This is a genomic window from Burkholderia sp. MS389 (assembly GCF_016899425.1).
Taxonomy (GTDB): domain Bacteria; phylum Pseudomonadota; class Gammaproteobacteria; order Burkholderiales; family Burkholderiaceae; genus Burkholderia; species Burkholderia sola.
Genome location: NZ_CP045995.1, coordinates 2,002,435 through 2,117,777, shown reverse-complemented (window position 1 = coordinate 2,117,777; position 115,343 = coordinate 2,002,435). Strand labels below are relative to the sequence as shown.

Sequence of the window (115,343 nt, the reverse complement as noted above, 5' to 3'; positions counted from 1 at the left end):
CTGCTGAACCAGTAGCCGACGAACAGGTGGTTGCCCGCCGCGTCGATCGATTTCGCGCCGCTGTGCGGCAGCGTGATCACCGGGTCCGGCTTCGTCGTGTTGCCCGCGCGCCAGCCGTGATACACCTCGATGCGCGTGCCGATCGACGTCCAGTCGTTGGTCCCGACCGCGCCCTGCGCGAGCACCATCGTGTCGCTGTCCGCGAGATAGACGATGCGCGTGAGCGGCAGGATGCTGGCCGGAATGCGGGTCGCGACGCCCGGCCCCCACGACGGCTTGCCGTTCGCGTCGAAGCCGGTCAGCGGGTAATGCGTGATCGCGCCGGTCTTGTCGAGCCCGGCCCATACGCCGCCCTGGCTGTCGACGCTGAAGCCGCCCGTCACGCGCTGCGTGGTATTGAACGCGGGGCCCGGAATCGAGCCGTCCGGAATCGCGACGTAACCGTTCGCCGCGTTGAAGTGATAGAAGTAGAAGACCGGCGGGTTCTGGCCGGCCGCGACGAGAATCCGGTTCGCACCGACCGACGTGAGCAGCCCGAAGTGTTCGTCACGCTGCGTGTCGCTCATGTTGATGCGCGGGTCCGACGGATACGTGAACGGATCGACGGTGTTCGCGACGAACTTGCCGCCCGCGCTGCCGCTGTAGATGTGCGTGCCGCCGTAGAACAGCGCGCCGTCCGTGACCGGGTCCGGCGCGGCGATGCCTTCGAAGTTCAGCGACTGCAGCGTCCAGCGCAAGTTGCCGCTGCTGCCGTACGCATGAATGTCGGTCGCGCCGTTGCGGCCGAGATCCCAGCTGCCGCCCCACGGGTTGTTGAGCACGTAGAGGTTGCCGCCGGTGTCCTTGCCGATCCCGGCGATGCGCGTGAAGCGTTGCGCGCCGACCTGGCCCTTGATGCCCGTCGTCGTGTCGAGATAGCCGCCGCGCACACCGAACGTGCCGGCGAGCGCCGGCCGGCCCGAGATCGAATAACGCTTGATGTTCTGGTCGGGGCCTTCGTCGCCCACCAGCAATTGTCCGGCCGCCGCATCGACATACAGCGCCGACGGATGCGAGCCGGCCGGCATCCGGATCGTATTGAGCAGCGCGCCGGTCGGGCTGAAGCCGACGATCGAGCCGGCGCTTTTCTGCGCGACCCACACGTTGCCCGCGCCGTCCACCGCGAGCGCGCCCGGCGCCGACACGGCGATATCCCGCTGCCACACGCCATCGGTCGTGAACACGCGCACGCGATTGCCGTAGAAGTCGCTCGCATAGAGCAGCGAGCCGGCCGTCGCGAGCCCGGTGACGACGTCGATGCGCGGCTGGTTGGTCGCCGCGCTGATCTGGATCACGAGGTCGCGATACTTGGTCGCGCGGTTGTAGCGCCCCACCGCGCCGCTGCCATACGCCTTGCCCGGCTGCAGCGCGACGAACAGCGACGTTGCATTGCCGGTGATCGCGCTGCCCTGGAATTCCGAATGCGCGCCGATCGAACCGAGGCTCTTGCCGTTCTGGTAGATCGCGACGCCGCCTTCATCCTCGTCCCACATCGATGCGGTGTAGATCACGCCTTCGGGCGCGACCCACATCGCGCGCGCGACGTTGCCGACGTGCGCCGCGAGCGTGCCGTACGTGTTCGCGATCCAGTCGGTGGTGTTGGCTGCGTGCGTAGGGGGCGCAAATGCGGCGATTGCCGCGGCGACGAGCGCGGCCCGGATTCGTTGTCTGGCGACCATGACGGATGCTCTCCTGAACGGGGCAAACATTCACATAAGGGATCGGCCGGCCAGATGGCTTGCAGCCCGCGAGATGTAAATTCTTCCCCGAATCATCCGGCGCGGTCGGTATGACGTACGGCATGCATTCGACAATGCGCAGGGCGAGAATAGCGTTATATAAATCGAAAAAAATTGCGAATCGCCCGCGCTTGCGACGAGCGCGACTATGCGTCAGTGAATGGTCACTTACGCGGCGGATCGGGAATCGGGAAAATCAGGCACTTGCCTGACGGAATATCGCCGCCAATTCGACGTCGATCAATTGAAACGGCGAATGCCATTTCGGAAGTATCGAAAAAGCTACTGTGCCCAACGCAAATCGCCAGCCTGAATCCGTATCGAATCCAGGCCGGCGCATATCATGTGTCGCGGGTCGGGCAACGCGGCGTTGCACCGCCGCGTTGCAGTGCATCATGCCGACGTTTCACGCACCTTCACTTCGGCTACGCGCGCGCCGTCCGATTCGTCGTCGTCGCGCGGCGCGTCGAGCTGCCCCTCCCATTTCGCGACCACGGCCGCCGCGATCGAGTTGCCGACCGCGTTGGTGGCCGAGCGCCCCATGTCGAGGAACATGTCGACGCCCATGATCAGCAGCAACCCGGCTTCGGGCAGGTTGAACTGGTTGAGCGTCGCCGCGATCACGACCAGCGACGCGCGCGGCACGCCGGCCATCCCCTTCGACGTCACCATCAGCATCAGCAGCATCGTGATCTGCGTGCCGAGCGGCAGATGGATGCCGTACACCTGTGCGATGAACAGCACCGCGAACGTGCAGTACATCATCGAGCCGTCGAGGTTGAACGAATAGCCGATCGGCAGCACGAAGCTCGAGATCTTGCGGTTCACGCCGAAACGGTCGAGTGCGTCCAGCAGCTTCGGATATGCGGCCTCGGAGCTGGCCGTCGCGAACGACAGCAGGAACGGCTCGCGAATCAGCCGGAGCAGCGTGAACGCGCGCTTGCCGAGGAACGTCACGCCGGCGAGCGTCAGCACGGCCCACAGCAACGCGAGCGCCAGATAGAAGCTTGCCATGAACTTCGCGAACGTGAGCAGGATGCCGAGCCCTTCGGTCGTGATCGTCGACGCCAGCGCCGCGAACACCGCGACCGGCGCGAACCCCATCACCGCGCCCGTCACCTTCAGCATCACCTGCGCGAGATCGTCGATCACGCCGGTCAGGCGCTTGCCCGCTTCGCCGAGCGCGGACAGCGCGGTGCCGAAGAAGATCGAGAACACGACGATCTGCAGGATTTCGTTGTTCGCCATCGCCTCGGCGATCGACTTCGGCACCAGGTGCACGACGAAATCCTTCAGCGTGAACGCGCCCGTCTTCAGGTTGAGCGCCGCATCGGACGGCGGCAGCGGCAGGCTCAGGTGGCTGCCCGGCTGCAGGATCGTCGCGGTCAGCAGGCCGAGCAGCAGCGACGTGAACGACGCGATGACGAACCAGCCGAACGCCTTGACGCCCACGCGGCCCACCGCGCCGCCATCGCCCATCTGCGCGATGCCGACGGTCAGCGTCGCAAACACCAGCGGCGCGATGATCATCTTGATCAAGCGCAGGAATATGTCGGACAGCAGCGATACGTAGCCGGCGACTTCCTTCGCCATCTTCGGGTCGGGAAACGCGCTATGGCACGCGTAACCCACGGCAATACCAAGCATCATCGCGACAACGATGTACTTGGTAATGTTGTGTTTCTTCTTCATTAGTCGTCCAAATTACAAAGCGTATGTTGCTAACGGCGGGCCAATCATTCGCGTCCGGCTGCGAATCGAAACCTGTGTCGACATGCCGGCGATCTGTCCGCTGCGGGCGGTCTCCGGCGGTCACCCGGGCGGACAGGGGGGGCATTCTAACGCAAATGGCGCACCAGCTTTCAATTCCGAAAGCCGCGCCGGTTGATTTGCGTCCTGATGTCGTCGGGAAAGGAGTCTCGTCGCGCACGACGCGACGCGACGCAGCGATCGCGACACATTCTCACAAAGATGCGCAGACATCGACACTACGACACGTAACCGATCTGTAATATTTGGAAATGATTCGCGTTGACGCCGGCGCTTGACGCCAACACGCAATCTCGAGCCGGAAACGCGGCACCGCGTTCACGTCATTGCTTCCATCAGGTCGAGTCATTCATTTCATCAGCAATCCTTCGAAATGAATGACCGAAAAAAAGCGGCATCGTGATGAACATTCTGTACACCAACTTCCACGGCGATTACGGCGGCGGCCAGGACACCTACGTCCGCGATCTCGCGGTCGCGATGAGCCGCCATCATCGCGTGACCGTGGCGTCGCCGGAAGGCAGCCGCCTGTCGCGACTCCTGCAGGACAGTCCCGACGTGGCGATCTTCGACATGGAATTCAAGCCGCGCTGGAACCGGCTGTGCCGGGAGATTCTGCGGCTGCGCCAGCGGATCGCCGGCGAGCGCTTCGACGTGATCCACGTGAACGGGTCCGCCGATCACCGGCAGGTGATGCTCGCGCTGCTCGGCTGCCGGTATCGGCCCGCGGTCGTGCTGACCAAGCACAATACCTATCGCGCCGACAGTTTCGGCAACCTGCTGCGCGCGCGGCTCGCCACCGACCATACGATCGCGGTCAGCGACTACGTCGCGAGCATGCTCGCGCTGCGCTCGCCGTACGGAAACGTCACCGTGGTCAAGCACGGCGTGCGCCGGCCGGCTGCCGAACGACTGGCGGCCGACGAGATCCGCCGCCGCAAGATCGCGCGGTTCGGGGCATCCGGCGCGGACGCGATCGTGCTGGGCAGCAGCGCCGGCACCGCCCCCGAAAAAGGCTGGATGGACCTGATCGCGGCGCTCGGCCGCCTGCCCGAAGCCGAGCGCGAGCGGTTTCGCGTGCTGCTGGTCGGCGCGGAGCCGTCCCGCGAGCAGCGCGAGCAGCTCGCGCGGCACGGCATGGCGTCGCGCACCGCGTTCACCGGGCGCCTCGACGATGTGCGGGCGCCGTTCTCGATCATCGACGTGTCGTTCGTGCTGTCGTACCACGAAAGCCTGTCGTATGCGTGCCGCGAAGCGATGTCGCTCGGCTGCCCCGCGATCGTGACGCGAGTGGGCGGGCTGCCCGAAAACGTCGAACCGGGCGTGGACGGCTGGGTCGTCCCGCCGCGCGAGCCCGCGGCGATCGAAGCGATCCTGCGCGCGATCGTGCAGGCGCCCGGTTGCATCCGGGCGATGGGGCGCAGCGCGCGGCTGAAAGGCCGCCGCGAATTCTCGTTCGATGCGTTCATCGACGCGACCCTCTCCGTCTATCAGAAATCGGTTCGACACAACCCGTCGCGCTGGGTGACCCCGTTGAGAACCACGAAATGGCCATGAATATCTGGAAGAAGTACTGGGACCTGCGCACGCAGGAGTGCGACTTCAAGACCCTGCGGATTTTCCGCAAGGCCGCTTAATCCCGCCTTCCTGCGATCCACCCATGCTTGCGCGCACCTCACGCTATCCGATCCTGATGTATCACCAGATCCGCCCGCTGCCGCCGCCGACCGACCGGCTGCGCGGCCTGAGCGTCGCGCCCGACGCGTTCCGCCGCCAGATGACGCTGTTCAGGCGGCTCGGCTACCGCGGCCTGAGCGTGCGCGAACTGCAGCCGTACCTGCGCGGGGAGCGGCAGGGCAAGGTCTTCGGCATTTCGTTCGACGACGGCTTTCTCAACGTGCTCACCCATGCAATGCCCGTGCTCGACGCGCTCGGGTTCACCGCGACGTGCTACTTCGTCGCCGGCCGGTTCGGCGGCGCGAACGACTGGGACGCGGGCGCGCCGACTGCGCGTTCGCCGCTGATGACGTGCGCGGACATGCTCGCGTGGCGCGATCACGGTCATGAAATCGGCTCGCATACGCTCGATCACGTCGCGTTGTCGTATGTGCCGTCGCCTGTCTCGGACTTTCAGCTCACCGAATCGAAGCGGAAACTCGAAAGGCTGAGCGGCCAATGTGTCGAATCGTTCTGCTATCCGTACGGTGATCTGGATGCGCGCGTGCGCGATCAGGTCATCGCTGCCGGTTACGGCAATGCGACGACGACCCGGCGCGGATGTGCCGGTGCGAACGACGATCCGTTTCTGTTGCCGCGGATTCCGGTCGCGGGTGGGGTCGGCGCCGTGAGGCTGGGGTTCAAGTGTCTGAAGGCACGGGTGGCGGCGGCCTGGTAGCGCGCATCGTCGCCGGGGCATGCGCCGCAGCGGCTCATCCGCCGACATCCCGATACCCGTCCATGCCGTGTGGGCGCACGGACGGGCTCCGCCATCACGCCAAGGCCGGCGAGCGGAAACGCGCCGACGGGATCGCGAATCGTCCCGCCGGCCGCGCGTTCGCCGCACGCATCGGCCCGGCTGCCCGTTACCGGTCGTACTCGAAAGACTCGGTGAAAGCCGTGTCGCCCGGATCGGACCAGCTCAGGCTCACGAACGAGAAGTCCGTGTTGCCGCCCCAGCCGGCCACCGACGGGAACGCGACGCCCTGATCGCCCGGCACGTTGAGCGTCACCGCCGCACCCGGCTGGACGAGCGGCGCCGATGCAGTACCGTTGACGAACGTCGCCGTTGTCTGCCCGGTCGCGGTTGCGCGAATCTGCACGTTGCCGCGCTTGACGAACGGCAGCCCCGCTTTCGACGTCCACGCCAGCGGGAAGGTCGCGCCGCCCGCGAACGTGGCGGCAGAGCCCGGCGTCAGCTTGTCGCGCGTGGACTGCGCGAGGTCGTGCCACGCGTACTGACGCAGCGCATCGGGCGACGGCGACGGCGTGCGCAAGCGCACCGTGTAGTGCCTGGCCGGCGTCGACGTGTTGCCGTTCTGGTAGACGTCGATCGTATAGGCGCTGAACGGCTTGATGTCGGCCAGCTCGGCGGCGCTCAGTTGCGGCTTCGCCCACGCGGTATTGTTGCGCGGTGCGTCGCCGGGCCACGTGAACAAGCCCTGGTTCGCCGGGTCCTGCGCGACGCCGGCCAGGCGGAAGTTGTTGCGGCACTGCGCACTTTTCGCCAGTGCGGCGAGCTGCGCCGGCGTCTGCCCGCTGGCGATCTGCGCGCGGATGTTCAGCGTGTCGCAGGTGCCGCTCGACGGCTGGAGAAACACGCCGTTGCGCAAGCCGGGGCCGTTGACGATCGCGAAGTCCACCGCGGTGCCGGACGCGTCGACGGCGCCCACCTGCAGGTTGAGCGAATCGACGAACGCGTTGGTGCCCGTCGACGGATTGGCCGGGTTCAACCAGTCCCACTTCTGCGCGTTCGCGTTGACCTTGCTCAATACCGCGCGCTGGTTGCCGATCACGCGCCAGCCGGTATCGCCATTCGCGAGACTGCCCGGCCGCACCGCGAGCTGCACGTGTTGCTGCATGCCGTCGCGAATGCCGTCGCTGCGGGTCCACGCGAGCTTGATCCACATCGTGTCGCTCGCGACGACGCGGATGACTTCCGGCAGGCTGAAGCTGGCGTTGTTCATCGCATCGTCGGCCACGATGCCCGGCGTGCCGCCGGCCGGCGCACCGAACTCCTGGTCGACCGACATCCCGTTGTTCAGATACGCGGCGGGCACGCCTGCATTCAGCGCGCCGGACGCGACATCGTCGACGAAGATCTGGCCGCACGCCGATACGCTGCCGCCCGTGCGCGCAGCGCCGGTCGACCCGGCGAAACACTGGTTGAGCGCGCGCTGCAATGCCGCCAGATCGCTGGCGCTCGGCAGGTTCGACACCACCGCGCCATTGATCGTCGCGGCAGCAGGCAGGCTGGCCTTGTCGCTCGCCTGCGGCGCGACGCCGGGCGCGAGCTGAAGCTGCACCGGCGTATCGCTGGACGCGCCCGCCACCGAGCTGATCTGGATGCCGCCATCCGGCAGCACGTTGATCTTCACTTGGTCGAGCAACCGGTCGAGCCCCGGCGCACCTGCGGTCAACGGGCCGGAAATCAGGTCGACGCCCGTATTGCCGGTGGCGGCGAGCAGGTCGGCCAACACCGTCGAATACGCCTGCACCGTGCCGGCAACGGCCTGGGCCGTGACCTTGCTTTGCAGCAAACCAGTGTCGGCCAGCAGCTTCGTCGGGTCGCCGCCGACGATCGTGGCCGCGATCGCGTTCGTGATCGGCGTGATGTTGATCGTCTGCGTGCCCGCCGTGGCGCTGAGCGCGATCAGCGTGGCCTGCGAATCGGCGACGTTGCCGTATGCGGACAACGCAAAAGGCGCGGTCAAGCCGGTCACCGCGCAATGAAACGCGCCGGTTGACGCATCGGCCGGGCAGTCGACCGTCTTGCCGCTCGCATCGACCAGCTTCACGGTGGCGGCCTGCATCGCAGCGCCGGCCGCCGCGACGCCGCTGACCGTCTGAGCCGCCGGCTGCCCGGGCGGTGGCGAAGAACTGTCGCTACCACCGCAAGCCGACAGGACGAGCGCTGCAATACCGGATACGACAGGCGTGAGTTTCATTGCGTTTCCCCCGACATCCTTCTGGTTGATGCGTGTCATATGCACCGCTCATGCACGCTGGACGGCAGGGATTCTCGCAAAGCCGATTTTCGCGATCATCATTCACGTGGATGAAAATCGGCAAATAACACCGCATGAAACGCAAACAACCTGTGTTAGCCTGAAAAAAATCCTGAAAATTCGGTATTCGAAGCAATATCGTCAGACAAAAACCACATACGAAGATCGCGAAGCGACGGGGGAAGCATGCAACGGGACCAACTCATCGGGGACCTCTATGAGGCCGCGCTGCAGCCGGACGGTTTTCTCGAAGTTTTTCATCGGGTATCCGAATCGCTCGGCGCAAACGTTTTTCACATGTTCAGTTGGGACGCCGCGCGCAATGCCCCGCAATTCTCGATCTATTCGCCGCGCGCGGAATTCGACGAGATCATCGCCCGCTACGACCAGTATTACGGTGCGCTCGATCCACGCCGCGGCTTCGTCGAGAACGCGCCGCTCGGCGAATTCGTTTGCTGTCAGGATCACCTCACCGACCGCGACGTCGAACGCAGCGAGTTCTTCCAGGACTTTCAGATTCCGTCGGGATTTCGCTACCTGATGGGGATTCGCTTCGCGCGCCCCGGCAGCGACAACATTCTGCTCGGGCTACTGCGAGCGCATGGCCGCGCGCCGTATTCGCCGGAGGAACGCGCGACGCTGACCGGTATGGCCGGGCATCTGCAACGCTCGATCAACCTGTGGCGAGACGCGCGCGTGCTGCATCGCGACGCCACGCTCGGCGCCGAACTGATGGAGGAGCTGGGCCTCTCCGTCTTTGCGCTGGACAGGCACGCGCATGTCGTCTTCGTCAACCGGGCGGCAGAGTCGATGCTGCGCGTCACCACCTGCCTCAAGCTCGAGAACGGCTACCTGAGCGCGACGAGCGCGCCGCAGAACGATGCACTCAAGGCGGCGTTGACACGTGTCGCGAAGACTCGCAAGAGCGAGAGCGTTGCGCTTTCGGGCACGCTGGTGGCCGCGCATGAAGTTTTTCTCAGCATCGCGGCGCTGTCCGGACAGGCGCTCCATGCGACGTTCGGCGATGCGACGCTGCTGGTCACGGTCAGGCGACGCGGCGCGGCGCCGCTCGTCGTCGCACAACAGTTGCGGCAGTCGTTCGGTTTGTCGAGCGCCGAAGCGGCGGTGGCTGAGGCACTGATCAACGGCAAGACGCCTGATGAGTGTGCGGCCAGCGCGGGTGTGTCGCTAGCGACGGTGCGTACTCAATTGCGGGCGATCTATGAAAAGACCCATTCGCGGAATCAGGCCGAAGCGGTCGGACGGATGCTTTGGGTACTGCCGCAGCATAAGTGCAAGGATTGAGACGGCGCAGGGCGGGTAGTTGTAGCCGGGTCGTGATCAGCGATCAATTCGATAATTAGAGGATCACGCGACTCGCAAAAATGCCGGGTTTAATACATCCATCGAAGATAGAACATTCAACCCTTCCCAAACTATGAAAACACCCCTCATCAAGACAGCTTTGAAAGTCAGGCAACCCACGGATATGTAGAAAAACTACATCGCCCCTCTCCAGCGCAGCCCCCAACACCATCAAGGCAGATTTACGTAATCACCATAAATTCCCTCATATTCCGCGCTTGACCAGCTACGCCGCCAGCGGTTAATGTTGAAAAACTACATGATTTAGCCGGCCATCCTGTTACGGGCACTGGCTTGCTTTTTCGTGGCTTCGCTTCCACCGAGAGCAGGACAATAATTTCTTACATAAAAGAAAGGAGTGCGAATATGTTCGTCAGGAACCTGAGAGATGTCGAAAAAGATGGACTGCTTGTCGAATGGGGATCCGGCACAAGCCATCGCTTGTTGACGGAAAAGGACGGCATGGGATACGGCGTGTGCCATACGGTGGTGCGTGCGGGTACGGAATCGCTACTGCAATACCGCAACCATCTCGAAGCCTGTTATTGCATTGCGGGCGAAGGCGAGGTCGAGGACATGAACGGGAACGTCTTTCCGATCCGCCCGGGCACCCTCTACGTGCTCGATCAGCACGACCAGCATTACCTGCGCGGCGGCAAAGACGGGGATCTAGTGCTTGTCAGCGTCTTCAATCCCCCGCTCAAGGGACACGAACGGCATAACCTGGCGTCTGCAGAAGCATCCGCTTACTAAGGCTCGATACGCTCATTCCGGGAGGCCCCGGGGTAGCAGCCCTCCCGGCAACGTCCGCAGGAGCGCGCATGCATCGCGTGCTCCGCGCAAAAGAAAGGTGACCGTTCGTGCGCGCCCAGCATCAAGCCTTTTTCCATTCGCTTTTCCTTGCCCGCCTCGCCGACCAGATTCTGTTGTTTCTCGTGCCGCTGGTCATCTTTCAGATGACAGGACGCGTGTCCTGGTCGGGCATCGCGTTTTCGCTCGAAACACTGCCGAGATACCTGTGCTTCCCGTTTCTAGGCGCGCTTTGCGACCGGTATTCGCCCACGAAGCTGATGCGCGTCAGTCAGATTCTCCGCGCGGCGGTATGCGTCGCGGGCGTCGCCGCCTACGACCTCGTCGGCGGCATCGGATGGCTGATCGCGCTGTCCGCGTTGTGCGGCATGCTGACGAGTCAGGGCATCGTTGCGCGCGAGGTGATGCTGCCGCAGATATTCAGCAGCCATCGCTTCGAAAAAGTGCTGTCGTATTCGCAATTGGCCGACCAGCTTGGCCTGGTGCTCGGCCCCATGCTCGCGGCGATCCTGCTGTCCTGGTGGCGCTGGGAATTCGTCGTCGCGGCCGCCGCCGTGCTGTTCGTCACGGCCGACGTCGCGCTCGCCTATTGGCAAAAGGCCAGCGCGTTCGAATTCGTGATGCCGGAAGGCACGCACGGCACCTGGTTCAAGCCGATCAGGACGGCCTTGTCTCACGTCGTCCATCTCCCGGGCCTCAAGTCCGTCATCATGCTGGCTGCCGCGGAGAACCTCGTGATCGGCGTCACGCTCGCGACATCCGCCGCGATGGTCACCGGCTTTCATCACGAAAGCGGACGCTATTACGCAGGACTGCAAACGGCAGGCGCGTGCGTGACGATCGCGATTCTGCTGATGACGGCGAGGTTGCATGTCCCGCGGCGCATCCTCGGCCTCGTCGGCTTCGGTTCGATCTGTGTCGGCGGCGTTATCGCGGCAGCCAGCCCGGGAATTGCGGGATACGTTTTCGGCTTCCTGCTGATCGTCGGGTTCGACAAGATGTTCAACGTGTACATCCGGAGCACGCGGCAGAAGATCATCCCCGCGCGTGACTACGGCAAGACGACGGGCGTCGTCATCCTCCTCAACAACATGACACAGCCGCTCGCGGGCGTCGCGGTAGGCGTGTTCTCGACGCGTTTCGGACCAGACACGGTGATCATGGTGCTGTCCGTGTGCATGGGTTGCCTCGGGTTGCTGGTCTCGCTCGCGCCCCGCATTCGAAAAGACCACAGCCCCTCGTCGGCCTCGGCGTCCTCGCATGAAGGCTGATGCCATGATCGAACGACTCCCGACATACTTCGAGCGCAGCGCGAGCAGCCGGCGAGACAAAATCGCGCTGGCGGTCGACGGACGTTCGGCAACCTACGGCGAATTGCTGGACGTGATGTCGACGATAGCCGATACGCTTCGCCGTCTCGGCATTCCCGCCGGCGCGCGCGTCGCGCTCTATTCGGAGATGTCCGTGCATGCGGTGGCGGCTGCATTCGGCATCCTGAAGGCGGGATGCATCCTGGCATGCATCAGGCACACCATCGACACCGCCGAACTGGAGCAGCAGATCGCGGATTGCGGCGCCAGCGCGCTCGTGGCATCGCGATCGACCTCGCCGCGCATCGCGTCCCGTCATCGCGCGGTCACAATCGACGCGACCCGCGGCGACCTGTCGGACTATGTCGTCTGCTTCGCGACCGACGGCGCATCCGAAGCGGTCAATCCCTCCGTGGATGACGCCGCAACGATCTTCTACACATCCGGCTCGACCGGCGATTCGAAGGGCGTGCTCGTCACGCACCGGAACATGATTGCCGCATTCCGCTCCGTCTCCGGCTATCTCGCCAATAGCGAACGCGACATCGTGCTCAGTTTCTCCCCGGGCTTGAGTTCGGACTACGGCTTCTACAACACGGTCATGCCGCTGCTGTTCGGGGGCCGTGCCGTGGTCGAGACGGCGTTGCCCGCGTCGGGCGCCGCCATCGTCGACATCATTGAGCGACACGGCGTAACCGGCCTGCACGTCTTTCCGCCGGCGCTTTTCCGTCTGTGCGAATCGGGCGACCTGCCTGCCTCGAGACTGCAATCGCTGCGGTATGTCTCGACCAGTGGACAGGCGTTGCCCGGCAAGTACATTCGCCTGCTCAGGCGTGCGCTACCGGCTGTCCTGATCTACTGCAACTACGGTTCGACCGAGTGCAAACGCATCGCCTACCTGCCGCCCGCCGAACTCGATAGACGTATCGGCTCAGTCGGCAAAGCCATTCCGGGCATCAGGACCTACCTCGTCGGCAACGACGATGCGCTCGTGGTCCAGCCCTGGCAGGTCGGTGAACTGGCGGTAGCCGGCGATCTGCTGATGGAGAAATACTGGGAGCGCGAAAGCGATACCGCCCGCGTCATTCGCAAAGGATGTTTCGGTGAATCGCGCGTGTTCATGACCGGTGATCTGTTCGCGATGGACGAGGAAGGATTCCTGTTCTTTCAATGCAGGAAAGGCGACCTGTTCGATCGAGACGGCGTGCCGGTGAATCCGCGCGCCGTCGAGCGGGTATTGCTCGACCACGAATCAGTTGCGGAGGCGCTCGTCGTACCGGTTTCCCGATCCGACGGCGCACACGTCCCCAAAGCCTATGTCGTTCCGGCTGCGACATCTGCGGCCAATGCAATCGAACTGCTCGATCATTGTCGCCGCCATCTGGATTCCGCTGCGGTTCCGGCAAGCATCGACTTTCTGCGAGCGCTGCCAAGAACGTTCGGCGGCAAGGCGTCCGCCCAGGGTTTGAACTGATACCACATGCAAAGAGGTCAACCATGACGTCAAGCGGAATCGAGGACGGCGCGGAGCAGTACCTGGAAAGCGCGCCGATGATCCGGATGGCAAGTTATTTTCACAGCCTGGCGACGGGCGCGACGCAGGTGCCGAAGCAATCGGTCGCGAGCCGCATCCGCCATTTGCTGCGCGATCCGGACGTGCTTGCCTATCACGACCTGATGGTCGCCGAAGCCGGGCCGCTGTTCACGCATTTCCTTGCCAGCGTGCCAGCCATACTGGAGGAAATGTCGCGCGTCGGCGTCGCGCTCACGCGGTATTCCGAACGTCGCAGGCAGCACGCGGATCAGCACTTCGAGTTTTACGAGGTCGATGCCTTCGACGGCACCAACGGCAGAACGCTGGCAAAACGATCGAACGGCCTGATCCGCACGTTCACGAACTCGCCCAATCCGGCCAACGAAACGACGTTCAACCGGTTCGCCAATCACGACTTCTCGGCGTTCCACCCGCAGGCATTCGCCCACGTCACCCCTCGGCTGTTCCGCGAACATGCGCGCCTCGACCGCTTCTCCGGCACGTTCGACTACATCTACGAGACTGCCGCATTTCAGTTCTATGGCGTGGATCGCGCGGACCAGATTCGTCACGTCGCGCGCCTGCTCAAACCGAACGGATTGATCTTCTTCCTCGAGAAGCTCAACTGCGATTCGCTCGACGAGTATGACAAGCGCGAACGCGTCAAGGACGAACTGCACAAGCGCCATTACTTCAGCCGCGAGGAAATCGACTGGAAGCGCAACCAGATGCTGTCGCAGATGCAAAACGGGCAGGTGACGTTCGATACGCTCGTCGCGTCGATTCACGAGCAATTCGAACATGTCTATCTGCTCTGGAACGGGACGAATTTTCACGAGTTCGTCGCCTCCAACGACGCACGATCGATCGAGGCATTCGTCTCGCTGCTCGGCGAACCCTGCATCGAGCCCGTGTTCTGCTTCGAGCACCCCGTACCGCGCAGAGTAGCCGGGCCGCGAGGAGACGCGACGTGATGCAGCTGCATGATGACCTCCCGTCAATGGATACGATCCGGTCATGCGTGGACGGGCTCGAACTCGAGCGCACGCAGATCGGACGACGCATCGAACAACTGCTCCCGCACTGGCAGGCTCGCGCACAGGCGGCCGATCAGCTCGCGCGCCTGTCGCCCGAGACCATGGCCGAACTGCACGATACCGGGCTCCTCCACCTGCTGACGCCGCGCCGCTACGGCGGATTGCAGCAGGACTTCCCGACACTCGTCGAAGCTGCCCGGCTCGCGGCCACCGCATGCGCGTCCACGGCCTGGATGTTGAGTGTCGTCGGCGGACATGTGACGACTGCGGCGCGCCTGCCCGCCGCCTGTCAGGACATCATCTTCGCGAACGGGCCGCGACAGCTGTTCGCGACGGCCACGGTTCAGAACGGCACGTTCGTCAGGGACGGCAGCGGATTCCGGTTGAACGGCATCTGGCGCTACAGCTCGGGCATCGATCACGCAACCTGGGTAATCGTCTCGGCACGACTCGGCGGGACGGACGCACCGGAGGCCCAGGAGATCTTCAAGGTCGTGGTTCGACGCGAAGACGTCCGTGTGCTCGACACGTGGCACGTGTCCGGCATGCGCGCGACAGGCTCCAGGGATATTGCATTCGACAAGCTGTACGTGTCGGACGAGTGGGTGTTCGCTCGTTCGAACTATTTTGGCCCGCATCCCGCCGGCGCCGACCTGCATCCCGACGCGTATCTGTACGACGTGCCGCTCATCCCGTACAGCACGACGTGGATCATCGGACCGATTCTGGGCTGCGCACAGGGCGCATACCGGCACTGCATCGATACGCTCCGCAGCCGCGGTAGAAGCGGCGACGCGGTGCTTTGCGGGCACATCGCGAAAAGCGACGCGGAGCTCGCCTGCGCCGGTCGTCTCTACGACGCGCTGGTCCGCACCTTGCACACGGCCGGCATCGCGCGACGCGCGGTGTCGCCTGCCGAGACGGTCCGCATCAGGCGTGATCGCGCGTTCATCGCACAGCTTTGCGTCGACGCGATCCGGCGACTGATCGGCAGCATGGGCACCGCCGTGGCATTCGACGCCCATCCTGCACAACGTCACTGGCGCGACCTGCAGGTCATGGCGGCGCACATCGACGTCGGCTGGGACGCGGCGGCTGTTGCGTATGGCGGCCACGCGATCGCGCATTCGACGGACACGTCCCGCGAGTCTCCGCCGGTGTATCAATGAATACCGCGATGCCGGACGACGAAACGGAGACGATCGACATGAACCGGGACGCGATATTCCGCGGCATTGCCGATGCGCTGGGACTCGCCGTGGACGAGGATTTTGGTGCGGCCGGGCGGTACGCGCCGCTCGTGCGCTGTGACAACCAGATCTTCGTCAGTGGACAAATTCCGAAGCTCAACGGCGAAATCGCCGTTCGCGGTTTGATCGGATCGGACGTGTCGGTGGACAGCGGTCGGCGCGGCGCGATGATCTGTGCCGCTCGCTGCATCGCGCTGTTACAACGGTCGCTCGGCACCCTCGAGCGGGTCCGGGCCGTTCCGCGCCTCGGCGTCTATATGCAAAGCGATCCTGAATTCGAAGAACACAGTGCCGTCGCCGATGGCGCGTCGGAGGTGGTGCATTCCGTGTTCGGCGAAGCGGGCGTGCACGCAAGAACGTCACTCAGTGCATTCCGGCTGCCTCGATACGCTGCGGTCGAAGTGGATCTGGTTGCGTTCGTCTGGCGGGATTCCGGCGGAGGGAGGGGTACGGCGAGGGGTAAGGGGCAGACGTAAAACTCCAAAAATTGCGGCGGTTAAAGCAGATTATTTCGAGGCGTTTTCATCATCAATTCAAAGACAACAGATTGGGACTGCGGACGCGCGTTCCCGTCCTTCTAGATTCGACGCTACGCGACGAACCGGATCGCGCCGTTCTCGATGGCAGCCTGGTTGCCGTATTGCCAAGTGATGTTGCGGTGTTCATGTCCGATCGGCAGACCCGAGTAGATCGGCAGGCCGAAGCCGCCCAGCACGTCGACAAGCATCTGCTCGAGCGTGAAATCCGCGCCATCCGGGATCGGGCAGCGCGTGAACTGCCCGAGCACGAACGCGCGGGCCCCGTCGAACGCGCCGCTCAGACGCAGTTGCGTCAGGCTGCGGTCGAGCCGGTAGCCGAATTCCGTCACGTCTTCCAGCAGTACGATCGCATCGCGTGAGCGAAGCGACCAGCGTGTACCCGCGACGCTCGCGAGCACCGTCACGTTGCCGCCGCACAGACGTCCCCGCACCGCATCAGGGGCGCCGGACACATGCCGCAGGCTCAGCGGTGCGCGTTTGCCACCGGTCAGCACGGCGCGCATGTCGGCACGCGTCGCGTCGTCGACCTTGGTCGCCAGGCTGTGGAATGTCGGACCATGCAACAAGCGCACGCCGGGCCGGTCTGCAAGCGCGCAGAATAGCGACGTCGCGTCGGAAAAACCGACGATCGTCTTCGGCGTCGCGATCTCGTCGGGCAGGCGCTCGAGCAGATGCGCGCAACCGAATCCCCCTCGCGCGAGCCAGACGATATCGATTGACGGATCCATCAAGGCGCGCCGCAGGTCGTCCGCGCGCTCCTCGGCGGTACCGGCAAAATAGCGGTACCGATTGCCGAGATGCGCGCCCGTCGTGACCTTGAAGCCCCAGCTTTCGACGAGCGCGATGCCGCGCGCTATTCCTTGCGGATCGGGCACACCTGCGGGCGCGACGACGCACACTGTCTTGCGTGTTGATTCCATTGAACGGATACCGTGAGGATAAGAATCCGCTGAATATAGCTGATACCACCCGCGAGCCGCTCACACCGGCGAGGCGACACACTTGCGGGCTCGCAGAAAGGGTGTTTTTTGCACCCTATATAAATTAATGACTTGGACAACTTTTGTGAGACAAGCCGACCGGAGTCGTCTCAGAAAAGATGTCCTTGGGCCACAAAATTCTCGGAAGAGCTGTCTTTGGGAATTTCGTCCTCCGACATCGAGCAAGCTGCTCATTTCATTCAGCCAGTTCGCCGCAATTTCGTGGCGGCCCCATGATGCTGAGGATGGAAGACCCAAGACACGAACGGAACAAGGTTGACTCATCACACAACCGAAACCGAGTGCTACGTCATCGATGTTGTCGCTCAGACCCGCGGGCGACTCTCGCTCTTCATCCGGGCCGTGGAGAACGTGGGCATCATCCCCCTGTTGGCCTGGGCCGCCATTACCCTTGCCAGCTTCCGGCGGGACGGCACGGTGCCGCTGGCGTGGCGCACCGCCGCGGTCGGATCGTGCCCGGCATCTTTTATTTTTGCGTTGCACCTCGTAGACATCGCTTACAACCTGGAGCGCTTCGCCTTGATCTCGAGCAAGCCGTCACGAACCGGAATGATGCCGCGATGAACGCAGGTGTCTGTGGCAAAACACACCACCTGTCTGTTGCATTTCAGTCCGGACGCCGACATCCGCGGCCCGCGTTAATGACGATCATCGGAATCCGACTAGATTGACGGTGGAACCGGCCGGCAAGTACGGCGCAATGTTCTCTACCATTTGACGGACTGCCTTGGTCGTAGCCAGGTCGTGCCGTGGCAGCCAGCTCACGATTGACCAGCACGCAGGGTTTTGAACCATGGACGCCGCATAGGCAAACGCCTCCGCTTTGCATTGCTGGCGCTTGTAGCCGAACACACTCAGGAAGGCCATTACGAGCAAATGCATGGCCACCATCCGGTCCTACCTATACCCTACGCAAAGCGACCGCGCGTAACAGATGGAAGCCGTCTCTATTCGTCCAACGTCAACGCTGCATTCGCGAACTGCTGCGTCCAGAATCCATGGAGCTGACCGTTCTTGTACGTTGGATCCTTAGACCTGAGACTCTTGATTTCCCGCTTCGCAGTATTGCGCAACTCCTCGATCGCCTTCTTGACGCCCACGGTCGATACATTGGAAAGCAAGATTTTGGAAATCAGATGCGCCTTGAGTCTTCCGTCTCCGCGTGCGTCGTCGGCGACGAATTGCTTCTCAGAAATATCTTTCTCTGTAGCGCCAAACATGGTCTTTAGATGCACCGTGTCCAAAACAAGGAACCCATTCTCGTGCGCTTTTTCGCCAATCGGAATCCGTTCGTCCTCTACGATGAGAACATAGCCATCGTCGGCGAGGCTCTCGTAAATCAGTGACCCTGCACCAAAAAGGCCCACCCACACTCTCGGCGGTATTTCATGAAGAACGTTGGTCAACACAACAACTGATATGCTACCTTTGTCCTTTACGGCGAAAAAGTCGTCTTGCTTATGGAACAGACGCTCATCCGTTCCAAAATGCTCCGATATGACCGCAGCGCAGTCATCGTGACTGTCTCTGTACTCATCGAACGCATAGTAGTCAAGGGTGTCACGAACCACGCCACTCGCGTCCTCAATCAGCGCTGCCAGCCCCTCCAGCAGCCTTCCTCGGCCAGCTCCAAAGTCCAAGATCGGCAACGCCAAGTCGCGCTTCAGGAGTGCAAGTTGTCTTTGAATTTGTGTGACCTGAGGGTCACCCTCTCCTCCAGCGATCACTTGTGGAGGGAGCAAGCTTTCGCTAGCGTAGCGGACTGACGCAAGTTCTACTGGCAGGTTAGTGAATGCCCGAAGTTCGGATATTCCGTCTTCGCCACCGAGTAGGCTTCCTAGAACGATTTCGGGATTTTTTCCAGCATGAGAGATCGCCCCCTTCTCCATGTACCAGAGACACATGGGATCAATCCGCGACATATACGCCAGCAACGGGACGGAATGTGTGGCAACCCAAATCTGCGTCGTCGTCGTTCTTTCATACACAGCTTTCACGACGTCAACCACGGCTGACGGATGCAAGTGGTTCTCCGGCTCGTCGAAGACCAAGACGGTTCGTTCGAGGTTCTGCTCCTGCGAGTGAAGGGCAACACATAGCTGCAGCATGACCTTCTGGCCATCTGAGAGTTGCGCGTCTCCCAGAAGAAGCCCAAATATCATCGGATAGCCGGTGCCTACTTGTCGACGGATCGGCTCACCAAGCATATGTGTGATGAGTTCCTGAAAGGAAGCATGCCTCGCTTCGATTCTAAGCTTCTCATCTTCGCTTCCACCGAAGTGCTGGTGAGTTACATCATGGTACTCGCTAATGAGATTCTGAATGTAGAACAGTGCAGTGGTATGAAACTCACGGTGTCCAATGCTAGTTGCATCTTTCGATCGCGTCGCAATATCGCCGAAAGCCTTCTTTCGAGGATCATCCAGTTCCAGTACTTTTGGTACAAAATTCAGGAGGCGAAACGCCTCCGCTTCTGGTGATTGGACAAATTCCGTGCACGCAGCATATGCAAAAGTGTGAACATCTACCTGCGCCTGCCAAGCGGGAACGTGCTCTGCTTGAGGCTTCGCATCAATATTCGCTTGCCAGGACATCGCATCTCGAAGACATCCCTGAGGGTCTCCGAGGCGCTCGGCTGTACGCGCTGACACGACCGATTCCAAGCCGCGAAGTAGTCTAGACTTCCCTGCGCCGTTCTTGCCTGCGATCGCGACAAATCGACCTAAGCGTGTCATATGTATTTTTTGCAGTCCGAGATGCGCGAAGGCTTCGGGCGGCATTGTTAGGCTCGAAATCAGCATGGGAATGCGAGAAAGTCGACGAAGTAAGTTCGAGAATTCACAATTGTACTTGCAGATTCTGCACCCCGTGCTGCGTTGTGTTGCAACTACGTAAGGTGCTGGCGCAGCTGCTCCGGGTGTCGATCTAATATTGCGTCAAAATCCCATCCCACCAAATATTGACCCGCGAGTTCCTGCGGAGCGAGTCTAATCTCATCCGCAACACATAGGTTGCCGTCTTTTATTCAAAGACAATATATTGAGACTGCGGACATCTTTTTTGAGAAACAACACGTGTTGAGCACGTCACCCTAGCGCCCTCCCTCCCCGTACCGGCATCCGCCAAGCAAACTGTACCGGTACTGTACAGAAAACCGTCGCTACACTGACTCCATCCCAGCCTCGAACACAAATGGAGAATCCGCGATGGAATTCCTCACCGTCAGCGCGCTGCCGGCCGGCATGCTGTTCGCGCTCGTCACGTCGATCACGCCCGGCCCGAACAACACGATGCTGCTCGCGTCCGGCGTCAACTTCGGTTTCCGCCGCACGATGCCGCACCTGTTCGGCATCAGCATCGGCGTCGCGATCCTGATGCTCTGCGTCGGCTTCGGCCTCGGCGAGGCGTTCAAGCGCCTGCCGCTGCTGTACACGATCCTCGAAGCCGCGAGCGTCGCCTATCTGCTGTACCTCGCCTGGCGCATCGGCACGTCGGGCGAAGTGAAGGCACACGGCGCCAAGCCGCGGCCGATGACGTTCATCGAAGCCGCCGCGTTCCAGTGGGTCAATCCGAAAGCGTGGATGATGGTGCTGACCGCCGCGACGACGGTCCAGCTGTCCGCCGACTACGGGATGAACGCCGCATGGATGTCCGTCGTGTTCATCCTGATCGGCTTCCCGTGCATCTGCCTGTGGGCCGCGTTCGGCCTCGGCCTGCGGCGCTTCCTGTCGAATCCCCGCGCGCTGCGCATCTTCAACGTGACGATGGCTGTGCTGCTGATCCTGTCGCTGTACCCGCTCGTCGCCCATCTGCTGCCGCAGTAAGCGCTCACCAGCGCGCCCGTTGAGCTTCGCGTGCGGCAGGCGTACCCTTTCGGTACGGGCGCGTGCGACCGCTTCGGCGGTTGCACCGCTGCTCTGCATGGAGATTGCTGATGAAGCCAATGCTGAGAGCGGGCGAGCACATCGAGGGCATGCACTGGATCGCCGAGTATCACCCGCTCACGCACGACATCCGCGTGCTGCGCGAGAACATCGAAGTCGGCACTTACTGCGCGCCGCCGACGCTGTTCGGCGACGAGGAGGAAATGGGCGCCGCGAACCACGACGATCATCGCAGCCGGGAAGCCGCGTTGCGCGCGTATCTGCGCAACTTCGTCAAGGAACACGACGCGGAGGAGTAACGGTGCGACGGCCGGAATGCCGACGGGCCGCGAAGGCGGCCCGGTCTGCTGTCGTGCGTCGGTCGATTGGCTTGCAACCGACCCGAATCCGTCATGCACTGGGCCGGCGCACCGCACCGGCCCGTACGCCGCTCAATGCCCGAGCGACTCGATCTTGCCTGCCGGCTGCGCGACGCCATGCGGCCGCGCCATCTGCTTGATCAGTAGCGCAGCGCAGGCCAGCACGCCCGCGACGGCAATCGTCGCGAACACGCCCGCGAACGAGAAGTGCCGGCGCGTCAGTTCGGCGACGAGGAACGACCCCGCGATCCCGCCGAAACGACCGACGCCGAGCATCCATGCGACACCCGTGCCGCGCCCTTCGGTCGGATAGAACGCGGCGGCCAGCGCCGGCATCGACGATTGCGCGGTATTCATCAGCACGCCGGCCACGAACACGACCAGCACCAGCAACCCGACGTTGCCGGCCGCCTGCCCGATCGCATATACGCTCACAGCCGTCAGCGCGTAGCACACGGCGATCACGCGGTTCGCGTTGAAGCGGTCCATCAGCACGCCGCACAGCACCGCACCCACGCCGCCGAGCGGGAACAGCGCGGAGATCAGCGTCGCGCTCTTCGGCGTCAGGCCCGCATCCTTCAGCAGAATCGGCATCCAGTTGATCGACGCGTAGAAGATCACGAGGCCCATGAAGTATGCGAGCCACAGCATCACCGAGCCGACGAGGTACGAGCGCGACAGCACGACGCCGAGGCCCTTGCCGCCGGTCTGCGGCGCGGCTTCGGTCAGCACGAACGAGCCGGCGTTCAGCGCGTCGCGCGAGATCCGTGCGAGCGTGGCGCGGATCTTGTCGATGGACCGGCCGCTCGCGACCATGAAGCGCACCGATTCCGGCATCTTCAGCAGCAACAGCACGCCGAGCAGCAGCGGCGTCACGCCGCCGAGCATCAGCACGCTGCGCCAGCCGAAATGCGGAATCATCCATGCGGCCAGGAAACCGCCGAACGCGGCGCCGAGCGGAAAGCCGCAGAACATCAGGTTGATCACGGTCGCGCGGCGCTTGTCCGGGCAGAACTCGCCCATCATCGTGACCGCGTTCGGCATCGCTGCGCCGAGCCCGACGCCGGTGATGAAGCGCAGGATCGTCAGGTGTCCGATCGTGTTCGAGAACGCGGACATCAGGCATGCGACCCCGAACAGGAACACTGAACCGAGCAGCAGCGAGCGGCGGCCGAGCCGGTCGGACAGCGGGCCCGACACGAGCGCGCCGCACGCCAGGCCGAACAGCGCGGCGCTGAGCACCGGCGCGAGATCGGGCTTCGTGAGGTTCCATTCGCCGAGCAGCGACGGCGCGATGAAGCCGATCGCGGCCGTATCGAAGCCGTCGAGCAGCACGATCACGAAACACATGAGGAATACGAGCCATTGAAAGCCGCCGAACGGCTGCTCGTTGATGAAGGTCTGGACATCGACCACGGGTGTGCGATTCATCGCTTGTCTCCTTGTCGGCCGGCGTGGGCGCGTCAGCGCTCGATCCGGTCGCATCCAACATTGATATAGATGCAACAAGCGCGGCCTCGTGGCCGCGCCTTTCCTTCGTTCACGCACCGATTCGCTGCCGGCGCGTTCTTCATCGACGACGGCCCGCCAACCTCGGCGGGCCAATCGATCAGATTACCGCCAGCACTTAACCGGCCCCATCTTGTTCCTTGAAGATCTTGTCCGCGAGATGGAACGCGGAATTCGCGGCCGGCACGCCGCAATAGATCGCGGTCTGCAGCAGCACTTCCTTGATCTCGTCGCGCGTCACGCCGTTGTTGCGCGCGGCGCGCAGGTGCAGCGCCAGCTCCTCGCCGCGGTTCAGCGCGACCATCATCGCGATGGTCAGCAGGCTGCGCGTATGGCGCGGCAGGCCGTCGCGTGTCCAGATCTCGCCCCACGCATAGCGCGTGATCAGGTTCTGAAATTCCTCCGTCACTTCGGTACGATTCTCGAGCGAACGGTCGACGTGCGCGTCGCCAAGCACCGCGCGACGCACCTTCATCCCTGCTTCATAACGTTCCTGGTCGTCCATCGCCGGTGCCTCACGCAGTCAGGAAATCGAGCAGCGCGCGGTTGAAACCGTCGGTGCACTCGATGTTCGAAATGTGCGCGGCGTCGAATTCGACGTGCAGCGCACCGGGAATCGCGGCGGCGAGCGCGCGGCCCTGATCGGGCGGCGTCGACATGTCCTTCGCGCCGGTCACGACAAGCACCGGCAGTGCGATGCCCTTCACTTCCTCGCGCAGGTCGGCCGCGTTCAGCGCGTCGCAGTTCGCCGCGTAGCCGTCCTTGTCGGTATGCACGAAGGTGTCGCGGATCGCGTCGAACAGGCGCGGCTCGCGGTCGACGAATGCGTCGGTGAACCAGCGCGGCAGCACGGCGTCGGCGAGCGCGGCCATCCCTTCTGCGCGCGCCTTCTGCGCACGCGGCGCCCACACTTCCGGCGAGCCGATCTTGGCCGAGGTATTCGACAGCACCGCGCGCACGATGCGCGACGGGTAGCGCGCGGCGAGCGCGGCGCCCGTCAATCCACCCATCGAGATCCCGCAGAAATGCGCGCAGTCGATGCCGACGTGGTCGAGCAGGCCGATCACGTCGCCGGCCAGCTGTTCGATCGTGTACGAACCGGCCGGCGCGTCGGAATGGCCGTGGCCGCGCGTGTCGTAGCGCAGGATATTGAAGTGCTGCGTGAGCGGGCGAATCTGCGGCGCCCACATCTGCAGGTCGGCGCCGAGCGAGTTCGAGAAGACGAGCCACGGCGCGTCGTCGCGTGCGGCACGGTCGATCCGGTAATGCAGTTTCACGCCGTTGACAGTGGCGAAAGGCATCAATGTTCTCCTGGTTGTTTCGCGCCCGCGTGCAGCGCGAGCACGGCGTCGACGTAGGCCTGTGCCTCGCCGACGTAAAGGGCGGGATCGAGCAGCCGCGCGAGCGCGTCGCGCGACAGGTGGGCCGACACGGTCGCATCGGCGGCGAGCACGTCGAACAGCGTCGCCCCGGTGCGCACGGCTTCCTTCGACGCATGCTCGACGACGTGGTGCGCATCGAGCCGGCCGATCTTGTCGCCGAGTGCGAGCATCACGGCTTCGCCGAGGATCAGCCCGTGCGTCAGGTCGAGGTTCGCGGCGAGGCGGTCGGTATTGACGTCGAGGCCCGCGACGATCTGCGCGATCTGCGCGAGCGCGCCGCCCGTCAGGCGCGCGAGATCGGGCAGCGCATCCCATTCGGCCTGCCAGCCGCCGAGGGCGCGCTCGTGCTCCTGCACCATCCCCGCGAACACGGTCGCGACGAAGTTCGGCGCACGCACGGCGGCCGTCAGCACGGCCGCGCAGCCGACCGGGTTGCGCTTGTGCGGCATCGTCGACGAGCCGCCCTTGCCGGCGGCCGCCGGTTCGCCGAGCTCGCCCACTTCGGTCTGCATCTGCAACGACACGTCGCGTGCGATCTTGCCGAGCGTGCCGGTCAGCATCCCGAAGCACGACGCGGCTTCCGCGATGCGGTCACGCTGCGTATGCCACGGCACGGCCGGCAACGCGAGCTTCAGGTCGGCCGCGAGCGCGGCGCTCACGCCGGCCGCATGCTCGCGCAGGCTCGCGAGCGTGCCGGCCGCGCCGCCGAACTGCAGCACGAGCGCGCGCTCGCGCAACTCGACGAAGCGCGCGCGATGGCGCAGCAGCGCATCGAGCCATTGGGCGAATTTGAGGCCGAGCGTGATCGGCAGCGCCTGCTGCAGCCACGTGCGGCCGATCATCGGCGTCGCGCGGTGCGTGCGCGCGAGCGCCGCGAGCGACGCGCAGGCTTCGTCGAGCAGCGATTCGAGCACGTCGAGCGTGTCGCGCAACTGCAGCACGGTCGCGGTATCGATGATGTCCTGGCTCGTCGCGCCCCAGTGCACGAACTTCGCGGCCTCGGGGTCGTCGGCCTTCACTTGCGCGGTGAGTTGCTTGACGAGCGGAATCGCGAGATTGCCGCCGAGCGCCGCGCCGTGCGCGAGCGCATCGGCGTCGAGCCGGCCGGCGTCGCACGCGCGTTCGATCGGCGCGACCGCGGTGGCGGGAATCACTCGCTGCGCGGCGAGCGCGCGCGCGAGCGCGGCCTCGACGTCGAGCATCCGCTGGATCGTCGCGCGAGGCGACCAGATCCGGTTGAGCGGCTCGGTGCCGCAGATCAGGGAGGTCAGGCGGGCGCTGTCTTCGAGCATGGCATCGGAATGGGGAAACGGCGTGCGCCTATTGTCTACCCAAGCGTGCCGGCGTGCGCACGAAAGCGCGCACCGGCACGCTTGCCGTTCAGGCGGCTGCCTTCTGCGTCGCGTCGATCAGCGGCACGCCGGTCAGCTTCTGCAACTCGTCGAACGACAGGTCGGTGAAGATCTCGCTCACCGCGAGGCCATCGGCCGTCACGTCGAGCACGGCGAGATCCGTATAGATACGGCTCACGCATTGCACGCCGGTGACCGGATACGAGCACTGCGCGACGATCTTGCTCTCGCCCTGCTTCGTCAGGTGCTCCATCATCACGAACACCTGCTTCGCGCCGATCGCGAGGTCCATCGCGCCGCCGACGGCCGGAATCGCATCGGGCGCACCCGTATGCCAGTTCGCGAGGTCGCCGTTCGCCGATACCTGGAACGCGCCGAGCACGCAGTAGTCGAGGTGGCCGCCGCGCATCATCGCGAACGAATCCGAGTGGTGGAAATACGCGCCGCCGGTGAGCAGCGTCACGTGCTGCTTGCCGGCGTTGATCAGCTCGTCGTCTTCCTCGCCGGGCGCGGGCGCCGGGCCCATGCCGAGCAGGCCGTTCTCGCTGTGCAGGAAGATCTCCTTGCTCGGGTCAAGGTGGTTCGCCACCAGCGTCGGCACGCCGATGCCGAGGTTCACGTACGCGCCTTCGGGGATGTCCTGGGCGACGCGCTTGGCCATTTCATCGCGGGTCAGTCGTTTCATGTCGGTTTTCCTCCAGGCGGTCAGGCGGCTTGCGATGCAGCGTGTTCGGCGGCCAGCTCGGCCGCGTGCGCGGCCTGCGGCACCTCGACGATCCGCTGCACGAAAATGCCCGGCGTCACGATGTGTTCCGGGTTCAGCCCGCCGAGCGGCACGACTTCCGACACCTGGACGATCGCGACCTTCGCCGCGCTGGCCATGATCGGCCCGAAGTTGCGCGCGGTCTTGCGATACACGAGGTTGCCCCAGCGATCGCCCTTGTACGCCTTCACGAGCGCGAAATCGGCGTGGATCGGCGTCTCGAACACGTACGGCTTGCCGTCGATCACGCGCGTTTCCTTGCCTTCCGCAAGCTTGGTGCCGTAGCCCGTCGGCGTGAAGAAGCCGCCGATGCCGGCGCCCGCCGCGCGGATGCGCTCCGCGAGGTTGCCCTGCGGCACGAGCTCCAGCTCGATCTCGCCCGCACGGTACAGCGCGTCGAACACCTGCGAGTCGCTCTGGCGCGGGAACGAGCAGATGATCTTGCGCACCTGCTTCGCCTTCAGCAGCGCCGCGAGACCCGTCTCGCCGTTGCCCGCGTTGTTGTTGACGATCGTCAGGTCGCGCGCGCCCTGTTCGATCAGCGCGTCGATCAGCTCGGACGGCATGCCGGCCGTGCCGAAGCCGCCGATCATGATTGTCGCGCCATCGTGGACGTCGGCAACCGCCGACTGAAGCGATTCGAAAATCTTGTTGACCATGTCTCTTCCTGATGCGAACCCGCGGCTCGTGCGCGGCCTGTCGAGAGGACACGCGCGTGCCGCGTGCCGCGCCGGAGGCCTTCGTCGACCCTCGGCTTTTGTTCGCTATTCGAACCTTGATTCGATTAGCGAACGATGGCCGATCATAGAGTCGCGCACAGCGCGTTGTCAAGGCGGGTTCGCTCGGGGGGCGTCGCGTCGTCGAACGGCAAGCCGACGTAGTTTTCGGCGAGCGACTGCGCGGCGGCCCGCGAACGCGTCACGTATTTCAGCTCGGCAAACTTCAGGCGATTGACGAACGGGGAGTCGTCCGGCGACGCATGCAGCATGTTCGTCATGAAGTAAGAAAAGTGCTCGGCGCGCCACACGCGTTCGAGGCAGGTCGCCGAATAGCGCTCGAGCGGCGTCGCGTCGCCCGTCCGGTAGCGCGCGCCGAGCGCGCGCGACAGCGCGCGGACGTCGGCCACCGCGAGGTTCATCCCCTTCGCGCCGGTCGGCGGCACGATGTGCGCGGCGTCGCCGGCGAGGAACAGGCGGCCGTGCTGCATCGTCTCCGACACGAAGCTGCGCATCGGCGTCACGCTCTTCTGCGTGATCCGGCCCTCGGTCGGCGTCCAGCCGGTGTCGTTCGAGAAACGCGTGTGCAGTTCGTCCCAGATCCGCGCGTCGGACCATTCGGCGAGGTCTTCATCCGGCTTGCACTGCAGGTACAGGCGCGTGACCGTCGGCGAGCGCATCGAGAACAACGCGAAACCGTTGTCGTGATGCGCATACACGAGCTCGTCGAGCGACGGCGCCGCGTCAGCGAGGATGCCGAGCCACGCGAACGGGTAGACGCGCTCGAACGTGTTCAGCCGCTCGGCGGGAATCGTCTGGCGTGCGATGCCGTGGAAGCCGTCGCAGCCGGCGATGTAATCGCAGTCGATGCGGTCCGCGCGGCCGTCCGCGTGCTTGAACGTGACGAACGGGTGCTCGCTTTCGACGTCGTGCAGCGCGACGTCGCTCACTTCGAAGTGCATCTGATGGCCGTGCTCGACGCCGGCCGCGATCAGGTCGCGCACGACTTCATGCTGGCTGTAGACGGTGATCGCGCGCCCGCCGGTCAGTTCGGACAGGTCGATGCGGTGGCGCTGGCCATCGAACAGCAGCTCGATGCCGTGATGTTCGAGCCCTTCGCGGCGCATCCGGTCGCCGAGGCCGGCTTCGTTCAGCGTGTCGACCGTGCCCTGCTCCAGCACACCGGCGCGGATGCGGTTCTCGCAGTATTCGCGCGAGCGCGCTTCGACGAGGATGGAATCGACGCCTTGCAGGCGCAGCAGGTGGGAAAGCAGAAGGCCGGACGGACCGGCGCCGACGATCGCGACTTGGGTGCGCATTGTTCGTCTCCAGAACTTTGGTTCGAATAATGGAACACATTTGAGCGCTTTCCCGACTATGCGGCAACGCGATTCAGGAGATATGTTGTATACGTTTTGAAGATACCGGCCCCGGCGATGGACCCGCTCGACCTGAACCTGATTCCCTACCTCGTCGCACTCGACGACACGCGCAACGTCAGCCGCGCGGGCGACCTGCTCGGCGTGAGCCAGCCGCGCGTGAGCACGGCGCTCGGCCGGCTGCGCGAATACTTCGGCGATCCGCTGTTCGTGCGCACGTCGCGCGGGATGGAGCCGACGCCGCGCGCGCTCGCGCTGCTGCCGGCCGCCCGCGACGCGCTCGCGCAGATCGAGCGCGGCCTCGTCGCGCCGCACGACTTCGACCCGGCCGCGAGCACGCATACGTTCTCGATCGCGCTGTCCGACGTCGGCGAGATCGTGTTCCTGCCGAAGCTGCTGCAGGCGTTCGCGACGCTTGCGCCGCACGCGAACCTGCGTTCGGTCTCGCTCGCGCACGACGAAGTCGGACGCGGCCTCGAAGCCGGGTCGATCGATCTCGCGGTCGGCTACTTCCCCGATCTCGACGGCAACAACTTCTTCCAGCAGCGGCTGTTCACGCACCGGTTCGTCTGCCTGATGCGGCGCGGCCATCCGTTCGAGCAGACGCCGCCGTTCACGGTCGAGCAGTTCCTCACGTGCGGCCACGCCGTCGTGCGCGCCGAAGGCCGCAGCCAGGAGGTGCTCGAGAAATATCTGGCGAAGCAGCGCATGCAGCGCCGCGCGGTGCTCGAAACGCCGCACTTCATGAGTCTGCCGTTCATCCTGAGCCGCACCGACCTGATCGCGACGGTGCCGCATGCGATCGGCTATGCGTACGCGGCCGAGCACGCGTTCATCGTGCCCGTCGAGCCGCCGCTCGCGCTGCCGCGCTTCGACCTGAAACAGCACTGGCATCGCAAGTACCACAACGATCCGCGCACCGCATGGCTGCGCGGCGTCGTCGCGTCGCTGTTCAACGACGAGCAGGACGAATGGCCGAAGTAAAGAAGCGGGCGCGGCGGCCCGCACACACGACCGGCGAAAGCATGAAACAATGGCCGGATATCGGCCGCCGCAGGCGGCCTTCGATGGAGCCACTACATGGGTAAGGGAAAGAAAACCACACAGCCCGAGCCGGTCGCCTCGCGGCCGAGCCGTGAAGAAGCAGAAGACGCCGTCCGCGTGCTGTTGCGCTGGGCCGGCGACGATCCCGCGCGCGAAGGCTTGCTCGACACGCCCGCACGCGTCGTGCGCGCCTACGAGCAGTTCTTCGCCGGCTATGCGCTGGAGCCGCGCGACATCCTCGCGCGCACGTTCAGCGAGGTCGACGGCTACGACGAAATGATCGTGCTGAAGGACATCCGCTTCGAGAGCTACTGCGAGCATCACATGGTGCCGATCATCGGCCGCGCGCACGTCGCGTATCTGCCGAACCATCGCGTCGTCGGCATTTCGAAGCTCGCGCGCCTCGTCGACGCATTCGCGAAGCGCCTGCAGATCCAGGAAAAGATGACCGTGCAGATCGCCGACACGCTGTTCGACGTGCTGCAGCCGAAGGGCGTCGGCGTGATCCTCGAAGCCGCGCACCAGTGCATCTCGACGCGCGGCGTGCACAAGCCGGGCGTCGAGATGGTCACGTCGCGCATGCTCGGTACGTTCCGCACCGATCCGTCGACGCGTCGCGAATTCCTGTCGATCGTCGCGAATCCTTCCTCGGTCAACCTGACGAATACCTGATGGAGCAGACGAAGCAAACGGCGCACGCGCCGGTCGTGCTCGTGACCGGCGCCGCGCGCCGGGCCGGGCGCGCGTTCGCCGAGTATTTCGCCGCGCACGGCTATCGCACCGCGGTGCACTACGACCGTTCGGCCGATGCCGCGCAGGCCGCTGCTCGAACGATCGCCGAACGCGGGCACGATTCGGTCGCGCTGCAGGCCGACCTGTCCGATGCCGCGCAGATCACCGCGCTGATCGACCAGGTGTATGCGCGCTTCGGGCGCCTCGACGTGCTGGTCAACAACGCGTCGGTGTTCTGGCAGGACCATTTCCCGAGCTTCGATCTCGCGGCGTTCGACCACGCGTGGGCCGTCAACTGCCGCGCGCCGATCCTGCTCACGCGCGCGTTCTACGAGCGGGCCCGCGCGGCCGGCACGCAGGGCGTCGTCGTGAACGTGGTCGACCAGAAGATCAAGGAAAACTTTCACCGCGACCATTTCAGCTACACGGTCGCGAAGGCCGCGCTCGGCAACCTCACGCAGATGCTCGCGCTGTCGTCCGCGCCGGTGTTGCGCGTGAATGCGGTGTTCCCGGGGCTGATGCTGCCGAGCGACGACCAGACGCAGGCCGACTTCGAACACGCGAGCCGCGCGTCGACGCCGCTCGCGCGCATCGCGGGCCCCGACGACGTCGCGAGCGCGATCCTGTTGCTGACGGGCAATGCATACAACGGCGTGGATTTCGTCGTCGATGCGGGCCAGAACCTGATCCGCGTCGATCAGGACGTGCTGTACAAGCACCGCTCGCCGGACGGCAAGCACTGACGCTTCGATGAACGAAGGCGGCTGCGCGCCGCCGTCGTGCGACAGGTCGAACAAGCTTCGCGCCGCTCACGCCCGATAACGCCCGACGGCGGGCCGGCCGCCGATCCATTACGCGTCGTGCGCCGCGTTGTGCAGAACCACCCCCGCGCATTCGCCCGCCGCCACGTTACGGCTTCTCCGCGCTCCCGCCCTCGCGAACCTTGCCCTGCGCGACGCTCGTGCCGGGCGGCACGCTGTGCGTGAGCCACACGTTGCCGCCGATCACCGAGCCGCGCCCGATCGTCACGCGGCCGAGAATCGTCGCGCCCGCGTAGATCACCACGTCATCCTCGACGATCGGGTGCCGCGCATTGCCCTTCACCAGCGCGCCTTCGCCATCCGCCGGGAAACTTTTCGCGCCGAGCGTGACGGCCTGGTACACGCGCACGCGTTCGCCGATGATCGCGGTTTCGCCGATCACGACACCGGTGCCGTGGTCGATGAAGAAGCTCGGGCCGATCTGCGCGCCCGGATGAATGTCGATGCCGGTGGCCGAGTGCGCGATTTCATTGATGAACCGCGCGAGCAACGGCACGCCAAGCTGGTGCAGCGCGTGCGCGAGCCGATGGTGCATCATCGCGAACACGCCGGGGTAGCACAGCAGGATCTCGGTGATGTGCTGCGCGGCCGGATCGCCCGCGTACGCGGCCTGGATGTCGCTGACGAGCAGCGCGCGGATCGCCGGCAACTGCCGGCCGAACTCGCGCGCGATCTCGAACGCGCGTTCGTCGAGCTCGGCGAACGGCGTGTCGACATGCTCGGGCAGGAACGGCAGCGCGCGGCGAATCTGCTCGGACAACACGCGCAGCGTGCTTTCGAGCGTGTGGCCGACGTAGTAGTCGACGCTTTCGTCGGTCAGGTCGGGCGCACCGTAGTGCGTCGGAAACATCGACGCGCGCAGGCCGGTCACAATCTTGCAGATTGCATCGCGCGACGGCAGCTCGCGGATGCCGCGCGGATGGCGCGTGCGATGGAGTTCCTCGCGCGACTCGCGCAAGCCGGCGACGATTTCTTCGAGGCCCCACTGACGGGCGGGTGATGTCGACATAGGCCAATGCAGACAGCCGAGCGCGGTTGCGCGGCCGCTAATAAAGTGACGGGTTCCGCAAGATTACCGCGTTTTTTGTCCGGGAGCGGCGCCCCCGGGGATCGGCCGGACGGCCGACGCTGCTCGCGGGCGACGGCGTCACATCGCGATGCTGCTCGCGTCGATCCAGCGCACGGCCCAGTCGCGCGCGTGCGCGATCGCGTCGCCTTCGTCGTTGAACTGGAGCTCGATCGGAAAAAACCGGTTCGCCACGAGTTCCCCGTCGCTCGATCGGGAGATCACGACGTAGGGCTTGAACGAACCGTCACTGGCGCGTGCGGGCGCGCAATTCAACAGATAACCGCGATGCGTGAAGGCAGTAGTCGCTTGCATGAGTCCGCCACCTCTAGTCCCTTGCTTTGTTGTTCGCTACCCGTCTTTAAGGGTGCTGCGGCGCCCCGGCGCGGGCAGAGGCGGCGAGACTTCATCCCCTGTCGCCGCTTCGCAGGAAAAGAATCATACTCTGTAGAAAACGCGTCTTCTAGCTGAAATAAATCATGACAAATCAGTGCGCGTCGCGCGACCGCGGCGATCGCCCGCGCGCCTTTTCCCGTCGTGCCCGGAACGGGATTTGCTTCGATCCGGAGCGTGTCGCCGCCAGGAGAGCCGCGATGGAATCGTCCGCTCAAACACGGGGTGCGCATCCGCGCAGCATCGAACTCGACAACGACGACACGCACGACAGCACGGTCGACACCGACGGCAAGCACCGCGAAGCGTCGCGCCTCGCCGGCGTCGGGCCGATCTCGCCCGACCAGATCACGCGCAGCAACGCATCGCTCGTCAATGCGATGCCGGAAGCCGGCGACGGTTTGGCCGGATTCGACAGTCGCCCCGACGGCAACCATCCGGCGTTCGCGCTACGCGCCGGCTACAGGGTGATCGAGAAAGGCTTCGACGCGCCGTCTGCAGGCGACACGCCGTTCGGTCCCGTTCACCGGATGTACGGCAGCGCGTATTGGCCCGGCCACGGCCGCCGGCCGGCGCGCGTGATCGAGTTGACCGTTGTGCCAGGATAGCCGGCGCGGCGTTTGAATCGATCGTTCGATTGGGAATCGCGATCGGTCGATGACGGTGATCGATGGCGGTGCATCCGCGCGCGACCGGAGCGCGGGCCGCTACTCGCTCGCACGATGCCGCGGTGAACGATGCCGCGTATTGGCATCGGGATTCGCAATCATGCATGCCGTGCATCGTGTCGACGCGCATGCGTTGACCGAAGTCATCGCGTCACGGCGCGATTGCGATTCAATGGCGAGACGTACGGCGCATCGGCGTGGTTGCCGGGCCGGGTCGATGCGCGCGCATGCGTTTTCGCCGACGACGCAGCCGAACCATACGACACCCATCGCGCGATGCAGCACGCGTTGCGCGCATGGCCACGCAGGGCCGGCACAGACAGCGACAGCGCGGTCGCACGGCCCGGCAGGCGCCTCGCTGCACGATCGCGACCGTTGGTTTACCCTGCCTCGCAGCGTTGCGTATTGCCCACCCCGATCGGCCATCCGGCCGACTTCGTTTCAACCCGCCACTCGGAGACACTATGTACAAGCGAATTCTGGTTGCCGTCGACGGCAGCGACACGTCCCGCCATGCGTTCGATGCCGCGCTGGCGCTCGCGAAATCGCACGGCGCGGAGCTGCAGCCGTTCTACGTCGTCGAGAACGCCGCGATCTACTACAACGTGCCCGGCTACGATCCGTCCGTGCTGCGCGATCAGCTCGTCGCGCAGGGCAACGCGCTCGCGCAGGATTTCGCGAAGCTGATGCAGGCCGCCGGCGTGAAAGGCGAAACGCGGCTGAACGAAGCGACGTCGCTCAACGACGTGTCGTCGCTGATCCTCGACGGCGCGAAAGCGTTCGGCGCCGATCTGCTCGTGCTCGGCACGCACGGCCGCCGCGGCTTCCGCCGCCTCGTGCTCGGCAGCATCGCCGAACAATGCGTGCGCCACGCGACGCTGCCGGTGCTGCTGATCCCGACGGCCGCCAGCGCGGACGAGCCGGCTGCCTGAGCGGCGTTCGGCACGCGCGGCCGGTCGCGACGTTTTGTCACCCGACAGCGGCAACTTGCGGTGGGACAATGATTTCGTCGATCCAATGCCGGAGTAAACGATCATGCTGACGCCCGTCGCCACCCGCCCCGCCGCCGCGCCCCATACCGGTAGCTGGGCTCCCCGCCAGGCCGCACACTGCTCGTCGTGCGCGATGCGGCACCTGTGCATGCCGCAGGGCCTGGCGCCCGAAGCGCTCAGCCGCCTCGAGTCGGTCATCTGCGCGGCGCGCCCGGTCAAGCGCGGCGAAGCGCTGTTCCGCGAAGGCGACGCATTCGACAACCTGTACGCGGTGCGCTCGGGTTCGCTGAAAACCGTCGCGACGCGCCATGACGGCCGCGAACAGGTCACGGGCCTGCATCTCGCCGGCGAAGCGCTCGGCCTCGACGGCATCTGCGACGATACGCACCCGCGCACCGCGGTCGCGCTGGAAGACAGCTCGGTCTGCGTGATCCCGTACAGCGCGCTCAAGGCGCTGTGCTCGGAAGCCGGCTCGATGCAATTGCGCATGCACAAGCTGATGAGCGAACAGATCGTGCGCGAAACGTCGCAAACGATGCTGCTCGGCTCGCTGAATGCCGAAGAGCGCGTCGCCGCTTTCCTGCTCGACGTGTCGTCGCGCTACCTGAAGCGCGGCTACTCGCCGTCGGAATTCAACCTGCGCATGACGCGCGAGGATATCGGCAGCTATCTCGGCATGACGCTCGAAACGGTCAGCCGCACGCTGTCGAAATTCCAGAAGCGCGGCCTGATCGAAATGCAGGGCCGCCACGTGCAGATCGTCGACTTCGACGGCCTGCAACACGTCTGACGCCGCACGGCGCGCATCTCGCGCGCGCCGCCTGCATCACGTCGCCGGTCAATCGAGAAACAGCGCGGCGCGCGCCTTCAGCGCCGCGCTGAAATCGTCGAGCCAGCCGATCGACAGACGCCAGCTCTGCCAGTACAGATCGATGTCGATGGTGCGCCCCCGCGACATGTCGATCAATTCACCCGCCGCCAGCTGGCGGTCGACCATCCGGTCCGGGCACATCCCCCATCCCAATCCCGTTTCGCATGCGCGCAGATAGCCTGCGACGTGCGGTATCCAGTGCTGCGGCGGATCGAGATCCGCGCGCGTCACGCGCCGGATGAAACGCGCCTGCAACCCGTCCTTCGGATTGAACATCACGCACGGCGCGCGGCGCAGCGCATCGCGCGTGATCCCCGCGTCGAAATAGCGCGCGTAAAACGCCGGCGAGCACACCGCACGATAACGGATCCGCCCGAGCCGCTCCGACCGGCACCCCTGGATCGGCTCGGCCTGCGCGGTCACCGCGCCCTGCACGCTGCCGTCGCGGATGCGCGACGCCGTGTAATCCTGATCGTCGATCACGAGATCGAGCAGCGTCTCGCGCTCGGTGCAGAACGGGCCGACCGCGTCGATGAACCACGTCGCGACGCTGTCGTCGTTGACGGCCACGCGCAACGTCGGCCACGCGCTCGCGATCTGGCCCGGCAATGCGGGCATCCGGCCGCCCAGTTCGGCTTCCAGCAGTTGCACGCGTTCGGTATGCCGGCACAGCAGCGCGCCCGACGTGGTCGCGACACACGGCTGCCCGCGCTTGACGAGCACGCTGCCGACCCGCTCCTCCAGCAGCTTCACGCGCTGCGACACGGCCGACGGCGTGACGTTCAGCTCCTTGGCCGCCCGCTCGAACGAACCGTGCCGGATCACGGCCGCGAGGGCATCGAGCAACGCGTAGTCGAGCATTAGATTTCCTTAATCCGCATTAGGTGATTTAGCTTCTCTTATTTTCGTGCCGATCGCAGACTAGCGCTACCCGATTGATTCGTCTACTGCTTCCACGGCTGTCCCCTCATGAACTGGCTCGCTTTTTCCCACGGCGTCGCACTATGCGCGTCGCTCATCGTCACCATCGGCGCGCAGAACGCATTCGTGCTGCGCCAGGGCATCATGCGCTCGCACGTCGGCAAGATCGTGCTGCTGTGCGCGGTGTCCGACATGATCCTGATCGGCGCGGGCGTCGGCGGCGCTTCGGCGCTCGTCGAGCGCTATCCGACCTTCGTCCATGCGGTGCTGTACGTCGGCCTCGCGTATCTCGCGTGGTTCGGCATCAACGCGCTGCGCCGTGCGTTCAAGCCGGGCCACGACACGCTCGACGTGCGCGGCAACGCGGTCGCGCCGCCGCCGCAGGGCGCGCTCGCGATCGTGCTGATGACGCTCGCGTTCACTTGGCTCAACCCGCATGTGTATCTCGACACGTTCCTGCTGATCGGCACGGCCGGCGCGCGCGAGCCGGAAGGCGCGCGGCTCGCGTTCGCGATCGGCGCGATGACGGTCAGCGTCGTGTGGTTCCTCGGGCTCGGCTATGGCGCGCGATTGCTGGCGCCGTGGTTCCGCAAGGCGGTCGCGTGGCGCGTGCTGGATGGCGCGATCGGCAGCATGGTGCTGTTCCTCGCGGCGGTGCAGTTGCGCTGACCGAACCTTCTGCAAACGGGCGGCGCCCTGCCGCCCGGCTTTCCCTCCGCGTGGGCACCACGCCAGCGCAAGCTGCGTGATTCCCGTCGCGCACGTCGCCGCAAAATTCGCTCCCGATCCAACGCAACCGCACGGAATACGCATGCAGCGGACGCGGTCTCCGCCATCTGCCGCAAGCCGTCCACCATCGCGGCGTTACTGCGCCTGCACGAATCGAAACGATCGGCGAGAATGTCCGGTGTCCCGCGACCACGGCGGAACCGCACCGCGCATCCTGCCGTCCCGCCGGGATCGTCTCGACCCATCCCGCAGTTCAATCCCGTTACCTGCCGTTATCGGAGAGGAACATGGCACATCGCACCCTCGGTACATCCAGCATCCAGGTTTCGCCGCTCGCGTTCGGCGGCAACGTCTTCGGCTGGACCGTCGACGAGAACGCATCGTTCGCATTGCTCGACGCACTCGCCGACACCGGCATCAACTTCATCGACACGGCCGACGTCTATTCGGCCTGGGCGCCCGGCAACCAAGGCGGCGAATCGGAAACGATCATCGGCAAGTGGCTGAAGCGCTCCGGCAAGCGCGAGCAGGTCGTGATCGCGACCAAGGTCGGCATGCTCGGCACGCGCGCGGGGCTGTCGAAAGACAACATCCTGAAGGCCGCCGACGATTCGCTGCGCCGCCTGCAGACCGACTACATCGACCTGTATTTCTCGCACCGCGATCTGGCCGACACGGCCCCGCTCGAAGAAACGCTCGGCGCGTATCAAACGCTGATCGACGCGGGCAAGGTACGCATCCTCGGCGCGTCGAACTACAGCGGCGCGCGCCTGCGCGAAGCCGCCGCCATCAGCGCGCGCGACGGGCTACCCGCGTACCAGGTCATCCAGCCCGAATACAACCTGCTCAACCGCGCCGACTACGAACGCGATCTCGAGCCGGTCGTGCGCGACCTGAAGCTCGGCGTCGTCAACTACTACGCGCTCGCGAGCGGGTTCCTGTCGGGCAAGTACCGCAGCGAGGCCGACCTGAAGAAGAGCGTGCGCGGCGATCGCGTCGCCGGCTATCTGAACGAACGCGGCCTGCGCATCCTCGCCGCGCTCGACGCCGTATCGGCGAAGCACGGCACGCAGCCGGCCGCGATCGCGCTCGCATGGCAGATCGCGCGGCCGACGATCACCGCGCCGATCGCGAGCGCGACGTCGCTCGAGCAGCTCGCGCTGCTCGGCGAAGCGATCCGCGTCACGCTCGATCGGGACGACATCCGCCGGATCGACGAAGCCAGCGCGCCTTGAAGCCGCCGGCGGCAGGCCGACGGAATCGCACGGGCAGGCGGTTCCGCGGCTTGCCTGCGAGTCATGCAGGACGGATGGATACAATGGCGAGCATCCGATGGCCGCGGGGCTCGACCGGGCTTCTTCGCGCCGAATCAAAACCACACATAAAAACCGCCGATGAACCACCTTGCCCGCCGTTCCCGTTACGTCCGTCATGGCCGTCCGCTCGTCGCAACGATCGCCGCGCTGCTCGCCTGCGCACCGGCCGTATCCTTCGCGGGCTGGTACGAAGTCGCGAACTACATCGGCACGATCGGCAACGCGCCGGTGCACGTGTCCGTGCAGACCTACGACGCGATCAACCACAACGACGCGGGCCGCTGGCGCGTCGACGGCAGCTACTACTACGACGCGCATCGCAAACCGATCCCGTTGCGCGGCCACCGCGAGCCCGACGGCCGCCTGACGCTGTGCGAAGCGTCATCGCCCGCATCGAATGCCGACTCGCCGGTCGTGCCGGCCGCGGCGCCGTCACGGCCGAAGCCCTGCCCGATCGCGCTCGTCGTCGTCGGGAAAACGGCAACCGGCACGTGGGACGACGGCCGCAAGACGCTGCCGATCACGCTGAACGAAGTCGGCCGGCTGAACGACACCGATACGCAGCACCTGCAACTCGACGGCAGCGTCGATATCCCGATGTGGTATCGCACGAAGACGCACATGCTGGTCGGCGTCTACGCGCTGTCCGACAAGTGCGGCATCGCGATGCAGTCGCTGCGGGCCGTGAACATTGCGACGGGCCGCGTCGATCGCACGATCGCGCTCGACTGCGACGCGGGCATGGTGATGACGTCGATCTACGCGAATGTCGCCGACACGCAGCCGGCCGGCCACGTGAGCGTCGAGTTCCGCGGCGGCAAGATGGGCTACCAGCAGAACGTGTCGCTCGGGCTGCCGTCGTCTTCATCGAAGTCGAAGTAGGCCGGTCACGCTTACCCCAAAGCCGCATACGTGTCTTGACTCGCCCAGCCGCTTTCGTTGACCCGGACGGACATCGACCGCGCAATCGCCCGCCGCGCCCCGCTGCAAGCGCGTCACGCGCGTGCCCCGGGTCTTTCACGGATTGACCGCGGCGTTCGGCGTGCCCGAGACTGCCCCGCTCGGGCCGTCATCGGGAGAACGTCATGCCGGACACCAGCACGGAGATCGCCACGATCTCGACGCGCGCCGTACGCGGCGCCGAGCGCGTCGACTTCTGGGTCGACCATGTCGCGCGCACGCTCGTGCGGATCGAATGCAGCGGAAGGTCGTCCGAAGGGATCGATGCGTCGCTGCGCAAACGCGATCTCGGGTTGTTCCGAGCGTGCGACATCGTCGCGAACCGGCACGCGGTCGTGCGCACGCCGCACAACATCCACGCGGACCAGCGCGACGCCGTGTTCATCTGCGTGATGCACGAGGGGCACGGCTATACGTTCCAGGACGTCGACTGCATGCAGCACGGGCCCGGCGACCTCGTGCTGTACGACACGTCGATGCCGTACGGTCACGGCTTTCCCGCCGACATGGCGATGACCGTGCTCGACGTGCCGCGCGACGTATTCGAGGCGCGCGTCGGCCCGTGGCGCTACCGCAGCCTCGTCAAGATCGACCGCGGCGACGGCGTCGCGTCGTGGGCCGTGCGGCAGGTGGTTGCGCTGCTCGCCGCGCCGCCCGAGCCGACGCCCGACGCGCGCGAACGGCGCGCCGCCGCGATCCTCGACCTCGTGCAATCGATGCTGCGGCTGCACGACGGTGACGCGTCACCGACGAAGTCGACGGTCCACACGCTGTCGCGCGCGAAGGCGTTCATCGACAGCCATCTCGCCGACGACGACCTCGACAGCCGATTGGTCAGCCGTGCGATCAACCTGTCGCCGCGCCAGCTCGCGCGCATCTTCGAGATCGAGGGGATGCCGCTCACGCGCTACATTCTCGCGCGGCGGCTCGAACGCTGCCGCGCCGATCTGCGCGACCGATCGCTGAAGCACCTGACGGTCAGCGAGATCGCGTTCCGCTGGGGCTTCAACAACAGCGCGCACTTCAGCCGCAGCTATCGCGCGCGGTTCGGCGAGACGCCGAGCGACACGCGCGCGCCGGCCGGAGCGTGCTAGGGCGTGTTCACGCCCTAGGCCGATACTCGCCGCTGCCACCGCCACTCCCTGCGATGTCCCGGCGAGGCAAGCACGGCGTCCGCCTCGGTCAAATAGGGCCCCAACCTGCTCGCTAAGCTGGCTTCGTGCGCGGCGGCATCCGTTCCGCCGCCCGACAGCCAGGAGAAGAAGCGGGATGGAGACGTACGACCACATCGTCGTCGGCGGCGGGTCGGCCGGCTGCGCGGTTGCGCACCGGCTGGTGAAGGCCGGCCGGCGCGTGCTGCTGCTCGAGGACGGCCCGAAGGACGACAGCCTGTTCATCCGGATTCCGGCGACGTTCATCCGCGTGCTCGGCACGCAGCGCACGGTCACGTTCGAGAGCGAGCCGCAGCCGGGCGCGGCGGGACGCAAGACCTACGTGCCGCAAGGCCGCACGCTCGGCGGCGGCAGCTCGGTCAACGCGATGCTGTACGTGCGCGGCACGCGCGACGACTACGACGACTGGGCCGCGCTCGGCTGCACCGGCTGGGGTTGGGACGACGTGCTGCCCGTGTTCAAGCGCGCCGAATCGCATCTGCGGCTCTCGGAGCCGTACCACGGCACCGACGGGCCGTTGAAGGTCGGCGACACGCGCTTCCGGCATCCGCTGAGCCTCGCGTTCGTGAAGGCCGCGCAGGAAGCCGGCATCGCGTACAACGACGATTTCAACGGCGCCGCGCAGCATGGCGTCGGCTTCTATCACACGACGATCTTCGACGGGCAGCGCGGCAGCACCGCGGCCACCTATCTGGCCGACGTGATCGCCGATCCGAACCTGCGCGTGCTGACCGGCTGCCGCGTGACGCGCATCCGGTTCGACGGCCGCCGCGCGACCGGCGTCGAATGGCGCACCGCGAGCGGCGCGACGGGGTCGGCCGCCGCGCGCGCCGACGTCGTGCTCGCGGCCGGCGCACTGAGCACGCCGAAGCTGCTGATGCTGTCGGGCATCGGGCCCGGCGCGCATCTGCACGCACATGGCATCGACGTGCTGCACGACAGCCCGGAAGTCGGCGCGAACTACCAGGACCATCTTGAAGTGTCGATCTACGGCCGCAGCGATGCGCCCGTCAGCCTGCTGGGCGAGGATCGCGGGTGGAAGGCCCTGCGGCACGGGCTGCAATGGATGCTGTGCCGCTCGGGCCTGCTGACGTCGAACGTCGTCGAATCGGGCGCATTCGTCGACACGACAGGCAGCGGCCGCCCGGACATCCAGTTCCACGTGCTGCCGACGCTGGTCGGCGACGTCGATCGCGAACCGCTGCCCGGCCACGGCCTGTCGATCAATCCGTGCCTGCTCCGGCCGCGTTCGCGCGGCCGCGTGCAACTGCGCGGCAACGATCCGGCCGCGCCGATCCGCTTCGACAGCGGCGCGCTGTCCGATCCGGCCGACGTCGACGGCCTCGTGCGCGGCGTCGCGCTCGCGCGGCGGATCCTGCGCGCACCGTCGCTCGCGCGCATCGTCCGCGAAGCCGAGCCGCTGACCGATGCCACGCTCGCCGACTACGTGCGGCGTCGCGCGAAAACCGTCTATCACCCGGCCGGCACGTGCCGCATGGGCAGCGACGCGCACGCGGTCGTCACGCCGCGTCTCGCGGTGCAGGGCGTCGACGGATTGCGGATCTGCGATGCGTCGGTGATGCCGCGCATCGTGTCCGGCAACACGAACGCGCCGACGATCATGATCGCGGAGCGCTGTGCGGCGTTCATGCTGGCGGAGTGACGCGATGCGCGCTACATCGCCCCGAAAACGAAAGCGGCGCGTCATGCACGCGCCGCCGACGCCGAACCACCGGAAAACCGGCGTCAACTGCCTGGGTCACGCGCCGCATCGCGCAGCGCCATCGGCGACGCGCCATAGCGCTCGCGGATCGCGCGGCTGAAGTGTGCCTGGCTCGAAAATCCCCAGCGAAACGCGATCTCGCCGATGCTCGTCTTGCGCAGCCGTGCGTCGGTCAGCTCGCGGTGCGCGTGCGACAGCCGTTCCGACCAGATGTGCTGCGTGATCGATTCGCCTTCCGCCGCGAACAGGCGGCCCAGATGCCGCAGCGACAGCCCGACCGCATCGGCGACGGCTTGCGGCGCGAGCTCCGGCTCGCCGAGATGCGTCGCGATGTACTGCTTCGCGGTCAGCAGGTACGACAGCGACGCGCGCGATGTGCCCGCGCCGTTCACTTCCGTGTCGACGAGTTCCGCGATCAGCGTGCGCGTGTGCTCGGCGAACCGCGCGGCGTCGCGCTCGACCGGCGCCTTCATGAACCGCTCGACGCTCGCGCGCAACGTCGCGCCGAGCATCGCGCCCGCGCCCGGCTTCGGCGCGATCCGCAGCGGCAGCGCGGCCAGCGCCGCATCGAGGCGATCGTCGAACGTGGTGATCGGGATATCGATCAGCAGCTGCCGCATCGGCGTCAGGAATCCGAACAGATAGGGCACGCGCGTGTCGTAGACGACCACATCGCCGGCTTCCGCGAGCAGACACCGGTCGTGCTGGATGAAATAGGCGCGCCCGCTCACGATCTGGCACGCGAACAGCGACTCCTTCGGCAACTGGCGCACCAGCGCGGGGCTGCGTTCGATCACGTGGTCCTGCCCGCTGATGTCGGCGATGCCGAGGCCCGGCAGCGCGATGTCGGTCTTCTCGGCTTCGAGCCCGGCCGGCGACAGCGACGAGCAGCGCAGGCCGACCAGCGTCGCCGCGTTGAATGCATCCCAGTACGCCATCCTGTCGCGCGCCGGCACGTCGGCCGTCGAGCCTCGCGTGCATGAAAGAACGGTCGAATTCGTCACATCGCCTCCTGCGGGCGCCTGTCGTGCGGAGCGGCACGGATTGGGGGATGGTTCGTCTGGAATTTTGGTGCGCTGCAATGTCCGGCGCGGTCAAGCAATTCGTCCAGCCCAGTCAAGAGCGGCGCACACCGGCTGGCTAAAGTCGAGCCCACGACAACCCATACAAGGAGACAACCGTGGTCGACAAAGCCGTATCCGAATTCTGGCAAAACATCCCGGCGATTGCCAATCCGTTCAAGCCCGATGCGCTGCCCGAGGCCTACATCCCGAACGCAGCCACCGACGACGAGCGCTATTACGTTCCGTTCACCGAAACGGTTTCGTCGCGGCCGCTGTGGATCTCGCCGTCGCAGAACAAATGGTGCGACATCCTGATGGCGAAGGAAGCGGGGCTCGTGAACCGGCACTATCACCCGCACGAGGTGTTCGCGTACACGCTGTCGGGGAAATGGGGCTACCTGGAGCACGAATGGACCGCGACGCGCGGCGATTTCGTGTACGAGACGCCGGGCGAAGGCCACACGCTCGTCGCGTTCGATCACCCCGAGCCGATGCGCGCGTTCTTCATCGTCACGGGCCCGCTGATCTGGCTCGACGACGAAGGCAATCCCGACGGCTACTTCGACGTGCATTCGTACATCGCGATGTGCAAGGCGCATTACGAGAAGGTCGGCCTCGGCGCGCAAGCGATCGAGAAGCTGTTCCGCTGACGCGCGGCGAGGCTCACGATGACGTCCCCTTCCTTTTGCAGACCCGCCTTGACGTACGAGAACCGGCTGCTGCTGATCCTGTTCATGACGTTCGGCTTCGTGTTCTTCGACCGCCTCGCGCTGTCGTTTTTGTTCCCGTTCATGTCGGCCGAGTTGCACCTGACGAACACGCAGCTCGGCATGGTGTCGTCCGCGCTCGCGCTCACGTGGGCGCTGTCGGGCGCCGCCACCGGCGCGTGGTCCGACGCGCGCGGCACCCGCAAGCCGCTGCTGGTCGCGGCCGTGCTCGGCTTTTCCGTGTGCTCGGCGCTGTCGGGCCTCGTCGGCGGCTTCGCGAGCCTGATCGCATTTCGCGCGCTGATGGGCATCGCCGAAGGCCCCGTGCTGCCGCTGTCGCAATCGCTGATGGTCGAGAGTTCGACGCCGAGCCGCCGCGGGCTGAACATGGGCCTGCTGCAAGGCTCGGCCGCCGGCCTGCTCGGCGCGATGATCGGCCCGCCGGTCGTGATCGGCATCGCCACCGCGTACGGCTGGCGCGAGGCGTTCTACGTGTCATGCATCCCGGGCTTCCTGATCGCGTTCTGCATCCGGCGCTGGGTGCGCGAAGTACCGCCCGGCGGCGTGCGCCACACGCAGGCGGATACCACTGCAATACCGGCCGCAAGCGGCGCGGCGGTCAGCCGCTGGGCGCTGCTGAAGGAGCGCAACATCCTGCTGTGCGTGCTGATCAGTTGCTTCTTCCTCACGTGGTTCGTCGTGATCATCTCGTTCGCGCCGGTGTTCCTCGTCGAAAGCCGCCACCTGTCGCCGTCCGCCATGGGCGCCGTGATGACCTGCCTCGGCGCCGCGTGGGTGTTCTGGGGCTTCGCGGTGCCGGCGATCTCCGACCGGATCGGCCGCAAGCCGACGATGATCGTGTTCGCGCTGGTCGCGGCCGCGTGCCCGGTCGTGCTGATCCACGTCGGCTCGGTGTGGGCGCTCGGCGCACTCGTGTTCGCCACGTACACGGGGCTCGGCTGCTTCACGCTGTTCATGGCGACGATTCCGGCCGAAACGGTGCCGCCGCGCGCGATCGCGAGCGCGCTCGGGCTGATCATGGGCGCCGGCGAGCTGATCGGCGGCTTCGTCGCGCCGACCGTCGCCGGCTTCGCGGCGGACCGATACGGCCTGCAGTTCGCGATGTGGACGTCGGCTGCCGGCGCAATCCTCGCGTGCGTGCTGTCGTTCGGCCTCGTCGAAACCGCACCGGCCGTGCTGCGCAAGCGCGCGCTCGCAGGCGCTGCCGCAGGCCGTCTCGACACGCAGAACCTCGGAGGACGCTGACATGCGCGCACTTCAATGGCATGGCCCGCGCGACGTCCGTCTCGTGGAAATCGACACGCCGCGCGTCGGCCCCGGCGACGTGCGCATCGCGGTCGCGTATTGCGGCATCTGCGGCAGCGACCTGCACGAATACGCGGACGGCCCGCACGCGATTCCGGTCGATGCGCCGCATCCGCTGTCGCGCCGCACCGCGCCGCTGACGCTCGGCCACGAGTTCTGTGGAACCGTCGTCGAAGTCGGCGAACGCGTGACGACGCTGCGCGCGGGCGACCCCGTCGCGGTCGAGCCCGAGTATCGCTGCAGCCAGTGCGCGTACTGCCGCTCGGGGTCGTACAACCTGTGCGTGTCGATGGGCTTCGCCGGGCTGATGGGCGACGGCGGGATGGCCGACTTCGCGGTCGTGCCGGCCTACATGCTGCATCGCCTGCCGCACGGCGTGAGCCTCGAACAGGCCGCGGTGATGGAGCCGGCGGCCGTCGCGCTGCACGCGTTGCGGCGCGGCGAGCTGCGGCTCGGCGAAACCTGCGCGGTGTTCGGGCTCGGGCCGATCGGCCTGCTGCTGATCATGCTCGCGAAGCTGCAGGGCGCGGCGACGATCGTCGCCGTCGACGTATCGCCCGAACGGCTCGCGGCCGCCACACGCTTCGGCGCGACCCATGCGTTCGACGCGCGCGAGCTCGAAGCGTCCGCGTTGCAGGACGCGATTCGCGCGGCCACGGGCGGCCTCGGCGTCGATACGAGCTTCGAAGCGGCCGGCTTGCAGGCCACGTTCGAATCGGCGATGCGGGCATTGCGCAAGGGCGGTCGCGTCGTGATGGTCGGCCTGATGCCGCACGCCGGATTCGACGCGTTCCGCGCGGTCAACGACGAGTTGACCTTCACCGCGAGCGTCGGCTACCGGCATGCGTACGAAGACCTGCTGCGCATCGTCGCGTCGGGCGCGCTCGATCTCACGTCGATCGTCACGCGCACCGTCGCGCTCGAAGATGCCGTCGCCGACGGCTTCGACGCGCTGCTCGCCGACCGCACGCAGATCAAGATCCTCGTTTCACCCGCGCAGCGGCCGGCCCGCCGCGCCACCACCATCGGGAGTGTCGAGCATGAGTCGTCTGTGGACGTTTGAAGGGCAGTCCGTCGTCGTGACGGGCGGCACGTCGGGCATCGGCGCGCGCACCGCGCTGCGGTTCGCGCAGGCCGGCGCATCGGTCGTCGCATTCGGGCTCGACGCAACCGGCCCGCATGCGCCCGTGCATGCCGGCATCCGTTGCGTGGAACTCGACGTGGCCGACGGCGATGCACTGACGCGCACGATCGCCGCGCTGCCGCGGCTCGACGTGCTCGTCAACGGCGTCGGCATCAGCCGCCACGCGGACGAATACCGGATGGATCAGTTCGAGCACGTGCTGAACGTGAACCTGACGTCGGTGATGCGGGCATCGGACGCCGCGCGGCCCGCGCTGGCGACCAACGGCGGCAGCATCGTCAATATCGCGTCGATGTACACGTACTTCGGCAGCAAGGACCGGCCCGCGTACAGCGCGAGCAAGGGCGGCATCGCGCAGCTCACGCGTTCGCTCGCGCAAGCGTGGGCCGATCATGCGATCCGCGTGAACGCGGTCGCACCGGGCTGGATCGACACGCCGCTCAGCAGCGGGCTGATGGCCGACACGCTGGCATCGCGTCGCATCCTCGAGCGCACGCCGCTCGGGCGCTGGGGCACGGCCGACGAAGTCGCGGAAGTGATCCTGTTCCTGTGCTCGTCCGGCGCGTCGTTCGTCACCGGCGCGGTCGTGCCGGTGGACGGCGGGTATTCGACGGTCTAGCGCATGGCGCGCGGCGCATCGGAGGATCGACGAGGCCTGCTGATGCCCGTTGCGCGCCACGGCTTGCTTCGACTGTCGCTGAACCGGGTTCGCCCGGTTCATGTTTCTTCATATCAATCAGTAGTCCGACTAAAAATATTCCGGCTCGATCGGATCATGTGAGGAGCACTTTGGAGATGACGAAAAAGACCTTTCTGGCGGTCGCGGCCTGCGCACTTCCGGCGGCGGCGTTCGCCCAGAGCAGCGTGACGATGTTCGGGCTGATGGATACCGGCATCAGCTACGTCAGCAACCAGGGCGGCCACGGCGCCGCGAAATTCGACGACAACATCTTCTTTCCGAACCTGCTCGGCTTCGAGGGCAAGGAGGATCTCGGCGCGGGCACACGGGCGATCTTCCGGCTCGTGAACCAGTATTCGCTCGGCAACGGCTCGATCATCGGCGGCGGGCTGTTCGCGCGCACGGCCTACGTCGGGCTGCAGAACGACCGGTACGGCACGCTGACGCTCGGCAACCAGTACGAGTTCATGGTCGACGCGCTGGCCGCGAGCGGCAACGAGATCGCGCAGGATCTCGTCGGCCTGTACGGCTTTCGCAACGGGCCGTTCGACCGGCTCGCGCTGCCGAGCAACCCGACCGGCGCATTCGACTGGGACCGCGTCGCCGGCAGCAATCGCGTCGCGAATTCGGTCAAGTACACGAGCCCGTCGCTGTCGGGCCTGAGCTTCGGCGCGCTGTACGGCTTCGGCAACGTCGCGGGGTCGATCGGCGCGAACAACACGGTCAGCGTCGGCGCAAGCTACGATCACGGCCCGTTCGGCGCGGGCGCCGCCTATACGAACCAGAAATACGGCGCGGCCGACGGGCTGCCGCCCACCAGCGTGCGCAACTGGGGCGCGGGCGTGCACTACACGGTCGGCACGGTCACCGGGAAGGCGCTCTTCACGACCGTGCACAACGCGCGGAATGGCGCGCTCGCGTGGTCGGCGGAAGCCGGTGCCGCGTGGCGGCCGTCGCCGGCATGGGTGATCGGCGCGAGCTACACGTACATGAAAGGCAACGACACGCTCGAAAACGCGCACGCGCACCAGTTGCTCGCCGCCGTCCAGTACTGGCTGTCGAAGCGCACGATGGTGTATGTGGCCGGTGTGCATCAACGCGCGAGCCACGGCAGCAACGCGCAGATCAACGGCGTGATGGATGCGAACGGCGCGTCGAGCGGCGCGTTGCAGTCGATCGCGCGCATCGGCTTCAGTACGCGGTTCTGATGCGGCGCGGGTTGTCGGCGTTGGGCAGCCCGCGCCGTTCGCCGACCACAGGATTCCGCAGTCAAGGTCACAGAAACAGCAGCGCCGGATTCAGCGCCGTTTCGTCGCACGGCTGCGTGCGCCAACCCCGCTCCACCGGAACCGAATAAAGCCGTCGCGCGCCGAAACGCGGCCAGAAATGGCACAGCCCCGGCGCGATTACCTGCACCACGGACAAGCCGATGTCGGGCCGCGTCTTGTCGACGACGAGCACGTCCATCCCGGCCGCCGCGATGCGTCCGACACAATGCGCGATCGCCGCCGGCAACGACACGGCATCGGCCAGTTGCCACGTCGAATGCGTCGTGGCGGGCGTGCCTGCCGCCGGATACAGAAATCCGGTCGACGAAAGCTTGTCGCGATCCCATGGATCGGGCGCATCCGCCGCGATATCGAGCAACTGGTTGACCTCGGTCAGCGCCCGCTGCACCGCGATCCGGCCGTCCGGATGGCAACCGAAGCCAATCGAGAAACGCCCGTCCTGCAGATTTTCCGCGAGCGCGACCACGGTCGGCACCGCGAGATCGGTCGTGATGTCGAGCGCCCACACCCGCCATCCGAACGTCGCGTATTCGTGCACGAGCGCGTCGAAATACGGATCGTCGAAACTCGCGAGATCGATGCCGGGGCGTTCGATCCGGTTGTACCACCAAATCGCGACTGCATCGCGCTCGATCAATTCGAGCATGCCCTGCAGGATCGCCTCGTCGACGCTCGAGCCCGCCGCGCAGCCGTTCGGGTTGTGCACGCACACAGCCGCGGCCTGCGCACTGTCGGGCGTTTCCGCGTAGCAGTAGCTCAGCGGCACGAGACGGCGCCGGCCGGTCACGAGCGACCACGCAGGCGTCCAGTCGATCGCGTCGCACGACGTGAAGCGCGGCGGCACCTGCTTGCGGACATCGCGTGTCAATGCGTTGATCGCGTCGCGCGTGTCGAATTGCCGTTCGCTGAATTGCTGAAGATCGTTCACATGGATCGGCTCGGCGTCGCAAGCCGGATCGGCACGCAGGCTGTCGATGCTGCCGGTCACCGTCGCCTCGTCGCCCTGGTACACGCTGCTGAACCGTTCGAGCGCTTCGCACAGCGCACTCGTGCGAGCCTGCTCGTCGGTGCGGCCCTTGCCGGAGCAGAGCCTGTCGAACCGGTTGCCGTCCGGTACGGCAGCCGGGCACACGAGAAAACCCGATGCATAGACCTTGCGCAGGCCCGCGTGCCGCTTCGGCATCGGATGCAGATACGCGATTGCGCCGCTGACCGGCGAAATCAGATGCGCGTGGCGCGCGAACACCTGCTGCGGCTCGGCGGCCCGGTAGCCACCGTCGGCGCGCGCCAACGGCACCGACCCGGCGAGCCGCGGCGCACGCGCCGCCTGCTCGCGCATCCACGCGGGATTCCCGCAGCACGGGCATTGCGGTCGCCGGATCACGCGGTGCGGTTCGACGGCCAGCGTGTCGAGGCGATGCGCGACGATGTGCGTTTGCGCACGTTCCGCGATCGCGCGATTGACGGCGATCTGCTCGACCGTCGCGGCCAGGAGCGCCGCGGCCGCCGCGGCCCCCGCACGCGAGGTGGCCGGCGGCACATGCGTCGCGTCGCTGCCATGATGGCGCGCCAGCAGCGCCTCGACCGGCCGGTTGATGCGAATCCAGTAGCGCACGCATTCGATGCACGGCGCATCGGCGAGCGCGCCGACGCCACTGCCGTTACCGCTGCCGGCCAGCAACGGCCCGATCAGCGTCTGCACGCCGCCGGTCGCCACGACGAGCAGCGCACCGCCGCGCGCCGCCACGCGGGCGGCGCACGCGGCGAGATCGTCACGGTCGTGCGTATCGACGATCGCGACGGTCAGTTCGGCATCCTTCACGACGCCGATGCCGGCCGTGTCGAGTGCGCGCCGGAGCGCCGCGCCGTCCGCGCCGAACGTCTCCACCGCGACACGCAGTTGCGCCACGCGCGCGCACGCGGCGTCGCCGTCGAGCCCGGCGCGCTCGAAGAAACCGCGCGCCGCGTCGTCGCCGTGCGGCGGATCGGCGCGCACGTAGCCGCGCCGCACCAGATGGTCGAGCCGCGCGAGCACCTCCCATTCGCCGAACGTGCGGGCAAGCGACGTCACGATCTCGGCAGTCGTCATGCGCGCCCGCAGGCACGCGGCGATCCGCACGAAGATTGCGCCGGACAGCATCGCGCGCTTGAATTCGTCGACGACGAACAGGGTCTCGGGCCCGGCATCGAGCACGAGCAAATGCGGCTTGAAGCGCAATACGCGCGAGAGATCATCGAGCATCGTCGGGTTCCGTGCGACGGGGTCGGACAAACGTCGCGCGGCCCGGCAACCCTCCCGGGCCGCGCGACGGTGCGCGGGTCGGCCGCGCCCGGTCAGCAGCAGGTGAACAGGTAGCACGGCCCCGCGTCGCAGTAGGCCGCGAGCGCCACCGCCTCCTCGTCCAGGCGTGCCGGCTGCGCCGGTATGCCGACGGTCATCACGTTGCGTGGCAGGTTCCAGCTCCCGCCGCCTTTCCCGTCGCTCGTCCAGCCATGATCGGCGCCCGTCTTCTCGATGTCGATGTCGATGATCCACGGACACTGATAGCCGAAGTATTTCGCGAGCGTATCCAGCGGCCGGTCCAGCAATTCGGCCTTGAACGCCGGATCGCGCCACGAAAGCGCGATCGCACGCAGATAGACCTTCTGAAACTCCAGCATCGATTCGAGCGTCGGATTGGCGTTGTCCTTTGCCATGTCGGTTTCCCCGGAGTCATTCCATGATGGTGATGTGGTCCGCGTTGTACGCGGCCAGCGCCTGCGCGAACTGCGTCTCGTCGGCCGGCGCGGGCGGCAGGTACAGCGTCAGCTTGTTTTTCTGGCCGGCCGTCCAGTCGCCGTTGACGGTTGGCGTCCATTCCGACGATTTGACCTGCACCTTCAGGTCGAGCTTGAACGGAAAGTGATAGTCGAACTGCTCGCGCAACGCATGGACCGGATCGGCCTCGAGCTTGTCGAGAAACGCCGGCGAATGCCAGGCGAGGGCGATCGCCCGAATGACGGTCGCGCGGTATTCGAGAAACTGTTCGTACGTCGGCAATCGAAGATCCTTGCTCATCGGTCTGTTCTCCTGAATGACGGTTTGAACTGCTTACGGCAACGACTGCAACATCGCTTCGGCGAGCCTGGCGATCCGGCCCATGCCCGCCGTCCTTGCAATTTCGACTGCGCGCCGGCACGCGTCCAGCGCGGCCACCCCGCCGCAACGCGGATCGGCACGGCGCAAGTACTCGCTCCGCTTCAGCCACAGCTGGGCTTCGTAATACCGTTCCCCGCTCGAATCGCACCAGGCGAGACACGTCCCGATCTGCGCGAGCGCCGCGTCGTAGTCGCCGCGTTCGGCATCCAGCTCCGCAAGCAGCGACGCATAGTAAGTCAGCCCGAGCAGGCCGCCCGACTGCCGCTGCGCGTCGAGATGCGCGACGATGCCCGCGCGATCGCGTTGCGTCCACGCGTGAATGATCGCGGCGTAGTGCCCGACCGCGCGCAGCCGGTGCGCGTCCGCCAGCCGGAGAATCGCTTCCGACACGGATCGCGCCACATCGCGGTCGCCCGCAAGCTGATGCGTGCGCGCAAGGTACATCATCGTGACGCCGAGCGTCGGCAGATGATCGAGGCAGGTCGCGCAATACACGGCTTCGCGCGCCATCGCGAGCGACGGCTGGGGATCGTCGTCCATGCACCAGCGCACGCTGGCGAGCGACGCCATCGTCCACGCGCGCGTATCGAGCCCGAGGATGCGCCGGTGCCCCGCGTCGCGTCGCACGTCGTAGCCGGCCAGCACCGCGTCGAACGCGACACGGGCGCGCGCATAGTCGCCATCGACCCACAGGCTCATGCCGCGCATCGCGTCCGCCGCCACCTGCACGCCCGCATCGCCGCGCTCGGTCGCGAGCGTGTCGAGCCGCTTGCCGATCCGGCGCACGGTCGGGCGGTCACCGGCGACGTGGTAGCACGTCGACAGCGTCCACAACGCGCTGATCTCGAGTTCGGGATCGTCGAGCGTCTGCGTCTGCCGCAGCAACTGCTCCGCATGCTCGCGTACCTGCGGATCGGCCCAGCCGAATCGCGCCATCGTCGCGTGCGTCAACGTGGCGCGGATGCGCGCGCTGTCGTGCTCGCGCTGCGCGTGGTCGGCGGTGGCGAGCCAGTCGAACACGGCCTGCCCGTAGCGGATCGCGTCGTCGTATCGCGACCGTTCGAGCGCGCGACGCGCCGCGTCGATGCCGTGCGCGATCGCGTCCGCGCATGCGCCTGCCCGCGCGAAGTGCCCGGCGATGCCGAACGCATGCGCACCGGCGCCGCGATCGGCGTGCGCGAGCAGCGCGCGGCCGACACGCGCATGGTTGCCGCGCCGCACGGCAGGCGGCATCGATTCGTATGCGGCGTCGCGAATCAGCGCATGGCGAAACGCATAGAACACGCGATCGCGCCGATGTTGCGCATACACGATCCGTTCTTCGAGCAGGAGCCGCAGATGGACGTCGAGTGTGGCCCGGTCGTGCGGCGACGCATCGGCGAGCAGTTGCGCATCCACTTCGAGCCCGATGGTCGCGGCGAGCTGCGCGGTACCGCGCGCATCGTCGAGCCGGTCGAACGCCAGACCGAGCATGCCGCCGAGACTGAGCGGCAACGGATACGGGTCCGTTGCCGATGGCTCGATGAGCAGACCATCCGCGCCGCTCACCGCCAGTTCGCGCGCGACGGCCTCGATGAACAGCGGGATGCCCGCCGTGCGATCGGCGAGCCGGTCGAGCCACGCCGGATCGGCCGCGCCCGGGCCCAGATGCGCCGACATCAGGCGCTGCGCGTCGTCGCGCGGCAGGCGGCGCAGCACCACGCGGTCGGTCGCGCCGCGCCAGCGCGCGAGCTTGTCGGGGCGCGACGTGAGCACGATGCACAGTGCCACTGCGCGCGGCGAGCGGTGCAGATACGCGAGAAAATCCTCGGTCGAGCGATCGAGCCACTGAACGTCCTCGATCACGAGCAGCACCGGCGCGCCGTTGCCGAGCGACACGATCAGTTGTTCGAGGACGTCGAACAGTGCGTGCTGCTCGCGCGCGCTCGACCACAGCAGCCCATTCGCATCGCAGGGCAGCCCGAGCCAAGTCGCGAGCGCGACACGCGCCGCCGCATGATCGCAATCGAGCGGCGCGATCATCGCGTCGATCGCCGCGAGCGCCATGCCGGGCGCGCGCTCGGCATCGACATGCCAGTGCGCGGCGATGAACCTCAGGATCGGGAACAACGCATGATTCTCGCGTTCGGGCAGGCACCCGCACTGCGCGAACGCGTGGCCGCGTGTCCGCACGGCCTCGCACAGCTCGTGCACGAGCCGCGACTTGCCGAAGCCCGCGTCGCCGACGACGAGCCTCGGCACACCGAGCGGTACCGGCTCGCCGCGCGCCGCGCGGCGATGCCGCCCATGCGTGTCCTGCCACGCGCGCAGCAGTGCGTCGAGCTCGCGTGCGCGGCCGACCATGGGCGTCCGCCTGTCGGCATCGAGCGAATCGAACGGCGTATCGGCATGCCGCTCGCCGAGCAATTCATGAACCGGCTGCGACACGAGGCCCGCCCGCGCCAGCCGCAACGCGGTCGGCCGGGCATCGGCATGCCGTTCGAGCACGAGCCGCGCATCGTCGCTGATCAGGATCTGTCCGGGGCCTGCCAGCCGGAGCAGCCGCGACGCCGCGGCGGCCGTCGATACGCCCGACATGTGCGACGCATGCGCGAGCACCCGCCCGACATGAATCGCGGCCGCCACTTCGACCCGCCAACCTTCTGCCGCGCCGGCCGCATGCCCGCCGGCAGCCGTCAGCGCCGGCAACCGCGCGCGCTCGGCCACGCGCACCATGTCGAGCGCCGCCCGCGCCGCACGGCGGGCGGGCCGGTCAATGTCGCCCTGCAGACCGAAATGAAACAGCAGCGTGTCGCCGAGCTGTCCGCCCGCATGCGCGCCATACCCGACCGCGATATCGGCGCACTTCGTCAGCCACTGCTCCTCGTAGCCGTCGAGCGCGATGCCGTGCTCGGTTCCGGCATGGCGTTCGCGGCCCTCTCCGGCAATCGTCACGCAGCAGCACAGCGTGGTGATCTGCCGATACTCGCCCGCCTCGACGATCGTTTCGCCGCGCGGCGCGAGCGGGCGCGAGCGCGTCTGCCGGCCGGCGCGAGCGGTGTCGAACTGGCCGACGAGCGCGGCGAAGTTGAGCGCACGAAACCGCGCCGCGAGCGCCTCGGCCGACGCGGCGCGCTGGCGCGGATTCTTGTTCAGCGCATCCCGCAATACCGCGCCGAGCGGAAGCGACGCGATCGACGGCGGAAGCGCGACATCCACCGGGCTCAGTTGTCGATAGACGATCTCGGCCACACTGGCGCCCTGCATGACCACCTCGCCCGTCAGGCATTCGATCACGATCAGGCCCCACGCATACAGATCGCTGGCGGGCGTCGGCGGCTCGTTGCGCAATTGCTCCGGCGCGCAGTAAGGTGGCGAGCCGAGCACCTCGGTCGCGAGCGTCGCCGTCTCGCGCGCGATGTCTTCGGCACCGGGCAGCAATGCACCGATGCCGAAATCGAGCAGCTTCGCGTGCGGCCCGTCGTCGGCCATCGCGATCACGATGTTCTGCGGCTTCAGATCGCGATGCACGATGCCGCGCCGATGGGCGGCCGCGAGCGCGTCGAGCACCTCCGTCATCAGCCGCCCGGTATCGACGGCCGACAGCGGCCCGTCCACCGCGAGCCGGTCGCGCACCGTCCGGCCTTCGACCAGTTCGAATACGGCGAACAGCCGCCCGTCCGGCGCTTCCCCCTGGTCCAGCAGCGCCACGATGTTCGGATGCCGCAGCGCCTCGCACAGGCTCGTCTCGCGCCTGAAGCGCGCGCGCCGGCGCATGCGCTCCGGCGCGATCAGCGCGGCGTCGTCGCGCATCAGCTTGATCGCGACGGCTTGCCCCGTCTCGTCGCAGGTCGCGCGAAACACCACACCGTTGCCGCCTTCGCCGAGCAGCGCGCCGAGCCGGTAATGCCATTTACCGGCAAGCGTCGCGAAAGGCACCGCGTGCCGCTGCGGTTCACGCGCGAGTGGTCCCGCCGCGGTGCGGGGTGCGCTCGTCAGCACGGCCGGTTCTCCCGCGTTCACGAGCACTGGACGACCGGGGCCGGCACCGCGCGCGGCAGGCCGATACGCGGCCCGACGGCCGGCACCGACTCGCATTCGAGATGCTCGCCGCGCATGATCCGGAACGGAACATCGCCGAAGCGGACGCTGCCGCGCCGACGCTCGACGAGCTGGCTCGCGCCCAGCCCGGGCAGCGCCGCGAACTGGCTTCGGGCGCGATGAATCTGCACGTTGACATGGGACGCGTCGATGCCGAGCATGCGCGCGAGCCGGTCGAGTTCGATCCATCCCTGCGTGGCGGCGTCGTACCCGGCCTGCATGTCGGCCGAGCGGGCGCGGGCAAGCGTGACGAGACCATAGTGATGGGCGCGCTCGCCGAGGTCGACCACGCCGCCGCGGACATGCAGCAGCATGCGCACGTGCTCCTCGTTCCGGCTGACGAAGAATTCGAGCAATTGCGCCGGCACGGCCGGATCGGCGCGGGCGGCGAGCATCACCGTCGAGCCGTGGCGCGCGAGGGCGAGGCGCCATGCGAAGTCGCCGGTCGACACTTCGTCACCGTCATGGAGCGCGCGCGGCGGCAATGTGTCGTCGCATAGCCATTCGCCGGCCGGCGAACGGACGATCGTGACCGGCTGCGCGGCGGGGGGCGGCAGGATCTGGCGCGGCGCGAGCACGATCGGCGCGGCGGCGCCGCGTATCGGCCACAGTGTATCGGCCGGATCGTCGAGCGACTCGACGCGCCACGGCGCGACGCCGGCCCTGCCGAAGCGGATCACGTCGCCCCGCTGCAGCACCGCATGCTCGCCGTCGCGCAGCGATACGCCCGATACCGATGTGCCGTTGCTGCTGTGATCGTGGAGCTCCCAGCACCCGCCGATCCAGCGGATATGGGCATGGACGCGGGACACCGAGCCGTCCCGGATGACCGTGTCGCAGCGTGCGTCGTCGCGACCGAACACGTGATACGCGCGGAGCAGGCATGCTTCTCCGGACGCGTCTTTCTTGAGTATCGCCATGGCCGCCCCGTGTCGGATTCGCCCGGCTCGTTCGAGTGACGCATCGACGCTGCCGGACAAGCGATTGATTCAATGATCGCGAACGGTGCCGCCCGTTCGCCGTCTCGTTACCTGTTTTTCTAGCCAGCTTCCCTGCCACGGGGTGCCAAGCGTCGCGCGTTATTTCGGTAAATTGAATTGTCGACCGCTTTGTTGTTTTAAAATCGTGCCCCTCGATGAAAATCCTGCCAAATAAAATCACGCGTCGCAATCGGAATTCGCGGATCATGGTTTTATATTGCAATACTTTACATTTTCGATGAATTTTCGGGGTGTGAATAAAGGGTCACGCCTCTTGCCTCCGCTAGAATCTGCGCCAGTCATAAATCACACAAACATCATGACATTGAACGATGGGGTGGATCTAATGGGTTTTGGTGCTGCGGACATCTTGTTTGATCGAGCGAAAATAAAATCGAACAATTTCTATTATTTAAATAATTTTCATCGTCGTTCTTACAAACGACGCTGTTTAACTTATTCAGGAATCACGTGCCGGCGGAATAGCCAGCGATTAATCGCAAACGCAGACAGGCCGGCACGACCATGCGCAGAGGCCAATGGCTGCGCGGCACGCGTCAGACGGAGCACGACGGGTCGTGCCGATCTTTCGCACCAGGACCGACGGGAAACTTCATCGCGCCGTCGAAGGGATTTTTCTATCTTGGGTTACCACTGCGCGAGGCACCCGACCATAGCAACGCAAGCAATTGCCGCGAAGACAGAACCGGCTCGTCAGACGCACGCAATTCGGGCAGGCGATGCCACGCCACGCCGGGTTCGCGATGATGTTGTTGGTGATAGTTAATGTTGTACGGCCAGATAAAGAAGCGGCCAAGTAACCCGACGCGCCACGAATAAGTCCAGTCATTCCAGCCAGCCGTGGCACCAGGCCCACCACTGTGCTCTGCAATACTACGGATCTTCTGCACTAACGCCCCGATTGTCACGAGAGGGACGAACCAAAGCGCCGCAAGCGTCAACAGTTCGCGTACTGTGCATGCATGCACGAGCGACAAAAGCAGGATACCCCACGTCGCTATCGCCGTAAGCAGCGGCAGTGACATGGATGCACCACGCCCGTTCGCACGCCGATATGCGCGCATGTTTTTCACCATGTTGACCAGGAGCAAATCACCGAGCAGTTGCCGGACGAGGGGGAGTGTGTCGAGTGGCTCGAATTTCCATGGCTGCGCGTGGTACAGATAATTCCGCTCAGGATCTTCCGCCGTCCCGACATGTCGATGGTGGGCAAGATGCAGCGGGCGATAAAATTCGATGGGCACGAGCCCCGGTACGCCAATTGCCAAGTTGATCAGAAAGTCGTTCGCGGAACGGCGGCGGGTTAAGTGATAGTGGGTCGCGTCGTGATACAGAATGAATAATGCGTGTTGCCGAGTCGCGACAACAACGGCGGCGACAAGGTAGCCCCCCCAATGCCCCACCGATAACGCAACTCGAAGCGCAACTACGATACATAGCCATTCAAGCAGTAATGCGGCGGCCGTACGCAGGTCGACGTCGAGACGAATGAGTACGGTCGTCGCACAGCCGACGCCGATGCCGAGTGCGAGTCCCACGAGCATGTCCGCGAGCAAATGCTGTCCGGTCGTTAAGACGGTGATCGCCAGCATCGTGCTCCACGCAGCGTAATAGCGCGCTGCCCGGACGCGTAGCGCAGCCAGCACCACGGTTACAGCCACAGGCAGCGCAACATGCCCGCAGGGACTCGCCGCGAGCGGCGTGTCGATCCGATACAGCCACGCGATCCATCCTGCCGCTGCCGGCGACCGGCTCACGGCAGTCGGCCATAACAGATGACAGACGATACACAGGCCTGCGGCAAGTGCCCCGGCGAAAAATGCGGGCAGCAGCCAATTTCGGCTGCGGCCGAACCAGACAATCGACGGCATCACGAGCGCGTAGCTCAAATAAAGCGGTACGCTGGCAGACACACGCGGAATGACCGCATCGTACGGTCCCGGACGCAACAGCGTCACGGGTGCCATCGGCGCGTGTGTGACCCAGAAGTACAGTGCACCCGACACGACGACATAGATCGCGAGCCAGCGCCACGCGTCGAACGCCGACGGTATATAGGAGACGGAAACAGGAGGTATGGCACGCATGTGAAAAAAGGAGCGGCTCAATCGCGTATCATGATAAATCGTTTCAGCTCGCATGAATAACGACGCTATGCCGCTTCGAGCCAGTTCCATGACACGTGCGCAGCTGCGCGACGTCGATGTTGCACATATGTACGCGCTCTACTCGACCTGTTACCGGGATACGGAACAGGCACGCTTCGAACACGATCTCGACGACAAGACACATTGCGTCATCATGCGTGACGACACCGGCAAGCTACGCGGCTTCTCCACGTTGAAACTATATGAACAGCAGTGGCAAGACACTACACTGCGCATCCTGTTTTCCGGTGACACGATTGTGGATCCGGCCTGTTGGGGCAGTCAGCAACTCGCGTTTTGCTGGATTCGACTCGCCGGTGAACTCAAACGCAACGTGCCTGACGTCGCACTATACTGGTTTCTAATCTGCAAGGGGCATCGTACGTACCGCTACTTGCGAGCGTTCGCACATGATTTCACCCCGCGATTCGACCGACCGACTGAACCCGTAAATCAGGCGCTACTGGATCATCTGGCAATTGAGCGCTTCGGGTACGCATACGACGCCGCGTCCGGCGTGCTCAAGTTTCCGGTACCGCAAGGCCGCCTCGCCCCAGCCCTCGCCGAAGTGCCGGACGCGCATCGACGGCTGCCGGATGTCGCCTATTTTCTGAAGCGCAATCCAGAATACGCGTGCGGCAACGAGCTCGTATGCCTGTGCGAACTGACGCCGGAAAACCTACGCCCGATGGCAAGACGAATCTTCACCGGTGAATGAGCCAATGACGCGGATCCGGCTAGCCACAGCGGTCGACAACGAACGGCTCCTCGCGTTTCAAACACGTTACGCGATGCTCAGCGGGATGCCACTTCGCTTCGATCGTTCACCGGATTACTTCGCACTGCATCGGTGTCATTCGAACGACTGTCGAACGTGGCTCGCGGAGGACAGCGCAGGGCGCGTCAAGGGAATAGCCAGCATGGTCGTTCGCGACGGCTACCTCGCCGGCGAGAAACAGCGCATCGCTTACCTCGGCGACTTGCGCATCGCACCCGATCGCGAACTAGCGCACACTTGGGTCGACTATGTCGTCGACCGCCTCGCCGATCTCGCCCGACACGAAGGCGTACAGCATACGTACTGCTGCATCATTCGCGACAACCGGATCGCGACGCAATCGCTATTCAGGACAGGCAAGCGGCCCCGGCTCGGATTTCGACATTGGCGCGGCTACAGTAACGTATCGATCTATGCGCGGCGTATTGCTGCGCGGAGCGCCGGCTTGGTCAAGATCACGAACGCGTCGGCTGCCGATGCCGACGCACTCCGCGCATTCCTGGACCAAGAGTCTCGTTCCCAACCCTTCGGTTGCGTCTTTACGGCGGACGAATTCGCGCGCCGCCTGAACACCTGGCCCGACTTCGGAATCGAGCGCTTTCTGGTCGCACGTAACGCGCAGCGGCGTATCGTGGGCTGCGTTGCTCCGTGGGATGCAGGGCGTATCAAACGCATCGTGCTGGAACGTCTGCCGCGCTCGCTCGGTGCGCTGCGTCACAGCTTCAACGCCATCGCACCCTTGCTCGGCCGCCCTCCCATCACAGCTCCCGGCCAGCCGCTCCGGGATATCTACCTGACTCATCTGCATGTGAGCGGACGCGACCCGGACATTGCACAGGCGTTGCTCGATGCGGTCTGGCAACAAGAGCGGAGCCGCTATGCCTTGCTGCAGCTTTGCCTGTACGATCACGATCCGCTATGGCCCGCCTTGCAGGGTTATCGATACACCGCATTACCGATGGATCTATACACGCTATCCGCGCCCGGCACGAGCGCACTCGATTCGGGCGCCACCGAAGCAATCCCCGGGTTCGAGATCTATCTCGTCTGACCGCTTGCGACCGCTGCCGCCCGCGCGTCGTTCAGGAGCGCAACGAGTGCAAGCCAGAAACGCCCCGCATCGAAGCCGGCGCCGCCGAGCACAGGCTGGCCATGGTCGAGATGTGGCATGCAAACTCGCGGTATGCCGCGAATCGTCTGGTGGTCGAGGTAGAACTGTCCGTCATGCGCACAGCCGGGACGGTAGCGGTCGAGGCGTGAGTGATGTGCATCGAACCGGGACGTGCGTTCTATCGACCAGCTTACGACATGCACACAGTGCAGGCCACCGGGCACCGCAGACAACAGATTCGCGATGTCGGCGTCGCGCCCGCTGCCGATATCGCGCGAGCCTGCATACAACCAGCGTGTGCGCAGCAATCTCCCGGCGGCTCGACCCAACCATGCGGGATCGATGCGCGCCCCCCGTTGCTCGAGCAAGCCATCGATGATCGCACTCGGACCGACGGGCGGCTGAACGAGTGCGATACCGTCGCAGCGAGCACGAAGCCCTGAATCCGCATGCAGCGCCGCCAATGCATCGAGTCCCCCTTTGCTGTGGGCAAGGACGATAAAGCGGCGATCAGCGGGTAAGCGCGCATACAGATTGCGAACGATATGCGCGCCCTGCTCGGCAACCGCGCGCGACGAGCGGACCGGCACACGCAGGACTGAGTACCGCGCGGCACGCAACGCCTGCGCAGCATGCCGGAAGCAGGCGGGTATCCACTCGGAATAGAGTCCCGCAATCAGCACGATGACGATGTTCGAGGATGCATGGGCGTCATGCGCGTGCCAACATTCGATGAAGCGCTCGGTCCAGTCGAGTGCTGTGGGCGCCGGTTCGAACAGCGTCAATGGGTAGTGTTGCCGCCACTCGTCGAAGCCGGACGGCGACCATGCCGGATACCGTGCACTCATGCCGGCTCCGTTGTCACGCCATCGGCAGCGAGCGCCGCGCGGGCAGCAGCCAGCGTGGCTGGATTCCCGATTCGGTCAGGGTGAAAACGCGGCGAGAACCATGCCAGCCACGCGGGTAGCACGCGGGTAACGATGCCCCGCGCGCCGAACAACCACCAGCCAAGCTGTGCCCAGCTTCGCCAATTGCCGGCGTCGCGGTCGGCACGCGCGAGACGGACGATGAAATACCCCAGATCGACGATGAAGCATGCCGTGACACCGAGCATCGCCGCCGCCCGTATGACATAGCGCTTGATCGCGCCGCCGCCGCAAGCGCGAAATACGTCGAACGCGACAGACTTGTGTTCGGTTTCCTCTATCGCATGCCACCGCCAGATCGCGGCCATCGATGGGTCGGCACCGTCGAAAATGGCGGGGTCGCGCAACAGCAGATCGGCCAGAATGGCGGTGTAGTGCTCAAGACATGCGGTGAAGGTCAATTGAAGCAGCGGCGACGCGACACGCCGGCATTGTTCCTGCCGTCTCCTCATCAGCGCCTCGAGTGCGTCGACCGGCATGCCTTGGCGAGCCAGGCGTCGGTTGTACGCGCGGTGCTCGCGGATATGAGTGGCTTCCTGGTACAGGAATGCATCCACTTGCGCGGCGAGCGTGCCGTCGGCCGGCAGCGCGTCGCAGTACTGCCTCACGCTATCGACAAAGAACTTCTCGCCAAGCGGAAACATGATCGAGAACGCGTCGAAAAAGCGCGTCACCCTGCGGTTGTCACGATACCAATAGCGCGGAATGTCGTCGGCAAAACGAAACCGCGGATTGCGCCGTCGGATGTCTGCCGCGTCGTTGCGGCGTTCATGCATTGAATCGTCGGTTCGTTTGGCGTACATGGTCGTGGCCGATCGTGGCGTAACGCGCAGGGTCAGCGCAGGCGGGCGTATTGTTCGACGATGGCGATCGAAGGTATGCTCTGCGTCGCTGCCACCATCCATGTCCGAATTGTATGTTCGATGCCAATGCAAGCGCCATAGATAATCGTTCGCGACGGTTCGATCGGCTGAATCTCTGCGTGCTCGCGCTACAGAGCGTTATATGGGCGGGCATCCTGACGTGGCTGTCGCACGGTACGAGCCCGTGGCGCTGGGGGGCGCTCGTACCGTTCTGCCTGATCATGCAAGGCGTGTTTTCGATGATGCACGAAACATTCCACGGTTTCGGGCATCGGCGCGGGAAAATCAACTACTTGATGATGTGGTGGGCATCGACGATGTTCGGCGCCGCGGCAACGCTGATTCACGTGAATCATCTCGGTCACCACGTGCGAAATCGAACGCCTGCGGAGCGGGTGGACTTCGTCGAGCCGGATGCTTCGCTGTGGCGCAAGCGAGTCGCATACTACGCGGCGATCGTCGGCGGCATCTGGTTCGCGAGTTTCGCGGGCAGCTTCGTCCTGGCCGTGCTTCCGAGTCGCATTCCGTATGGTTGGGCCAAGTACGGACACGACAACACCTATGCGGCCGCGTTCAGAGACTTCGGCCACGCGGAATTCCGACGAATTCGATACGAAACCCTCGCAGGCGTGGCCGTATGGATTGCACTGGGGACATTGCTGGACTGGCGCGTGCTCGACATCTCGCTTGCCTACCTCGCATTCGCGTTTTCGTGGTCGTCGCTCCAATGGGTTTATCACATGCACACGCCGCTCGACGTTGTGGAGGGCACATACAATATGCGTGCCCCCATACTGATCCGCTGGGCATTCCTCAACTTCAACTACAACCTGACGCATCACCGGCGTCCGAGCCTGCGCTGGCAGGAGCTTCATGCGTGCTCCGACGCGGCGGAGACGCGGCCGCTGTGGTACGGTTGGCTGCATGTGTTCGAAGCGCCCCGGCGTTTGCCGAGCGATCCGACACAACTCGAAAAAACCTATTTCTAACGAGAGGACGCACGTGCGTGCACAGGATGCGTGGGCCGCGTTCGGCGCTGCTGCAGAACCCTTTCGCCGCGTGTGGCTCACGGCGCTCGACGCGCCGGGTGACGCGCAGGCGACCTATCTGTCACGCTTGCTCGCCGCCAATCGGAACACGGCGTTCGGCATCGCCCACGGGTTTGCCGATATCGCGGATCCGGCACAATTTCGCGAACGCGTGCCGGTTGCCCCCTACGCTGGCGTGTCCCGATGGATCGATCGTGCACTCCAGGAGTCCACTCCGATCCTGACCGCGCAACCGCCACGTTTCTTCGAGCGCACAAGCGGCGGCAGCGAGCAGCAAAAGCTCATTCCCTATACGCCGGCCTTTCTCGAAGAATTGCAGTTCGCACTGGTCGTCTGGCTCTCCGATCTGCATCACGCCGTGCCCGGCGTCGCAGCCGGCCGCGCGTACTGGTCGATGTCGCCTCCGCTGCAAGCGCGCGGCCGCGCTCCCAACGGCATCATGATCGGGTCGGACAGCGATCTCGATTATCTGGCCGACAGCCCGCTCGTCGATCTGCTGCCGACGCTCGTCGTACCATCGCTATCGGGTGATGCTCGCACGTGGCGCACCGAAACGTTGCGCGCGTTGATCGCCGCTCATGATCTGGCCTTCATCAGCGTATGGAGCCCAACCTTCCTGACCAGTCTGCTTCGTCCGCTGTTCGACAACGCCGAACCGCAACGCCGCGACACACTCACCTTCCTGTTCGATTCGCTGCCGCCGAATCGTACGGCCGCGCTGCGGCGCGCACTCGACGATGGTCACTGCGGCCGGCTGTGGCCTCAACTCGCGGCAGTGAGTTGTTGGATGGACGGTCCAAGCAAATACTACGCCGCACATGCCCGCACCTTGTTACCCCAGGCCGCATGGTTTCCGAAAGGCTTGTTTTCCACCGAGGCAGTGGTCAGCCTGCCGTTCGGCGATACGGCCGGCTGTCCCCTCGCCGTCTGCAGCCACTTCCTCGAGTTCCTGCTCGATGATGGAACCGCGATAGGCGTGGAAGAACTGAAGCCGGGCGACACGGTCGAGGTCGTCGTGACGACCGGAGGCGGCCTGTACCGCTATCGGCTCGGCGATCGGGTCCGTGTGACCGGATATGCGGGACGAACGCCATGCGTGACCTTCGTCGGGCGGGCGGACACGCAAAGCGATCTGGTCGGTGAAAAGCTGGACGAAGCCTATCTGGCCGCGTCGCTTTCCAAGTTACTGCAACCAGGCGACGAAGGTTGCGTGATTCCGTGCGCGGACGCGGATCCACCCCATTACCTGCTGTTGCTTGCAAGCGATACGCCGGACGTCGCCACCTTGGGCGTTGCGCTGGAACAGGCTCTCGCCCGCGCTTTTCACTACCGGCACGCACGCACGGTCGGCCAGCTTGGCCCGTTGCGCGCGGTTCGCATACGTGGGGGTGCCGCCCAGCTGGCGGATCTCGTCCAGCGAGCCCACGAGCGTGCATGCATCCGGGCTGGGGATGTCAAACCCCGCGCTCTGGTGGCCAAGCCCGCCGTGGCGAACGCACTCCGCGCATTTATCGAGGACGCGTGCTCATGTTGAACATATCGATCGCATCAACGTGTTCGCCGTGCGACGAATCCGCGCCGGATGCCGATGGCGAAGCCTTCGGCGCACTCGTTGAGCAATGGTATGTCGCGAGCACCGAAGCCGAGGTCAAGCGGGACAAACCGTTCGGTACTCGCGTACTGGGCCTCGGCATCGTCCTATTCCGGGCGGCCGACGGCGAGATCGTCGCGCTCGTCGATCAATGTGTGCATCGCGGCACCCGGTTGTCGGCCGGGAAAGTCGTCGACGGCTGCCTCGTCTGTCCGTATCACGGCTGGCATTACGACCAGCACGGCAGCGTCACCCGAATTCCCAGCATCGACAGCGCAAGCGCCGAACCGACCGGTACGACCTACCCATATCGTCAGCGCAGATTGCCGGTGTTGACTCGGCACGGTCTCGTCTGGGTCTACCGCGGGCGAGGCGATCCAGCGCTGAAGCGACCGTTCGACATGCCACACCACGGCGAACGGCCGTGGCAGTCGTACTATATGATCAATACGTTCGATGGCGATCTCGGTGCACTGGTCGAGAACTTCATGGACGTCCCGCATACGGTGTTCGTGCACGACCGGATTTTTCGTTCATCCACTGGGCGGCGACTACGGGCGACCGTCGAACTGAAGCAGCAAAGCGTCGAGGTCACGTATCACGATGACGGCGACAAGATCGGCATGCTGGATTGGCTGACCAATCCATCCAGGGAACCGCTTCGGCATACCGATCATTTTTATGCACCGAACGTCACGCGATGCGACTATCACTGGGGGAGCCGCTCGAGTTTTCTGATCATCAGCCAGATCACACCGCTCGACACGCGTCGATCGCGTGTCTATACGTACATCGCCTATCGCTTTGCGTTGCCGGCCGCGCTGCTGCGCGCGCTGAAACCACTGCTGCACCTCTACACGCATTCCGTGATCCAGCAAGACGTGCGAATCATGCGTGCGCACCGCGAGGGACTCGACAACGCCGCAGGCTTCACGCCGTCGAGCGTGCGCGCCGATGTGGTCCATATTGCGATCGGACGGTTGCTGGCCGCGACGCAGCGTGGCGAGCCGTTGCCGGATGCGCAATGCGGCACGAAGCCGATGGAATTCGTGATCTGAGCGTGACCAGCGTGATCAGCCGATGCCCGCCGGCTCGAGGCGCACCGCTCACGCGCACCGTATTTCCGTTAGCCTCCTGTCTGGTGCTGGCTCGCGATCAGGCGTGCTCCGCATGCCAGCAAGTCGCCGTCGCATGCGGCGACTTGCCCGTCGAATCGGGCGTGGCCCGACACCGTCGCAATGAAGGTCAGGCCGTGAATCTCGCAGATCGCGGGATCGTGCAAGCGTGCGATTGCGCGCCCGTTGATTCGCGAGTTCGGTGCCCCGGACACAACGCGTCCGCCGTGACTGTGCACATCGCCTTCGATGATGTATCGCTTTTGACCCATGACGTGTCGATCCGGTCCGTCAGTAATCCCAGTTGAAGGTCTGCGGATGCGCCTGCCGCGACGCGGCGTCCGGCGGCGTCAGCATGACGATCGTGGCATGCAGCGGGTCCCTCAGGTTGATCAGTGCGCTCGTCTTCCCGTCACCATAACCCATCATCAGCGCCAGTGCGCTCTGAACCCAGATCGAACTCGTTCCGGTGTCGCCGCCTATACGACGCTGCATGTCGAATGCGTCTTTCGGGTCGTCAATATCGATATGCTGCGGATTGTCGTGCAGCGACTGCACCAGCAACGCGAGATTGGCGGTCGAGGTGCCGGTATCGTAGAACATCCGTCCCGGCTGCTCGCCGGGCGCAAGCGTGTCCACTGCCTGCTGCCAGCCGGCGCGGATCTTTTCGATTCGCTGGCCCTTCTTCAACGGCGCCCCGTGGCCGTTGCTCAGATCGACTCGCACCGGCCGATGAAGATTGGCCAGAACCGGCCATTTGTCGTACTCCTTCAGTTGCCACGTCGTCCACGGAATCGGCACCCACGGGTTCGGCTTGAAGCCGTCCGGCATCTTCAGCGCTGCGGTCTTCCAGAACTCGGGGAGCTTCGCGTGCCAATAGTCCCAAGACATTTCATAAACACCGGGCGCTGGCCTGGGATAGGATTTCTGCTGTGCCCAGAAGTAGTTCCACAGCTTGATGACATCAAATTGTGTCTTGGTCTTGTCGATCGCCTCCGGCGCATCGACAACATATGGTCGAATCGTCCGATCGACGCGATCCTTGCGCGTCACCAGCATCGCAACCAAACTATCCGGATATTGCGGAACGAAATTGCCGTTCGCGTTCGACTTGTCCAGATAATCACCGTGTGGCGTGCGCATGTAGCCTCGCGTCACAAGACCATCTTCGGCAAGCACCACGACAGCTGGCAAATCCGGATGCTGGTCGAAGAAATCGAACAGGCGCGCTACCGCCGTGTCGCCATGTTCGCCGTGAATCTCGTCGAGTCTGATGTATAGCGTGTTACCAATGCCCGCGCCGTTATCAGCGCTATTGATGTGGGTCGCCATGCGATCGGCATGCGGATCGGCGACGTTACGGGGCGGTCCCAGCACGACAACGGGAATAGGCCAGTAATCCACCCAGTTGCGCAATGCATAGCCGAACACGTTGTTCTGGCGCTTGGCGTATTCCGAATCGCGCGTATCACTTGACCAGGGATATTGCTTGGGATCTTGCAGCAGCAGCGTTCCGCTCGTCCCAGTTTCATCCAGGCGCATCAATAGTGCCCGTTGCCGGAAGCGGTCAACCGTCACGCCGATACGCCGAATCTCCAATGTGAATTGAGAATCCTGCGATCCCGCTCCGGCCGATGCCACACTCAGAGCAGACTGTGCGGTACTGGCTCCCTCTGGACGTGACGAGTCCTTGCGCAGCGATGCGCCATAGGTAAGGCTCACGCCAGCAGCCAGTAACAGTGGCGGCAGGATCAACAATAGCAATCGCCTTATCATCGTCATATTTTCCAGAAACGAAAATCCATATCTCGCAGTCAACTCGAATGCCACGAGCCAAATCAAAGTGAGGCTCGCGAACAAAAAAATAAATACTCGCGATCCTGATAGACGCGGGACCGATGTTGTCGTCATGTAGCGTCAACCGTGCATATGGTGGGGTGAACGAGCTCGAACCTGCTTGTTGATTTCATCGGTTCTCATCTCGATGGTTTCGCTGACTACGCCTGCAGGAAAGGCCTTGGGAATGACGTCTTCCCCAGGGAAATTCCCTTGGTCGTAATATTCGCAGTTCGCCCTGATGATGTGCAGCGTCTGCTCGTCCAGGTTCGTATGGGCTTTCGTCAATTTGTCGATCCTGCTCATTGGTGTACGCCAGTCGGCGACAGCACGCAGCAGCGTCGCCCAGTCCGGATCGTCCAGCGCACGCGCCTGGCCTACCGACACATCGAACGCAGTCGCACAGCGGTGATTTCTGCGACCACTCATGACCGCCGAGTGATATGAGCTTTCTCCCTTATGCTGATTCATCAGCCGAACCTTGGCTTCATTGAGCGTCTCCTGCCGATAGACGACGATGTGCCCGGGCGACGGCGGTACCGTCGATACGACCCGGCTTACCTTGCACTGATCGTCGGGACCCTTGCCAGCGTTCAGCGACGCCTCGACCTCGGTAGAGGTCGGCAGCGTCCCATCCTCACTCGTTGGCCAGTCGATGGTTTGTGCAGGCAATGCCTGCAACGCACCTTCGCCACTGTTCGTGCTCAATGCAATTTCCGCTTCAAGCTGGTCAATGGCTTGCTTGCCGGGCGCAAACTCGCCGTCATTATTTTTCGAGAGCGGCGTCGCTGCGGTTCCCGGCAGCACATTGCCTTCCATTTCGGGATCGAATGGTGGCGTCAATGCTTCGCCATTGATATTGCGCTGGGTACCCACGCTTATCTGCGCCGATTTGATCCACGTCGTAAAGCCACCGGGCAAGCCATGGGATGTTTCGCCCTTTTCCCGTATCGTAAAGTTTCCGGGCGGCGTACCAACCTGAACCGGCTTGCCCTGTCGCAGACGCCGGGTAAAGACGCGCTGCCGAAAAGCCGCCGACAGCAAATTGATAGTCTCCGGCTTGCCTCCCTGCTGCGCCGCACGCACGTCGATTGAGTCGGGCAGGCCAGAGCAACCCATGCCATTGACGCCGCTCAGCCCGACGGTCGCATCCTCCGGGCTGAAGTACATATACACTTTGCCGCGATTGTCGCGCTCGGCGAACACGACGCATTCATTGCCTTGCGGCCCGCTCAGGCGCCTCGCCTGCGCGGGATCCCACGTCGGCCCGACGACGCCAAAATTGTCCCGGCCCGGCTCGTACTTCAATTGATCGAATGGTGGCGTCGGATATTTGCCGCTCGCCACATGCCCGACCAGGTTTGCCAGGGTCTTTGCACGCGCATAAGTCGTCTGCTGCTGATCCCCACGTTGCAGCAGCCGATCCATGAACTCCTCGCTCAAGCTGTAGGGCGAGTCGATCAGAACCAACGTGTCGGCAGGGCGGTCAGCGGGGCCACATTGGTTCGGAATCAGTCCCTCGACGAGATAGGCCTGGGCGAGCAGCGATATCAGCGTGCCCTGACTGTGCGCAATGATATTGACCGTCCCGTCCGCGTCGATAAGGCGGATTTGCCGCACCAATGCCGCGAGCCGCCGTGCTGCCAGCACCATGTAATGCCGATTTTCCGCCTCGCGAAGCGGATGCGTCGGGTCACCCTGCATCCTGTCGAGAATTTTCGTCGCCATTCCCCCTTTGAAATTCGAGTCGAACATGTCGGGAATGTTGTTGGTCGCATTGGCGAAGAATCCGCCGTTGCGCGCACGGTGCTCATCGAGGCGATTGCCGAACCGGTCGACGTACTGGCCGTTGACGGTTTCCTTATTGGGGTCCCGGGGCAAATCCTCCTTCCCGACGCGCAATCCCCAATAAAACGGAATCAACGGACTCCTCGTCTCTTCGCTTTCCTGCCGACGATAGATGACGTCGTCCATGTTCTTCATCATGTCGGCAACGCTCACTTGGCTCGGGTCGTTCGCCATGCGGCCGTGCGAGTACTCCGCGCCCTTGAAATCGGTGCGACCGAGGCGGTCGTTCAATCCCTCGCACAGTCCGCCTTCGACCGTGCCGAAATCCGTTCCCAGGTCGTTCACGCCATGGATCAGGATCGTCGTGCACGGGAAACGATTTTGTACGTCGGTATTGACGAACGCATTCTGTGGCCGGTTGCAATTGAGAATCGCCTGATGCTCGCCGACGATCCGGGGCGAAGAGGTTGTGGTATCGGACATGATCGCCTGCCTTAAGCGTCGAAAACCTGAATGTGTGCAATGTGCATCGCGTCGCTCGATGCAAGCTCCGTCAACCCGTGTGCATCCGAGACACCATTAATGACCTGGCCATTGCGCAGCGTGATCTTGTACGGACGATTCGGCACGGGATGCGTACCATCGTCACCGTCGGTGCCCGGGTACCGCAAGCGGAACTTCTGATCGGCTCCTCCGCGATTGAACGCCGGCGGCGCAACGTGGTCCGTCTTCGGACCGACGAAATCATGTCCCGCCGTGTGTGCGGTGAACGCACCGTCGGAACCGACCTCGACGCCGCCACCGACCTTCACGTAGCTTCCGTCTTCCGCGACGAACCGGATCGACTTACCCGAGATCAACACTTCGTCGCCGACCGACATGATCTGTATCCCCTTCTGCGCGGTCGCCGCGAGCGTGTCCTGTTGCGCCTGCAAGACAACGGGGCCTTCGCCGGCAATCGCGCGGACGCCTTCCCCGCGCCCGAACAGGTGGATTCCCTTGCCAGCCGTCGTGATCACGCGCTGCCCCCCGGCGAATTGCAGGTTCTGCTGCGCGATCTGATCGATGTTCTCGCCAGCGTAGGTCACGTAAGTCTTGGGAGTGATATTGAGCGCACCGGCCTTTGCGCCAAATGCCATCAGCGCCTGAGAATCGCCTGCGTCAGCGTTCGGCGCACGATCGCCGCCGGACGCATGACCGCCTGGCGTCCAACCCTTGAAGGCGGTCACGACAGCTTGCTGCCCCGTCGCATCGGTCGCCGTGCCACCGTGCTGTCCGGCGTAATCACCCAACGCCTTGAACAGCTCCGCGCACTCGCCGAGCAATTCGACGAGTTCATCGCGATCAAGCTGTCCGCCGCTCGCCTGAGTACGCGCGTAGGTGGTCAAAAGCATCCCTTGCGCCGCGCGCAACGCGGCTGCCGCGTCGGTGCGCAATTCGGCACCTTGGCCGCGGTCAGCACCCTGTCCGTTATCACGCGGTTGCGTCAGATAGCCGAGATTCAACTGACTATGCGCGTGCTCCGATGCAAGCTGCGCGCTGATTTGTTGCGGTGTGTCGTCGAGACGAAGTTGGTTGTAGCGCTGCCCCTTGATTTCCTTCGTCTTGATACCGGAAAGAAAGCGATTGCCGGGCAAACTGCCGGTATGAGTGAAACTCGCCGGCATGTTCGCGCCGTTTGCCAGTACGCCGATGATGACCAACCTGTCCGGATCTCCGCCGAGGCTCCCGAGCAGAACTTCGGTGCCCACCCGCGGCAAGAACGTCTCGCCGAAATTCGGCCCGGCCAGACTGGATGCCACGCGAATCGGTGCGCTGTCGCTCTCGTTGCTGTTTGTCCCGGCACCCTGCGCGTGCGCATGATCGCGGGAATCCTGCCCGAGAATCTGCACGAACACGCAGCCATTCTCGTCGCAACTGACCTCCTCGCCATCGGCCCCGACCACGCGCCCGGTAATCAACGGCGTCGGCGGAAGGTCAGTCTTGGGATCGTAAGGCGGCGTGAGAGGCGTGCCACGCGGCACGCACGAGAACGTATTTTCGTAGCGCGTATCCTGACCAGACGGATCTCCATCGCTCAGCGACTGTGGTTGCTGAAGCGTGTGGCTGGCGGCGAACAGTGCCTGCGCGCGCTCGCTCAACCCTTTGGGCAGATTGTTCCAGATCTCGTGGTGCAATGATGTAATCACGAATTGCTGCTTGTCGGACGGGAGCGCGCCCCACTCGTCCTCTCCGGCGATCGTGATCCATGCGCCGACTGCAAGGTCGCGAATTCCGCTCACGCCGTCGTATCGCACCGCCTGCGCTTCATGAGCCAGAATGCGATCTTCCGTCATCCGTTCGTGGTCTGCCCACGAGTCCGCCATATGCGGGACGTCGATCACGATGTCCGTCAGCAATTTCGCGAGATCGTTACCCGATTCGCCTTGATCGATCCTTGTCGATGCACTGGACTGGTCCACGCGGGCATATCGATAGTCCCACGAAGGGCGCCCCGATTCCCCCGAAATCAGTTGCTGACGCATCGTCAGAGCGGTGATGGTATCGCGCTGTTCCGTTCCAGCGTCTCGTGGATGAACCCGCACTATACCCGCGGCGGACTCGCCCAGTTTCCGAGGGTCATCGCAGAACACCAGCGCATGCACGGGAGAATCGCCGTCTTTCGTCTCCCCGCTTACCCGTCCGGCGCGCACGAACAGCGTGATGCCGTCGCGACGCGCAATCCGGGAGATGAAACGGGCATCAGATTCGTTGACCTGACGTACGAAAGAGCGAACCGGATAGCGGGATCTATCGAGTTGCGACAGGTCGAACTCGAACGCCTGCGCAAGGGCCACACTACGCTGTCGCCATTCGCTCAGGACGACGCCAAGTACATCGACCACGCTCACGTTACGAAAGATGCGAGAGTTGGTGCGCTTGTGCAGCAGGTTCAACGCGTCAGTCACGGCGAACTGGTAAACCGTCAACTCCCCGTCGGTCCGTCCGACCTGAACGGCGCTAATAATTGCGTTGATGGCATGCACTTGGCCGCGGTCCGTGACGATACCGATTGAGACCGGCGCTCCAATGAAAAGCTTCGGAGGCAGATCGCCCTGCTGAGAAATGCAGGTCAAATGACCGCTGATGCCTGTCATCAGGCTTTCACGAATGCTCGCGTGCTGCAACGCGATCTTCGACCCCAGCGCGTGCTGCGCCTTACCCCAATTCAGCACGACTGGCCGGCGATTCGCATCGATTCCCGATACGAAATTGCGGAATGACTCTCGGATATTCACGACCGTCTCTCAGTTTGATTCATTATGATCCGCCGGATGTTGCTGTTCTAAATAGCGGGCGGCTGCGCGCGAGTTTACCAAAATGTGACACACAGGTAACAAATCGGTATGCCGATTAGCAATTTTTCATGTTATTTGACGAAAAACACTTTCCGTCGCTCTATCTGAAGCGACGGGAATGCTCGAATGCCGGCTATCCCCCAAGTCTCTCGACGCAGAGCATTTTTCAAAGCCCACCGCACGCGGACCGGAACCGACATTACGCGCATGTAGGTGCCAATCTGCTACGTTCGAGTTCGCCGCCTCACTCCCAAGCGATCAGGCAGGACCGCTGCCCGCAAGCCCTCCACCACAGCTCGGCCCCCCATCCCGCCCCCAATTAATCGCCCTTGACACTCTATCTTTCGATATATATCTTTAGATATGTTTTACGAAATATAGGATACGATCATGCGACACAATCACTTCCGCGGCCATGCCCGATGCGACGGTCATGGTGCGCATGCCGGCCCTGACTGGTTTGCCGGCGTCTTGCACGCGATCGGCCGCCATCGCCGCGGCCACGATCCGTTTGGCGGCGGCAACCCGTTCGGCGGCCGGGGCGGGCGCGGCGGCTTTGGCGATTTCGGCGACGACGCGATGCCGCGCGGCCGCCAGTTCAGCTCCGACGATCTCCAGCTGCTGCTGCTCGCGCTGGTGGCCGAACAACCGAGCCACGGCTACGAACTGATCAAGGCGCTCGACACGCGCTCGAACGGTTTCTACAGCCCGAGCCCCGGCATGGTGTATCCGGCGCTCACGTATCTCGACGAAGTCGGCTTCGTCGCGTCGCAGGCGGAAGGCAACCGCAAGCGCTATGCGCTGACCGACGCCGGCCGCGTGCATCTCGACGCCCAGCGCGAAAGAGTCGACACGCTGTTCGCGCGCCTCACGCACCTCGCTCGCAAGATGGAATTCATGCGCCGCGCGTTCGCCGGGGAATCGGCGGGCGCCGACGCGCAGGACGAATCGCAGGCCGGCTGGCTGCCGGAATTCGTCGAGGCGCGTCTCGCGCTCAAGCGCGCGCTGCTGCACAAGAGCGCCGCCGATGCCGACGAACAGCGCCGCATCGCGGCCATCATGCGCCGCGCGACGGCTGAAATCGAAGGCGGCGCCGGCGCGTGATCCGCGCCGCCCCGTCACCACCCAAGGAGAACGGATCGATGCAGAACACGTCCGAACGCACCGTCACCCGCGTGCGCCACACCCTCAAGTTCCGCCTGCTGCAGGTGCTGCGCGTGCATACCGTGACGCCGCACCTGCTGCGCGTCACGCTCGGCGGCCTCGATCTCGCGGATTTCGAATCCGCGTCGTTCGACGATCACGTGAAGGTCTTTTTCCCGCCGCCCGGCGCGGAACGGCCCGCGCTGCCGACGCTCGGCGCGAACGGCCCCGAGTTTCCGGAAGGCGAACCGAAGCCGGTCGCGCGCGACTTCACGCCGCGCCGCTTCGATCGCGCCGCCGGAGAACTCGATCTGGAATTCGTGCTGAACCATCCCGGCCCCGCATCGCAGTGGGCCGCGCAAGCGCGTGTCGGCCAATGGCTCGGCATCGGCGGCCCGCGCGGTTCGTTCGTGGTCCCGACCGATTTCGACTGGCATTTGCTGATCGGCGACGATACGGCGCTGCCGGCCATCGCACGACGCCTCGAGGAACTGCCGGCCGGTGCGCGCGCGGCGGTCGTGCTGGAAGTCGCGGATCGCACCGCGCAGATCTCGTTCGAGACGCGCGCCGACGTGCATGAAATCTGGCGCTTCCGCGCCGAAGCCGACACGGCGAACGGCGACACGCTGCTGAACGCCGTCCGCGATCTGCCGCTGCCGCCGTCCGGCGACGGCTACGTGTGGGCAGCCGGCGAAGCACTGTCGATGCGCGCGGTGCGCCAGCACCTGACCGGCGAACGCGGCATCGACAAGTCGCGCATCCGCGCGGCGGCCTACTGGAAGCGCGGCGCGGCGGCCGTGCACGAAACGCTGGAAGACTGAGCGGGGGCGCCCGGTTGCCGGGCGGTTGCAACAATCGTGGCGCCCGCGCAGCAGCGGGCTTGGCACCGGCATCGCGGCTGGTATATATCTATGTCTGCGCGCCGCTGTCGGGCGACAGCCGCCGCAGCCCGCCCAGGAGCGCCCGGTCATGACAAAAGAAAGCCACGCTTCGCCCTTCCTTCGCCACCTGAAGATCGCCGGCTATTGCGGCCTCGCCGCGGTCGTCGTCGCGCTGTTCGTCGCGATGTGCGCGATCCTCACGGAAAGCGCCCTCGACCGCGATACCGCGCGGCATCCGGCCGATACACCCGAGCTGCGCGACGCGGGTGGCGGTCCATCCGCCTCGGCCGAATCGGCCCGCACACCGGGCTCGTCCGGCTGACGGCGTCCTGCCGCTTCCTTGCACCTACGGCGCCCGCCGGCGCCCCATCACGACCGCATGCACCGAATCGCCGAGCCGTTCGAGCAGCGCGGTCACGCGGTGCCCGTACAGGTGTGCGGCCAGCGCGCCGACCGTGCCGACCAGCACGCCGCCCGCCATATCGAACGGCCAGTGCACGCCCGCATAGACGCGTCCCCATGCGATCGCCACGGCCATCGCGGCCATCACGAAACCGGTGACCCGCGTCGTGCCGCCGAGCAGCAGGCCGACCGCCATGCTCCACGCGAACGTCATGTGATCGCTCGGAAACGAGCTGTCCGGCGCATGCGGAATCAACTGCGTGCCGACGCCGGCCATGAACGGGCGCGGCGAGAACCAGACATGCCCGAGCGCCTGCGCGAGCACGAGCGCCACGCAGACGCCGACGCCGGCTTCGATCGCCTGGCGCCGCGAGGGGCGCGCACCGAAGATCCAGGTCAGCAGCAGCATCGCGGGCAGCGCATAGACGAGCCAGTCGGCGGCGAAGATCGCGAGGCGGGCAACGCCCGGGTGCGGCGCACCCCCGGCGTTGATGGCGGAAAAGAGGGCGAGATTGAGGTTCTGCATGAATCCGGTTGCGTGAGGCATGAATGATCGGCCAGTGGCCCGGCCAGAGACGAACGATGCTAGGACGTGACCGCTTAGGCGGTGCTTAAGGCGGCAGCCGCCCAGACGAGGACCGCGCGGCGAACGCACTTAGAACCTGCACTGCAACACAAGTTCACACAATTGTCATATTCCCGCGCCGGGCTTCCCGCAAAAGCTCACCCTGCTTCCCGTAAAGACTCACCTTTTTCACATGATGGCGTCATCGACGCGTGCGACGCTGACGCGGCCGGGTGCCGACACCGCCGTTTTACACCGTTCATCTCAATATTTACGCCGCAAATAATTCGAAATCGGCAACAATTAATTCCATATGCGGCATCGCACAACGGCAACGCACAGGCATACGATTACGACCACTCATCCACGAAGCGATCAACAACAAGGAGTCCGCATGAAACCCAGCGATGTCCGATCGAAAGCGTTTGCGATGCCGTTGACCAGCCCTGCGTTCCCGATGGGCCCGTACCGTTTCGTCGATCGTGAGTTTCTGATCATCACGTACCGCACCGATCCGGACCGCCTTCGTGAAATCGTCCCCGAGCCGCTGCAAATCACCGAGCCGCTCGTGCATTACGAATTCATTCGCATGGCCGATTCGACCGGCTTCGGCGATTACACCGAAAGCGGCCAGGTGATCCCCGTCGAATACGACGGCCAGCCGGGCGGCTATACGCTCGCGATGTATCTCGACGATCACCCGCCGATCGCCGGCGGCCGCGAGCTGTGGGGTTTCCCGAAGAAGCTCGCGTCGCCCACGCTGCACGTGAACACCGACCACCTCCTCGGCACGCTCGACTACGGCAAGGTGCGCGTCGCGACCGGCACGATGGGCTACAAGCACAAGGAACTCGACATCGACGAGCAGACGAAACGGCTCGCCGGCCCCAATTTCCTGCTGAAGATCATCCCGCACGTCGACGGCACCGCGCGCGTATGCGAACTGGTGCGCTATTACATGCAGGACATCAAGATGAAGGGCGCATGGACGGGCCCGGCATCGCTCGAGCTGGCGCCGCACGCGCTCGCGCCGGTGGCCGACCTGCCCGTGCTCGAGATCGTCGAAGCCCGGCACATCGTCGCAGATTTGACATTGGGCCTCGGCGAAGTCGTCTACGATTATCTGGCCCAGTAACACGTCCGCACTCCTTTCTCCCTGTCAATCCTTTCACCACGGGAATTCGAACATGAGCAACCTGAATGGCAAGACCGCAGTCGTCACGGGCGCCGCGAGCGGCATCGGCAAGGAAATCGCGCTGGAGCTGGCCAAGGCAGGCGCGGCCGTCGCGATCGCCGACCTGAACCAGGACGGCGCGAACGCGGTCGCCGACGAGATCGTCAAGGCAGGCGGCAAGGCGATCGGCGTCGCGATGGACGTGACCAACGAGGACGCCGTGAACAGCGGCATCGACAAGGTGGCCGACGCGTTCGGCTCGGTCGACATCCTCGTGTCGAACGCCGGCATCCAGATCGTCAATCCGATCGAGAACTACTCGTTCGCCGACTGGAAGAAGATGCAGGCGATCCACGTGGACGGCGCGTTCCTGACGACGAAGGCCGCGCTCAAGCACATGTACAAGGACGATCGCGGCGGCGTCGTGATCTACATGGGCTCGGTGCACTCGCACGAGGCGTCGCCGCTGAAGTCCGCGTACGTGACGGCCAAGCATGGCCTGCTCGGCCTGGCCCGCGTGCTGGCGAAGGAAGGCGCGAAGCACAACGTGCGCTCGCACGTCGTGTGTCCGGGCTTCGTGCGCACGCCGCTGGTCGACAAGCAGATTCCGGAGCAGGCGAAGGAGCTCGGGATCAGCGAAGAGGACGTGATCAAGAAGGTGATGCTCGGCAACACGGTCGACGGCGTGTTCACGACGGTGCAGGACGTCGCGCAGACGGTGCTGTTCCTGTCGGCGTTCCCGAGCGCCGCGCTCACCGGCCAGTCGTTCGTCGTCAGCCACGGCTGGTTCATGCAGTAACGCCGGCGTTTCCCCGACGGTAGGCGACTTCCGCGCCACCGCCCTTCTCGAGATGGCGTGCCGTCGATCGACGTCACGCCATCCATCACCGCCGTCCACGGCGGGATTTCTCGGAGCAACTGATGAAACCGCACGCGCGTACAGAAAAGCAGGCCGTCGATGCGGCGGACCTGCGCCACGAAGCCGGCGCGCCGGCCGCTGCGCGGTCGCTGCCGTACGAAACGATCGCGCTCGTCCTGCAGGGCGGCGGCGCGCTCGGCGCGTATCAGGCCGGCGTATTCGAAGGGCTGCATGAAGCAGGCATTCCGCTCGACTGGATCGCGGGCATCTCGATCGGCGCGCTCAACACCGCGCTGATCGCCGGCAATGCGCCCGAGCATCGCGTCGAGCGCCTGCGCGAATTCTGGGAAACGATCTGCCAGCCGGCGTTCTTCCCGACGATTCCGGCCGCGTTCGAATTCGCGCTGTTCAACAGCATCGATCAGATCCGCACGTTCTTCACCGCGTCGCAGGCCGCCAGCGCGATGATGCAGGGCCAGCAGGGCTTTTTCGTGCCGCGCTTTCCGCCGCCGCTGCCGGGCGTGTCCGACCATCCGGAAAAAATCAGCTGGTACGACACGTCGGCGCTGCGCACGACGCTGCTGAAACTGTGCGATTTCGACCGGATCAATTCGGGCGAGACGCGCGTGTCGGTCGGCGCGGTCAACGTCGGTACCGGCAACTTCGTGTACTTCGACAACTCGCGCATCCGTCTCGAGCCCGAGCATTTCATGGCGTCCGGTGCGTTGCCGCCCGCGTTCCCGCCCGTCGAGATCGACGGCGAGTACTACTGGGACGGCGGCGTCGTGTCGAACACGCCGCTGATGGAAGTGCTGCGCGCCCGCCCGCGCAGCGACACGCTCGCGTTCCAGGTCGATCTGTGGAGCGCGCGCGGGCCGCTGCCGCGCACGATGGCCGACGTCGCCGAGCGCACGAAGGACGTGCAGTATTCGAGCCGCACGCGTTTCGTCACCGACACGCTGCAGCGCGAACAGCGCTACCGCAACGTGCTGCGCCACGTGCTCGAACAGGTGCCGGAAGAACAGCGCAAGAACGATCCGTGGTGCATCGAGGCCGAAGCGATGTCGAGCGGGAAGAAATACAACATCCAGCACCTGATCTATCAGCAGAAAGCGTACGAGCATCACTACAAGGACTATCAGTTCGGTCTGTCGACGATGCGCGACCACTGGTCCGCGGGTCTCGACGACATCCGCAAGACGCTCGCGGTGAAGGACGGCCTCGCGCTGCCCGTCAACGACGCGGGCTTCGTCACGCACGACATTCACCGCCGCCGGTAATGCCGTGTGCCACGGGCCGGCGCGCCGCCTGCGCCGGCCCGTCCTCCTTTCCGATTCGACATGCCGATTTTCATTGCGCTGCTCGCGCTCATCGCCCTGGGCTGGGGCGCCGTTCACCTGTTTCACGTCATCGCCGCGCAGTTCGGCCCGCCGGTCGCGATCGCGGCCGCCGTGCTGGCCGCCGCGCTCCTGATCGCGCTGATTGCGTGGTGGCTGAAGCGCCGTCGCGACATCGCACCGAACACGAAAGAAGAAGGCTGGACGCATATCGTGCTTCGCGCGTGGGGCGAGTTGCGCGTGTCCGCGACGCAAGGGCTGCTGTGGCTGTCGCATGATGGCGCGGACGGCCGCTATACGCTGTCGCAGCTCGACGGCTGCGAGGCCGCGCCGATCGACGGCCGCTGGCATCTCGTCGTGCGCGTGCGCGACGCCGTGCGCGGCGAATGGAAGCTGCCGATGATGGACAAGCGCGATGCGCAGCGCTGGGCGCGCGTGCTCACGCTCGCGAAGGACAACCGGCTCTGAACGCGCGTTGGGCCGCACGGCTCGCGCGCGTCAGCCGCACGACGGACGCTATCGCGCGCGGAGCGCCCGCAGCGCATCGAGCACGTGCTGCGTCGCCCGTTCGACCGGGCCGGCTCGATGCGCAATCCCCAATTCACGCCACAACGCCGGGCGTAGCGGCCGCATCACGATGCGCGCATCCGGCAGCGGCGCGCCCGCCTCATGCGGCAGCAGCGTCGCGCCGTATCCTGCGGCGACCAGGCTCTTGATCGCGTCGTTGTAGTTGAGTTCGATCCGCGGCTCGGGCCGGTGGCCGCCGAGCGCGAACCATTCGGTCGTGAGCCGCGACAGGCGCGTCGTCGCATCGTTGAGAATCAGCGGCCGCTCGGCCAGATACGCGGACGTCACACGCGCCGGAAGCGGCCAGTCCGCGGGCAGGAAGGCCATCACCGGATCGCGACGCCACGGGTGGATCGACAGCCCCGCGACCGGCGCTTGCGGCAGCGCGACCAGCCCGACATCGAGCGTGCCTTGCGCAAGGCGCGCCAGCGTGTCCTGCGACGTGAGCACCGCGATCTGCACGTCGATATCCGGATGCTGCGCGCGCAATCCGGCCACCGCCTGCGGCAACAGGTGCGCGATCGCGCCGGTCGATGCGCCGAGGCGGACGCGCCCGGTCAACCCCTGCACCTGTCGCTGCACGTCGTCCAGCGTGGATTCGACTTCCGCCAGCAGACGCCGCGCCCGCTCCACCAGCACTTCGCCGATCACCGAAGGACGCACGTTGCCGCGCGTGCGGGACAGCAGCGGCGCGCCGATGCGGCTTTCCAGCTCGGCGACATGCAGGCTGACGGTCGGCGGCGCGAGATGAAGCCATTGCGCCGCCGCCACGAAGGATCCGTGGTCCGCGATCGCGACCAGCGTACGCAGGCGGTCCAGACTGATCTCGCGCATCACACACCTCTCGTTCAGAAAAGCTGAATCGGATGGTCAGCAAATTCAACTTTTCCTATTCTAGGCGTTCGGTGGACGATACGGTTTCCCCCGACGACCGAACGCGACGCACACGACCATCATGAGCTTCCCCACTGTCTTCATCGACGGCGACCAGGGCACGACCGGGTTGCAGATTCACGCGCGTCTGCGCGAGCGCACCGACCTGCGGCTGCTCACGCTTCCCGCCGCCGAACGCAAGGACGCGGCCCGCCGCGCCGACGCACTCAACGCGTGCGATATCGCGATCCTGTGCCTGCCCGATGCGGCCGCACGCGAAGCGGTCGGCTTCATTCGGAACCCGGCGGTACGCGTAATCGACGCGAGTTCGGCCCATCGCACGCAGCCCGACTGGGTCTACGGCTTTCCCGAGATGGCCGACGGACAAGCGCAACACATCGCGCAGGCGAAGCGCGTGACCAATCCGGGCTGCTACCCGACGGGCGCGATCGGCCTGCTGCGCCCGCTGCTGCAGGCCGGGCTGCTGCCGCGCGACTACCCGGTGAGCATCCACGCGGTGTCCGGTTACTCGGGCGGCGGAAGGGCCGCCGTCGACGCGTTCGAATCGGGCGACGCCGCCGCACACGCGTTGCCGCTGCAGGTCTACGGCCTCGCGCTCGAGCACAAGCACGTGCCCGAGATCCGGCAGCATGCGGGGCTCGCGCACCGTCCGTTCTTCGTGCCGGCCTACGGTGCCTATCGGCAAGGCATCGTGCTCACCATCCCGATCGAGCTGCGCCTGCTGCCGGCCGAGGTGACCGGTGAGCGGCTGCATGCGTGTCTTGCGCACCATTACGCGGACGCGCGTCACGTCGACGTGATGCCACTCGCGGACACACGCGCGGCCACGCATCTCGATCCGCAAACGCTGAACGGCACCAACGACCTGCGGCTCGGCGTGTTCGTCAACGCAGACGGCGGCCAGGTGCTGCTGTCCGCCGTGTTCGACAATCTCGGCAAAGGGGCATCCGGCGCCGCCGTGCAGAATCTCGACTTGATGCTCGGTGCGCGACACGCGGCGTGACGCGCCCGCAGGCATCGTCGACGGTGCCTGCGCATGCCCCCCGTAAAAGCTCACCTTTAGCCGGTTTCAGGCCGTATCGTCACCCGCGGCGGCATTCAGGCCGGCCAGCGTCTCCACCAGAAAATCCACGCATACGCGCACCTTCGCCGACGCCGCGACGCGCTCCGGATACACGGCCCAGATGTTCGCGGGCTGGACCGCGTCCGGCAGCACGCGGCACAACGCACCGCGCTCGATCAGCGGCCCGGCTTCCCAGATCGAGCGCAGCACGATCCCGCGCCCGGCCAGCGCCCATTGCACGGCCACCTCGCCGTGGTTCGTCGACAGCGCGCCGCCGACCTTCACCGTCGCCGTTTCGCCGCGCACGGTCAGCCGCCATACGCCGAACGGATGATCGCGCTCCTTGATCGCGAGACAGTCGTGCGACGCCAGATCCGCGAGCGACCGCGGCGTCCCGCGGCGGGCGAGATAGTCGGGCGATGCGCACAGCACGCGATGGTTCGCGGCAAGCCGGCGCGCGATCAGGTGATCGGCGATGTCGTCGCCGATGCGCACGTCGAGGTCGTAGCCTTCGCCGGCCACATCGACGAGCCGGTCGAACAGATCGAGCCGCACGTTCAGTTGCGGATAGCGCGCGCTGAAGTCGAGCAGCGCCGGCGCGACGACGTGCCGGCCGAAGCCGAAGCTGCTCGACATGCGCAACGTGCCGCGCGGCACCGTGCGCGTGGTCGACACGTCCTCGACGAGATGATCGACGTCGTCCAGAATCTTTTCGGCGCGCGCGAACACGCGTTCGCCGGCTTCGGTGACCGTCATGCGGCGCGTCGAGCGATGCAGCAGGCGCGTGCCGAGCTGCGCCTCGAGCATCGCGACGCGCTTGCTGACATACGCGGGCGACACCGCGAGCTGCTCGGCGGCCGCGCTGAAGCTCGCGAGGCGGACCACCAGGCTGAACACGCGCAGGTCGTCGAGGTTCGGCGATTTATTCACGATTCGTGGAAAGTCGATTAACTTTTGAGCGATTTTAATCCAGATGGAAATAAATAGAATGACGTGACGGGCCGTTGCCTTCCCGGCGGCCGGCCAACCAGACAAGGAGATTTGCATGACCGACAGGACTTACAGGATTGCCGTGATCCCCGGCGACGGCATCGGCCGCGAAGTGATGCCCGAGGGCCTGCGCGCGCTCGCCGCCGTGACCGCGCGCTTCGGCATCCGCTTCGACTTCGTCGAGATCGACTGGGCGAGCTGCGACTACTACGCGCAGCACGGCACGATGATGCCGGACGACTGGAAAGCGCAGCTGTCGGACATGGACGCGATCCTGTTCGGCGCGGTCGGCTGGCCGGCGACGGTGCCCGATCACATTTCGCTGTGGGGCTCGCTGCTGAAATTCCGCCGCGAATTCGACCAGTACATCAACCTGCGGCCCGCGCGCCTGTTCGACGGCGTGCCGTCGCCGCTCGCCGGCCGCCGCCCGGGCGACATCGATTTCATGATCGTGCGCGAGAACACCGAGGGTGAATATTCGTCGGTCGGCGGCACGATGTTCGAAGGCACCGAGCGCGAAGTCGTGATGCAGCAGTCGATCTTCACGCGGCACGGCACCGAGCGCGTGCTGAAATTCGCGTTCGAGCTCGCGCAGCGGCGCGCGAAGCGCGTCACCGTCGCGACCAAAAGCAACGGCATCGCGATCAGCATGCCGTGGTGGGATGCGCGCGCGGCCGAGATGGCCGAACGCTATCCGGAAATCGCGGTCGACAAGCAGCACATCGACATCCTGTGCGCGCGCTTCGTGCTGCAGCCGGACCGCTTCGACGTCGTCGTCGCGTCGAACCTGTTCGGCGACATCCTGTCGGATCTCGGGCCGGCCTGTACGGGCACGATCGGCATCGCGCCGTCGGCGAACCTGAACCCCGATCGCACGTTCCCGTCGCTGTTCGAACCGGTGCACGGTTCGGCGCCCGACATCGCGGGGCAATACATCGCGAATCCGGTCGCGATGATCTGGTCGGCGGCGATGATGCTCGATTTCCTCGGCAACGGCACGGGCCGCGAACGCGACGCGCACGATGCGATCGTCGCCGCGATCGAGGACGTGCTGCGCACGGGGCCGCGTACGCGCGATCTCGGCGGCAACGCGGGCACGCAGGAAGTGGGCGAGGCGATCGCCGCGCGGATCGCGGGCTGAGGGTCGAGGGTCGTGCCCGGCGCGCGCGCCGGGCGGCGCTTCGTGAATCGGTCTGCGGCGAGCGACGCACGATGCGGTCGCGCACGTTAGCGGACTCCGCCGATGCGTCGGCGTGAAGTCGAGCGGTGAGCAACAACGCATCGCAACGCGCACTGCTTGCGCGGTTTTTCATCGCAAGCCGAAAGATGATCCGATCGATGAGTTGCACGTGTCGCTCGCGCACACCGATCGTCAATGCACGATCGCTTCGACACGATCGGTGAAATGCATCGCACGGTGACGCACACCGCTGCACGTCGACGTATGCACCGCTTTACCCGTGCGATGTCGCGTCGACCTGTTCAACGCACACAGTTCGACGCGACATTTCACCTCGTCCCGAAAAATCTCACCTTCAGCGGAAGGCTCCCGAATTTCCTCACCATTGAACCTCCGCTGATGCGTTCGCCGCTCCTTCGAATGTGCGCGAGCATCACAGCCCGAGGTCGGACAGCCCCGGATGATCGTCCGGACGACGGCCGAGCGGCCAGTGATAAAGACGGTCCGCCTCGCGAATCGGCAGATCGTTGATGCTCGCGTGACGATGCGCCATCAGGCCGTTTTCGTCGAACTCCCAATTCTCGTTGCCGTACGAACGGAACCAGTTGCCGGCATCGTCATGCCACTCGTACGCAAAGCGCACCGCGATGCGATTGCCGTCGAACGCCCACAGCTCCTTGATCAGCCGGTAGTCGAGTTCGCGCGCCCACTTCCGCTGCAGCAGCGCGACGATCTCGTCGCGGCCCGTCACGAATTCCGCGCGGTTGCGCCAGCGGCTTTGCGGCGTATAGGCGAGCGACACGCGTTGCGGATCGCGCGTGTTCCACCCGTCCTCGGCGGCGCGCACTTTCTGGCGCGCCGTTTCAAGCGTGAAGGGCGGAACGGGCGGACGAACTTCGGGGGAAGCGGACATGGATTGCTCCTGTTCAGGGTTCTGGCTGCGAACGCACGCAGCCGGTTCGGATTCGCTGCGTCGGCTACCGCGATACGGTATCGAGCAGCAGTTCAGCCGTCGCGTGCGCATCGCGCGCGGCGTTTGCATCGCCACTGACGAGCGCCACGCCGATCGCGCCGTCGATCAGCACGAGCCACTGACGTGCGAGGCGTGCGAGCCCGCGGCGCGCGACGCCGGTTTCGTCGGCGTAGGCGTCGAAGCGCTCGCGCACGAATGCCAGCAGGCGTGCCTTGTGCATGCGGGCGACGACGCGCACCGGATCGTCGGCGTCGGATATCTCGCCCGACGCATTCAGGAACGCGCAGCCGTGAAAGTCGGGCTGCCCGAACCAGTCGCGCAGCACGTCGAACATGCCGAGCAGTTGCGCGCGCGGCGCGTGGCCGCGCGCCAGCGTGGCGTCGACGAACCAGCGCATCCAGCGCGCGTCGCGACGTTCGAGCGCGGCGACGACCAGTGCCTCTTTCGATTCGAAATGCGAATAAAAGCTCTTTCGCGCCGCGCCGGATCGCTTGACGATCGCATCGACGCCGGTCGCATGGATGCCGCCCGAATAGATCAGCGCTTCGGCCGCGTCGAGCAGCCGGTCGCGAACGCCCGGTTCGCCGGAGGAGTCGAGAGGTGTGTTCATCGGTTTACGGTAGAACGATCGTTCTCCGTCGTCAATACCCGGATGAAAAAAGCCCTGCCGGTGGGAGGGCTGAATCTCGCGCGAAGCGCCGGCTCGTCGCGCTGAGCCTTCAGCGCGATCCGCGCGGATTCGAGGGTGAACGGATCAAGTGGGGGTCGCGCACCGGTCGAGGCCGATCGCGCTTCGTCTCAGTGAGTCGCAGCGCTGCATGCGGCTCACGGTTGATGTTCCGGGTCGGTACGATGCCGCCTAAGGTTGCGGGCGAACGCTCGCGCGCCAAACGAAGCGGGGAAGTGCATGGAAGAGGAAAAACGAGCACCGAATAGCGTGACGGCGAGAAGCGAAGCGGCTGCCGATAGGTGAAGCGAATCTGCCATTGCACGTCACCTATGCGGGATCGTGCGACGATTCGGCGCGCGAACACCGCTCCCGAATAACCTCACCTCAAGCGTTGAATCACGCGTTTCGATGCACGACGGTGCGTGCGTGTGCAAACGAAAACGGGGCAGCCGGCCAACGTGCCGCGCCGCCCCGGCTCTGTCGCCCCCCGACTCAGACGGTCCAGTCGAGAATCACCTTGCCGCTTTCGCCGGACAGCATCGCGGCGAAGCCTTGCTCGTAATCGTCGGCCGCGAAGCGATGCGTGATGATCGGCGACAGGTCGAGGCCGCTCTGCAGCATCGCGACCATCTTGTACCAGGTCTCGAACATCTCGCGGCCGTAGATGCCCTTGATCTCGAGCCCCTTGAAGATCACCTGGTTCCAGTCGATCGCCGTCTGCGCGGGCGGGATGCCGAGCAGCGCAACCTTGCCGCCGTGGTTCATCGCCTCGAGCAGGCTCGTGAACGCGCTCGGCACGCCGGACATCTCGAGACCGACGTCGAAGCCTTCGGTCATGTGCAGGTCGGCCATCACGTCGCGCAGCGACTCGCGTGCGACGTTGACCGCGCGCGTCGCGCCCATCTTGCGCGCGAGCTCCAGCCGATAGTCGTTGATGTCGGTAATGACGACGTTGCGCGCGCCGACGTGCTTCGCGATCGCGACGGCCATGATGCCGATCGGGCCCGCGCCGGTGATCAGCACGTCTTCGCCGACGAGGTTGAACGACAGCGCCGTGTGCGTCGCGTTGCCGAAAGGATCGAAGATCGACGCGAGATCGTCGGAGATCTCCGGCGGAATCTTGAACGCGTTGAACGCCGGAATCGCCAGGTATTCGGCGAACGCGCCTTCGCGGTTCACGCCGACGCCCACCGTGTTGCGGCACAGATGCCGGCGCCCGGCGCGACAGTTGCGGCAGAAACCGCAGGTGATGTGCCCTTCGCCGGACACGCGATCGCCGATCGCGAAGCCGCGCACTTCCTGCCCCATCTCGACGATCTCGCCGACATATTCGTGGCCGACGTGCATCGGCACCGGAATCGTCTTCTGCGCCCAGTCGTCCCACTTCCAGATATGGATGTCGGTGCCGCAGATCGCCGTGCGGCGGATCTTGATCAGCACGTCGTTGTGGCCGACTTCGGGGCGCTTCACGCGCGTGAGCGTGAGGCCGGGGCCGCGTTCGAGCTTTGCCAGTGCTTTCATGGTCGCGCCTCCGTCAGATGATGCCAAGCGACTTGCCGACACGCACGAACGCGGCGACCGTCTGGTCGATCTGTTCGGGCGTATGCGCGGCGCTCATCTGCGTGCGGATGCGCGCCCGGCCGCGCGGCACCACGGGGAACGAGAAGCCGATCACGTAGACGCCTTCGCCGAGCAGCTTGTCGGCCATGTTCGTCGCGAGCTGCGCGTCGCCGAGCATCACCGGAATGATCGGATGCGCGCCGGGCACGAGCGTGAAGCCGGCTTCGGTCATCTGCTTGCGGAACTGCGCGCCGTTCTCGCGCACGCGCTCGCGCAGCTTCGCGCCTTCGTCGCTGCCGAGCAGTTCGAGCACCTTCAGCGATGCCGCGGCGATGCTCGGCGTGAGCGTGTTCGAGAACAGATACGGACGCGAGCGCTGGCGCAGCAGCTCGATCACCTCGCGCCGCGCGGCGACATAGCCGCCCGACGCGCCGCCGAGCGCCTTGCCGAGCGTGCCGGTGATGATGTCCACGCGGCCTTCGACGCCGCAATGCTCGGGCGTGCCGCGACCGTGCGTGCCGATGAAGCCGACCGCATGCGAATCGTCGACCATCACGAGCGCGCCGTAGCGATCGGCGAGATCGCAGATGCCTTTCAGATCGGCGATGATGCCGTCCATCGAGAACACGCCGTCGGTCGCGATCAGCTTGTGGCGCGCACCCGCGGCATCGGCTTCCTTGAGCTTCGCCTCGAGGTCGGACAGATCGTTGTTCTTGTAGCGAAAGCGCTTCGCCTTGCACAGGCGAATGCCGTCGATGATGCTCGCGTGATTCAGCTCGTCGCTGATCACCGCGTCGTTCTCGTCGAGCAGCGTCTCGAACAGCCCGCCGTTCGCGTCGAAGCAGCTCGAATAGAGGATGCTGTCCTCGGTGCCGAGAAACGCGGCCAGCGCGCTTTCCAGTTGCTTGTGGACGGTTTGCGTGCCGCAGATGAAGCGCACCGACGCCATGCCGAAGCCGTCCTGGTCGAGGCCGGCCTTGGCCGCGTCGATCAGCCGCGGATCGTTCGCCAGACCCAGATAGTTGTTCGCGCAGAAATTGAGCACGCCGGCGCCGCCGGCGAGCCGCACGGCTGCCGCCTGGGGACTCGCGATCTCGCGCTCGGTCTTGTAAAAACCGTCCGCGCGGATCTGGTCGAGCGTCCCGCGCACCTGGGCGAGAAAGGCATCACGCATCGCAAAGCTCCTGACAGGGTTTCGCATTCCGCGGCGCACGGCTCGTGGCGGCGCAACGGCTTGCTACTGTTATAGTCGGTCGTTCGGTTGACCGCATTTATCCTATATTCCGAACTAGAATTCGAAATATCGAACAACTCTAAGCGAACGGAATCCAAATGGCAAGTTCCTCCGGATCGCGGCGCACGCCCGCCGACGCCGCCCCGCAACCACCGGCCGCGACTCCGCCGCGCGTCGGCGAGCAGATCCAGCGGCTGCGCAACGAGCGCAAGCTGACGCTCGACGACCTGTCGCGCGCAGCCGGCGTATCGAAATCGATGCTCTCCGAGATCGAACGCGACAAGGCCAACCCGACGATCGCCGTCGCATGGCGGCTGACGAACGCGCTCGGCATCACGCTCGACGAACTGTTTTCGCAGCCGAAGGCGCCCGAGACGATCCGCGTGGACGGCCCGCACGACATTCCGACGCTCGCCGGCCACGACGGCCGGTACCAGTTGCGCGTATGGGGCCCGATCGACCTCGCCGGCAAGTTCGAGTGGTACGAGTTGACGCTGCCGGGCGGCGGCGCACTGGTATCGAACGCGCACGAACCCGGCACGCGCGAGCACCTCACCGTGCTGCAGGGCGCGATGGAAATCGAGGCCGCCGCGGCCAGCCGCCGGCTGAAGACGGGCGACACCGCGCGCTACCCGGCCGACGAGCCGCATGCGATCCGCAATCCCGGCAAGGCCGAAGCGCGGGCATTGCTGATCGTGATCCATCGCTGACGGCGCGGATAGCCAGGGCCTGTTCACGCTAAAAGGTCAGTCGCAGGCCAGTTGCGGAAAATACTGTATGTTTGTACAGTATACGGACATTCCGCCATGCATGGGCCGGAGCCGGCGCACCGAGGCGCCCGTCCCGGTCGACAGGAGCCTGCAATGACAGAAGAACAAGATTTAGCCGCGCTCAGCTTCAAGGCTGCCGCGCATGACCTCGAATTGATCGTTCGCCATATCGCGGCGCGCTACATCCGTCAGCGCGTGCCGCTGACGTGGCGCCTGCTGCATGCGATCGAAGCCGAAGCGCTCGCCGATCTCGGCTTTGCCAGCCGACACGACGCGGGCATGCGTCAACTGTTCGAACGGCCGTCGGACATGACGTTTCCCGAAACGGACGATCCGATCGACTTCGGGCGCTCGAATGCGCTGCCGGCGGTCTTTTCGTTTGCCGTGCTCGCGTACGAAGCCGCGGCAAACGCGCACGACACCGCGCGTCCCGCGCGCCCGCACCGCCAGTCCAAGGCGTGGGGCGACTGACGGCCCGGCCCCGGCCGTCGCGCATGGCGGCCGGTTCACCCGCTTGCTGCCCGATACGTTGCGGAAAAGGGCTACCATGTACGCAACTAACGGAATTAATGCCATGTCCCTTCCCGCCTCTCCCGACACCGCCGCCTCGCCGGAAGAAAAGGATCTGTTCGACCGCGATGCGTCCGACTGGGTCGCCTCGCCCGAAGCCGCGTTCGACGCTTGGCTGGCGATGCAGGACTATCGCCGCTCGTCGGCCGACGTCTATCGCGCGCAATGGGGTGCGTTTCTCACGTGGATGCGCGCCCATCAAAAGAACCTGGCGACGGTCGATACGCCGACCATTGCGAATTTCGTCGGCGAACTGCCGATCAAGAAAACCCAGCGAATGCGCTATCTCCGGCTGATCGAGCGGGTGCTCGATCATGTCCGCCGCACCGAGTACGCATCGACCAATCCGGCCCGCTTCATTGCTCAGGATGGCGAAGCGAACTGGCGCAAGGCACGCGACAACGAACCGACCGGTTTCCTCACGCCGGCGGAACGGGCGACGTTGCTCGCGTATCTGTTTTCGCCGATCGGCGTCTCGGGTTCCGCGTACTGGAAGGAACGCCGCGACCGTGCGCTCGTCGCCGCGTTTCTTGGCGCCGGCATCAAAACCGGCGAAGCGCGCGCACTTACGATTAGTTGCATCAATACGAGCGGCACGTCGCTGCGGATCGCGTCGACGCATCCGGATTACTCGCGCGACACCCATCTGGCCTCGTTTGCGATCGCGTTGCTCGAAGCGTGGCTCACCGAACGCAAACGCCAGGAGATTCCAGGAGAACTCGTCTTCCCCGCATCGCATGCCGGGCGGCCGATGCACAAGGCGACGATGCTGCGCGCGATCGACGCGATCGTCGAATCGGCCGGGCTCACATCGTCACGCACGGCGCGCGCCAGCCCGCAAACCCTGCGCAATAGCTACGCGGCCGAACTGTTCGAGCACGACGTGCCGCCGGAGCGCGTCGGCAAATGGCTGGGCTTCATGCGGCCGATCTCGTCGAATCGCCTGCATCGCGCCTGGAAAAACTGGCGTGACGGGCTGGCCGACAGCAACGGTGACGCGTCCGACCGCGACGAAACTCACTGATCGGGAAAAGGCTGCTCACGGAAACGATCCGTGAGCAGCCTTGTGTGGCGCAGCCTCACCGTTTCGCAGCTCCCGAAAAACCTCACCTCAAGCTTCCCGGATCTTCTCACCTGTGAGGCGCTGCCGGCTTTCACGTCAGGTCTGCGCAAAACGCGCGACGGCTTCGAAGCGGGACGGCCATGCGCCGGACGCGTGCTCGCACTCGGGGCACGCGACTTCAAACCCCTCGTTGCCATGTGACAGTTCCGGTTCGCCGTCGCAATGCGGGCACCGGGTCGGCGCCGGAATCTCGTGATCCAGCGAGGTGCCGATCGCGGCATACGCGTTGGCATCGAGCCGTCCCGCCTCGGCCAGGCGCCGGATCAGCGCGGCGATTTCCGGATTCATTCCGCGGTTCGCGCGCAATGAATTCACGTCGCGCGTGGCGCGCTCCAGTTCGTCGCTCTGGGTACGCAACTGTTCTTCGAGCCGGTCGGCGCGCGCCTTGGCCGAGCTCAACTGCTGCAGGAAATCGAATTCCTTGCGCTGGACGTCCCGCAACCCGCTCTGGTACGTCGACGCCATGCTGCGCAACGAATCCAGTTCGACCAGCATCGGCTTGACGCGGCGTTCGGCTTCGGCCACCGCATCCTTGATTTGCTGCGCGTAATGCTCGGTGCGCTGCTGCAATTCGGCCTGCAGCGCATCGATGCGGTCGCGTAGCGCGGCGTTCTGCGCTTGCTCGGCATCGATCCGGCCGGCAGCTGCGGCCAATTCCTTTTCCAGTCGAGCGACTGTGGTGAGCAACGTGGCTTCGCTTGCCGAACCGTGGGTGGTCTGGGACGCGAGCTGCACCTCGAGTTCGGTCACCCGCGCCTGTAATTGCTCGTTTCTCGCTTCCCCGCGCGCGAGCGCGCCTTCGAGCGTCTCCTGACGGATAGTTGCGTCGCGCAACCGCTGTTCCGCGTCGGCCATGTCGGCGCGGACCTGCTCGCGGTCTCCATCGAGGCTGTCGCGTGCGGCTTTCAATGCCTCTTCATAGAGTGCGCCGAGCAACGCGCCGGCTTTTTCCTCGACAGCTTTCGGGATCGCCGCGCCGTCGAGCCGGATCTTGGAAGCGGCACGGATGCGCTCCCAGAAATGATCGATGTCTTTCGGGATGTCGCTGGCGCTGCCGGTCTGGGTGAGATCGCGGACGTTGGCGGCCGACGGCCGGATGCCGAGATCGAAGAACAAGCGCTTGCATGCATGGAGCGACAATTCCTGACGCCGTGCACCGCTTGCGCGTAGCGATTCCAGTTCTTCCCGAATGACTTGACGCATTTCGTCCAGGGTCATGGCCATGCTCACAGACAATGAAATGTGGCAATCATAACGAAATACGTATTCACCGATACTTATTTCGAGGGTCCGTTGTGAATTTACGTCGTTTTGCACAGAAATCGGCTCGGCGAGTCCATCCTGCTGACGGTGACCTGGAATTCCGTGAAACAAAGCGAAGAAAGTCAGCCAAGTCTTTGTACTGCAAGCGATTTTCCGTGAACCCCGAATTTGGGCATTTGTTTCACATGACGATCGATCGGGTTGCCTGTGGGTGTTCAGGGGTTGGGGTGTCTGTGGAAAACTCCCCAGCGGATGGTTTGAGAGTATTAGAAGTAAACACCCTTGAACCCTTAGTTAAAAACGTTAACGCCACGGCACAGCCTTATGGCGCAAGGCTTTCCGGCCGACAAGGTGAAGTTTTACGGGAGCCAAGGTGATCTTCTGCGGGAGCTGACGTGATGGGGTTCAGGGAGCTGCGTGAGCCGTTGCAGGAAGGGTCGTGAGCGGATTCGGGATCACAGTAAAACACGCGTTTTCCCACAGGTGAGGGTTTTCGGGGCCGCACAGCCACAGAACCCGCGCCATGCCTGTCTGCACAGTTTTCTGCCTGTGCAGACATAGGTGAGAACTTGCAGGACGTGCTTCGCGCCCTGATTCTGCCCATCTTTTGGGCAGATTTGGCGAAAGGTGAGGTTTCACGGGACTCCACGGGAATTTGCTGTGAGGATTTCCGGGAAGCAAACGCCATTTTGCACAGCAAAAGTGCTTTTCGGCGCCTGTGATGCCCCAAAGGTGAGGTTTTTCGGGAGCGAAATCCGGGTTTTCCTGCTCCGATCCCCTAAAGGTGAGCTTTTTCGGGGCATCGATCACAGGCTGCGATCTCGCTCACAGGTGAGGCTTTCCGGGAGCCGTATTTGCTGAAAAAATGGTCAGAGGTGAGGCTTTTCGGGACTCGTGACCGGCCTAATTCGCCGAAAAGCCCGTCAGGACTGGCGGAAATCTCGTTTTTGCTGTGCCACTTTTTGGCACAGGTGAGACTTTTCAGGGGCCGAGATTCGGTTGTCGTATGAAGGATTCCCGTCGAAAGGTGAGGCTTTTCGGGGGATCCCGGCGATGCACAGCCAAATGCCTTCTGTGCATAAGTATCGGAAGGGATTGAGATTTTTGATACCGCGCCGGTTACGGTGAGATTTTTCGGGAGTCATTTCCGGACCCGCTGCGGTGCCGCATTTCTTCTGTAAGGTGAGCGTTTGCGGGAGTCATTGGTAGCGAGTCCCGCGTGTGTCGGACCTTCGTCGGCATCCGAACGAATCCGCATGCTGTGCCACAGGTGAGTATTTTCGGGACTGGACACGATTCGCGCACTGTACAATGCGCGCCCGGGCTGGCGAAGCCGCCGCCGATCGGGCTGCGCGTACCGGTTTCGATGGCGGTTTTCCACGTGTCGAAGCCGAACCGATGTTCCGGCGGATCACGCCTGTACATGCATACAGGCCGATGGGCGGCGGTCCGGGACGAACGGTGAGGTGCAATCGCGACCCTGTGTCGAACTCACGGTTGCGCAGTCGCAAAATTACGACAAATCGAAAGGTGAGCCGATACGGGAGCCAATTTCGCACGTGTCCTGCACAGGTGAAATTCTGTGAATCGGCGCATGCCGCGGCACGTCTGGACGAGTCCGGAACGCCGTCCGGGCGGACCGGTGAGCGTTTTCGGGAGCGGTACGGGTGAGTGCCGTTTTGCCGGCGTGCTTCACCGGCTATGGTGAGCATGTCGTTCTGGACGCACATCACCGCAGGCGCTATCCTTCCGGGAAACTTCTCCTCCGACCCGACGTATGGCCACGACGAAGCGCGCCAAGAAAACCGATGTGGATGTGGTGAGTGCCAGTTCAGCCGAATTGCGAAAGGCCGTCGAGGCGATCGCCATTCAGCCGAAGAGCGGCAAGATCACGCTCCTCACTCGCAAGCTGTTCAATGTCCTGCTGGCCGTCGCGCAGCAGGCCGACGACTCGGGCGACACGTATCGTGCGCTGCTGTCGGACATCGTCGCCAACTCCGCTTTCGATTCGAACGACACCGCGTTGGTGAAGGAACACCTGCGCCGCATGGTGTCCGTACAGGTCGAATGGAGCACGGGCACATCAAGCCAGAAGCCCGGCCGCAAGTGGGGGATCTCCACGCTGATCGCCGATGCGGAAATTCTCGAGGATCCGACTACCCGTCGCGTGTGGGTCGAATTCTCGTTCGCGCCGAAGATCAAGAAGAAGCTGCTCGACCCGGTCCAGTACGCGCGCCTCAGCCTGCAGTTCCAGAGCCAGCTGCGCAGCAGCGCCGGTCTCGCGCTGTACGAGATCTGCGTGCGCTACCTGACGAACCCGAGCCACCTGACGATGCGCGAGCCGTGGGAATGGTGGCGGCCGATCCTGTCGGGCACGCCCGACACGGAAGCCGGCGACGAAGCGAAGCGCGAGTACAAGTACTTCAAGCGCGATTACCTGCGCCCCGCGATCGCGGAAGTCAACGCGGTCACCAACATCTTCGTCGAGCTGATCGAGCACCGCGAAGGGCGTCGGGTGGCCGAGATCCAGTTCCGCGTGACCGAGCGCAAGCAGCCGATGCTCGCGCTCGACGAACACCCGAACGTGTTCGACAGCACGCTGGTCGACCGGATGGTGAAGCTCGGGATCCCGCTGAAGGAAGCGCAGACGCTCTATGCGGACAGCGAGGAAAACCGGATTCGCGCCGCGCTGCAGATGACCGAGCAGCGGATGCGCAGTACGACGCTGCCGCCGGTGCGCAGCGCGCCGGCGCTGTTCAAGGATGCGCTGAAGAAGGGGTATGCGCCGCCGGTCGAGTCGGTCGACGCACTGCCGGCCGGCACGCCGTCCGCGAAGGTCGCGGTTGCGCAGCCGGACGATCTGAAGGCGCGCTTGCTGAGCGAGTTCGCGGCGTTCCGCCGCAAGGAAGCGAAGGTGCTGTACGAAGAGCAGGGCGACGCGGAGCGCGAAGTCGCGCGCGAGTCATTCGAGTCGGAGGCATTGCCGACGATGGGCTCGCATCTGCGCGACGACTGGCGCAAGCGCGGCCTCGATTCCAAACTGGCCGAGACGGCCTTTTTCGACTGGCTGGCCCAGAAGACCTGGGGCGAGCCGACGGACGGCGACCTGCTGTCGTTCACGCTGAACCAGTCGCGGGCCGCTTGACGTCCGCTCAGGCCCGCTGACGGGCCGCCGCCGGTCCCCAGCCCCAGTCGGGCGGGGCCGGCGTCCTCACCAGGCCCTGCCGGCCGCTTCCCTCACTCCGACAACAGCATCCGCTCGAGCTGCTCGAGGATCGCGTCGCGCTTGTCCTTCGGGAGGCCGCGCAGGCGCAGCTCGATGCGGTCTTCGCCATACGACTTCAGGTCGCCGACTGACTTGCCGCCGAGCTTGATCTCGAGACGCTGCGCATAGCGTTGACGGCCGGCCGCCTTTGGCGTCTCCTGCGCCGCGACGCGGCCCTTGACGATATCCGACACCTGACGCGTGCTGAGATCGTCCGACACGATCTTGTTGATCAGCCGCAGCGTTGCCTCGGTGCCGCGCGCATTGTGATAGCGGCCGACCTGATACGCCATGTTCGATCCGAAGCGATCGGGGCGCGCGACCATTTCCTGCATGATCGCTTCCGGCAACTTGCCGATCGACAACGCGACGGCCACCGTCGACTCGTCGAGGCCGAGGTGCTCGGAGAGTTCTTTCTGGCTCTGGAAATGCTTGTCGTCGAGGAAACGGCGCCACACGACGGCGTTGTCGAACACCGTCTGCGAATCGCGCTGAACGTTGAGGTCGTAGCCGAGCTTGTAGCTCTGGATGCCGATCGGCACGTCGATCACGATCGCCTTGACCGACTCCTTGTTCGCTTCCTTCAGCGCCCGCACGCGGCGGCCGCCATCACTGACGAAATACGTGCCCGGATTGTCGTAATCCGGAATCACGTGGATGGCCTGCTGCTGACCCTGCTTCGCGAGGTTGACCGCAAGTTCGGCAATCGACGATTTCAGATAGAAGTGCCGCGGGTTGAACGGGCTATGCTTGATCGCCTTCAGCGGCAACTCGATCACTTGCCCCGGCGCATAGCGATTCTCGAGGCGCCACGCGCGATATTGCTGCGATTCGTCGATCGACGGATCGATCGTGAATTCCGGAGCAGGCGGAGGGGCGATGTCCTTTTTCGCGGATTTGGTCGATGCCGGGGTCGGCGTGTCGGACTTGACGATGCCGTCGATCGCATTGAGCCGATCAAGCGCCGTGCGCTTCTCGCTCGTCGTGATATCCGGGCGCGCTTGGAATCCTTTGGCAAATTGGGAAGGTTTCATGTGACTCCTTTATGCGCATAAAGTCAGGGCAGCATGGCGACGATTTCGTCGGCGCATGCGCGAATTTCGGCGGCGGCCAGCTTGCCGCCGCGATCGTTCATCTGCAGCACGGTCTGACCGAGCGCCATTGCCTGCTTGTACGCTTCCCGGGTCGGAATCTGCGTCTTCAGCAGCGGGAAGCCGAGTTCCTCGAGCGCACGCTTGAGCTCGCGGGTCAGCATGCGCTTCTCTTCGGTCTTGTTCAGCAGGAACACCGCGCGGAGGTCTTCGTTCATCACCTGCGCCTGCTGAATCAGTTTGACCAGCCCGACGCTCGACCAGTAATCGGCCGGCGACGACGATGTCGGGATCACGGCAATCGATGCGGCCAGCAGGACGACGCCGGAGACTTTCTCGGTGATCGACGGCGGGCAGTCCACGACGATGATGTCGTAGTCGTTGATGAACTTCTTGATCTCGCGATGGATCTGGCCGTCGGCTTCGGCCAGGTTGACGACCGGAAACGGGATGCCGTTGTCGCTGTCGCCGGATGCGCTCGACCAGTGAACCAGCGTGTTTTGACGGTCTGCGTCGATGACGAGGACGCGCTTCCCTTTTTCATGGAACGCGGCGCCGAGATGCATGGCAATCGTGCTTTTGCCGACGCCACCTTTTTGTTGAGTGACTGCAATGATTTCCGCGGCCAATTTTCACTCCTGTTTTGGTCGTTGGAATTCTACAGGACGATATTTGAATTTCAATGAAATTGTCGTTCGACAACTACGCGTTGGCCATTCGGACTATCGGTTTATGCGCATAAACGAGATGGCGGAGATGGACGGCGGGTGTTGGTGGTGTCGTGGAGATGGCGAGCGGTCGATGCGGTGCTCGATGGCTGCGTCTTCACGGGCTACGTCGCCGGGAGCTGCTCGTCGTAGAGATATGTCTCGGTACGCTCCCCTTTCGCTAGATGGGCCGTGTTGCCTGCGAGCCGCCGAGTTTGTGCGCATAAACTCGGCAGAGCTCACGGCGATCAACTTCGTTGGGGAACCCGCCGCGCATTCGCGAGCGGGATGAGTGGGTCTGTGAGGCTGGACGTGCGTCTTCGATATGCATCGCAGAACCGATGTGCATCGAGGCAACGCCGTCTCGGCCCGCGGCGTTTATGCGCATAAACCAGACGCAAGGATGGCCCGCGGAGAAGGGCCGAAGGCAGGCACCTCGCCCGCGTCAGGAGCGCAATGATGTCGTGCCGGGGCGATGGATTATCGATATAGCCATTGTCTGGTGCCGTCTCGTCTGGGCATAAACCTACGTCAGAGTCGCCTCGCACCTCGCCCGACAATCGCAGGCTTTATGCGCATAAACGCAGCCGAAGTGTCCCGCAATCACGCGCCCTTTCGCCACCCGGGACAGCCCTCGCTGGGCATTGGTCAGGCTGACCACAGTTGCCGGTCCCGCGAGGCCGTTGCCCGGCCTTTATGCGCATAAACGTAACCGCATCTTCGAAGCGTCTCCCAGACACCCGACGCACAGCACATCGCCAAACCGAACCACCGCAGCAACCTGTCGAGAGGAAAACTACCCCGATCTCGCTTGAACCACCCCACCGAGCCCGTCAATGCAGACTGGCTACAATACAGGGCTCCCCCATCCAGGCTTGAATGATGATCACGATCTACCACAACCCCCGATGCTCGAAGTCCCGCGAGACGCTCGCGTTGGTCGAGTCGCTGAATACCGCCAGCGCGCCGTTGAACGTCGTCGAGTACCTGAAGACGCCGCCAACGGTCGAGGAAGTGGAAACGCTGCATCGGCAGCTCGGCCGCCCGGTTCGCGACATGCTGCGCGACGGCGAGGAGCCGTACAAGACATTGAATCTGGCTCGCGCGGATCTGAGCGACGCCGAAGCCTACGCGGCGATCGCCGCTCATCCGATCCTGCTGCAACGCCCTATCGTCGTATATCGCGGCAAGGCGGCGATCGGTCGCCCGCCCGAGTCGGTGAAGGCGCTGTTCGAATAATTCTTCCCCGGCGTATTTTTCTTATTGCATCAACGCGACCGAGTCCGGCCCGGCACACGCAACGGCAATCCAGGCCGACGCGACCGCCGGGCCGCACGCGCGAGCGGCCGGCGGAACGACACGTCGACACCCCGCGCCGCCTAGCCGCCACCGGACGATCCCTCATCATCGTCCGACTCCTGCCCCGCCGCCGCTTTCGCGGCCGTCCGCAACAGCGCGATCTGTTCACGATAGGCGCGGCATCCGCTGCAGGTCGGCAGATGCACGCGTACCTGCAGACGCTCGTGCAGCGTCAGATGCCGATCGAGCGCATCCGACAGCAGTCGTGTCACGTCAGTACATTTCCCCGGCAGCATCTTCGGTCGTCAGTCCTTTTTCGCTCAGGCAGGTTCGCAGGCGCGTGCGCGCCCGGTACAGCAGCACGCTGCAATGATTCGTCGTCAGCGTCAATTCGCTACAGATATCCACAATCTCGACATCGAGGAATTCGCGCATCATGAACACGCGTCCGATCTGCTCCGGCAGATGGTCGAGGCAGACCTGGAACAGCGTCCAGAATTGCTGTTGTTGCAACAGCGTTTCGGGCTTCGGCCACGGTCGCGGTTTCGCATGCGCGGCCCAGTGTCCATTGTCCTTGAACAGTTCGCGATCGAGCACGGATTCGCCGTCGAGCTCTGCATCGAGCGCGGTCAGGCTCACCATTCGCTGGCGCGCGCGCAGCACGTCGATCAGCTTGTTGCGCAGGATCCCGAACACCCAGGTCTTGTGGGCCGACAGCCCCGCGAACTCGCCGGCATGCGACCACGCGGCGGCCAGCGCTTCCTGCACGGCGTCTTCGGCCGCGTCGGCATCGCGGAGCTGGAGTCGCGCGAAGCGCAGCAGGTCGCGCCGCAGTTGCGCGAGATAGGCGGGATCGTCGTGTGCGGACGGCATGTCTGGTTGCAGTGTCTCGAAGCAATGGCAATCGCGCGAGCGTCACGGGAGCGGGCGCGTCGCGGTGCGAGCAGCTTACTGGGCGCGGTCCGCGCCTGCAACGCAATGTTCCGTCACGAATTCACGGAGCCCGCCGCCGCGCTGCGCTATGCTTGCCGAACCCCGTGTCGCGCGTCGACCACGCCGCGCGGCGGGCGATCTGTAACGTCGGAACATATCGGTCGAGTTATCCACAATTTCTGTGGAAAACCTTGTGGAAAGTCGGCCGGACGGCCCCGTGGGACGGCTCGCGGGCTGGCTTGCCTATAAACAGACCTTTGTCGCCCATTCGGAAGCAATCGATCCGATTCCTCACTCACCGGAAGGAGAATGCCATGTCCTATCGTATTGCGGTCGTCGTCGGCAGCCTGCGTCGCGCGTCGACGAATCGCGCGCTCGCGCACGCCGTGATCTCGCTCGCCCCCGCCGATTTTTCGTTCGAGTTCGTCGAGATCGGCGAGCTGCCGCTGTACAGCCAGGACTACGACGCGGATTTCCCGGAAGTCGCGAAGCGCTTCAAGCAGTCGATCGAAGCCGCGGACGCGCTGCTGTTCGTCACGCCCGAGTACAACCGGTCGATGCCGGGCGTGCTGAAGAATGCGCTCGACTGGGGCTCGCGCCCATGGGGTTCGAATTCGTGGTCGGGCAAGCCGGGCGCGGTGCTCGGCACGTCGCCGGGCGCGGTGGGCACCGCGCTCGCGCAGCAGCACCTGCGCAACGTGCTCGCTTACCTCGACGTGAAGACGCTCGGTCAGCCCGAGATGTTCATCAAGCACGACCCGGCGCGCATCGACGACCAGGGGCAGATCGTCAGCGAGGACACCCGCAAGTTCCTGCAGGGCTTCGTCGATCGTTACGCGGGCTGGGTGCGTCTGCTGAAATCGGCGTGACGTCGTCGGCGGCCTGATCGCCGCGTTCGTTCACGCCGTCGCGCCGGCGCCGCCCTGCGCACCGCGGGTCACGCGCCGGCGTGTCGTGCGTCGCGCGCTTCGCGGATGCCCAGCAGGATCTCGTCGAGCAGCGCGATATCGAACGGCTTCGACAGCACGCGGACGTTGACCGTGCGCGTGCGGTCGAGCTCCTCTGCATAACCGGTGACGAGAATCACGGGCAGCTTCCCCGGCCGCTTGTCGATCGCTTCGGCCAGGTCGATGCCGTTCAGGCGGCCCGGCATATGGATGTCCGAAATCACGAGGTCGAACGCGTCGTTCGCGGCGGCGCCTTCGATCAGGCGCAATGCGTCGTCGGCGGTGGGCGCGTAGGTCACGCGATGACCGAGCAGCGACAGCAGCGCTTCCGTGCCGGCCGCGACTTCGCCGTTGTCCTCGACGAGCAGCACGTGCAGGCCGGCGAGCTCGCCATTGGCCGCATCGTGCGCGGCGGCCGCCGGCCGCGCGACGACATCCTCGGCGCGCGCGCGCGGCAGGTACAGACGCACCGACGTCCCCGCACCGACCGCGCTGTCGATCGTCGCGAGGCCGCCCGAGCGTTCGCAGAACGCGAAGACCTGCGGCAGGCCGAGCCCGGTCCCCATCCCCTGCGCCTTCGTCGTGAACAGCGGTTCGAACGCGCGCGCGAGCACGTCGGGCGCCATGCCCGACCCCGTGTCGTCAAGCGAGATCTGCACGAAATCGCCGGTCAGCGGGAAGCCGTCCTCACGGCGCAGCGTGACGTTGCGCGCGCCGACCGTGAAGCGTCCGCCGGTCGCCATCGCGTCGCGCGCGTTGACCGCGAGGTTGATCACCGCGAGCTCGAGTTCCGCGACGTCGACGCGGATCGGCCAGACGCCCGGCTCGATCGCGACGACCAGCGACGACTTCGACCCGAGCGACGTCTTCAGCAGCTCGCGGCACGTGCCGACCCATTGCCCGATGTCGATCGTCTCGTTGTGCAGCGGCTGCTTGCGCGCGACGCCGAGCAGCTGGCGCGTGAGCGACTGCCCGTTCTTCAGCGCGCGTTCGATCGCGCCGAGCTCCTTGTCGAGATGCTGGACGCCGCGCCGCCGCGCGATCTGCACGTTGCTCGAGATGATCATCAGCAGGTTGTTGAAGTCGTGCGCGACGCTGCCGACGAGATTGCCGAGCGCCTGCATCTTGCGCGACTGCCGGTACGCCGATTCGATCGAGCGCCGCATCGACGCTTCGGCCTGCCAGCGGTCCCATGCCTCCTCTTCCGCCTTCAGCCGCTTGAGCGACAGCCAGATCACGGACCACAGCGCGACCGACGGCGCGAACATCGAGATGAACAGCACGCTCAGGTGTTCGTACCATTCATGCCAGATTGCCGACGTGCGGTACGCGCAGCTCACGTAGACGGGATAGCTGCCGACCTGGCGATACGCGACGATCTCGCTGCTCGCGTCGTCGTGACGCACGCGCACGACGCCCGCGCGCGGCTCGTTGTGCGCGTTGCCGAACGTGACCGAGCGATCGGTGTGCGCCAGCGACGGCGGCGGCGGATACGACGCGATCACCGCGCCGTCCGAGCGCGCGAGCGCCATCGTCATCGGCGTGCTCGCGCCGCCGAGCAGGTCGCGGTAGAACGCGTTGAAATACGACGATTTCAGCGCGATCGACACCATGCCGGCGAACGAACCGTCGCTATGGCGTCGCGCGACGCCGGTGTTGAATACGGGAATGTTCTCGAGCTTGAGCGGCCCCATCATCAGTTTCGAGATGTGTTCGATGACCTTGCCGTCTCGGATGCCGGCGAAGTCGTCGCGATTCGCGATCGACGCATACGGCGCCGGATAGTAGAGGCTGTTGGCGAGCAGCATCCCGCTCGCACCGAAGATCGACACGGCGGCCACTTGCGGATAACCGCCGCCGATCGTGTTCAGCGCCTCGTGGATGTCGGATTCCCTGCCGCGCACGGTCGCGTCGTCCATGTCCTGCACGAGGTCGACGATGCGCGCATCGAGCGTTTCGCTCAGGTCGAACACCTTGAGCGCGTGCTCCTCGGCCACGCGCACCGTGCGCATCGTCACGTCGCTCGCGGCGGCCTCGCGCGCCTTCAGGTCGCTGTACGCCATCACCACCACGTAGATACACGGCAGCACGATCGCCGCGACGAGCAGCACGATCAGCGTCACGCGGCGCACCGCGAAATCGTGCTCGGGTGCGCCGGCCGCGTAGCTGCCGTCGTCCTGCCAGTCGTCGGCGGGAGGAGGCGCGGGGGTGTGGGAGTCGGCAGGCCGTTCGGACGTCATCGAGGAAAGCGGGTGAGGCAGCGGTGTCTGTCATCATAAACGAGTTGCGACGGCCCGCCGCGCGGCGCCGTACGTGGCGATCCTGCCGTTCGTACAGGCGCGATCCTGCCGTATATGACAGCGGTAAACCGTCGGATTGAAAACGCGACGAATCCGGCAGCGCAAACGTACACAAGGAAAAATTTTGCGTACTTATCTCGAAAATGGTCGCGGCTATTTTCGGAATGATGCGCGATCGGACCAATTCTGTTCGAAATGGCGAAAATGGCGAGTTGCATCGCCTCCGGTTTACTCCGAGAATCGCGCCTTGCTTTCCCTATGACAGATACATGCGCCCGCCGGCGATTGCCGCGCGGTGCGTCGCGCGCACCTGCGTCGCGGCGCCCGTGCGCGGCCGCAAGGCGGTTGCCCGCGCCGAAACGCATGGCCCTAAAGAAATGCGCCGCGCGGTCGTTAACGCGAGAGAGACCATTCCGTATACCGCATCGCCCCATGCCTTTGCCGATTGTAATTGCCGACGATTCGCTGCTCGCTCGCAAACTGCTGACAAAGGCGCTGCCGGGAGATTGGGACGTCGACATCGCGTATGCAGCGAATGGTCGCGAGGCCTTGGCGCTCTATCGTGACGGCAAAGCTTCCGTGATGTTTCTGGATCTGACGATGCCCGACATGAGCGGATATCAGGTCTTGGAAACACTGCGCCACGAAGATCTGAACACGTTCGTGATCGTGGTATCCGCCGATATTCAGCCGCAGGCGCAAGCACGCGTGCGCGAATTGGGCGCGATCGCATTCGTTGCCAAGCCCGTGACGTCGGAGGCATTGCTGCCCATTCTCAAGGAGTATGGGTTGTATGCCTGAATCGGTGTTCACGGCGGAGCAACGCGACGCGTTGCAGGAAATCGCCAACCTTGCAATGGGCCGCGCCGCCGCGCGGCTTGCGTTGCTGCTCGGGCACTTCATCGAGCTGTCGGTGCCGCGCGTGCGCGTCGTGAAAGCGGCCGATGCGAGCGACGCGCTGCGCGAGATGACGGGCATCCACGACAACGTGACCGCCGTGCGTCAGGGCTTCCGTTCCGACATCAAGGGCGAGGCGATCGTGCTGTGCCGCACGGCGGGCGTCGCGCGGTTGATGTCGGTCGTCGACCGCACGTTCGGCGACGGCGTGTACGGCGGCATGGCGACGCCGGACGAACTCGTGTTCGACGTCGCGAACGTGCTGATGGGCGCCTGCGTCGCGTCGATCCTCGACGAACTCGGCCGCAAGCCCGTGTTCTTTCCGCCGGGGCTGCTCGGCGCGAACGTGTCGTTCGACGACGTGTTCCAGCCGAACGAACTGGGATGGAGCGTCGCGCTGCTGCTCGAGGTGAATTTCGGGCTCGAGAACCATATGTTCCGCGCGCATTTCGTGATGTTGATGGCCGAGGATTCGATCCGGCTGATGGGCGACGCGCTCGACGCGTTGCTGTCCGCGCTATGACGGCCGCCGCCCCGTCGCTGAGCGACCTCGTGATCGAGCGCGTCGGCTTCGGCCTGTTCGTGCTCGACCGTTCGATGACCGTCCTGATGTGGAATCGCTTCATGCAGGACCACAGCGGGATCCCGGCCGCCGACGTGATCGGCCGCAACCTGTTCGACCGCTTCCCGGACCTGCCGCGTGCGTGGCTGTCGCGCAAGCTCGAGAGCGTGTTCCAGCTCGGCAGCTTCGCATTCAGCTCGTGGGAGCAGCGGCCCTACCTGTTCCGCTTCGAGCACGATCGGCCGATCACGGGCGGCGTCGACTACATGCAGCAGGACTGCACGTTCATGCCGCTCACGCGCGGCCGCGACGTCGAGGCCGTGTGCGTGACGATCTCCGACGTCACGCATGTGAGCGTGATGCAGCGAGAGCGCGAGGAAGCGGTCGCGAAGCTGCGCGAGCACGCGAATCTCGACGGGCTGACCGGCATCGCGAACCGGCGCTTCTTCGAGGCGCGGCTCGGCGACGAATTCGCGCGCTGGCAGCGCTACGGCGGCGACCTGTCGGTGCTGCTGTTCGACCTCGACCACTTCAAGACGATCAACGACCGCTTCGGGCATGCGGTGGGCGACGCGGTGCTGCGCGAGACGGCGCGCCGCGTCGCGTCGATCGTGCGCGCGCAGGATACGTTCGGCCGGTTCGGCGGCGAGGAATTCGCGCTGTTGCTGCCGTGCACGACGCTCGACGAGGCGATGCGGGTGGCCGACAAGGTGCGCGACGCGATCGGCAGCGTGCCGGTCGACGCCGAGGGCGTCAGCGTGCCGGTCACGGCGAGCGTCGGCGGCGCGTGCGCGAAAGCCGGCGCGCCGACCTGCGACGTACTCGTCAACGAGGCCGACGCCGCGCTCTATCGGGCGAAGCGGCTCGGGCGCGATCGGTCGGTCGCGTACGCCGACTGACCGCGCCCGCTCCGCTCAGCTTTTTGCGATGTCGGCGAGCACGCCGGCCAGCACGGCCGGCTGCGACACGAACGGCGAGTGGCTGCTGTCGAGCTGGTGCACGTGGGTCGGGTTGCCGGGCGCGAACGCGTCGGCTTCGTCGATGAAGCGTTGCTGCAGCGCGGGCAGGATCACGCGATCGGCCAGGCACTTGATGTAGTGGCGGTCGATCGCGCCCCAGCGTGCGGCGGTCGTCGGGATCGCGGTCGCGAACGGCGCGGCCGGCACGTCGCAGCTCATCAGGTTCGCGACCGCGTCGAAATCGGCTTGCGGCACGTCTTCGTACAGCGCGCGCTTCATCGATGCGCGATACGCGGCGTCGCCGCTGTGCGGATCGACGCGCAGCGCGCCGACCACGCGCGGGCTCGCGAGCATCAGCGGGCCGAGCAGCTCGCCGTTGTTTTCCGGCGCGCGCACGTAGTCGAGGCCCGGTACGCCCGACGCGGGCATGAAGGCCGCGAGATAGACGATCTTCGCGATCTTGTCCGGCGCGCGTTCGGCGGCCGCCGTGATCGCGAGGCCGCCCATGCTGTGCCCGACCAGCACGACCTTGCCGCGGCCGAGCGCGTACGCGTCGTCGACGGCCTGCGTCACCTGCGTCGCGTAGTCGTCGAGCGTCGTGTTGGCGACCGGCGACGGCTCGGCGCCGAACGCGTCCTTGTCGAGCGGCCGGGCGAGATACGACGCGGGAAAGCGCGCATGGATGCCGTGCGCGGGCAGGTCGCGCGCGATCGACAGGTAGCCGCGCGCGGCCAGCGCGGCCGCCACGTGGGCATAGCACCACGCGCCATGCCACGCGCCGTGCACGAGCACGAAAACGGGATGATCGGACGGCGGGGTGGCGGGGGCGTTCGTCTCCATGGTGTCCGTATTTTTTCGAGAAAGGTGTCATCTTAGACGAACCGGCCGCCATCGAGACGCGCTCGCGCGGCGCGTTTCTTGACCGGCAACGATCCGTCCCTTTGTGTCGCACAGGCCACATTTCGTCCTGATCCGATTTGAATTTGTGCCGAAGCGCGCTAATTTGTTGCTTTGCCTGCGATTGCACCCCATGAACGTCGACTATCTCTTCTATCGGAAGCCGAACAAACCCGGCCCCTATTCGCTCGACGACCTGGGCGACATCGCGCCGCCGATCGGCCCGGGCGCCGTGGTGCGCGCGGGAATCGCGCGCGTGTTCGAGCAGATCGACTGGCAGGAATCACTCGACGTGCCGGGCGCGTGGTTCGGTACCGGCGGCGCGGTTTTCCAGTTCACCGCCGAGCCCGACGGCCGCGTGACGAGCTTCATGGGCTCGCGCCTCGAGCGCCGCTCGATGCTGCAGCTCACGCGCGAAATGGGGCTCATCGCGCTCGATCTGCAGCGCGACATCGTGTACGGCTGACGCGCGTTCGGGCCGCCGTTCGCAAAGGCCGGCGCACCGGCCCGCCGGTGGCGCTCGGCACCCCGCCGGACAGGGTGCGCGTCCGCCATCGAACTTCAAAGATTGCTATACTTTCGCCCAATTCCGGCTTCCGGCCGGTAATTTGTGCCTGTCTGCGTCGATCGTTCGCATATCTCGCACGCATTCGACGCCCTGACCATCCCAGCCGGGCATGGCTTCTTCAATCGCCCCGCGTGGGTGTCTCCGTGGAGCTTCGTCTTGGCCGTTTCCCATTCCGTCGTGGACGAACAAGAAACCGACGCCGCTGCCGTCACATCGGGCAGCTCCTTCTATCTGGCGATGCGCATCCTGCCGGCCGTGCAGCGCGATGCGATGTTCCAGGTCTATGCGTTTTGCCGCGCGGTCGACGACATCGCCGACAGCGACCTGCCGCGCGCCGAGCGCACCGCGGGCCTGAATCGCTGGCGCGCGGACATCGACGCCTGCTTCGCCGGCCGCCCGCCGCGCCACCTCGTCGCGCTCGATCGCGAGATTCGCGCGTTCGACCTGCAGCGCGACGATTTCCACGCGATGATCGACGGGATGGCGATGGACGCGGTGGAAGACATCTGCGCGCCCGACGAGCCGACGCTCGACCTGTTCTGCGATCGCGTGGCGAGCGCGGCCGGCCGGCTGTCGGTGAGGATTTTCGGGATGCCGGAAGCCGAAGGGATCACGTTGTCGCACCACCTCGGCCGCGCGCTGCAACTGACCAACATCCTGCGCGACATCGACGACGACGCGGCGATCAACCGGTGCTACCTGCCGCGCGAGCTGCTTGCGCGCGAAGGCATCGCGATCACCGATCCGGCGACGATCGTGCGCGATCCGGCGCTGCCGCGCGTGTGCGCGACGCTCGTCGAGCGCGCGCTCGAGCACTTCCGCCAGGCCGACGCGGTGATGGATACCTGCCCGCGTGCGCAGGTGAAGGCGCCGCGCATCATGTCGGGCGCGTATCGCTGCATTCTCGAGGCCGCGATCGCGCGCGGCTTTGCCGCGCCGCGCGCGCCGCTGCGCAAGCCGAAGGCGCGCATGCTGATGATCGCCGCGCGCTACGCGCTGTTCTGAGTCGACCGACGCGATGCCCAGAACCGTCCACGTGATCGGCGCAGGACTCGCGGGCCTGTCGGCCGCGGTCGAGCTGCAACGTCGCGGGCGGCGCATCGTGCTGCACGACGCGCATGCGCACGCGGGCGGCCGCTGCCGCTCGTGGTTCGACGGGACGCTGAACACGACGCTCGACAGTGGGCTGCACACGGTTTTCGCGGGACAGCCCGCGACGCAGCGCTACCTGCGCGCGATCGGCGCGGCCGATCAGCTCGCGGGGCCCGCGCTGGCTGAACTCCCGGTCATCGACATCGCGTCGCAGCAGCGCTGGACGCTGCGTTTCGGCAACGGCCGCTGGCCGTCGTGGCTGTTCGATGCTGCGTCACGGGCGCCGGGCACGACGCCGCTCGACTATCTCGCGCTGGCCCCGCTCGCATTCGCCCGCACGGGCCGCTCGCTCGCGCAGACGATGCGATGCGACGGCGTGCTGTGGGATCGCTGGCTGCGACCGTATTTCCTCGGGGTGCTGAATATCGAGCCGCGCCACGCGAGCGCCGAACTCGCGCGCGCCGCGCTGTGCGGCACGTTTGCCGCGGGCGGCCCCGGCAGCCGTCCGCTCGTCGCGCGCCGCGGGCTCGGCAGCGCGTTCGTCGAACCGGCGCTGCGGATGCTGCAGTACGGCGGCGCGCAGATCCGCCTGAATTCGCGGCTCGACGCGTTCGAATTCGGCGCGCACGGCAATGCGATCGATGCCGTGTCGGTCGGCGGCGAGCGGATCGATCTCGCGCCGGGCGACGCGGTCGTGCTGGCCGTGCCGCCCGAGGTTGCGCAGCCGCTCGTGCCCGAACTCACCGCGCCCGACACCTTCAGCGCGGTCGTGACCGCGTATTTCGCGGTCGAATCGCCGGCCGGTCATCCACTGCAGACGACCGTCGTCAACGGCGTCGTCGATGCGGTGCGGACCGGTGACGGCCAGCTCGCGGCGACGATCCGCGATGCGGGCCGCTGGCTCGACATGCCGCGCGACACGCTCGCGCGGCGCATCTGGGAAGACGTCGCGCGCGTGACCGGCGCGAACCCGGAAACCATCCCCGCGTGGCAACTCGTCGTCGAGCCGCGCGCGGGCTTTGCGGCGGTGCCGTCGCAGGAAATGAAACGGCCGGCCGTGCGTACGCGCTGGACCAATCTTGTACTCGCGGGCGACTGGATTGCCACCGGCCTGCCCGCCACGATCGAGGGCGCGATCCGTTCCGGCCAGTTGGCCGCGGACGTGCTCCAGACGCAATAAAGAGAGGGACCGATGAACGATCTCACCGAAATGGCTACCTTGTCCGCCGGCGCCGTGCCGGCCGACGTCGACGCGGCTGTCGCGCGTGCGACCGACGCGCTGCTGGCCGCGCAGCAAGCGGACGGACACTGGGTCTACGAACTCGAAGCGGATTCGACGATTCCTGCTGAATACGTGCTGCTCGTCCACTATCTGGGCGAGACGCCGAACCTCGAGCTCGAACAGAAGATCGGCAAGTATCTGCGCCGCATCCAGCAGGCCGACGGCGGCTGGCCGCTGTTTACCGACGGCGCACCGAACATCAGCGCGAGCGTGAAGGCGTATTTCGCGCTGAAGGTGATCGGCGACGACGAGAACGCCGAGCACATGCAGCGCGCGCGCCGCGCGATCCACGCGATGGGCGGCGCCGAGATGTCGAACGTGTTCACGCGCATCCAGCTCGCGCTGTACGGTGCGATTCCGTGGCGCGCGGTGCCGATGATGCCGGTCGAGATCATGCTGCTGCCGCAGTGGTTCCCGTTCCATCTGTCGAAGGTGTCGTACTGGGCGCGCACCGTGATCGTGCCGCTGCTCGTGCTGAACGCGAAGCGTCCGCTCGCGAAGAACCCGCGCGGCGTGCGCATCGACGAGCTGTTCATCGACCCGCCCGTCAACGCCGGGCTGCTGCCGCGTCAGGGCCACCAGAGCGCGGGCTGGTTCGCGTTTTTCCGCGTGGTCGACCATGCGCTGCGCGCGGTCGACGGCCTGTTCCCGAGCTATACGCGCGAACGCGCGATCCGTCAGGCCGTGTCGTTCGTCGACGAGCGCCTGAACGGCGAGGACGGCCTCGGCGCGATCTATCCGGCGATGGCCAACGCGGTGATGATGTACGACGTGCTCGGCTATGCGGAAGACCATCCGAACCGCGCGATCGCGCGCAAGGCGCTCGACAAGCTGCTCGTCGTGCAGGAGGACGAAGCGTATTGCCAGCCGTGCCTGTCGCCCGTGTGGGACACGTCGCTCGTTGCGCATGCGCTGCTCGAGACCGGCGATGCGCGTGCGCAGGAAGCGGTGCTGCGCGGCCTCGAATGGCTGCGTCCGCTGCAGATCCTCGACGTGCGCGGCGACTGGATCTCGCGCCGCCCGAACGTGCGGCCCGGCGGCTGGGCGTTCCAGTACGCGAATGCGCACTACCCGGACGTCGACGATACGGCCGTGGTCGTGATGGCGATGGATCGTGCGCAGAAGCTCACGCAGTCGGACACGTATCGCGAATCGATGGCGCGTGCGCGCGAATGGGTCGTCGGCATGCAGAGCAGCGACGGCGGCTGGGGCGCGTTCGAACCTGAAAACACGCAGTACTACCTGAACAACATCCCGTTCTCCGATCACGGCGCGCTGCTCGATCCGCCGACGGCCGACGTGTCGGGCCGCTGCCTGTCGATGCTGTCGCAGCTCGGCGAGACGCCGCTGAACAGCGAGCCGGCCCGCCGCGCGCTCGACTACATGCTGAAGGAGCAGGAGCCGGACGGCAGCTGGTACGGCCGCTGGGGGATGAACTACGTGTACGGCACGTGGACGGCCCTGTGCTCGCTGAACGCGGCCGGCCTGACGCCGGACGACCCGCGCATGAAGCGCGGTGCGCAGTGGCTGCTGTCGATCCAGAACAAGGACGGCGGCTGGGGCGAGGACGGCGACAGCTACAAGCTCAACTATCGCGGTTACGAGCAGGCGCCGAGCACGGCGTCGCAGACGGCCTGGGCGCTGCTCGGCCTGATGGCGGCCGGCGAAGTGAACAACCCGGCCGTGGCGCGCGGCGTCGACTACCTGGTCGCGCAGCAGAACGAAGAAGGCTTGTGGGACGAGACGCGCTTCACGGCGACGGGCTTCCCGCGCGTGTTCTACCTGCGCTACCACGGCTATCGCAAGTTCTTCCCGCTGTGGGCGCTCGCGCGCTACCGCAACCTGAAGCGCGCGAACGCGACGCGCGTGACGGTCGGGATGTAACGCGTGGCGACGACGCAGCACAACGGCGCATTGCCCGTCATCGCGGTCACAGGGATGGCGTTCGAGGCGCGCATCGCGCGCGGCGACGGCGTCGAGGCCGTGTTCGCCGCGCGGGCCGACCGGCTCGAGCGCGCACTGGCCGAAGCGACCGCGCGCGGCTGCGCGGGCATCGTCAGCTTCGGTACCGCGGGCGGGCTCGCGCCCGACCTCGCGCCGGGCGCGCTCGTGATCGCGGACGCGATCGACGGGCCGTTCGGCCGCGTGCAGACCGATACGGGCTGGAGCGCGCGGCTCGTCGCCGCGCTGCAGGACACGCCGGTGTGGGCGCGTGTCACGCGCGGCACGATGGCGGCCGTCGGCGCGCCGGTGGTCAGCGAGCAGGACAAGACGTCGCTGCATCGTGCGAATGGCGCGCTTGCCGTCGACATGGAATCGCATATCGCGGCGGCCTTCGCGGCCGCGCGCGGCGTGCCGTTCGCGGTGTGCCGCGCGATCGTCGATCCGGCGTGGCGCACGCTGCCGCGCGCGGCGACGGCCGGGCTGCGCGACGACGGCAGCACGGCGATCCTGCCGATCCTGCGCGAACTGCTGAAGCAGCCGTCGCAGCTCGGTCCGTTGTTGCAAGTCGCCAGCGATGCGCGCGCGGCGCGCACGACACTGATCCAGGCACGCCACGCGTTCGAGCGGGCGGGCGCGATGCGGATCGTCTGAGCGGCGTTCGCTGCTGGCCTTTCCCCCGCTTCCCGGTCTGCCGTTTCGCGCGGACAAAAAAAGAGCGCTGCATGACGCAGCGCTCTTTTTTTGCGCGGCCGCCGTTGCGGCGTTACTGTGCGGCCGGACTGCTCGCGGGCATCGTCGGCATCGCCGGCGCGATCGGCGCGCCGTTGGCGGCCGGCGCTGTCGTCGCTCCGGCCGACGCAGCGACCGGTGCCGCAGCAGGCGCACTCGCCGGCATCGCATTGTCCGCACCCGGATCGTCATACTGCGGCAATCCCGGCGCGGCCGGTGCGTTGTTCGGCGTGGCGCCCGATGCGCCGCCCGCATCGCCCGGATCCTCATAGTTCGGCAAGCCGCCCGGCGTGGTTGGCGTGGCCGCCGGCACCGCGCCGGCTTCACCCGGCTCAGCGTAGTTCGGCGCGGCAGCCGATGCCGACTGGCCGTGATACGTCAGCGACTTGCGCTGCTGCAGGTACGCGTCGCGCACGAACGAATACGGATCGAGCGCGGCCTGCTTCAGCAGATCGGTCGCACCGAGCAGGTCCGAACGCGCGCTGATGAACTGCGCGATGTACATCGGATTGCGTGCGGCCGGCTCGATGTAGTTCAGCAGGTTGAAGCGCACGTCCACCGCGCGGCCGACGCCGTCGCGGATCGTGCTCGGCCCGAACACGGGCAGCACGAGGTACGGGCCGGACGGCATGCCCCAGCGCGCCATCGTCAGCCCGAAATCCTGGTGATGCTTAGGCAGCCCGGCCGGCGTCGCGATGTCGATCAGGCCGGCGACGCCGAACAGCGAGTTCATCGCCACGCGCATCAGATCCTGCGTCGCATCGGTGATGCGCAACTGCAGCAGGTTGTTCGCCATGTTGCCGAGATCGCCGAGGTTCGAGAAGAAGTTGCTGATCGCGGTGCGCACCGGCGTCGGCGTGACTTTCTGGTAACCCTTCGCGATCGGCTGCGCGATGTGCGTGTCGACCGTGTCGTTGAACGTGTACATCGCCCGGTTCATCGGCTCGAGCGGGTCGTTGGGATTGCGGTTCGGTCCCGTCGCGCAGCCGGTCAGCATCGTGCTGGCGGCGACGGTCGCCGCAATGATTCGCACCTTATTCATTGATTCCTTGCGATTGGTTCTGGGCGCGCTTGACGCGCGGTTTGCCCATCAGGACGGGCTGGAACACCACGGCGCCGATCAGCGTACAGGTCAGGGCCAGCGCGAGCAGCTTGCCCATGCTCGACGTGCCCGGATGGTGCGACAGCCACAGGCTGCCGAAGGCGGTCGCCGTCGTCGCGGCGCTGAACAGCACGGCGTGCGTGAGGCTCGAATGCAGCAGCCCCGTCTGCCCCGCGCGCCACGCCATCACGAAATACACCTTGAACGCGACGCCGACGCCGAGCATCAGCGGCAGCGCGATGATGTTCGCGAAGTTCAGCGACATGCCGAGCACGACGCACATCTCGAGCGTCACGATGCCCGACACGAGCAGCGGTACCAGCGTACGCAGCACGTCGCCGAAGCGGCGCAGCGTGACCCACAGCAGGACCGTGATCGAGATGATCGACCACAGCGCCGCGTGCAGGAACGCGTTGATGATCGTGTCGGCCGAATGCAGGATCGAGATCGGGCCGCCAGTCGCGCCCGGTTCCGCGGCCTTCACGGCCTTGGCGAAACGGCGCAGCATCGTGTCGTCGTTCGGGTCGACGCCCTTCGGCACCTTCGGCGAGATCTGCACGAGCGCGTGGCCGTCCGGCGCAACCCAGTCGCGCACGACCTGCGGCGGCAGCGATTCGCGCGTGATGTCCTGCGGCTGCAGCAGCGCAGCGAGCTGATTGAGCGCGATGCGCAGCGTATCGGAGAACGCGCGTTCGGCACGGTCGCGCGTCGCGCTGTCGGCGGCGGCGAGCTTCGCGAGCGACGCGGACAGGTGCTGCGCGGCCGCGGCGCCCGGGCCCGGGTGATCCTCGGCCGCATAGCTCAACAGGTCCGACACGCGCTTGAGCGCGGCCACGCGTTGCGCGTCGGTCGCGGGCGGCGCGGCCGGCTGCGTCAGCGCGGGCAGCAGCTCGCTCGCAGCCGCGGCGATCGCCGCGCGCTTGGCCGGCTGGTCGGCGGGGATGAAGGTCGACAGCGTGGTCGTGCGGCCGACTTCGGGCAGCGCGTCGAGGCGCTTCGCGGCCGCGTCGGCTTGCGCGAGCGACGGCGCGAGCAGCGTGACGTCGTTGACGGCGGCTTCCGGCGAATCCTTCAGCGCGAGCAGCGTCGCCATCGATTCGCTGTTCGGGTCCTTCAGGTGCAGCGGGTTGAAGTCGAAATGCAGGAACGCGAGCAGCGGCAGCGCGCCGATCACGACCGCCAGCGTGCCGATCAGGATCGGCTTGCGATGGCGATCGAGATAATCGTCGACCGGCGCGAGCCACGGAAAGCCCGGCGTCTTCGATTCGCCAGGCGGCGCGAACAGGCGCAGCAGTGCGGGCAGCAGCGTGAGCGTGGTCAGCAGTGCGACGAACATCCCGACGCCCGCGATCAGGCCGAGCTCGGACACGCCGCGATACGCGGTCGGAATGAACGAGAAGAAGCTTGCTGCCACGGCCGCGGTGGCGAGCGCGAGCGGCATGCCCATCGAGTGCGCGGCGCCGATCAGCGCGTGATCGATGCGCTCGTCGCGGAAGCGTTCCTCGCGGTACTTCACGCCGTACTGGATCGAGAAGTCGACGCCGAGGCCGACGAACAGCACCATGAACGCGACCGAGATCATGTTCAGCGAGCCGACCATCGCGAGGCCGAGCGCGGCCGTCACGACGAGGCCGACAAACAGCGTGACGAGCACCGAGCCGATCATCCGCTTCGAGCGCAGTGCAAGCCACAGGATGACGAGCACGGCGAGCAGCGTGAGCACGCCATTGAGCGCGGCGCCGTCTTCGACCGACGCGAATTCGTCGTCGGCGAGCGGCTGTTCGCCGGTCAGGCGCACGGCCGCGCCGTAGCGCTTGTCGAGGTCGAGCGAACGGGCCGCGTCGCGGATCACCTGGCTCGTTGCCGCGCCGGCCTTCAGCGCGCCGTAGTTGACCACCGGCTGCACGGTGACGAACGCGCGCGCGGGCTGCCGCGCGGCGTCGTTGTCGACCAGCGCGCGCCACGAGAACGCGGCCGGCTTGCCGGCCAGCACGTCGTCGACCGTCGCCGCGCTGCGCGCGAGCAGCTTCGCCATCGCGGGCAGCTTCACCTGGCCGGTCAGGAGCGGCTGGCCGAGCGTGGTGGACAGCGTGGTGGCGAGCCCGGTGAGGCTCGGGTTCTTCGCGAGTTCGTTGACGAGCGGGCGCGCGCTCGCGAGCTGCGCGGTCGTATCGGAGACCTCCTGCGGCGACAGGAACAGCAGCCCGTTGTGTTCGAAGAACGGCCCGCCGCCCGGTTCGGCGACCGGGCCGATGCGGCCGGCGGCGGCGTCCTTCTGCAGCGCTTCGGTCAGCGCATGCGCGGCGGCCGTCGCGAATTCGGGCGCGGGCGCCTCGACGACCGCGAGGATCGTGCCGTTGCGTTGCGGGAACGCCTTGTCGACGGCCTGGCCGAGCGCGGCCCATTGCGGTTCCGCATCGACGAGCTTGCTGATGTCGGTGTTGATCTTGAAATGCTGCGCGACATAGACGCCGCTGAAGGCGGCGATGACGAGCGACAGGACGACGACCCAGACGGGGCGGCGCACCGACCACGCAACGAGTCGGACGATGAGAGATGTCACCATGTGGTGGTGGGGAGCGGCTGGCTAGGGCAAAGTAGCCAAGTATACCGGCGCGGCGCGGCGACGGTCGTGACGTTGCGGAGAATCGGGGCGGGAAGGATATTTGCTACCGGCGTGGCAATCGGATCGCGCGGCCGGATCATTTGT

General features: G+C 65.4%; 100 protein-coding genes (1 of these 100 running past the window's edge). 56 read left to right on the top strand and 44 right to left on the bottom strand.

Annotated features, from left to right (window positions below; genetic code table 11):
* Both GJG85_RS25825 and GJG85_RS25820 read right to left on the bottom strand, forming a co-directional pair.
* Positions 1 to 1,718, bottom strand: the 5' portion of a protein-coding gene (locus GJG85_RS25825) for an SMP-30/gluconolactonase/LRE family protein (RefSeq protein WP_204383978.1). It extends 217 nt beyond the left edge of the window; 1,718 of the gene's 1,935 nt are visible here — the first part of the coding sequence; its start codon is at positions 1,716 to 1,718; the stop codon falls past the left edge of the window.
* Between the two features lie 453 nt (positions 1,719 to 2,171).
* Positions 2,172 to 3,470: a dicarboxylate/amino acid:cation symporter gene (locus GJG85_RS25820; RefSeq protein ID WP_050017156.1), complete on the bottom strand. Its 1,299-nt coding sequence runs from the start codon at positions 3,468 to 3,470 to the stop codon at positions 2,172 to 2,174.
* Positions 3,471 to 3,950: 480 nt separating this feature from the next.
* On the opposite strand from GJG85_RS25820, the gene GJG85_RS25815 reads away from it, so the two are divergent.
* Together GJG85_RS25815 and GJG85_RS25810 are read left to right on the top strand one after the other, a co-directional pair.
* Complete coding sequence (locus tag GJG85_RS25815) at positions 3,951 to 5,105, top strand: glycosyltransferase (RefSeq protein ID WP_060733715.1); 1,155 nt, start codon at positions 3,951 to 3,953, stop codon at positions 5,103 to 5,105.
* Positions 5,106 to 5,208: 103 nt separating this feature from the next.
* A complete protein-coding gene (locus tag GJG85_RS25810; RefSeq protein WP_050017165.1) occupies positions 5,209 to 5,943 on the top strand; it encodes a polysaccharide deacetylase family protein in 735 nt (244 codons plus the stop codon).
* Between the two features lie 187 nt (positions 5,944 to 6,130).
* Here the strand turns inward: GJG85_RS25810 and GJG85_RS25805 are convergent, their stop codons facing one another.
* Positions 6,131 to 8,212: a hypothetical protein gene (locus GJG85_RS25805; protein WP_204383977.1), complete on the bottom strand. Its 2,082-nt coding sequence runs from the start codon at positions 8,210 to 8,212 to the stop codon at positions 6,131 to 6,133.
* Positions 8,213 to 8,458: 246 nt separating this feature from the next.
* Here GJG85_RS25805 and GJG85_RS25800 point away from each other — a divergent pair, with 246 nt between their 5' ends.
* The 7 genes from GJG85_RS25800 to GJG85_RS25770 all read left to right on the top strand — a co-directional run bounded on the left by GJG85_RS25800 (position 8,459) and on the right by GJG85_RS25770 (position 16,054).
* Positions 8,459 to 9,577, top strand: a complete 1,119-nt coding sequence (locus tag GJG85_RS25800; protein WP_050017167.1) for a helix-turn-helix transcriptional regulator — start codon at positions 8,459 to 8,461, stop codon at positions 9,575 to 9,577.
* A gap of 426 nt (positions 9,578 to 10,003) precedes the next feature.
* Positions 10,004 to 10,390 carry an ectoine synthase gene (locus tag GJG85_RS25795; protein WP_050017168.1) on the top strand — a complete coding sequence of 129 codons (387 nt, stop codon included), beginning with the start codon at positions 10,004 to 10,006 and terminating at the stop codon, positions 10,388 to 10,390.
* A 107-nt stretch (positions 10,391 to 10,497) separates the two neighbouring features.
* Entirely contained in the window at positions 10,498 to 11,718 is a 1,221-nt protein-coding gene (locus GJG85_RS25790) for an MFS transporter (RefSeq protein WP_050017169.1), read from the top strand.
* Complete coding sequence (locus GJG85_RS25785; RefSeq protein ID WP_200891640.1) at positions 11,708 to 13,231, top strand: class I adenylate-forming enzyme family protein; 1,524 nt, start codon at positions 11,708 to 11,710, stop codon at positions 13,229 to 13,231. The genes GJG85_RS25790 and GJG85_RS25785 overlap by 11 nt, the downstream gene beginning before the upstream one ends.
* Positions 13,126 to 14,265 (top strand): class I SAM-dependent methyltransferase, encoded by a 1,140-nt coding sequence (locus GJG85_RS25780; RefSeq protein ID WP_239468947.1) that lies wholly within the window; start codon positions 13,126 to 13,128, stop codon positions 14,263 to 14,265. The genes GJG85_RS25785 and GJG85_RS25780 overlap by 106 nt, the downstream gene beginning before the upstream one ends.
* Positions 14,265 to 15,497, top strand: coding sequence for an acyl-CoA dehydrogenase family protein (locus GJG85_RS25775; RefSeq protein WP_204384481.1), 1,233 nt, complete (start codon positions 14,265 to 14,267; stop codon positions 15,495 to 15,497). Before GJG85_RS25780 ends, GJG85_RS25775 begins: the two co-directional genes overlap by 1 nt.
* Complete coding sequence (locus GJG85_RS25770; RefSeq protein WP_089489956.1) at positions 15,494 to 16,054, top strand: RidA family protein; 561 nt, start codon at positions 15,494 to 15,496, stop codon at positions 16,052 to 16,054. The genes GJG85_RS25775 and GJG85_RS25770 overlap by 4 nt, the downstream gene beginning before the upstream one ends.
* 113 nt (positions 16,055 to 16,167) lie before the next feature.
* Here GJG85_RS25770 and GJG85_RS25765 read toward each other — a convergent pair whose 3' ends face one another.
* Positions 16,168 to 17,037 carry an LD-carboxypeptidase gene (locus GJG85_RS25765; RefSeq protein ID WP_204383975.1) on the bottom strand — a complete coding sequence of 290 codons (870 nt, stop codon included), beginning with the start codon at positions 17,035 to 17,037 and terminating at the stop codon, positions 16,168 to 16,170.
* A 336-nt stretch (positions 17,038 to 17,373) separates the two neighbouring features.
* On the opposite strand from GJG85_RS25765, the gene GJG85_RS25760 reads away from it, so the two are divergent.
* Positions 17,374 to 17,682, top strand: a complete 309-nt coding sequence (locus tag GJG85_RS25760; RefSeq protein WP_050017173.1) for a hypothetical protein — start codon at positions 17,374 to 17,376, stop codon at positions 17,680 to 17,682.
* Between the two features lie 383 nt (positions 17,683 to 18,065).
* Here the strand turns inward: GJG85_RS25760 and GJG85_RS25755 are convergent, their stop codons facing one another.
* A complete protein-coding gene (locus GJG85_RS25755; protein ID WP_239468946.1) occupies positions 18,066 to 19,712 on the bottom strand; it encodes an AAA family ATPase in 1,647 nt (548 codons plus the stop codon).
* A 612-nt stretch (positions 19,713 to 20,324) separates the two neighbouring features.
* On the opposite strand from GJG85_RS25755, the gene GJG85_RS25750 reads away from it, so the two are divergent.
* Positions 20,325 to 20,942: a LysE family translocator gene (locus GJG85_RS25750; protein WP_050017177.1), complete on the top strand. Its 618-nt coding sequence runs from the start codon at positions 20,325 to 20,327 to the stop codon at positions 20,940 to 20,942.
* A gap of 110 nt (positions 20,943 to 21,052) precedes the next feature.
* The gene (locus GJG85_RS25745; RefSeq protein ID WP_050017178.1) at positions 21,053 to 21,301 is read left to right on the top strand and encodes a hypothetical protein; all 249 of its coding nucleotides are present in this window, start codon (positions 21,053 to 21,055) and stop codon (positions 21,299 to 21,301) included.
* A 132-nt stretch (positions 21,302 to 21,433) separates the two neighbouring features.
* Here the strand turns inward: GJG85_RS25745 and GJG85_RS25740 are convergent, their stop codons facing one another.
* From GJG85_RS25740 to pobA, 7 genes are all read right to left on the bottom strand, one after another.
* Positions 21,434 to 22,792 carry an MFS transporter gene (locus tag GJG85_RS25740; protein WP_050017179.1) on the bottom strand — a complete coding sequence of 453 codons (1,359 nt, stop codon included), beginning with the start codon at positions 22,790 to 22,792 and terminating at the stop codon, positions 21,434 to 21,436.
* Positions 22,793 to 22,988: 196 nt separating this feature from the next.
* Positions 22,989 to 23,375 (bottom strand): 4-carboxymuconolactone decarboxylase, encoded by a 387-nt coding sequence (pcaC, locus tag GJG85_RS25735; protein ID WP_050017180.1) that lies wholly within the window; start codon positions 23,373 to 23,375, stop codon positions 22,989 to 22,991.
* Between the two features lie 10 nt (positions 23,376 to 23,385).
* Positions 23,386 to 24,171 (bottom strand): 3-oxoadipate enol-lactonase, encoded by a 786-nt coding sequence (pcaD, locus tag GJG85_RS25730; protein WP_050017181.1) that lies wholly within the window; start codon positions 24,169 to 24,171, stop codon positions 23,386 to 23,388.
* Positions 24,171 to 25,544 carry a 3-carboxy-cis,cis-muconate cycloisomerase gene (locus tag GJG85_RS25725; RefSeq protein ID WP_050017182.1) on the bottom strand — a complete coding sequence of 458 codons (1,374 nt, stop codon included), beginning with the start codon at positions 25,542 to 25,544 and terminating at the stop codon, positions 24,171 to 24,173. The genes pcaD and GJG85_RS25725 overlap by 1 nt, the downstream gene beginning before the upstream one ends.
* An 88-nt stretch (positions 25,545 to 25,632) precedes the next feature.
* On the bottom strand, positions 25,633 to 26,289 hold the full coding sequence (locus GJG85_RS25720) for a CoA transferase subunit B (RefSeq protein ID WP_006482308.1): 657 nt from the start codon (positions 26,287 to 26,289) through the stop codon (positions 25,633 to 25,635).
* A 20-nt stretch (positions 26,290 to 26,309) separates the two neighbouring features.
* Positions 26,310 to 27,026, bottom strand: a complete 717-nt coding sequence (locus GJG85_RS25715) for a 3-oxoacid CoA-transferase subunit A (RefSeq protein ID WP_006480132.1) — start codon at positions 27,024 to 27,026, stop codon at positions 26,310 to 26,312.
* Between the two features lie 143 nt (positions 27,027 to 27,169).
* A complete protein-coding gene (pobA, locus tag GJG85_RS25710) occupies positions 27,170 to 28,402 on the bottom strand; it encodes a 4-hydroxybenzoate 3-monooxygenase (protein WP_124631480.1) in 1,233 nt (410 codons plus the stop codon).
* 117 nt (positions 28,403 to 28,519) lie between these two features.
* Here pobA and GJG85_RS25705 point away from each other — a divergent pair, with 117 nt between their 5' ends.
* The 3 genes from GJG85_RS25705 to GJG85_RS25695 all read left to right on the top strand — a co-directional run bounded on the left by GJG85_RS25705 (position 28,520) and on the right by GJG85_RS25695 (position 30,981).
* A complete protein-coding gene (locus GJG85_RS25705) occupies positions 28,520 to 29,446 on the top strand; it encodes a LysR family transcriptional regulator (RefSeq protein ID WP_050017184.1) in 927 nt (308 codons plus the stop codon).
* Between the two features lie 96 nt (positions 29,447 to 29,542).
* Positions 29,543 to 30,178, top strand: a complete 636-nt coding sequence (gene folE, locus GJG85_RS25700) for a GTP cyclohydrolase I FolE (RefSeq protein WP_050017185.1) — start codon at positions 29,543 to 29,545, stop codon at positions 30,176 to 30,178.
* Positions 30,178 to 30,981, top strand: a complete 804-nt coding sequence (locus GJG85_RS25695; protein WP_050017186.1) for an SDR family oxidoreductase — start codon at positions 30,178 to 30,180, stop codon at positions 30,979 to 30,981. The genes folE and GJG85_RS25695 overlap by 1 nt, the downstream gene beginning before the upstream one ends.
* Positions 30,982 to 31,147: 166 nt before the next feature.
* Here GJG85_RS25695 and epsC read toward each other — a convergent pair whose 3' ends face one another.
* Complete coding sequence (epsC, locus tag GJG85_RS25690) at positions 31,148 to 32,068, bottom strand: serine O-acetyltransferase EpsC (RefSeq protein ID WP_050017187.1); 921 nt, start codon at positions 32,066 to 32,068, stop codon at positions 31,148 to 31,150.
* Between the two features lie 138 nt (positions 32,069 to 32,206).
* Positions 32,207 to 32,440 carry a hypothetical protein gene (locus GJG85_RS25685; RefSeq protein ID WP_050017188.1) on the bottom strand — a complete coding sequence of 78 codons (234 nt, stop codon included), beginning with the start codon at positions 32,438 to 32,440 and terminating at the stop codon, positions 32,207 to 32,209.
* Between the two features lie 278 nt (positions 32,441 to 32,718).
* On the opposite strand from GJG85_RS25685, the gene GJG85_RS25680 reads away from it, so the two are divergent.
* The 3 genes from GJG85_RS25680 to fnr all read left to right on the top strand — a co-directional run bounded on the left by GJG85_RS25680 (position 32,719) and on the right by fnr (position 34,968).
* A complete protein-coding gene (locus tag GJG85_RS25680; RefSeq protein ID WP_050017189.1) occupies positions 32,719 to 33,126 on the top strand; it encodes a DUF3005 domain-containing protein in 408 nt (135 codons plus the stop codon).
* Between the two features lie 524 nt (positions 33,127 to 33,650).
* Positions 33,651 to 34,118, top strand: a complete 468-nt coding sequence (locus GJG85_RS25675; protein WP_050017191.1) for a universal stress protein — start codon at positions 33,651 to 33,653, stop codon at positions 34,116 to 34,118.
* A 103-nt stretch (positions 34,119 to 34,221) separates the two neighbouring features.
* Positions 34,222 to 34,968, top strand: a complete 747-nt coding sequence (fnr, locus tag GJG85_RS25670) for a fumarate/nitrate reduction transcriptional regulator Fnr (RefSeq protein WP_050017192.1) — start codon at positions 34,222 to 34,224, stop codon at positions 34,966 to 34,968.
* Positions 34,969 to 35,016: 48 nt separating this feature from the next.
* On the opposite strand, the gene GJG85_RS25665 is transcribed toward fnr, so the two are convergent.
* Complete coding sequence (locus tag GJG85_RS25665) at positions 35,017 to 35,910, bottom strand: LysR family transcriptional regulator ArgP (RefSeq protein ID WP_006480142.1); 894 nt, start codon at positions 35,908 to 35,910, stop codon at positions 35,017 to 35,019.
* 108 nt (positions 35,911 to 36,018) lie between these two features.
* Between GJG85_RS25665 and GJG85_RS25660 the strand changes: the two genes are divergently transcribed.
* The 5 genes from GJG85_RS25660 (at position 36,019) to GJG85_RS25640 (ending at position 41,810) form a co-directional block, all read left to right on the top strand.
* Positions 36,019 to 36,639 carry a LysE/ArgO family amino acid transporter gene (locus tag GJG85_RS25660; protein WP_124631482.1) on the top strand — a complete coding sequence of 207 codons (621 nt, stop codon included), beginning with the start codon at positions 36,019 to 36,021 and terminating at the stop codon, positions 36,637 to 36,639.
* 347 nt (positions 36,640 to 36,986) lie between these two features.
* Complete coding sequence (locus GJG85_RS25655; protein ID WP_050017195.1) at positions 36,987 to 37,934, top strand: aldo/keto reductase; 948 nt, start codon at positions 36,987 to 36,989, stop codon at positions 37,932 to 37,934.
* A 159-nt stretch (positions 37,935 to 38,093) separates the two neighbouring features.
* Positions 38,094 to 38,897, top strand: coding sequence for a hypothetical protein (locus tag GJG85_RS25650; RefSeq protein ID WP_050017196.1), 804 nt, complete (start codon positions 38,094 to 38,096; stop codon positions 38,895 to 38,897).
* A 203-nt stretch (positions 38,898 to 39,100) separates the two neighbouring features.
* The gene (locus tag GJG85_RS25645; RefSeq protein ID WP_050017197.1) at positions 39,101 to 40,069 is read left to right on the top strand and encodes a helix-turn-helix domain-containing protein; all 969 of its coding nucleotides are present in this window, start codon (positions 39,101 to 39,103) and stop codon (positions 40,067 to 40,069) included.
* Between the two features lie 175 nt (positions 40,070 to 40,244).
* Positions 40,245 to 41,810 (top strand): GMC family oxidoreductase N-terminal domain-containing protein, encoded by a 1,566-nt coding sequence (locus GJG85_RS25640; RefSeq protein WP_050017198.1) that lies wholly within the window; start codon positions 40,245 to 40,247, stop codon positions 41,808 to 41,810.
* 83 nt (positions 41,811 to 41,893) lie between these two features.
* Here the strand turns inward: GJG85_RS25640 and GJG85_RS25635 are convergent, their stop codons facing one another.
* Positions 41,894 to 42,874 carry a helix-turn-helix domain-containing protein gene (locus GJG85_RS25635; protein WP_204383971.1) on the bottom strand — a complete coding sequence of 327 codons (981 nt, stop codon included), beginning with the start codon at positions 42,872 to 42,874 and terminating at the stop codon, positions 41,894 to 41,896.
* A gap of 176 nt (positions 42,875 to 43,050) precedes the next feature.
* On the opposite strand from GJG85_RS25635, the gene GJG85_RS25630 reads away from it, so the two are divergent.
* The 5 genes from GJG85_RS25630 (at position 43,051) to GJG85_RS25610 (ending at position 47,998) form a co-directional block, all read left to right on the top strand.
* Entirely contained in the window at positions 43,051 to 43,584 is a 534-nt protein-coding gene (locus GJG85_RS25630; RefSeq protein ID WP_050017200.1) for a 2,4'-dihydroxyacetophenone dioxygenase family protein, read from the top strand.
* An 18-nt stretch (positions 43,585 to 43,602) separates the two neighbouring features.
* Positions 43,603 to 44,907 carry an MFS transporter gene (locus GJG85_RS25625; RefSeq protein WP_204383969.1) on the top strand — a complete coding sequence of 435 codons (1,305 nt, stop codon included), beginning with the start codon at positions 43,603 to 43,605 and terminating at the stop codon, positions 44,905 to 44,907.
* A 1-nt stretch (position 44,908) separates the two neighbouring features.
* Complete coding sequence (locus GJG85_RS25620) at positions 44,909 to 46,030, top strand: 2,3-butanediol dehydrogenase (protein ID WP_204383967.1); 1,122 nt, start codon at positions 44,909 to 44,911, stop codon at positions 46,028 to 46,030.
* Positions 46,008 to 46,730, top strand: a complete 723-nt coding sequence (locus GJG85_RS25615; RefSeq protein ID WP_050017203.1) for an SDR family oxidoreductase — start codon at positions 46,008 to 46,010, stop codon at positions 46,728 to 46,730. The genes GJG85_RS25620 and GJG85_RS25615 overlap by 23 nt, the downstream gene beginning before the upstream one ends.
* A gap of 176 nt (positions 46,731 to 46,906) precedes the next feature.
* Positions 46,907 to 47,998, top strand: a complete 1,092-nt coding sequence (locus GJG85_RS25610) for a porin (RefSeq protein WP_204383965.1) — start codon at positions 46,907 to 46,909, stop codon at positions 47,996 to 47,998.
* Positions 47,999 to 48,065: 67 nt separating this feature from the next.
* Here the strand turns inward: GJG85_RS25610 and GJG85_RS25605 are convergent, their stop codons facing one another.
* The 6 genes from GJG85_RS25605 to GJG85_RS25580 all read right to left on the bottom strand — a co-directional run bounded on the left by GJG85_RS25605 (position 48,066) and on the right by GJG85_RS25580 (position 58,476).
* Positions 48,066 to 50,321 carry a TOMM precursor leader peptide-binding protein gene (locus GJG85_RS25605; RefSeq protein ID WP_204383963.1) on the bottom strand — a complete coding sequence of 752 codons (2,256 nt, stop codon included), beginning with the start codon at positions 50,319 to 50,321 and terminating at the stop codon, positions 48,066 to 48,068.
* 92 nt (positions 50,322 to 50,413) lie between these two features.
* A complete protein-coding gene (locus GJG85_RS25600) occupies positions 50,414 to 50,776 on the bottom strand; it encodes a BMA_0021/BMA_0022 family TOMM bacteriocin (protein WP_204383961.1) in 363 nt (120 codons plus the stop codon).
* Positions 50,777 to 50,792: 16 nt separating this feature from the next.
* A complete protein-coding gene (locus GJG85_RS25595; protein WP_050017207.1) occupies positions 50,793 to 51,137 on the bottom strand; it encodes a BMA_0021/BMA_0022 family TOMM bacteriocin in 345 nt (114 codons plus the stop codon).
* Between the two features lie 33 nt (positions 51,138 to 51,170).
* Positions 51,171 to 55,220, bottom strand: coding sequence for a TOMM system kinase/cyclase fusion protein (locus GJG85_RS25590; protein ID WP_204383959.1), 4,050 nt, complete (start codon positions 55,218 to 55,220; stop codon positions 51,171 to 51,173).
* Positions 55,217 to 56,218: an FHA domain-containing protein gene (locus GJG85_RS25585; RefSeq protein ID WP_050017208.1), complete on the bottom strand. Its 1,002-nt coding sequence runs from the start codon at positions 56,216 to 56,218 to the stop codon at positions 55,217 to 55,219. The genes GJG85_RS25590 and GJG85_RS25585 overlap by 4 nt, the downstream gene beginning before the upstream one ends.
* A 698-nt stretch (positions 56,219 to 56,916) precedes the next feature.
* Positions 56,917 to 58,476, bottom strand: coding sequence for a fatty acid desaturase family protein (locus tag GJG85_RS25580; RefSeq protein WP_235356291.1), 1,560 nt, complete (start codon positions 58,474 to 58,476; stop codon positions 56,917 to 56,919).
* Here GJG85_RS25580 and GJG85_RS25575 point away from each other — a divergent pair.
* Both GJG85_RS25575 and GJG85_RS25570 read left to right on the top strand, forming a co-directional pair.
* Positions 58,475 to 59,164: a hypothetical protein gene (locus GJG85_RS25575; RefSeq protein WP_235356292.1), complete on the top strand. Its 690-nt coding sequence runs from the start codon at positions 58,475 to 58,477 to the stop codon at positions 59,162 to 59,164. The genes GJG85_RS25580 and GJG85_RS25575 overlap by 2 nt on opposite strands.
* Before the next feature lie 4 nt (positions 59,165 to 59,168).
* On the top strand, positions 59,169 to 60,275 hold the full coding sequence (locus tag GJG85_RS25570) for a hypothetical protein (protein WP_050017211.1): 1,107 nt from the start codon (positions 59,169 to 59,171) through the stop codon (positions 60,273 to 60,275).
* On the opposite strand, the gene GJG85_RS25565 is transcribed toward GJG85_RS25570, so the two are convergent.
* Positions 60,263 to 61,183, bottom strand: coding sequence for a hypothetical protein (locus GJG85_RS25565; protein WP_204383958.1), 921 nt, complete (start codon positions 61,181 to 61,183; stop codon positions 60,263 to 60,265). The two genes, GJG85_RS25570 and GJG85_RS25565, sit on opposite strands and share 13 nt — an antisense overlap.
* The gene (locus GJG85_RS25560; protein ID WP_239468945.1) at positions 61,180 to 62,166 is read right to left on the bottom strand and encodes a metal-dependent hydrolase; all 987 of its coding nucleotides are present in this window, start codon (positions 62,164 to 62,166) and stop codon (positions 61,180 to 61,182) included. Before GJG85_RS25560 ends, GJG85_RS25565 begins: the two co-directional genes overlap by 4 nt.
* A gap of 11 nt (positions 62,167 to 62,177) precedes the next feature.
* Here GJG85_RS25560 and GJG85_RS25555 point away from each other — a divergent pair, with 11 nt between their 5' ends.
* From GJG85_RS25555 to GJG85_RS25545, 3 genes are read left to right on the top strand one after another with little or no spacing between them, the layout of a single operon-like run.
* Complete coding sequence (locus GJG85_RS25555) at positions 62,178 to 63,113, top strand: fatty acid desaturase (protein WP_204383957.1); 936 nt, start codon at positions 62,178 to 62,180, stop codon at positions 63,111 to 63,113.
* Positions 63,114 to 63,126: 13 nt separating this feature from the next.
* Positions 63,127 to 64,707: a GH3 auxin-responsive promoter family protein gene (locus GJG85_RS25550; protein WP_204383956.1), complete on the top strand. Its 1,581-nt coding sequence runs from the start codon at positions 63,127 to 63,129 to the stop codon at positions 64,705 to 64,707.
* A complete protein-coding gene (locus GJG85_RS25545) occupies positions 64,701 to 65,822 on the top strand; it encodes an aromatic ring-hydroxylating dioxygenase subunit alpha (protein WP_050017216.1) in 1,122 nt (373 codons plus the stop codon). The genes GJG85_RS25550 and GJG85_RS25545 overlap by 7 nt, the downstream gene beginning before the upstream one ends.
* Positions 65,823 to 65,890: 68 nt before the next feature.
* On the opposite strand, the gene GJG85_RS25540 is transcribed toward GJG85_RS25545, so the two are convergent.
* Genes GJG85_RS25540 through tssI form a run of 4 tightly spaced genes read right to left on the bottom strand, consistent with a single transcriptional unit; the run spans position 65,891 to position 72,781 of the window.
* A complete protein-coding gene (locus GJG85_RS25540) occupies positions 65,891 to 66,151 on the bottom strand; it encodes a PAAR domain-containing protein (RefSeq protein ID WP_012339060.1) in 261 nt (86 codons plus the stop codon).
* A 19-nt stretch (positions 66,152 to 66,170) separates the two neighbouring features.
* On the bottom strand, positions 66,171 to 67,790 hold the full coding sequence (locus GJG85_RS25535) for a DUF2875 family protein (RefSeq protein WP_050017217.1): 1,620 nt from the start codon (positions 67,788 to 67,790) through the stop codon (positions 66,171 to 66,173).
* A gap of 6 nt (positions 67,791 to 67,796) precedes the next feature.
* Positions 67,797 to 69,986, bottom strand: coding sequence for a DUF3274 domain-containing protein (locus GJG85_RS25530; RefSeq protein WP_089489942.1), 2,190 nt, complete (start codon positions 69,984 to 69,986; stop codon positions 67,797 to 67,799).
* An 11-nt stretch (positions 69,987 to 69,997) separates the two neighbouring features.
* The gene (tssI, locus tag GJG85_RS25525) at positions 69,998 to 72,781 is read right to left on the bottom strand and encodes a type VI secretion system tip protein TssI/VgrG (RefSeq protein ID WP_204383955.1); all 2,784 of its coding nucleotides are present in this window, start codon (positions 72,779 to 72,781) and stop codon (positions 69,998 to 70,000) included.
* A 450-nt stretch (positions 72,782 to 73,231) separates the two neighbouring features.
* Between tssI and GJG85_RS25520 the strand changes: the two genes are divergently transcribed.
* From GJG85_RS25520 to GJG85_RS25510, 3 genes are all read left to right on the top strand, one after another.
* Positions 73,232 to 73,945, top strand: a complete 714-nt coding sequence (locus tag GJG85_RS25520; RefSeq protein WP_050017220.1) for a PadR family transcriptional regulator — start codon at positions 73,232 to 73,234, stop codon at positions 73,943 to 73,945.
* Between the two features lie 38 nt (positions 73,946 to 73,983).
* Positions 73,984 to 74,805 carry a siderophore-interacting protein gene (locus tag GJG85_RS25515; RefSeq protein ID WP_050017221.1) on the top strand — a complete coding sequence of 274 codons (822 nt, stop codon included), beginning with the start codon at positions 73,984 to 73,986 and terminating at the stop codon, positions 74,803 to 74,805.
* A 148-nt stretch (positions 74,806 to 74,953) separates the two neighbouring features.
* Complete coding sequence (locus GJG85_RS25510; RefSeq protein WP_050017222.1) at positions 74,954 to 75,187, top strand: hypothetical protein; 234 nt, start codon at positions 74,954 to 74,956, stop codon at positions 75,185 to 75,187.
* Between the two features lie 24 nt (positions 75,188 to 75,211).
* Here GJG85_RS25510 and GJG85_RS25505 read toward each other — a convergent pair whose 3' ends face one another.
* Positions 75,212 to 75,793, bottom strand: coding sequence for an undecaprenyl-diphosphatase (locus GJG85_RS25505; protein ID WP_204384480.1), 582 nt, complete (start codon positions 75,791 to 75,793; stop codon positions 75,212 to 75,214).
* Between the two features lie 433 nt (positions 75,794 to 76,226).
* Here GJG85_RS25505 and GJG85_RS25500 point away from each other — a divergent pair, with 433 nt between their 5' ends.
* The 4 genes from GJG85_RS25500 to GJG85_RS25485 all read left to right on the top strand — a co-directional run bounded on the left by GJG85_RS25500 (position 76,227) and on the right by GJG85_RS25485 (position 79,670).
* Positions 76,227 to 76,967: an acetoacetate decarboxylase gene (locus GJG85_RS25500; RefSeq protein ID WP_050017224.1), complete on the top strand. Its 741-nt coding sequence runs from the start codon at positions 76,227 to 76,229 to the stop codon at positions 76,965 to 76,967.
* 52 nt (positions 76,968 to 77,019) lie between these two features.
* Entirely contained in the window at positions 77,020 to 77,805 is a 786-nt protein-coding gene (locus tag GJG85_RS25495; protein ID WP_050017225.1) for a 3-hydroxybutyrate dehydrogenase, read from the top strand.
* A 122-nt stretch (positions 77,806 to 77,927) separates the two neighbouring features.
* Positions 77,928 to 79,145 carry a patatin-like phospholipase family protein gene (locus GJG85_RS25490; RefSeq protein WP_050013490.1) on the top strand — a complete coding sequence of 406 codons (1,218 nt, stop codon included), beginning with the start codon at positions 77,928 to 77,930 and terminating at the stop codon, positions 79,143 to 79,145.
* 60 nt (positions 79,146 to 79,205) lie between these two features.
* Positions 79,206 to 79,670: a hypothetical protein gene (locus tag GJG85_RS25485; RefSeq protein WP_204383954.1), complete on the top strand. Its 465-nt coding sequence runs from the start codon at positions 79,206 to 79,208 to the stop codon at positions 79,668 to 79,670.
* A 48-nt stretch (positions 79,671 to 79,718) separates the two neighbouring features.
* On the opposite strand, the gene GJG85_RS25480 is transcribed toward GJG85_RS25485, so the two are convergent.
* Entirely contained in the window at positions 79,719 to 80,603 is an 885-nt protein-coding gene (locus GJG85_RS25480) for a LysR family transcriptional regulator (protein ID WP_050013488.1), read from the bottom strand.
* A gap of 121 nt (positions 80,604 to 80,724) precedes the next feature.
* Between GJG85_RS25480 and argC the strand changes: the two genes are divergently transcribed.
* Positions 80,725 to 81,666 carry an N-acetyl-gamma-glutamyl-phosphate reductase gene (gene argC / locus GJG85_RS25475; RefSeq protein WP_050013487.1) on the top strand — a complete coding sequence of 314 codons (942 nt, stop codon included), beginning with the start codon at positions 80,725 to 80,727 and terminating at the stop codon, positions 81,664 to 81,666.
* Positions 81,667 to 81,732: 66 nt separating this feature from the next.
* On the opposite strand, the gene GJG85_RS25470 is transcribed toward argC, so the two are convergent.
* Positions 81,733 to 82,656, bottom strand: a complete 924-nt coding sequence (locus GJG85_RS25470; RefSeq protein WP_050013486.1) for a LysR substrate-binding domain-containing protein — start codon at positions 82,654 to 82,656, stop codon at positions 81,733 to 81,735.
* Between the two features lie 115 nt (positions 82,657 to 82,771).
* On the opposite strand from GJG85_RS25470, the gene GJG85_RS25465 reads away from it, so the two are divergent.
* On the top strand, positions 82,772 to 83,857 hold the full coding sequence (locus tag GJG85_RS25465) for a tartrate dehydrogenase (RefSeq protein ID WP_050013485.1): 1,086 nt from the start codon (positions 82,772 to 82,774) through the stop codon (positions 83,855 to 83,857).
* Positions 83,858 to 84,329: 472 nt separating this feature from the next.
* Here GJG85_RS25465 and GJG85_RS25460 read toward each other — a convergent pair whose 3' ends face one another.
* The 4 genes from GJG85_RS25460 to GJG85_RS25445 all read right to left on the bottom strand — a co-directional run bounded on the left by GJG85_RS25460 (position 84,330) and on the right by GJG85_RS25445 (position 88,273).
* The gene (locus GJG85_RS25460) at positions 84,330 to 84,809 is read right to left on the bottom strand and encodes a nuclear transport factor 2 family protein (RefSeq protein WP_050013484.1); all 480 of its coding nucleotides are present in this window, start codon (positions 84,807 to 84,809) and stop codon (positions 84,330 to 84,332) included.
* Between the two features lie 64 nt (positions 84,810 to 84,873).
* Positions 84,874 to 85,479 (bottom strand): TetR/AcrR family transcriptional regulator, encoded by a 606-nt coding sequence (locus GJG85_RS25455; RefSeq protein WP_050013483.1) that lies wholly within the window; start codon positions 85,477 to 85,479, stop codon positions 84,874 to 84,876.
* 552 nt (positions 85,480 to 86,031) lie between these two features.
* Positions 86,032 to 87,060, bottom strand: coding sequence for an L-threonine 3-dehydrogenase (gene tdh / locus GJG85_RS25450; protein WP_006480187.1), 1,029 nt, complete (start codon positions 87,058 to 87,060; stop codon positions 86,032 to 86,034).
* 13 nt (positions 87,061 to 87,073) lie between these two features.
* Positions 87,074 to 88,273 carry a glycine C-acetyltransferase gene (locus GJG85_RS25445; protein WP_050013482.1) on the bottom strand — a complete coding sequence of 400 codons (1,200 nt, stop codon included), beginning with the start codon at positions 88,271 to 88,273 and terminating at the stop codon, positions 87,074 to 87,076.
* Between the two features lie 158 nt (positions 88,274 to 88,431).
* Between GJG85_RS25445 and GJG85_RS25440 the strand changes: the two genes are divergently transcribed.
* The 3 genes from GJG85_RS25440 to GJG85_RS25430 all read left to right on the top strand — a co-directional run bounded on the left by GJG85_RS25440 (position 88,432) and on the right by GJG85_RS25430 (position 90,697).
* Positions 88,432 to 89,043 (top strand): XRE family transcriptional regulator, encoded by a 612-nt coding sequence (locus GJG85_RS25440; protein WP_050013481.1) that lies wholly within the window; start codon positions 88,432 to 88,434, stop codon positions 89,041 to 89,043.
* Between the two features lie 153 nt (positions 89,044 to 89,196).
* Complete coding sequence (locus tag GJG85_RS25435; RefSeq protein WP_050013480.1) at positions 89,197 to 89,574, top strand: DUF2471 family protein; 378 nt, start codon at positions 89,197 to 89,199, stop codon at positions 89,572 to 89,574.
* 103 nt (positions 89,575 to 89,677) lie between these two features.
* Positions 89,678 to 90,697 (top strand): tyrosine-type recombinase/integrase, encoded by a 1,020-nt coding sequence (locus GJG85_RS25430; protein ID WP_089489935.1) that lies wholly within the window; start codon positions 89,678 to 89,680, stop codon positions 90,695 to 90,697.
* Positions 90,698 to 90,832: 135 nt separating this feature from the next.
* On the opposite strand, the gene GJG85_RS25425 is transcribed toward GJG85_RS25430, so the two are convergent.
* Complete coding sequence (locus GJG85_RS25425) at positions 90,833 to 92,014, bottom strand: DNA-binding protein (RefSeq protein ID WP_050013478.1); 1,182 nt, start codon at positions 92,012 to 92,014, stop codon at positions 90,833 to 90,835.
* A gap of 1,822 nt (positions 92,015 to 93,836) precedes the next feature.
* Here GJG85_RS25425 and GJG85_RS25420 point away from each other — a divergent pair.
* Positions 93,837 to 95,204: a replication initiation protein gene (locus tag GJG85_RS25420; RefSeq protein WP_050013477.1), complete on the top strand. Its 1,368-nt coding sequence runs from the start codon at positions 93,837 to 93,839 to the stop codon at positions 95,202 to 95,204.
* A gap of 92 nt (positions 95,205 to 95,296) precedes the next feature.
* On the opposite strand, the gene GJG85_RS25415 is transcribed toward GJG85_RS25420, so the two are convergent.
* Positions 95,297 to 96,358 (bottom strand): ParB/RepB/Spo0J family partition protein, encoded by a 1,062-nt coding sequence (locus GJG85_RS25415; protein WP_050013476.1) that lies wholly within the window; start codon positions 96,356 to 96,358, stop codon positions 95,297 to 95,299.
* Between the two features lie 23 nt (positions 96,359 to 96,381).
* Complete coding sequence (gene parA, locus GJG85_RS25410) at positions 96,382 to 97,044, bottom strand: ParA family partition ATPase (RefSeq protein WP_006480195.1); 663 nt, start codon at positions 97,042 to 97,044, stop codon at positions 96,382 to 96,384.
* Positions 97,045 to 98,004: 960 nt separating this feature from the next.
* On the opposite strand from parA, the gene arsC reads away from it, so the two are divergent.
* Entirely contained in the window at positions 98,005 to 98,361 is a 357-nt protein-coding gene (gene arsC / locus GJG85_RS25405; RefSeq protein ID WP_204384479.1) for an arsenate reductase (glutaredoxin), read from the top strand.
* 140 nt (positions 98,362 to 98,501) lie between these two features.
* Here arsC and GJG85_RS25400 read toward each other — a convergent pair whose 3' ends face one another.
* Positions 98,502 to 98,717, bottom strand: a complete 216-nt coding sequence (locus GJG85_RS25400) for a zf-HC2 domain-containing protein (RefSeq protein WP_124680527.1) — start codon at positions 98,715 to 98,717, stop codon at positions 98,502 to 98,504.
* Positions 98,695 to 99,294, bottom strand: coding sequence for an RNA polymerase factor sigma-70 (locus GJG85_RS25395; RefSeq protein ID WP_050013473.1), 600 nt, complete (start codon positions 99,292 to 99,294; stop codon positions 98,695 to 98,697). The genes GJG85_RS25400 and GJG85_RS25395 overlap by 23 nt, the downstream gene beginning before the upstream one ends.
* 374 nt (positions 99,295 to 99,668) lie before the next feature.
* Between GJG85_RS25395 and GJG85_RS25390 the strand changes: the two genes are divergently transcribed.
* Positions 99,669 to 100,223 (top strand): NAD(P)H-dependent oxidoreductase, encoded by a 555-nt coding sequence (locus GJG85_RS25390; RefSeq protein ID WP_050013472.1) that lies wholly within the window; start codon positions 99,669 to 99,671, stop codon positions 100,221 to 100,223.
* Between the two features lie 68 nt (positions 100,224 to 100,291).
* Here the strand turns inward: GJG85_RS25390 and GJG85_RS25385 are convergent, their stop codons facing one another.
* Entirely contained in the window at positions 100,292 to 102,541 is a 2,250-nt protein-coding gene (locus tag GJG85_RS25385) for a hybrid sensor histidine kinase/response regulator (protein WP_089489934.1), read from the bottom strand.
* Between the two features lie 492 nt (positions 102,542 to 103,033).
* Between GJG85_RS25385 and GJG85_RS25380 the strand changes: the two genes are divergently transcribed.
* The 3 genes from GJG85_RS25380 to GJG85_RS25370 are packed head-to-tail and all read left to right on the top strand — an operon-like array spanning position 103,034 to position 104,959.
* Entirely contained in the window at positions 103,034 to 103,402 is a 369-nt protein-coding gene (locus GJG85_RS25380) for a response regulator (RefSeq protein WP_050013470.1), read from the top strand.
* Complete coding sequence (locus tag GJG85_RS25375; RefSeq protein ID WP_050013469.1) at positions 103,395 to 104,021, top strand: chemotaxis protein CheC; 627 nt, start codon at positions 103,395 to 103,397, stop codon at positions 104,019 to 104,021. The genes GJG85_RS25380 and GJG85_RS25375 overlap by 8 nt, the downstream gene beginning before the upstream one ends.
* Positions 104,018 to 104,959 (top strand): diguanylate cyclase, encoded by a 942-nt coding sequence (locus tag GJG85_RS25370; RefSeq protein ID WP_050013468.1) that lies wholly within the window; start codon positions 104,018 to 104,020, stop codon positions 104,957 to 104,959. The genes GJG85_RS25375 and GJG85_RS25370 overlap by 4 nt, the downstream gene beginning before the upstream one ends.
* Positions 104,960 to 104,974: 15 nt before the next feature.
* Here GJG85_RS25370 and GJG85_RS25365 read toward each other — a convergent pair whose 3' ends face one another.
* Positions 104,975 to 105,859 carry an alpha/beta fold hydrolase gene (locus GJG85_RS25365; RefSeq protein WP_050013467.1) on the bottom strand — a complete coding sequence of 295 codons (885 nt, stop codon included), beginning with the start codon at positions 105,857 to 105,859 and terminating at the stop codon, positions 104,975 to 104,977.
* A 190-nt stretch (positions 105,860 to 106,049) separates the two neighbouring features.
* Here GJG85_RS25365 and GJG85_RS25360 point away from each other — a divergent pair, with 190 nt between their 5' ends.
* The 5 genes from GJG85_RS25360 (at position 106,050) to GJG85_RS25340 (ending at position 111,453) form a co-directional block, all read left to right on the top strand.
* Positions 106,050 to 106,382 (top strand): hypothetical protein, encoded by a 333-nt coding sequence (locus tag GJG85_RS25360; protein WP_050013466.1) that lies wholly within the window; start codon positions 106,050 to 106,052, stop codon positions 106,380 to 106,382.
* Positions 106,383 to 106,640: 258 nt separating this feature from the next.
* Complete coding sequence (gene hpnD / locus GJG85_RS25355; protein WP_050013465.1) at positions 106,641 to 107,489, top strand: presqualene diphosphate synthase HpnD; 849 nt, start codon at positions 106,641 to 106,643, stop codon at positions 107,487 to 107,489.
* 13 nt (positions 107,490 to 107,502) lie between these two features.
* Positions 107,503 to 108,756 carry a hydroxysqualene dehydroxylase HpnE gene (hpnE, locus tag GJG85_RS25350; protein ID WP_050013464.1) on the top strand — a complete coding sequence of 418 codons (1,254 nt, stop codon included), beginning with the start codon at positions 107,503 to 107,505 and terminating at the stop codon, positions 108,754 to 108,756.
* A 12-nt stretch (positions 108,757 to 108,768) separates the two neighbouring features.
* Positions 108,769 to 110,742, top strand: a complete 1,974-nt coding sequence (gene shc, locus GJG85_RS25345) for a squalene--hopene cyclase (RefSeq protein WP_050013463.1) — start codon at positions 108,769 to 108,771, stop codon at positions 110,740 to 110,742.
* A 3-nt stretch (positions 110,743 to 110,745) separates the two neighbouring features.
* Positions 110,746 to 111,453: a phosphorylase gene (locus GJG85_RS25340; RefSeq protein WP_080334231.1), complete on the top strand. Its 708-nt coding sequence runs from the start codon at positions 110,746 to 110,748 to the stop codon at positions 111,451 to 111,453.
* A gap of 112 nt (positions 111,454 to 111,565) precedes the next feature.
* On the opposite strand, the gene GJG85_RS25335 is transcribed toward GJG85_RS25340, so the two are convergent.
* A complete protein-coding gene (locus tag GJG85_RS25335; RefSeq protein ID WP_089489932.1) occupies positions 111,566 to 112,573 on the bottom strand; it encodes a VacJ family lipoprotein in 1,008 nt (335 codons plus the stop codon).
* Entirely contained in the window at positions 112,566 to 115,199 is a 2,634-nt protein-coding gene (locus tag GJG85_RS25330; protein WP_124680522.1) for an MMPL family transporter, read from the bottom strand. Before GJG85_RS25330 ends, GJG85_RS25335 begins: the two co-directional genes overlap by 8 nt.
* Positions 115,200 to 115,343 lie beyond the last annotated feature (144 nt).

Coding starts and splice junctions, on each gene's coding strand:
- GJG85_RS25390 (WP_050013472.1), top strand. CDS start 99,669: ATGTCCTATCGTATTGCGGTCGTCGTCGGCAGCCTGCGTCGCGCGTCG.
- GJG85_RS25385 (WP_089489934.1), bottom strand. CDS start 102,541: ATGACGTCCGAACGGCCTGCCGACTCCCACACCCCCGCGCCTCCTCCC.
- shc (WP_050013463.1), top strand. CDS start 108,769: ATGAACGATCTCACCGAAATGGCTACCTTGTCCGCCGGCGCCGTGCCG.
- GJG85_RS25800 (WP_050017167.1), top strand. CDS start 8,459: ATGCAACGGGACCAACTCATCGGGGACCTCTATGAGGCCGCGCTGCAG.
- GJG85_RS25765 (WP_204383975.1), bottom strand. CDS start 17,037: ATGGAATCAACACGCAAGACAGTGTGCGTCGTCGCGCCCGCAGGTGTG.
- folE (WP_050017185.1), top strand. CDS start 29,543: ATGGGTAAGGGAAAGAAAACCACACAGCCCGAGCCGGTCGCCTCGCGG.
- GJG85_RS25745 (WP_050017178.1), top strand. CDS start 21,053: ATGAAGCCAATGCTGAGAGCGGGCGAGCACATCGAGGGCATGCACTGG.
- hpnE (WP_050013464.1), top strand. CDS start 107,503: ATGCCCAGAACCGTCCACGTGATCGGCGCAGGACTCGCGGGCCTGTCG.
- GJG85_RS25585 (WP_050017208.1), bottom strand. CDS start 56,218: ATGGCGATACTCAAGAAAGACGCGTCCGGAGAAGCATGCCTGCTCCGC.
- GJG85_RS25655 (WP_050017195.1), top strand. CDS start 36,987: ATGGCACATCGCACCCTCGGTACATCCAGCATCCAGGTTTCGCCGCTC.
- GJG85_RS25650 (WP_050017196.1), top strand. CDS start 38,094: ATGAACCACCTTGCCCGCCGTTCCCGTTACGTCCGTCATGGCCGTCCG.
- GJG85_RS25715 (WP_006480132.1), bottom strand. CDS start 27,026: ATGGTCAACAAGATTTTCGAATCGCTTCAGTCGGCGGTTGCCGACGTC.
- GJG85_RS25370 (WP_050013468.1), top strand. CDS start 104,018: ATGACGGCCGCCGCCCCGTCGCTGAGCGACCTCGTGATCGAGCGCGTC.
- GJG85_RS25395 (WP_050013473.1), bottom strand. CDS start 99,294: ATGCCGTCCGCACACGACGATCCCGCCTATCTCGCGCAACTGCGGCGC.
- pobA (WP_124631480.1), bottom strand. CDS start 28,402: ATGCGCACCCAAGTCGCGATCGTCGGCGCCGGTCCGTCCGGCCTTCTG.
- GJG85_RS25360 (WP_050013466.1), top strand. CDS start 106,050: ATGAACGTCGACTATCTCTTCTATCGGAAGCCGAACAAACCCGGCCCC.
- GJG85_RS25685 (WP_050017188.1), bottom strand. CDS start 32,440: ATGCAAGCGACTACTGCCTTCACGCATCGCGGTTATCTGTTGAATTGC.
- GJG85_RS25375 (WP_050013469.1), top strand. CDS start 103,395: ATGCCTGAATCGGTGTTCACGGCGGAGCAACGCGACGCGTTGCAGGAA.
- GJG85_RS25510 (WP_050017222.1), top strand. CDS start 74,954: ATGACAAAAGAAAGCCACGCTTCGCCCTTCCTTCGCCACCTGAAGATC.
- GJG85_RS25520 (WP_050017220.1), top strand. CDS start 73,232: ATGCGACACAATCACTTCCGCGGCCATGCCCGATGCGACGGTCATGGT.
- GJG85_RS25695 (WP_050017186.1), top strand. CDS start 30,178: ATGGAGCAGACGAAGCAAACGGCGCACGCGCCGGTCGTGCTCGTGACC.
- GJG85_RS25500 (WP_050017224.1), top strand. CDS start 76,227: ATGAAACCCAGCGATGTCCGATCGAAAGCGTTTGCGATGCCGTTGACC.
- GJG85_RS25605 (WP_204383963.1), bottom strand. CDS start 50,321: ATGCTCGATGATCTCTCGCGCGTATTGCGCTTCAAGCCGCATTTGCTC.
- GJG85_RS25430 (WP_089489935.1), top strand. CDS start 89,678: ATGTCCCTTCCCGCCTCTCCCGACACCGCCGCCTCGCCGGAAGAAAAG.
- GJG85_RS25380 (WP_050013470.1), top strand. CDS start 103,034: ATGCCTTTGCCGATTGTAATTGCCGACGATTCGCTGCTCGCTCGCAAA.
- GJG85_RS25815 (WP_060733715.1), top strand. CDS start 3,951: ATGAACATTCTGTACACCAACTTCCACGGCGATTACGGCGGCGGCCAG.
- GJG85_RS25610 (WP_204383965.1), top strand. CDS start 46,907: ATGACGAAAAAGACCTTTCTGGCGGTCGCGGCCTGCGCACTTCCGGCG.
- GJG85_RS25665 (WP_006480142.1), bottom strand. CDS start 35,910: ATGCTCGACTACGCGTTGCTCGATGCCCTCGCGGCCGTGATCCGGCAC.
- GJG85_RS25455 (WP_050013483.1), bottom strand. CDS start 85,479: ATGAACACACCTCTCGACTCCTCCGGCGAACCGGGCGTTCGCGACCGG.
- GJG85_RS25440 (WP_050013481.1), top strand. CDS start 88,432: ATGGCAAGTTCCTCCGGATCGCGGCGCACGCCCGCCGACGCCGCCCCG.
- GJG85_RS25335 (WP_089489932.1), bottom strand. CDS start 112,573: ATGAATAAGGTGCGAATCATTGCGGCGACCGTCGCCGCCAGCACGATG.
- GJG85_RS25755 (WP_239468946.1), bottom strand. CDS start 19,712: ATGTCCTGGCAAGCGAATATTGATGCGAAGCCTCAAGCAGAGCACGTT.
- GJG85_RS25485 (WP_204383954.1), top strand. CDS start 79,206: ATGCCGATTTTCATTGCGCTGCTCGCGCTCATCGCCCTGGGCTGGGGC.
- GJG85_RS25680 (WP_050017189.1), top strand. CDS start 32,719: ATGGAATCGTCCGCTCAAACACGGGGTGCGCATCCGCGCAGCATCGAA.
- tdh (WP_006480187.1), bottom strand. CDS start 87,060: ATGAAAGCACTGGCAAAGCTCGAACGCGGCCCCGGCCTCACGCTCACG.
- GJG85_RS25460 (WP_050013484.1), bottom strand. CDS start 84,809: ATGTCCGCTTCCCCCGAAGTTCGTCCGCCCGTTCCGCCCTTCACGCTT.
- GJG85_RS25625 (WP_204383969.1), top strand. CDS start 43,603: ATGACGTCCCCTTCCTTTTGCAGACCCGCCTTGACGTACGAGAACCGG.
- GJG85_RS25505 (WP_204384480.1), bottom strand. CDS start 75,793: ATGCAGAACCTCAATCTCGCCCTCTTTTCCGCCATCAACGCCGGGGGT.
- GJG85_RS25480 (WP_050013488.1), bottom strand. CDS start 80,603: ATGCGCGAGATCAGTCTGGACCGCCTGCGTACGCTGGTCGCGATCGCG.
- GJG85_RS25490 (WP_050013490.1), top strand. CDS start 77,928: ATGAAACCGCACGCGCGTACAGAAAAGCAGGCCGTCGATGCGGCGGAC.
- GJG85_RS25495 (WP_050017225.1), top strand. CDS start 77,020: ATGAGCAACCTGAATGGCAAGACCGCAGTCGTCACGGGCGCCGCGAGC.
- GJG85_RS25720 (WP_006482308.1), bottom strand. CDS start 26,289: ATGAAACGACTGACCCGCGATGAAATGGCCAAGCGCGTCGCCCAGGAC.
- GJG85_RS25615 (WP_050017203.1), top strand. CDS start 46,008: ATGAGTCGTCTGTGGACGTTTGAAGGGCAGTCCGTCGTCGTGACGGGC.
- GJG85_RS25435 (WP_050013480.1), top strand. CDS start 89,197: ATGACAGAAGAACAAGATTTAGCCGCGCTCAGCTTCAAGGCTGCCGCG.
- GJG85_RS25785 (WP_200891640.1), top strand. CDS start 11,708: ATGAAGGCTGATGCCATGATCGAACGACTCCCGACATACTTCGAGCGC.
- GJG85_RS25595 (WP_050017207.1), bottom strand. CDS start 51,137: ATGAGCAAGGATCTTCGATTGCCGACGTACGAACAGTTTCTCGAATAC.
- GJG85_RS25560 (WP_239468945.1), bottom strand. CDS start 62,166: ATGGATGGTGGCAGCGACGCAGAGCATACCTTCGATCGCCATCGTCGA.
- GJG85_RS25820 (WP_050017156.1), bottom strand. CDS start 3,470: ATGAAGAAGAAACACAACATTACCAAGTACATCGTTGTCGCGATGATG.
- GJG85_RS25400 (WP_124680527.1), bottom strand. CDS start 98,717: ATGCTGCCGGGGAAATGTACTGACGTGACACGACTGCTGTCGGATGCG.
- GJG85_RS25330 (WP_124680522.1), bottom strand. CDS start 115,199: ATGGTGACATCTCTCATCGTCCGACTCGTTGCGTGGTCGGTGCGCCGC.
- arsC (WP_204384479.1), top strand. CDS start 98,005: ATGATCACGATCTACCACAACCCCCGATGCTCGAAGTCCCGCGAGACG.
- GJG85_RS25420 (WP_050013477.1), top strand. CDS start 93,837: ATGGCCACGACGAAGCGCGCCAAGAAAACCGATGTGGATGTGGTGAGT.
- GJG85_RS25565 (WP_204383958.1), bottom strand. CDS start 61,183: ATGAGTGCACGGTATCCGGCATGGTCGCCGTCCGGCTTCGACGAGTGG.
- GJG85_RS25415 (WP_050013476.1), bottom strand. CDS start 96,358: ATGAAACCTTCCCAATTTGCCAAAGGATTCCAAGCGCGCCCGGATATC.
- GJG85_RS25675 (WP_050017191.1), top strand. CDS start 33,651: ATGTACAAGCGAATTCTGGTTGCCGTCGACGGCAGCGACACGTCCCGC.
- GJG85_RS25775 (WP_204384481.1), top strand. CDS start 14,265: ATGCAGCTGCATGATGACCTCCCGTCAATGGATACGATCCGGTCATGC.
- argC (WP_050013487.1), top strand. CDS start 80,725: ATGAGCTTCCCCACTGTCTTCATCGACGGCGACCAGGGCACGACCGGG.
- GJG85_RS25465 (WP_050013485.1), top strand. CDS start 82,772: ATGACCGACAGGACTTACAGGATTGCCGTGATCCCCGGCGACGGCATC.
- GJG85_RS25725 (WP_050017182.1), bottom strand. CDS start 25,544: ATGCTCGAAGACAGCGCCCGCCTGACCTCCCTGATCTGCGGCACCGAG.
- GJG85_RS25570 (WP_050017211.1), top strand. CDS start 59,169: ATGACGCGGATCCGGCTAGCCACAGCGGTCGACAACGAACGGCTCCTC.
- GJG85_RS25515 (WP_050017221.1), top strand. CDS start 73,984: ATGCAGAACACGTCCGAACGCACCGTCACCCGCGTGCGCCACACCCTC.
- GJG85_RS25770 (WP_089489956.1), top strand. CDS start 15,494: ATGAATACCGCGATGCCGGACGACGAAACGGAGACGATCGACATGAAC.
- GJG85_RS25750 (WP_050017177.1), top strand. CDS start 20,325: ATGGAATTCCTCACCGTCAGCGCGCTGCCGGCCGGCATGCTGTTCGCG.
- GJG85_RS25535 (WP_050017217.1), bottom strand. CDS start 67,790: ATGACGACAACATCGGTCCCGCGTCTATCAGGATCGCGAGTATTTATT.
- GJG85_RS25645 (WP_050017197.1), top strand. CDS start 39,101: ATGCCGGACACCAGCACGGAGATCGCCACGATCTCGACGCGCGCCGTA.
- pcaD (WP_050017181.1), bottom strand. CDS start 24,171: ATGCCTTTCGCCACTGTCAACGGCGTGAAACTGCATTACCGGATCGAC.
- GJG85_RS25425 (WP_050013478.1), bottom strand. CDS start 92,014: ATGACCCTGGACGAAATGCGTCAAGTCATTCGGGAAGAACTGGAATCG.
- GJG85_RS25575 (WP_235356292.1), top strand. CDS start 58,475: ATGACACGTGCGCAGCTGCGCGACGTCGATGTTGCACATATGTACGCG.
- fnr (WP_050017192.1), top strand. CDS start 34,222: ATGCTGACGCCCGTCGCCACCCGCCCCGCCGCCGCGCCCCATACCGGT.
- GJG85_RS25365 (WP_050013467.1), bottom strand. CDS start 105,859: ATGGAGACGAACGCCCCCGCCACCCCGCCGTCCGATCATCCCGTTTTC.
- epsC (WP_050017187.1), bottom strand. CDS start 32,068: ATGTCGACATCACCCGCCCGTCAGTGGGGCCTCGAAGAAATCGTCGCC.
- GJG85_RS25545 (WP_050017216.1), top strand. CDS start 64,701: ATGTTGAACATATCGATCGCATCAACGTGTTCGCCGTGCGACGAATCC.
- GJG85_RS25540 (WP_012339060.1), bottom strand. CDS start 66,151: ATGGGTCAAAAGCGATACATCATCGAAGGCGATGTGCACAGTCACGGC.
- GJG85_RS25805 (WP_204383977.1), bottom strand. CDS start 8,212: ATGAAACTCACGCCTGTCGTATCCGGTATTGCAGCGCTCGTCCTGTCG.
- GJG85_RS25660 (WP_124631482.1), top strand. CDS start 36,019: ATGAACTGGCTCGCTTTTTCCCACGGCGTCGCACTATGCGCGTCGCTC.
- GJG85_RS25600 (WP_204383961.1), bottom strand. CDS start 50,776: ATGGCAAAGGACAACGCCAATCCGACGCTCGAATCGATGCTGGAGTTT.
- GJG85_RS25740 (WP_050017179.1), bottom strand. CDS start 22,792: ATGAATCGCACACCCGTGGTCGATGTCCAGACCTTCATCAACGAGCAG.
- GJG85_RS25530 (WP_089489942.1), bottom strand. CDS start 69,986: ATGTCCGATACCACAACCTCTTCGCCCCGGATCGTCGGCGAGCATCAG.
- GJG85_RS25705 (WP_050017184.1), top strand. CDS start 28,520: ATGGACCCGCTCGACCTGAACCTGATTCCCTACCTCGTCGCACTCGAC.
- GJG85_RS25580 (WP_235356291.1), bottom strand. CDS start 58,476: ATGGAACTGGCTCGAAGCGGCATAGCGTCGTTATTCATGCGAGCTGAA.
- GJG85_RS25810 (WP_050017165.1), top strand. CDS start 5,209: ATGCTTGCGCGCACCTCACGCTATCCGATCCTGATGTATCACCAGATC.
- GJG85_RS25555 (WP_204383957.1), top strand. CDS start 62,178: ATGTTCGATGCCAATGCAAGCGCCATAGATAATCGTTCGCGACGGTTC.
- GJG85_RS25640 (WP_050017198.1), top strand. CDS start 40,245: ATGGAGACGTACGACCACATCGTCGTCGGCGGCGGGTCGGCCGGCTGC.
- GJG85_RS25795 (WP_050017168.1), top strand. CDS start 10,004: ATGTTCGTCAGGAACCTGAGAGATGTCGAAAAAGATGGACTGCTTGTC.
- GJG85_RS25620 (WP_204383967.1), top strand. CDS start 44,909: ATGCGCGCACTTCAATGGCATGGCCCGCGCGACGTCCGTCTCGTGGAA.
- pcaC (WP_050017180.1), bottom strand. CDS start 23,375: ATGGACGACCAGGAACGTTATGAAGCAGGGATGAAGGTGCGTCGCGCG.
- GJG85_RS25445 (WP_050013482.1), bottom strand. CDS start 88,273: ATGCGTGATGCCTTTCTCGCCCAGGTGCGCGGGACGCTCGACCAGATC.